Annotated in this window: 109 protein-coding genes and 6 pseudogenes; 56 read left to right on the top strand and 59 right to left on the bottom strand. The window is 70.6% G+C overall.

Annotated elements, in window-relative coordinates; all coding sequences use genetic code 11:
- Window positions 1-5: 5 nt before the first annotated feature.
- A complete protein-coding gene (locus tag IE263_RS24820) occupies window positions 6-578 on the bottom strand; it encodes a helix-turn-helix domain-containing protein (RefSeq protein ID WP_189939966.1) in 573 nt (190 codons plus the stop codon).
- A gap of 132 nt (window positions 579-710) precedes the next feature.
- Between IE263_RS24820 and IE263_RS24815 the strand changes: the two genes are divergently transcribed.
- Window positions 711-1,568 (top strand): DMT family transporter, encoded by an 858-nt coding sequence (locus tag IE263_RS24815; protein ID WP_189939965.1) that lies wholly within the window; start codon window positions 711-713, stop codon window positions 1,566-1,568.
- Between the two features lies 1 nt (window position 1,569).
- Here the strand turns inward: IE263_RS24815 and IE263_RS24810 are convergent, their stop codons facing one another.
- Window positions 1,570-2,334, bottom strand: coding sequence for an acyltransferase (locus tag IE263_RS24810; RefSeq protein ID WP_189939964.1), 765 nt, complete (start codon window positions 2,332-2,334; stop codon window positions 1,570-1,572).
- Between the two features lie 110 nt (window positions 2,335-2,444).
- On the opposite strand from IE263_RS24810, the gene IE263_RS24805 reads away from it, so the two are divergent.
- Window positions 2,445-2,972, top strand: a complete 528-nt coding sequence (locus IE263_RS24805) for a gamma carbonic anhydrase family protein (RefSeq protein WP_189939963.1) — start codon at window positions 2,445-2,447, stop codon at window positions 2,970-2,972.
- An 83-nt stretch (window positions 2,973-3,055) separates the two neighbouring features.
- On the opposite strand, the gene IE263_RS24800 is transcribed toward IE263_RS24805, so the two are convergent.
- Complete coding sequence (locus tag IE263_RS24800) at window positions 3,056-3,712, bottom strand: DedA family protein (protein WP_189940145.1); 657 nt, start codon at window positions 3,710-3,712, stop codon at window positions 3,056-3,058.
- 226 nt (window positions 3,713-3,938) lie between these two features.
- Between IE263_RS24800 and IE263_RS24795 the strand changes: the two genes are divergently transcribed.
- The gene (locus IE263_RS24795; RefSeq protein ID WP_189939962.1) at window positions 3,939-4,337 is read left to right on the top strand and encodes a hypothetical protein; all 399 of its coding nucleotides are present in this window, start codon (window positions 3,939-3,941) and stop codon (window positions 4,335-4,337) included.
- A gap of 12 nt (window positions 4,338-4,349) precedes the next feature.
- On the opposite strand, the gene IE263_RS24790 is transcribed toward IE263_RS24795, so the two are convergent.
- Window positions 4,350-6,227, bottom strand: coding sequence for an RICIN domain-containing protein (locus IE263_RS24790; RefSeq protein WP_189939961.1), 1,878 nt, complete (start codon window positions 6,225-6,227; stop codon window positions 4,350-4,352).
- Between the two features lie 419 nt (window positions 6,228-6,646).
- Between IE263_RS24790 and galU the strand changes: the two genes are divergently transcribed.
- Entirely contained in the window at window positions 6,647-7,618 is a 972-nt protein-coding gene (gene galU, locus IE263_RS24785) for a UTP--glucose-1-phosphate uridylyltransferase GalU (RefSeq protein WP_189939960.1), read from the top strand.
- 613 nt (window positions 7,619-8,231) lie between these two features.
- On the opposite strand, the gene IE263_RS24780 is transcribed toward galU, so the two are convergent.
- Window positions 8,232-8,669 carry a DUF4442 domain-containing protein gene (locus IE263_RS24780; RefSeq protein ID WP_189940144.1) on the bottom strand — a complete coding sequence of 146 codons (438 nt, stop codon included), beginning with the start codon at window positions 8,667-8,669 and terminating at the stop codon, window positions 8,232-8,234.
- A gap of 492 nt (window positions 8,670-9,161) precedes the next feature.
- On the opposite strand from IE263_RS24780, the gene IE263_RS24775 reads away from it, so the two are divergent.
- Together IE263_RS24775 and IE263_RS24770 are read left to right on the top strand one after the other, a co-directional pair.
- Complete coding sequence (locus tag IE263_RS24775) at window positions 9,162-10,190, top strand: DUF8017 domain-containing protein (RefSeq protein ID WP_189939959.1); 1,029 nt, start codon at window positions 9,162-9,164, stop codon at window positions 10,188-10,190.
- A gap of 83 nt (window positions 10,191-10,273) precedes the next feature.
- Window positions 10,274-11,614, top strand: coding sequence for an MFS transporter (locus IE263_RS24770; protein WP_189939958.1), 1,341 nt, complete (start codon window positions 10,274-10,276; stop codon window positions 11,612-11,614).
- A 75-nt stretch (window positions 11,615-11,689) separates the two neighbouring features.
- Here the strand turns inward: IE263_RS24770 and IE263_RS24765 are convergent, their stop codons facing one another.
- Together IE263_RS24765 and tuf are read right to left on the bottom strand one after the other, a co-directional pair.
- Window positions 11,690-12,481: a spermidine synthase gene (locus tag IE263_RS24765; RefSeq protein WP_189940143.1), complete on the bottom strand. Its 792-nt coding sequence runs from the start codon at window positions 12,479-12,481 to the stop codon at window positions 11,690-11,692.
- Between the two features lie 158 nt (window positions 12,482-12,639).
- Window positions 12,640-13,809, bottom strand: a complete 1,170-nt coding sequence (tuf, locus tag IE263_RS24760) for an elongation factor Tu (protein ID WP_189939957.1) — start codon at window positions 13,807-13,809, stop codon at window positions 12,640-12,642.
- A 329-nt stretch (window positions 13,810-14,138) separates the two neighbouring features.
- Here tuf and IE263_RS24755 point away from each other — a divergent pair, with 329 nt between their 5' ends.
- On the top strand, window positions 14,139-14,684 hold the full coding sequence (locus IE263_RS24755) for a hypothetical protein (RefSeq protein WP_189939956.1): 546 nt from the start codon (window positions 14,139-14,141) through the stop codon (window positions 14,682-14,684).
- A 7-nt stretch (window positions 14,685-14,691) separates the two neighbouring features.
- Here IE263_RS24755 and IE263_RS24750 read toward each other — a convergent pair whose 3' ends face one another.
- Entirely contained in the window at window positions 14,692-15,414 is a 723-nt protein-coding gene (locus tag IE263_RS24750) for a DNA alkylation repair protein (RefSeq protein WP_189939955.1), read from the bottom strand.
- A 49-nt stretch (window positions 15,415-15,463) separates the two neighbouring features.
- On the opposite strand from IE263_RS24750, the gene IE263_RS24745 reads away from it, so the two are divergent.
- Window positions 15,464-16,264 (top strand): TVP38/TMEM64 family protein, encoded by an 801-nt coding sequence (locus IE263_RS24745; protein ID WP_189939954.1) that lies wholly within the window; start codon window positions 15,464-15,466, stop codon window positions 16,262-16,264.
- Window positions 16,265-16,340: 76 nt separating this feature from the next.
- Here the strand turns inward: IE263_RS24745 and IE263_RS24740 are convergent, their stop codons facing one another.
- Window positions 16,341-17,510: a thiolase family protein gene (locus IE263_RS24740; RefSeq protein WP_189939953.1), complete on the bottom strand. Its 1,170-nt coding sequence runs from the start codon at window positions 17,508-17,510 to the stop codon at window positions 16,341-16,343.
- A 129-nt stretch (window positions 17,511-17,639) separates the two neighbouring features.
- On the opposite strand from IE263_RS24740, the gene IE263_RS24735 reads away from it, so the two are divergent.
- Complete coding sequence (locus IE263_RS24735) at window positions 17,640-18,113, top strand: winged helix-turn-helix transcriptional regulator (RefSeq protein ID WP_189939952.1); 474 nt, start codon at window positions 17,640-17,642, stop codon at window positions 18,111-18,113.
- A 323-nt stretch (window positions 18,114-18,436) separates the two neighbouring features.
- On the opposite strand, the gene IE263_RS24730 is transcribed toward IE263_RS24735, so the two are convergent.
- The gene (locus IE263_RS24730) at window positions 18,437-19,363 is read right to left on the bottom strand and encodes a DUF6807 domain-containing protein (RefSeq protein WP_189939951.1); all 927 of its coding nucleotides are present in this window, start codon (window positions 19,361-19,363) and stop codon (window positions 18,437-18,439) included.
- Window positions 19,360-20,514, bottom strand: a complete 1,155-nt coding sequence (locus IE263_RS24725) for a Gfo/Idh/MocA family protein (protein ID WP_189939950.1) — start codon at window positions 20,512-20,514, stop codon at window positions 19,360-19,362. Before IE263_RS24725 ends, IE263_RS24730 begins: the two co-directional genes overlap by 4 nt.
- A gap of 293 nt (window positions 20,515-20,807) precedes the next feature.
- Between IE263_RS24725 and IE263_RS24720 the strand changes: the two genes are divergently transcribed.
- From IE263_RS24720 to IE263_RS24710, 3 genes are all read left to right on the top strand, one after another.
- The gene (locus IE263_RS24720; protein ID WP_189939949.1) at window positions 20,808-21,683 is read left to right on the top strand and encodes an undecaprenyl-diphosphate phosphatase; all 876 of its coding nucleotides are present in this window, start codon (window positions 20,808-20,810) and stop codon (window positions 21,681-21,683) included.
- Window positions 21,684-21,708: 25 nt separating this feature from the next.
- The gene (locus tag IE263_RS24715; RefSeq protein ID WP_189939948.1) at window positions 21,709-22,227 is read left to right on the top strand and encodes a DUF1877 family protein; all 519 of its coding nucleotides are present in this window, start codon (window positions 21,709-21,711) and stop codon (window positions 22,225-22,227) included.
- 109 nt (window positions 22,228-22,336) lie between these two features.
- Window positions 22,337-22,516 (top strand): hypothetical protein, encoded by a 180-nt coding sequence (locus IE263_RS24710; protein WP_189939947.1) that lies wholly within the window; start codon window positions 22,337-22,339, stop codon window positions 22,514-22,516.
- A gap of 115 nt (window positions 22,517-22,631) precedes the next feature.
- Here the strand turns inward: IE263_RS24710 and IE263_RS24705 are convergent, their stop codons facing one another.
- The 4 genes from IE263_RS24705 to IE263_RS24690 form a co-directional block, all read right to left on the bottom strand.
- Entirely contained in the window at window positions 22,632-23,372 is a 741-nt protein-coding gene (locus IE263_RS24705) for an SDR family NAD(P)-dependent oxidoreductase (protein WP_189939946.1), read from the bottom strand.
- A gap of 76 nt (window positions 23,373-23,448) precedes the next feature.
- Complete coding sequence (locus IE263_RS24700) at window positions 23,449-24,564, bottom strand: AI-2E family transporter (RefSeq protein ID WP_189939945.1); 1,116 nt, start codon at window positions 24,562-24,564, stop codon at window positions 23,449-23,451.
- Window positions 24,565-24,726: 162 nt separating this feature from the next.
- Window positions 24,727-25,839: an ABC transporter substrate-binding protein gene (locus IE263_RS24695; protein WP_189939944.1), complete on the bottom strand. Its 1,113-nt coding sequence runs from the start codon at window positions 25,837-25,839 to the stop codon at window positions 24,727-24,729.
- Window positions 25,840-25,948: 109 nt separating this feature from the next.
- On the bottom strand, window positions 25,949-26,344 hold the full coding sequence (locus IE263_RS24690) for a winged helix-turn-helix transcriptional regulator (protein ID WP_189940142.1): 396 nt from the start codon (window positions 26,342-26,344) through the stop codon (window positions 25,949-25,951).
- 100 nt (window positions 26,345-26,444) lie between these two features.
- Here IE263_RS24690 and IE263_RS24685 point away from each other — a divergent pair, with 100 nt between their 5' ends.
- The gene (locus IE263_RS24685; RefSeq protein WP_189939943.1) at window positions 26,445-27,098 is read left to right on the top strand and encodes an NADPH-dependent F420 reductase; all 654 of its coding nucleotides are present in this window, start codon (window positions 26,445-26,447) and stop codon (window positions 27,096-27,098) included.
- A gap of 199 nt (window positions 27,099-27,297) precedes the next feature.
- On the opposite strand, the gene IE263_RS24680 is transcribed toward IE263_RS24685, so the two are convergent.
- Complete coding sequence (locus tag IE263_RS24680; RefSeq protein ID WP_189939942.1) at window positions 27,298-28,191, bottom strand: DUF3152 domain-containing protein; 894 nt, start codon at window positions 28,189-28,191, stop codon at window positions 27,298-27,300.
- 138 nt (window positions 28,192-28,329) lie between these two features.
- Between IE263_RS24680 and IE263_RS24675 the strand changes: the two genes are divergently transcribed.
- From IE263_RS24675 to IE263_RS24665, 3 genes are all read left to right on the top strand, one after another.
- Window positions 28,330-29,022, top strand: a complete 693-nt coding sequence (locus IE263_RS24675; protein ID WP_189939941.1) for a response regulator — start codon at window positions 28,330-28,332, stop codon at window positions 29,020-29,022.
- A gap of 89 nt (window positions 29,023-29,111) precedes the next feature.
- Window positions 29,112-30,557, top strand: coding sequence for an ATP-binding protein (locus IE263_RS24670; RefSeq protein WP_189939940.1), 1,446 nt, complete (start codon window positions 29,112-29,114; stop codon window positions 30,555-30,557).
- On the top strand, window positions 30,554-31,222 hold the full coding sequence (locus IE263_RS24665) for a hypothetical protein (protein ID WP_189939939.1): 669 nt from the start codon (window positions 30,554-30,556) through the stop codon (window positions 31,220-31,222). The genes IE263_RS24670 and IE263_RS24665 overlap by 4 nt, the downstream gene beginning before the upstream one ends.
- A 145-nt stretch (window positions 31,223-31,367) precedes the next feature.
- Here IE263_RS24665 and IE263_RS24660 read toward each other — a convergent pair whose 3' ends face one another.
- Window positions 31,368-31,784, bottom strand: coding sequence for a hypothetical protein (locus tag IE263_RS24660; protein ID WP_189939938.1), 417 nt, complete (start codon window positions 31,782-31,784; stop codon window positions 31,368-31,370).
- 13 nt (window positions 31,785-31,797) lie between these two features.
- A pseudogene (locus IE263_RS48750) lies at window positions 31,798-32,100 on the bottom strand (hypothetical protein); the annotation flags it as partial.
- Between the two features lie 285 nt (window positions 32,101-32,385).
- On the opposite strand from IE263_RS48750, the gene IE263_RS24655 reads away from it, so the two are divergent.
- Together IE263_RS24655 and IE263_RS24650 are read left to right on the top strand one after the other, a co-directional pair.
- Window positions 32,386-32,772, top strand: coding sequence for an Imm32 family immunity protein (locus IE263_RS24655; protein WP_189939937.1), 387 nt, complete (start codon window positions 32,386-32,388; stop codon window positions 32,770-32,772).
- 256 nt (window positions 32,773-33,028) lie between these two features.
- Window positions 33,029-34,423 carry a hypothetical protein gene (locus IE263_RS24650; RefSeq protein ID WP_229911138.1) on the top strand — a complete coding sequence of 465 codons (1,395 nt, stop codon included), beginning with the start codon at window positions 33,029-33,031 and terminating at the stop codon, window positions 34,421-34,423.
- A gap of 285 nt (window positions 34,424-34,708) precedes the next feature.
- Here the strand turns inward: IE263_RS24650 and IE263_RS24645 are convergent, their stop codons facing one another.
- Complete coding sequence (locus tag IE263_RS24645) at window positions 34,709-35,122, bottom strand: hypothetical protein (RefSeq protein ID WP_189940140.1); 414 nt, start codon at window positions 35,120-35,122, stop codon at window positions 34,709-34,711.
- Window positions 35,123-35,564: 442 nt separating this feature from the next.
- On the opposite strand from IE263_RS24645, the gene IE263_RS24640 reads away from it, so the two are divergent.
- From IE263_RS24640 to manD, 3 genes are all read left to right on the top strand, one after another.
- Window positions 35,565-37,625: a restriction endonuclease gene (locus IE263_RS24640; RefSeq protein ID WP_189939936.1), complete on the top strand. Its 2,061-nt coding sequence runs from the start codon at window positions 35,565-35,567 to the stop codon at window positions 37,623-37,625.
- A gap of 1,297 nt (window positions 37,626-38,922) precedes the next feature.
- A complete protein-coding gene (locus IE263_RS24635) occupies window positions 38,923-40,341 on the top strand; it encodes a gluconokinase, GntK/IdnK-type (RefSeq protein ID WP_189939935.1) in 1,419 nt (472 codons plus the stop codon).
- Between the two features lie 169 nt (window positions 40,342-40,510).
- Window positions 40,511-41,755 carry a D-mannonate dehydratase ManD gene (gene manD / locus IE263_RS24630; RefSeq protein ID WP_189939934.1) on the top strand — a complete coding sequence of 415 codons (1,245 nt, stop codon included), beginning with the start codon at window positions 40,511-40,513 and terminating at the stop codon, window positions 41,753-41,755.
- 80 nt (window positions 41,756-41,835) lie between these two features.
- Here the strand turns inward: manD and IE263_RS24625 are convergent, their stop codons facing one another.
- Entirely contained in the window at window positions 41,836-42,408 is a 573-nt protein-coding gene (locus IE263_RS24625) for a DUF4291 domain-containing protein (protein ID WP_229911156.1), read from the bottom strand.
- 215 nt (window positions 42,409-42,623) lie between these two features.
- On the opposite strand from IE263_RS24625, the gene IE263_RS24620 reads away from it, so the two are divergent.
- A complete protein-coding gene (locus IE263_RS24620) occupies window positions 42,624-43,097 on the top strand; it encodes a nuclear transport factor 2 family protein (RefSeq protein WP_189939932.1) in 474 nt (157 codons plus the stop codon).
- A gap of 70 nt (window positions 43,098-43,167) precedes the next feature.
- Window positions 43,168-44,760 carry an apolipoprotein N-acyltransferase gene (lnt, locus tag IE263_RS24615; protein ID WP_189939931.1) on the top strand — a complete coding sequence of 531 codons (1,593 nt, stop codon included), beginning with the start codon at window positions 43,168-43,170 and terminating at the stop codon, window positions 44,758-44,760.
- On the opposite strand, the gene IE263_RS24610 is transcribed toward lnt, so the two are convergent.
- Together IE263_RS24610 and IE263_RS24605 are read right to left on the bottom strand one after the other, a co-directional pair.
- Window positions 44,678-45,589, bottom strand: coding sequence for a Gfo/Idh/MocA family protein (locus IE263_RS24610; protein WP_189939930.1), 912 nt, complete (start codon window positions 45,587-45,589; stop codon window positions 44,678-44,680). The two genes, lnt and IE263_RS24610, sit on opposite strands and share 83 nt — an antisense overlap.
- Before the next feature lie 10 nt (window positions 45,590-45,599).
- A complete protein-coding gene (locus IE263_RS24605; RefSeq protein ID WP_189939929.1) occupies window positions 45,600-46,784 on the bottom strand; it encodes an FAD-dependent monooxygenase in 1,185 nt (394 codons plus the stop codon).
- Between the two features lie 95 nt (window positions 46,785-46,879).
- Here IE263_RS24605 and IE263_RS24600 point away from each other — a divergent pair, with 95 nt between their 5' ends.
- From IE263_RS24600 to IE263_RS24590, 3 genes are all read left to right on the top strand, one after another.
- Window positions 46,880-47,536 (top strand): TetR/AcrR family transcriptional regulator, encoded by a 657-nt coding sequence (locus IE263_RS24600; protein ID WP_189939928.1) that lies wholly within the window; start codon window positions 46,880-46,882, stop codon window positions 47,534-47,536.
- Window positions 47,517-48,029, top strand: a complete 513-nt coding sequence (locus IE263_RS24595; protein ID WP_189939927.1) for a DinB family protein — start codon at window positions 47,517-47,519, stop codon at window positions 48,027-48,029. Before IE263_RS24600 ends, IE263_RS24595 begins: the two co-directional genes overlap by 20 nt.
- A 117-nt stretch (window positions 48,030-48,146) precedes the next feature.
- A complete protein-coding gene (locus IE263_RS24590; RefSeq protein WP_229911137.1) occupies window positions 48,147-48,641 on the top strand; it encodes a hypothetical protein in 495 nt (164 codons plus the stop codon).
- A gap of 41 nt (window positions 48,642-48,682) precedes the next feature.
- Here the strand turns inward: IE263_RS24590 and IE263_RS24585 are convergent, their stop codons facing one another.
- The 10 genes and pseudogenes from IE263_RS24585 to IE263_RS24540 form a co-directional block, all read right to left on the bottom strand.
- Window positions 48,683-49,156 (bottom strand): tetratricopeptide repeat protein, encoded by a 474-nt coding sequence (locus tag IE263_RS24585; RefSeq protein ID WP_189939925.1) that lies wholly within the window; start codon window positions 49,154-49,156, stop codon window positions 48,683-48,685.
- 106 nt (window positions 49,157-49,262) lie between these two features.
- Entirely contained in the window at window positions 49,263-49,946 is a 684-nt protein-coding gene (locus tag IE263_RS24580) for a uracil-DNA glycosylase (RefSeq protein ID WP_189939924.1), read from the bottom strand.
- 80 nt (window positions 49,947-50,026) lie between these two features.
- A complete protein-coding gene (locus tag IE263_RS24575) occupies window positions 50,027-51,604 on the bottom strand; it encodes an ABC transporter substrate-binding protein (protein ID WP_189939923.1) in 1,578 nt (525 codons plus the stop codon).
- 202 nt (window positions 51,605-51,806) lie between these two features.
- A complete protein-coding gene (locus IE263_RS24570) occupies window positions 51,807-52,568 on the bottom strand; it encodes an SDR family oxidoreductase (RefSeq protein ID WP_189940139.1) in 762 nt (253 codons plus the stop codon).
- A 28-nt stretch (window positions 52,569-52,596) separates the two neighbouring features.
- Window positions 52,597-53,358: a 3-oxoacyl-ACP reductase FabG gene (gene fabG / locus IE263_RS24565; protein ID WP_189939922.1), complete on the bottom strand. Its 762-nt coding sequence runs from the start codon at window positions 53,356-53,358 to the stop codon at window positions 52,597-52,599.
- 163 nt (window positions 53,359-53,521) lie between these two features.
- Window positions 53,522-53,938 (bottom strand): DUF3037 domain-containing protein, encoded by a 417-nt coding sequence (locus IE263_RS24560; RefSeq protein WP_189939921.1) that lies wholly within the window; start codon window positions 53,936-53,938, stop codon window positions 53,522-53,524.
- Window positions 53,935-54,690 carry a HipA family kinase gene (locus tag IE263_RS24555; protein ID WP_189939920.1) on the bottom strand — a complete coding sequence of 252 codons (756 nt, stop codon included), beginning with the start codon at window positions 54,688-54,690 and terminating at the stop codon, window positions 53,935-53,937. The genes IE263_RS24560 and IE263_RS24555 overlap by 4 nt, the downstream gene beginning before the upstream one ends.
- 79 nt (window positions 54,691-54,769) lie before the next feature.
- Complete coding sequence (locus IE263_RS49560) at window positions 54,770-55,105, bottom strand: tyrosine-type recombinase/integrase (RefSeq protein WP_268256065.1); 336 nt, start codon at window positions 55,103-55,105, stop codon at window positions 54,770-54,772.
- Between the two features lie 55 nt (window positions 55,106-55,160).
- Window positions 55,161-55,951 (bottom strand): annotated as a pseudogene (locus tag IE263_RS24545) (IS256 family transposase); the annotation flags it as partial.
- Between the two features lie 50 nt (window positions 55,952-56,001).
- Window positions 56,002-56,586, bottom strand: a complete 585-nt coding sequence (locus IE263_RS24540) for a histidine phosphatase family protein (RefSeq protein ID WP_229911155.1) — start codon at window positions 56,584-56,586, stop codon at window positions 56,002-56,004.
- A gap of 380 nt (window positions 56,587-56,966) precedes the next feature.
- Between IE263_RS24540 and IE263_RS24535 the strand changes: the two genes are divergently transcribed.
- The 4 genes from IE263_RS24535 to IE263_RS24520 all read left to right on the top strand — a co-directional run bounded on the left by IE263_RS24535 (window position 56,967) and on the right by IE263_RS24520 (window position 59,988).
- Window positions 56,967-57,632: a response regulator gene (locus IE263_RS24535; protein WP_189940138.1), complete on the top strand. Its 666-nt coding sequence runs from the start codon at window positions 56,967-56,969 to the stop codon at window positions 57,630-57,632.
- Window positions 57,629-58,729: a sensor histidine kinase gene (locus tag IE263_RS24530; RefSeq protein ID WP_189939917.1), complete on the top strand. Its 1,101-nt coding sequence runs from the start codon at window positions 57,629-57,631 to the stop codon at window positions 58,727-58,729. Before IE263_RS24535 ends, IE263_RS24530 begins: the two co-directional genes overlap by 4 nt.
- 192 nt (window positions 58,730-58,921) lie before the next feature.
- Window positions 58,922-59,272, top strand: coding sequence for an NADH-quinone oxidoreductase subunit A (locus IE263_RS24525; RefSeq protein ID WP_189939916.1), 351 nt, complete (start codon window positions 58,922-58,924; stop codon window positions 59,270-59,272).
- 38 nt (window positions 59,273-59,310) lie between these two features.
- Window positions 59,311-59,988 carry a hypothetical protein gene (locus IE263_RS24520; RefSeq protein ID WP_189939915.1) on the top strand — a complete coding sequence of 226 codons (678 nt, stop codon included), beginning with the start codon at window positions 59,311-59,313 and terminating at the stop codon, window positions 59,986-59,988.
- Window positions 59,989-60,606: 618 nt separating this feature from the next.
- Here the strand turns inward: IE263_RS24520 and IE263_RS24515 are convergent.
- The 3 genes from IE263_RS24515 to IE263_RS24505 all read right to left on the bottom strand — a co-directional run bounded on the left by IE263_RS24515 (window position 60,607) and on the right by IE263_RS24505 (window position 64,283).
- Entirely contained in the window at window positions 60,607-61,908 is a 1,302-nt protein-coding gene (locus tag IE263_RS24515) for an MFS transporter (RefSeq protein WP_189939914.1), read from the bottom strand.
- Window positions 61,905-63,074, bottom strand: a complete 1,170-nt coding sequence (locus tag IE263_RS24510) for a PLP-dependent cysteine synthase family protein (protein WP_308430660.1) — start codon at window positions 63,072-63,074, stop codon at window positions 61,905-61,907. Before IE263_RS24510 ends, IE263_RS24515 begins: the two co-directional genes overlap by 4 nt.
- Window positions 63,075-63,872: 798 nt before the next feature.
- Window positions 63,873-64,283: a hypothetical protein gene (locus IE263_RS24505; RefSeq protein WP_229911135.1), complete on the bottom strand. Its 411-nt coding sequence runs from the start codon at window positions 64,281-64,283 to the stop codon at window positions 63,873-63,875.
- A gap of 228 nt (window positions 64,284-64,511) precedes the next feature.
- Here IE263_RS24505 and IE263_RS24500 point away from each other — a divergent pair, with 228 nt between their 5' ends.
- The 6 genes and pseudogenes from IE263_RS24500 to IE263_RS24475 all read left to right on the top strand — a co-directional run bounded on the left by IE263_RS24500 (window position 64,512) and on the right by IE263_RS24475 (window position 71,281).
- Complete coding sequence (locus IE263_RS24500; protein ID WP_189939911.1) at window positions 64,512-64,880, top strand: BlaI/MecI/CopY family transcriptional regulator; 369 nt, start codon at window positions 64,512-64,514, stop codon at window positions 64,878-64,880.
- A 224-nt stretch (window positions 64,881-65,104) separates the two neighbouring features.
- Window positions 65,105-65,734: pseudogene (locus IE263_RS24495) on the top strand (C40 family peptidase).
- A gap of 107 nt (window positions 65,735-65,841) precedes the next feature.
- Complete coding sequence (locus IE263_RS24490) at window positions 65,842-66,735, top strand: DUF5134 domain-containing protein (protein WP_189939910.1); 894 nt, start codon at window positions 65,842-65,844, stop codon at window positions 66,733-66,735.
- A gap of 225 nt (window positions 66,736-66,960) precedes the next feature.
- Window positions 66,961-67,257: a heavy-metal-associated domain-containing protein gene (locus IE263_RS24485; RefSeq protein ID WP_189939909.1), complete on the top strand. Its 297-nt coding sequence runs from the start codon at window positions 66,961-66,963 to the stop codon at window positions 67,255-67,257.
- A 108-nt stretch (window positions 67,258-67,365) separates the two neighbouring features.
- The gene (locus tag IE263_RS24480) at window positions 67,366-69,648 is read left to right on the top strand and encodes a heavy metal translocating P-type ATPase (protein ID WP_189939908.1); all 2,283 of its coding nucleotides are present in this window, start codon (window positions 67,366-67,368) and stop codon (window positions 69,646-69,648) included.
- A gap of 187 nt (window positions 69,649-69,835) precedes the next feature.
- A complete protein-coding gene (locus IE263_RS24475) occupies window positions 69,836-71,281 on the top strand; it encodes an MFS transporter (RefSeq protein WP_189939907.1) in 1,446 nt (481 codons plus the stop codon).
- Between the two features lie 356 nt (window positions 71,282-71,637).
- On the opposite strand, the gene IE263_RS24470 is transcribed toward IE263_RS24475, so the two are convergent.
- Both IE263_RS24470 and IE263_RS24465 read right to left on the bottom strand, forming a co-directional pair.
- Entirely contained in the window at window positions 71,638-72,540 is a 903-nt protein-coding gene (locus tag IE263_RS24470; RefSeq protein ID WP_189939906.1) for a M56 family metallopeptidase, read from the bottom strand.
- The gene (locus IE263_RS24465) at window positions 72,537-72,905 is read right to left on the bottom strand and encodes a BlaI/MecI/CopY family transcriptional regulator (protein WP_189939905.1); all 369 of its coding nucleotides are present in this window, start codon (window positions 72,903-72,905) and stop codon (window positions 72,537-72,539) included. Before IE263_RS24465 ends, IE263_RS24470 begins: the two co-directional genes overlap by 4 nt.
- A 313-nt stretch (window positions 72,906-73,218) precedes the next feature.
- Here IE263_RS24465 and IE263_RS24460 point away from each other — a divergent pair, with 313 nt between their 5' ends.
- The 3 genes from IE263_RS24460 to IE263_RS24450 all read left to right on the top strand — a co-directional run bounded on the left by IE263_RS24460 (window position 73,219) and on the right by IE263_RS24450 (window position 75,373).
- Entirely contained in the window at window positions 73,219-73,590 is a 372-nt protein-coding gene (locus IE263_RS24460; RefSeq protein ID WP_229911154.1) for a DUF6153 family protein, read from the top strand.
- A gap of 95 nt (window positions 73,591-73,685) precedes the next feature.
- Window positions 73,686-74,336 carry a DUF305 domain-containing protein gene (locus IE263_RS24455; RefSeq protein ID WP_189939904.1) on the top strand — a complete coding sequence of 217 codons (651 nt, stop codon included), beginning with the start codon at window positions 73,686-73,688 and terminating at the stop codon, window positions 74,334-74,336.
- Window positions 74,337-74,494: 158 nt separating this feature from the next.
- Window positions 74,495-75,373, top strand: coding sequence for a F510_1955 family glycosylhydrolase (locus IE263_RS24450; RefSeq protein ID WP_189939903.1), 879 nt, complete (start codon window positions 74,495-74,497; stop codon window positions 75,371-75,373).
- A gap of 38 nt (window positions 75,374-75,411) precedes the next feature.
- Here the strand turns inward: IE263_RS24450 and IE263_RS48740 are convergent, their stop codons facing one another.
- Window positions 75,412-75,906 carry a DUF2218 domain-containing protein gene (locus IE263_RS48740; protein ID WP_373312076.1) on the bottom strand — a complete coding sequence of 165 codons (495 nt, stop codon included), beginning with the start codon at window positions 75,904-75,906 and terminating at the stop codon, window positions 75,412-75,414.
- A gap of 223 nt (window positions 75,907-76,129) precedes the next feature.
- Entirely contained in the window at window positions 76,130-76,741 is a 612-nt protein-coding gene (locus tag IE263_RS24440) for a class I SAM-dependent methyltransferase (protein WP_229911132.1), read from the bottom strand.
- Between the two features lie 129 nt (window positions 76,742-76,870).
- On the opposite strand from IE263_RS24440, the gene IE263_RS24435 reads away from it, so the two are divergent.
- The gene (locus IE263_RS24435; RefSeq protein WP_189939901.1) at window positions 76,871-77,536 is read left to right on the top strand and encodes a TetR/AcrR family transcriptional regulator; all 666 of its coding nucleotides are present in this window, start codon (window positions 76,871-76,873) and stop codon (window positions 77,534-77,536) included.
- Here IE263_RS24435 and IE263_RS48735 read toward each other — a convergent pair.
- Both IE263_RS48735 and IE263_RS48730 read right to left on the bottom strand, forming a co-directional pair.
- Window positions 77,418-78,137 carry a helix-turn-helix domain-containing protein gene (locus IE263_RS48735; protein ID WP_308430659.1) on the bottom strand — a complete coding sequence of 240 codons (720 nt, stop codon included), beginning with the start codon at window positions 78,135-78,137 and terminating at the stop codon, window positions 77,418-77,420. The two genes, IE263_RS24435 and IE263_RS48735, sit on opposite strands and share 119 nt — an antisense overlap.
- A gap of 105 nt (window positions 78,138-78,242) precedes the next feature.
- The gene (locus IE263_RS48730; RefSeq protein WP_229911131.1) at window positions 78,243-78,383 is read right to left on the bottom strand and encodes a hypothetical protein; all 141 of its coding nucleotides are present in this window, start codon (window positions 78,381-78,383) and stop codon (window positions 78,243-78,245) included.
- A 55-nt stretch (window positions 78,384-78,438) separates the two neighbouring features.
- On the opposite strand from IE263_RS48730, the gene IE263_RS24425 reads away from it, so the two are divergent.
- Window positions 78,439-79,011: a class I SAM-dependent methyltransferase gene (locus IE263_RS24425; protein ID WP_189939900.1), complete on the top strand. Its 573-nt coding sequence runs from the start codon at window positions 78,439-78,441 to the stop codon at window positions 79,009-79,011.
- Between the two features lie 74 nt (window positions 79,012-79,085).
- On the opposite strand, the gene IE263_RS24420 is transcribed toward IE263_RS24425, so the two are convergent.
- Together IE263_RS24420 and IE263_RS24415 are read right to left on the bottom strand one after the other, a co-directional pair.
- Window positions 79,086-79,658: a hypothetical protein gene (locus IE263_RS24420; RefSeq protein ID WP_189939899.1), complete on the bottom strand. Its 573-nt coding sequence runs from the start codon at window positions 79,656-79,658 to the stop codon at window positions 79,086-79,088.
- A gap of 417 nt (window positions 79,659-80,075) precedes the next feature.
- Window positions 80,076-80,489 carry a hypothetical protein gene (locus IE263_RS24415; protein ID WP_189939898.1) on the bottom strand — a complete coding sequence of 138 codons (414 nt, stop codon included), beginning with the start codon at window positions 80,487-80,489 and terminating at the stop codon, window positions 80,076-80,078.
- Between the two features lie 261 nt (window positions 80,490-80,750).
- On the opposite strand from IE263_RS24415, the gene IE263_RS50085 reads away from it, so the two are divergent.
- Window positions 80,751-81,182 carry a DUF6153 family protein gene (locus IE263_RS50085; protein WP_373312066.1) on the top strand — a complete coding sequence of 144 codons (432 nt, stop codon included), beginning with the start codon at window positions 80,751-80,753 and terminating at the stop codon, window positions 81,180-81,182.
- 94 nt (window positions 81,183-81,276) lie between these two features.
- Window positions 81,277-82,917, top strand: coding sequence for a multicopper oxidase family protein (locus IE263_RS24410; protein ID WP_189939897.1), 1,641 nt, complete (start codon window positions 81,277-81,279; stop codon window positions 82,915-82,917).
- A 31-nt stretch (window positions 82,918-82,948) separates the two neighbouring features.
- On the opposite strand, the gene IE263_RS24405 is transcribed toward IE263_RS24410, so the two are convergent.
- Window positions 82,949-83,599 (bottom strand): TetR/AcrR family transcriptional regulator, encoded by a 651-nt coding sequence (locus tag IE263_RS24405; RefSeq protein ID WP_189939896.1) that lies wholly within the window; start codon window positions 83,597-83,599, stop codon window positions 82,949-82,951.
- A gap of 115 nt (window positions 83,600-83,714) precedes the next feature.
- Between IE263_RS24405 and IE263_RS24400 the strand changes: the two genes are divergently transcribed.
- The 3 genes from IE263_RS24400 to IE263_RS24390 all read left to right on the top strand — a co-directional run bounded on the left by IE263_RS24400 (window position 83,715) and on the right by IE263_RS24390 (window position 87,363).
- Window positions 83,715-85,292, top strand: coding sequence for a DHA2 family efflux MFS transporter permease subunit (locus tag IE263_RS24400; RefSeq protein WP_189939895.1), 1,578 nt, complete (start codon window positions 83,715-83,717; stop codon window positions 85,290-85,292).
- Entirely contained in the window at window positions 85,289-86,722 is a 1,434-nt protein-coding gene (locus tag IE263_RS24395) for an MFS transporter (RefSeq protein WP_189939894.1), read from the top strand. The genes IE263_RS24400 and IE263_RS24395 overlap by 4 nt, the downstream gene beginning before the upstream one ends.
- A gap of 116 nt (window positions 86,723-86,838) precedes the next feature.
- Window positions 86,839-87,363, top strand: coding sequence for a DUF4396 domain-containing protein (locus tag IE263_RS24390; protein ID WP_189939893.1), 525 nt, complete (start codon window positions 86,839-86,841; stop codon window positions 87,361-87,363).
- Window positions 87,364-87,581: 218 nt separating this feature from the next.
- Here IE263_RS24390 and IE263_RS24385 read toward each other — a convergent pair.
- A pseudogene (locus IE263_RS24385) lies at window positions 87,582-87,740 on the bottom strand (glyceraldehyde 3-phosphate dehydrogenase NAD-binding domain-containing protein); the annotation flags it as partial.
- A gap of 64 nt (window positions 87,741-87,804) precedes the next feature.
- Between IE263_RS24385 and IE263_RS48725 the strand changes: the two are divergent.
- The 4 genes and pseudogenes from IE263_RS48725 to IE263_RS24365 all read left to right on the top strand — a co-directional run bounded on the left by IE263_RS48725 (window position 87,805) and on the right by IE263_RS24365 (window position 91,292).
- Window positions 87,805-87,936 carry a universal stress protein gene (locus IE263_RS48725; protein ID WP_373312065.1) on the top strand — a complete coding sequence of 44 codons (132 nt, stop codon included), beginning with the start codon at window positions 87,805-87,807 and terminating at the stop codon, window positions 87,934-87,936.
- A 135-nt stretch (window positions 87,937-88,071) separates the two neighbouring features.
- A complete protein-coding gene (gene adhP, locus IE263_RS24375; RefSeq protein ID WP_189939891.1) occupies window positions 88,072-89,082 on the top strand; it encodes an alcohol dehydrogenase AdhP in 1,011 nt (336 codons plus the stop codon).
- A gap of 108 nt (window positions 89,083-89,190) precedes the next feature.
- Window positions 89,191-89,338 (top strand): annotated as a pseudogene (locus IE263_RS49775) (PEP/pyruvate-binding domain-containing protein); the annotation flags it as partial.
- A gap of 244 nt (window positions 89,339-89,582) precedes the next feature.
- The gene (locus IE263_RS24365) at window positions 89,583-91,292 is read left to right on the top strand and encodes a SulP family inorganic anion transporter (protein ID WP_189939890.1); all 1,710 of its coding nucleotides are present in this window, start codon (window positions 89,583-89,585) and stop codon (window positions 91,290-91,292) included.
- A gap of 13 nt (window positions 91,293-91,305) precedes the next feature.
- Here the strand turns inward: IE263_RS24365 and IE263_RS50080 are convergent.
- Together IE263_RS50080 and IE263_RS24355 are read right to left on the bottom strand one after the other, a co-directional pair.
- Window positions 91,306-91,880: pseudogene (locus tag IE263_RS50080) on the bottom strand (universal stress protein); the annotation flags it as partial.
- Between the two features lie 33 nt (window positions 91,881-91,913).
- Entirely contained in the window at window positions 91,914-93,293 is a 1,380-nt protein-coding gene (locus tag IE263_RS24355; protein WP_373312063.1) for a PP2C family protein-serine/threonine phosphatase, read from the bottom strand.
- Window positions 93,294-94,035: 742 nt separating this feature from the next.
- On the opposite strand from IE263_RS24355, the gene IE263_RS49550 reads away from it, so the two are divergent.
- A complete protein-coding gene (locus IE263_RS49550) occupies window positions 94,036-94,596 on the top strand; it encodes a hypothetical protein (RefSeq protein WP_189939889.1) in 561 nt (186 codons plus the stop codon).
- Between the two features lie 105 nt (window positions 94,597-94,701).
- On the opposite strand, the gene IE263_RS24345 is transcribed toward IE263_RS49550, so the two are convergent.
- From IE263_RS24345 to IE263_RS24320, 6 genes are all read right to left on the bottom strand, one after another.
- The gene (locus IE263_RS24345) at window positions 94,702-95,601 is read right to left on the bottom strand and encodes a universal stress protein (protein WP_189939888.1); all 900 of its coding nucleotides are present in this window, start codon (window positions 95,599-95,601) and stop codon (window positions 94,702-94,704) included.
- Window positions 95,602-95,896: 295 nt separating this feature from the next.
- Window positions 95,897-96,577: a helix-turn-helix domain-containing protein gene (locus tag IE263_RS24340; RefSeq protein ID WP_189939887.1), complete on the bottom strand. Its 681-nt coding sequence runs from the start codon at window positions 96,575-96,577 to the stop codon at window positions 95,897-95,899.
- A gap of 24 nt (window positions 96,578-96,601) precedes the next feature.
- Window positions 96,602-97,672 carry a zinc-dependent alcohol dehydrogenase family protein gene (locus tag IE263_RS24335; protein WP_189939886.1) on the bottom strand — a complete coding sequence of 357 codons (1,071 nt, stop codon included), beginning with the start codon at window positions 97,670-97,672 and terminating at the stop codon, window positions 96,602-96,604.
- A gap of 963 nt (window positions 97,673-98,635) precedes the next feature.
- Window positions 98,636-99,118, bottom strand: a complete 483-nt coding sequence (locus IE263_RS24330) for an iron chaperone (protein ID WP_189939885.1) — start codon at window positions 99,116-99,118, stop codon at window positions 98,636-98,638.
- A gap of 58 nt (window positions 99,119-99,176) precedes the next feature.
- On the bottom strand, window positions 99,177-99,842 hold the full coding sequence (locus IE263_RS24325) for a glyoxalase (protein WP_373312061.1): 666 nt from the start codon (window positions 99,840-99,842) through the stop codon (window positions 99,177-99,179).
- A 5-nt stretch (window positions 99,843-99,847) separates the two neighbouring features.
- Window positions 99,848-100,003: a hypothetical protein gene (locus tag IE263_RS24320; protein WP_189939883.1), complete on the bottom strand. Its 156-nt coding sequence runs from the start codon at window positions 100,001-100,003 to the stop codon at window positions 99,848-99,850.
- A gap of 197 nt (window positions 100,004-100,200) precedes the next feature.
- Between IE263_RS24320 and IE263_RS24315 the strand changes: the two genes are divergently transcribed.
- On the top strand, window positions 100,201-100,707 hold the full coding sequence (locus tag IE263_RS24315; protein ID WP_189939882.1) for a Rieske (2Fe-2S) protein: 507 nt from the start codon (window positions 100,201-100,203) through the stop codon (window positions 100,705-100,707).
- Here IE263_RS24315 and IE263_RS24310 read toward each other — a convergent pair.
- Window positions 100,694-101,347 (bottom strand): cysteine hydrolase family protein, encoded by a 654-nt coding sequence (locus IE263_RS24310; protein WP_189939881.1) that lies wholly within the window; start codon window positions 101,345-101,347, stop codon window positions 100,694-100,696. The genes IE263_RS24315 and IE263_RS24310 overlap by 14 nt on opposite strands.
- Before the next feature lie 158 nt (window positions 101,348-101,505).
- Between IE263_RS24310 and IE263_RS24305 the strand changes: the two genes are divergently transcribed.
- Window positions 101,506-101,976 (top strand): pyridoxamine 5'-phosphate oxidase family protein, encoded by a 471-nt coding sequence (locus IE263_RS24305; RefSeq protein WP_189939880.1) that lies wholly within the window; start codon window positions 101,506-101,508, stop codon window positions 101,974-101,976.
- A 1-nt stretch (window position 101,977) separates the two neighbouring features.
- Here the strand turns inward: IE263_RS24305 and IE263_RS24300 are convergent, their stop codons facing one another.
- Window positions 101,978-102,880, bottom strand: a complete 903-nt coding sequence (locus IE263_RS24300) for a LysR family transcriptional regulator (RefSeq protein WP_189939879.1) — start codon at window positions 102,878-102,880, stop codon at window positions 101,978-101,980.
- 75 nt (window positions 102,881-102,955) lie between these two features.
- Here IE263_RS24300 and IE263_RS24295 point away from each other — a divergent pair, with 75 nt between their 5' ends.
- Window positions 102,956-103,891 carry a DMT family transporter gene (locus IE263_RS24295; protein ID WP_189939878.1) on the top strand — a complete coding sequence of 312 codons (936 nt, stop codon included), beginning with the start codon at window positions 102,956-102,958 and terminating at the stop codon, window positions 103,889-103,891.
- Window positions 103,892-104,031: 140 nt separating this feature from the next.
- On the opposite strand, the gene IE263_RS24290 is transcribed toward IE263_RS24295, so the two are convergent.
- Window positions 104,032-105,363 carry an aminotransferase class I/II-fold pyridoxal phosphate-dependent enzyme gene (locus IE263_RS24290; RefSeq protein WP_189939877.1) on the bottom strand — a complete coding sequence of 444 codons (1,332 nt, stop codon included), beginning with the start codon at window positions 105,361-105,363 and terminating at the stop codon, window positions 104,032-104,034.
- Window positions 105,364-105,411: 48 nt separating this feature from the next.
- Here IE263_RS24290 and IE263_RS24285 point away from each other — a divergent pair, with 48 nt between their 5' ends.
- The gene (locus IE263_RS24285; RefSeq protein WP_189939876.1) at window positions 105,412-106,095 is read left to right on the top strand and encodes a pyridoxamine 5'-phosphate oxidase family protein; all 684 of its coding nucleotides are present in this window, start codon (window positions 105,412-105,414) and stop codon (window positions 106,093-106,095) included.
- 204 nt (window positions 106,096-106,299) lie between these two features.
- Here IE263_RS24285 and IE263_RS24280 read toward each other — a convergent pair whose 3' ends face one another.
- Both IE263_RS24280 and IE263_RS24275 read right to left on the bottom strand, forming a co-directional pair.
- A complete protein-coding gene (locus IE263_RS24280; protein WP_189939875.1) occupies window positions 106,300-107,304 on the bottom strand; it encodes an EamA family transporter in 1,005 nt (334 codons plus the stop codon).
- A 74-nt stretch (window positions 107,305-107,378) separates the two neighbouring features.
- Window positions 107,379-107,948 carry a Clp protease N-terminal domain-containing protein gene (locus IE263_RS24275; RefSeq protein ID WP_229911130.1) on the bottom strand — a complete coding sequence of 190 codons (570 nt, stop codon included), beginning with the start codon at window positions 107,946-107,948 and terminating at the stop codon, window positions 107,379-107,381.
- A 253-nt stretch (window positions 107,949-108,201) separates the two neighbouring features.
- Here IE263_RS24275 and IE263_RS24270 point away from each other — a divergent pair, with 253 nt between their 5' ends.
- Window positions 108,202-108,630, top strand: a complete 429-nt coding sequence (locus IE263_RS24270) for a type II toxin-antitoxin system Rv0910 family toxin (protein WP_189939873.1) — start codon at window positions 108,202-108,204, stop codon at window positions 108,628-108,630.
- 209 nt (window positions 108,631-108,839) lie between these two features.
- On the opposite strand, the gene IE263_RS24265 is transcribed toward IE263_RS24270, so the two are convergent.
- Entirely contained in the window at window positions 108,840-109,481 is a 642-nt protein-coding gene (locus tag IE263_RS24265) for a PadR family transcriptional regulator (RefSeq protein WP_189939872.1), read from the bottom strand.
- Window positions 109,482-109,979: the final 498 nt, after the last annotated feature.

Genomic DNA, 109,979 nt, shown 5'->3' with positions numbered 1-109,979 from the left:
TCGTCTCAGTGCACGGGCGGCACCGACACGGTCAGCACCATCTCCGTCGGCACCTCGCCCCGATTGGCGTACACGTGGGGCGCGTTGGCCTCGAAGGTGACGCTCGCGCCGGCCGGGACGCGGTACTCGGCGCCCTCGACGGTGAGGGTCAGTTCTCCGGCCGTGACGTGGGCGATCTCGACCGTGCCGGCGGGGTGCGGGTCGGAGTCGCTGCTGTCGCCCGGCATCAGCCGCCAGTCCCACATCTCCAGCGGGCCGGGGGCTTCCGTGCCCGCGAGGAGGCGGCTGTAGCTGCCCGCGTCGGTGTGCCACAGCCGGACCACCTGGCCGGCCGGGACGATACGGACCTTCGGGCCCTGCTCGTAGTCGAGGAGGGTGGTGATGCTGACGCCGAGCGCGTCGCCGATCTTGACGACCGTGCCGAGGCTGGGGTTGGTGCGGGCCTGCTCGATCTGGATCAGCATGCCGCGACTGACCCCGGCGCGGGCGGCGAGCGCGTCGAGGGTGAAGCCGCGCTCGGTGCGCCAGCGCTTGACGTTGCGCGCCAGGGACTGGGTCAGCAGGTCGAGGTCCGACACATTCCGTCCAATTCCGTCCGGTGTCCGGTGACACCCGTCTCCGGAGTCCAATATTCTGAATGACAGGGTTCACTGCCTTGCACTATGGTGTGGTGCACCCGATCGTGCACCGAACTGTACTGCGAGGACCCCGTGACAGCACTCTTCGCCCTGGCCACAAGCCTCCTGTGGGGGCTGGCCGACTTCGGCGGCGGGCTGCTGACGCGCCGCACCCCTGCTCTGACGGTGGTCGTGGTCTCGCAGTCGATCGCGGCGGCCGTCCTGGGCGTGATCGTGCTCGCCACCGGCGGCTGGAGCGAGGCCGGTCCCCGTCTCTGGTACGCGGTCGCGGCCGGCGTGGTGGGGCCGGTCGCCCTGCTCTCCTTCTACAAGGCTCTGGCCCTCGGCCCCATGGGGGTCGTCTCCCCGCTGGCCACCCTGAGCGTGGCCGTCCCGGTCTCCGTCGGCCTGTTCCTCGGCGAACGCCCCGGACTGGTCCAGGTCGCGGGCATCGCGGTCGCGGTTCTCGGGGTCGTCCTGGCGGGCGGGCCGCAGCTGCGAGGCGCCCCGGTGCAACGCCGGGCCGTCCTCCTCACCCTGGTCGCTGCCCTCGGCTTCGGCACCGTGTTCGTGCTGATCACCGAGGCGTCGACGACCGTCACCGGCCTCTTCCTCGCCCTCTTCGTCCAGCGCGTGGCCAATGTCGTCACGGGCGGCGCGGCCCTGTACGTCGTCGTGCGGCGCGGGACGCCCGCACTCCCGGAGGCAGGCCTGCCCTGGACCTCGCTGCCGGCGTTCGCCTTCGTCGGACTGGCCGACGTCGCCGCGAACGGCACCTACGCGGTCGCCGCCCAGCACGGCCCGGTCACTGTGGCCGCTGTGCTCGCCTCGCTCTATCCCGTGGTGACCGCCCTGGCCGCCCGCGGCTTCCTGCGCGAGCGGCTGCGCGCGATCCAGGCGGCGGGCGCGGGCCTGGCCCTGGTGGGCACGCTACTGCTGGCGACGGGCTGAGTCAGCCCTCGGGCTCCAGCTGGGCGAGACGCGCCGCCGCCTCCTCGTCCAGCCCCGACAGCGCGACCAACTGCTCCGAGGTGACCCCGTCCGGAATCGGCACCGGCGCCGGGGTCCGCAGCGGCGGCTGCCAGCCCTCGCCGGGTGTCCACCGCCGTACGACCCGGGCGGGCGCCCCCGCCACCACGGCATGGTCGGGCACGAGCCCGCGCACCACCGCCCCGGCCGCCACGACGACGTTCCGCCCGATCCGCGCCCCCGGCAGGATCACCGCGCCGGTGCCGATCCAGCACCCCGGACCGATCTCCACGGGCTCCATGCGCGGCCACTGCTTGCCGATGGGCTCGTGCGGATCGTCGTAGGAGTGGTTGGTGGACGTGACATAGACGTACGGGCCGAAGTAGCAGTCGCTGCCGATGGTGACCGTGGTGTCGGCGATGACATGGCTGCCCCGGCCCAGCACCACACCGTCGCCGATGCGCAGGATCGGGTCCGGGCCGAGGTCGAGGTCGGGCATCAGGCCGGCCGTCAGCGTGACCTGCTCGCCGACGATGCAGTGGGCGCCGAGGTGGATCCAGGGCTCGCCGAAGACCGTACCGAGCGGGAAGGCCAGCCGGGTGCCCGCACCCATGGAACCGAAGCGGAAGCGGCCGGGGTGCTCGGCGGTGACGGAGCCCGTGCGCTGCACCCAGGCCCAGCCCGCGTGGACCGCGCGCTGCGCCAGGCGGCGCCACCATGATGAGAACGTGTTCCTGCGCTTCGCCACATGTTCACCGTACTCAGCGCACGTGGGCCCGAGGACGCCGTAGCCCTGTGATCTTCACCCCAACGGGTGGCGTACGGTGCCGGTGTACCGCGGACGAACAGGAGACAGTGATGACGCACAAGGCGCTGATCACGGGCATCGGCGGCAGGGAACCCAAGATCCACGAGGAGGCGTTCGTGGCGCCCACGTCCTCCGTGATCGGTGACGTGACCCTGGAGGCGGGCGCGAGCGTCTGGTACGGCGCGGTGGTGCGCGGAGACGTCGAACGGATCTCCGTCGGCGCCCGGAGCAATATCCAGGACAACTGCACGCTCCACGCCGACCCCGGCTTCCCCGTGACCATCGGCGAGCGGGTGTCCGTCGGCCACAACGCGGTCGTGCACGGCGCCACCGTGGGCGACGACTGTCTGATCGGGATGGGGGCGACCGTCCTGAACGGGGCGGTGATCGGGGCGGGGTCGCTGGTCGCCGCGCAGGCGCTGGTGCCGCAGGGGATGGAGGTGCCGCCGGGGTCGCTGGTGGCGGGGGTCCCGGCGAAGGTGAAGCGGGAGCTGACGGAGGAGGAGCGGCAGGGGGTCACGCTGAACGGAACGCTGTACGCCGACCTGGCCAAGGCCCACAGCGAAATCCACGAGTAGGAGAGCGGTCCCCGGGGGCGCGGGTCTGTGCCGTTGTGCGGCTCCGCCGCCGGGCCGCGGGCGGTGGGCGACCCGCGACCGGCCTACTCGGCGGCCGCCACGGCCTCCGCCTCCACTTCGTCCTTCTGCGCAGCGCCCTGCATCTTCTTCGCCTTGCGCTTCAGCACCAGCATCGACGTGAGGCCGATGAGCACCGCGACCACCAGCCCCAGCCAGGAGAACCTCTTCAGCCACGACTCGGCGACCACACCCACGTAGTAGATGACGGCCGTCGTACCGCCCGCCCACAGGATCCCGCCGAGGATGTTGGCGATGAAGAACTTCCAGTACGGCATCCGCAGGACACCCGCCAGCGGTCCGGCGAAGATCCGCAGCAGGGCGATGAAGCGGCCGAAGAAGACGGCCCACATGCCCCACTTCTCGAAGGACCGCTCCGCCGTCGCGATGTGCCCCTCGCTGAAGTGCCGGGGGAACTTCTTGCCCAGCCAGGCCAGCATCGGGCGTCCGCCCTTGCGGCCGATGGCGTAGCCGATGGAGTCGCCGATCACGGCGCCGGCGGTGGCACAGGTGCCGAGGATGAGCGGGTCGATCTCGCCGTGCTGGGAGGCGAGCAGCGCCGAGGAGACGAGGATGATCTCGCCCGGCAGCGGAATGCCCAGGCTCTCCAGACCGATGACCACGCCCACCAGCGCGTAGATGCTGACCGCGGGTACGGCCTCGAGCCACTCCTGGACGTGCACCGCCGGTTCCTCCCCATTGACGTTCCTGCTGATCCCGGCGCGCGCCGCGGGCGGGCGCACGGCGGGAAGCCTACCGGGTCGGCCGCGGCGGCCCGGCCGGTTCCGGGGTGTAGTCCGCTACACCCCCGATACGGGAGTTCGGTCCCTCGTTCGGAGCGGCCGGTCACGTGATCGTGGTGAGTGAAGGAGCCCACCCGTTCCGCACCGCTTCCGAAGGGACCCCTCCATGGCCGTGAACCGCCGACGTGGACGCCGCAGCGCCGTCATCGCCTCCCTCGCGGCAGCCGTCGCGCTGTCCGCCGGTCTCCTCACCGGCTGCGAGGTCGACGACTCGCCGGCCTGCCTCTCCCATGCCGACGACATCAGCGACAACATCACGGCGATCCATGAGGCCGGCGTGGACGCGATCGAGGATCCGACGAAGACCGAGGAGTCCCTCGACACCATCGAGAAGAACCTCGACAAGATCCACGACGGGCCGGACGACAGCGAGGTCGACCAGGCGGTCAAGGACCTCGGCCAGGCGATCGAGGACTACAACCGCGACCTCCTCAACGGCGACACACCCGACTCCGGCCAGATCGACAAGGCGGCCGACAAACTGAGGAGCGTGTGCACGTCGTAGCGTGGCGCGGCTTCAGCCGTCGAGGGTCGTCCGCACGCTCGTGAGGGTGTCCTCGACGACGTCGTCCAGTACCTCGGCAGGGCCGGTGAGGGGGGCAGGTGCCGGGGCCACGGCCGTCGGGTCGGACGCCTCACAGCAGTCCACCTGCGCGAACCGCTCCTCGTACTCCGCCGCGGCGGACGGCTCGGGGGCGGCCGGGGGCACCGGCACGGCGTCGCGCGGCGAAGCCGGGGCGCTCGGCGCGGCCGGTCGCTGCGGGGGCTGCGCCGGGGGCGGCGGTTCCGCCGGGCCCTTCCCGCCGGGAACCGGTGTCCGTCGGACCCCGGCGGCGGCGTCGAACACCCACCGCTGCCCCTCCGAACCGTTTCGGTCCGCGACGACGACGTGAGTCCGCGACCGGCCCGTGCCGGGCGCGACCACCTGGCCGCCCCCGCCGCGCCGCAGCAGGAGTTCCCCGCGCACGGTCAGATCGAAGAAGACCTCGCCCGCGTGCACCACGCACCCCGCCAGAACGGTCGTTCCACGGGCGGGGTCGGCGGCCAGGCAGAGGGCCGGGGCGGCGGTGCTGCGCAGCAGTCCGTCGTCCTGGTACGACCACTGCTGGGACGCGGCCGACGAGCAGGCCGCCAGGACGGCCGGGGCACCGGCCTCGATCCGCCCGCCGGCGGTGTCGAGGCACAGCCCCGCCGCCGTGCTGCGCAGCCTGCCGTGGACGACCTCCGCGGGACGGGCGGCGGAGGCGGCCGGGGCGGAGCCGGTGGACGCGGGGCCCTCCGGGGCGCTCGGGGCGCCGGCGGAACCCGCGGGGCTGGTACCGCCGGCGGGGGCGCCCCAGGTGGCCCGGGGGCCGGGGACACCGTTGTCCTCCGACCAGCTCCGGGTCACGAGCACGGTCGCGAGCAGGGCGAGGGAGGTCAGCCCGACACCGATGAGGACGGCCTTCCTGGAGCGCCCGCCCGACAGGTCGAGCAGACCGGCCGAGGTGGTGCGGTGGCGGCCGCCTCCGCCGGCCACGCGCACCTCCGCGGGCCGGGCGGGTGTGCCCGTGGTGGCGGTGGTGGCACGTCCGGGGCGGGAGTCGAGGTAGCGGCGGGCGCCCCAGCCGAGGACGGTCTCGCCCAGCAGGACGTCCAGTCCGCCGTCGAAATGGCTGAGTTGTTCGGCGGCGTGACGGCAGTAGCGGCACTCGGCGAGATGCTGCCGGACATCGGGCAGCAGGGTTCCGCCGCGGCGCAGGGGAACGTCGAGGAGACGGTTGTAGAAGCGGCATTCACTGGTCGGCGCGAGTTCCCGGTGGGCGCGTACGCAGGCCGTGCGGAATTGCTCGTGGGCCCGTTCCAGACCGGCCTGTGCCGTGATGTCGTCCACGCCCAGCAGACCGGCCGGTACGGTTATCGGCTCCGCCTCCACCTCCGTATGCCACAACAGGCACTGGGAAGCGGCCGGGAGGGACTGGAAAGCGCGCTCGGCGAGTCGGCGCCTTTCGGGGGTCGCGGGGCGTGCGGCGCGCAGTCCGCGCCCGCCGACGGTTTTGCGCAGCTCCGGCAGTACGGCGACGACTCCGTCCGCTCCGGCCCATTCCCGCACCGTGTCGCGGACGGCGACGAGGAGGAGGGGGCGCAGGGCGCCGCCGGCACGTCCGCCCGCGAGCCGTCCGAACACCTCGTGGAACGCGGCGGCGGCCACGAGCCGCGCCGAGTCCTCGGAGTTGCCGGCCAGACAGACGGTGGCGTAGTCGTGCGCCGACCGCCAGTGGCGGGCGAGCAGCAGGGCGACGGCGCGGGCGTTGCCGTCGGTTCCGAGCCGGGCGGCGAGGTCGCGGTCGGAATCGCCGGGGGTCCATCCGGGGCGGGGCGGGTACGGCGGGCGTGGGGGATTCGGGGACTGCACGGGACCATTTCCTTCCCAGCCGACGAACGGCACGCAATACGCGTCCGCCGGAAAGAGGTGCCTGCTTGGTGCGCGATGATGCGTGGTTGATGCCTTTGATTGGTGCGTACTTTTGGTCTGACCAGGTCCGTTGCCCCGATCCGACCGGCCCGCGGGGAGGCTCACCTTCGCACACACGCCTCACAGGAAACAAGGAGTTCGAGTGACCCCCGTTCAAAGTGCGGGCTATTCAGATAAGTTACCGGCGGTATCCGCACCCGCATTCGAAATCTGACCGGAGAGAAGGCGGAGTCGCAGCGTCAACTTGTGTGCGGGAAAAGGCGGATGGCACACGGAACCTCCAACTTCCGGCGCGGCCCACAGGAATCTCAGATGTGACTCTCGGGCTACTCCCATCCACCTGGTCCACCATGATCGCCATGAACGCCCCCCACTCCTCCTCCACCGTCGCCCCGTCCGCTCCCGCGACCGCTCCCGCCGTCCGCAAGGCGGTCGTCCCGGCGGCCGGTCTCGGCACCCGCTTCCTGCCCGCGACGAAGGCGACCCCGAAGGAGATGCTCCCGGTCGTCGACAAGCCGGCCATCCAGTACGTCGTCGAGGAGGCCGCCGCGGCCGGTCTGGACGACGTCCTGATGGTCACCGGGCGGCACAAGCGGGCCATCGAGGACCACTTCGACCACGCCTTCGAACTGGAGCAGGCCCTCGCGGCCAAGGGCGACACCGTACGGCTGGACGCGGTGCGCGACCCGGCCCGGCTCGCCGACATCCACCACATCCGGCAGGGCGACCCGCTCGGCCTCGGGCACGCGGTGCTGTGCGCCCGCCACCATGTCGGGGACCAGCCGTTCGCCGTTCTCCTCGGCGACGACCTGATCGACCCGCGCGAGACCCTGCTCAGCCGGATGCTGGAGGTCCGCGAGCGGTACGCCGGCAGCGTGGTCGCGCTGATGGAGGTCCCGCCGGAGCAGGTCCACCTCTACGGCTGCGCGGCCGTGGAGCCCTCCGCCGAGGACGGTGTCGTACGGGTCACCGGCCTCGTCGAGAAGCCCGCCCGCGAGGACGCGCCGAGCCGGTACGCCGTCATCGGCCGCTACGTCCTCGACCCGGCCGTCTTCGACGTCCTCGAGCGCACCGCCCCCGGCCGCGGCGGTGAGATCCAACTCACCGACGCCCTCCAGGAGTTGGCCGCGTCCGGCACGGTCCACGGCGTCGTCTTCTCCGGCCGCCGCTACGACACCGGCGACAAGGTCGACTACCTCCGCACCGTGGTCCGCCTCGCCTGCGACCGCCCCGACCTGGGCCCGGAGTTCGTGTCCTGGCTCAAGGAGTTCGTGGCCGGCCTGGAGAACGGGGACGCCGACGGCGCGGAGCGCGGGCGACTGGCGGCATGACGCAAGGGCCCGGTCACGGCGCTACGTCCGTGACCGGGCCCTTGCGTCATGCCGGCGAACCATCAGCGCCGCCGCCGAAGCCGATCAGCGGTACCGCGTCGGCCCACGCCCCAAGGCCACCCGGCCATCACCCCGACGTATCGGGCCCCTGGCGCCGGCAGGCACGTGCGTGCGTGGAAAGCGCGCGGTTCTGGACGCGGGTGGTACCCGGCGCCGCTGCCCGAACAGACCCCGCCACTCCCCACCGGCACCCCCGCAGGCGGCCTCTCAGCCAAGGCGCCACGCACCCCGGCCGGCTCCGTCGAACCCAAGCCGCCCCCGACACACACACGATTCGCTGCCCGTCCACCGACCGGGAGTCCCGGGCACGGCTCGGCCCCCGTGGCGCGCGCCAGGGGCCGCCGCCCGGCGCCGCCACCCCTGCTCCCCGGGACCACCGCCCGGACATGCCTCCGCCTCTCCCGGCCCCCGCCGCCAGGCGACCGCTCTGCCGACGCGACACCCGCCGCAGTCGGCCGCGCCCTGCCGCGCTCGTGCCGTCGGCACCGGTACCACCCGCCGCCCGCCCGTCGGCACCGACGCCGGAGGCTACTGCGCCGGCCCCGTCGCTCGCTCAGCCGTTGGGGCGCAGGGTCCACACCACCGTCATCTCGCCGGTGACGGCTCCGTCGGCGCGGCGGATCTCGATCGTCACCGGGAACTCGGGGCGTTCGCCCGCGTCGAGTTGGGCGACGACCTCGGTGGCCGGGCGGCCGAGGGTGGCGGTGGCGGTGACGGCGCCCATCGCGAGCTTCTTGTAGGCGATCTCGGCGCTGACGGCGAGCGGCACGGCCCGCGCGAGCTGGTCGCCGAACGCGGCGAGGACGATCGCGCCGCTGGCGGACTCGCCGAGCGTGAACATCGCGCCGGCGTGCGGCCCGCCCACGTGGTTGTGGTACTCGCTCTGGTCCGGCAGGGCCACCACGGCCTTCTCCGGGCTGGTCTCGAGGAACTCGAGGTTCAGGGTCCGGGCCATGGGCACCGTGGCGGCGAGCATCTCGCCGATGGACATCTGGTCTGCGCTCATGACGGCGATGTTACCCACGAGTAGCCAGCGCTCGCCAGAGCGATGTGATGATCGCCGTATGCTCGCCGCCCATGTGGCCAGGAGAGCAACCGCCGGCAGGCGGCCCGAACCCGCGGCCCGATCCGTACGTGCAGCCCGGTTTCCACCAGCCCGACCCGTACGCGCAGCAGCCGGCCGCTCCCTGGAACGCCCCGACCGTGACGGCACCCGCGCCCGGTGGCGGGGGCGGGTGCGCGTCCGACGACGACAAGGACGGCGCCAACGAGAACACCGTTCGCCTTCAAGACGCCGGACGGCGATCTGGCGTCCTGATCGTTCTTCGGCGCCAAGGGGGTCGGCGAGGAGGTCCCGGACACCACGATCCGGAAAATCATGGACACCGTGCGGGTGTTCCAGCCCGCCGAGTCCTGATTCGGTACGTCTCCGACAAGGGGTGGTGACCGATTCGTGTCCCGGGCGGCACTAGGGTTTCAGGCCATGTGGCCAGGACAGCAGCCGCCCGGGGGAGAGCAGAACCCGCAGGCGCAGAACAATCCGTACCAGCAGCCGGGATACCAGCAGCCGAATCCGTATCAGCAACCCGGCTTCCAGCAGCCCCAGCAGCCCAACCCCTATGCGCAGACGCCGCAGTGGGGCACCCCGGCGGTCGCGGGCCCGCCGCAGACCGGTGGCCCGGGCGGCGGCAACCGCACCAAGCTGATCGCGATCGTGGCGGCCGCGGCCGTCGTCGTGGCCGCCGGAGTCACCGGGTTCCTGGTGCTCGGCGGGGACGACGAGGAGCCGGCCGAGGTCACCGGCAAGGGCAGCAAGAGCCCCACCGTGTCCGCCGAGCCGAGCGACTCGGCGTCGTCGTCGACCGGCACGGACGACAACCCGCGCGACACGGAGACCCTGCAGCCGACCGTCGCGGGCTGGAAGGTCGTCGTGAACCCCAAGCGAGGCGTGGCCTTCGACGTGCCGGCGGACTGGGAGGTCCAGTCGCCGAGCCTCAGCCAGGGCTTCGAGTGGGAGGACAAGGAACAGCCCGACGGCTACGACGCGATCATTCAGTCGGGCACTGCCGAGTACAAGTCGAAGTGGTGCACGTCCGACGACGACAAGGACGGCAAGAGCGACGACACCTCGCTCGCCGTCGTCGGCACCAAGGGTGCCGAGGGAGCCAAGAACACCGACGAGATCGCGATCAACACCCCCGCCTGGTGGGTCTTCGGCGGCTACACCGAGCCGGACAAGAAGAGCATCAGCTCCGACGAGAAGGCCACCGCCTACACCACCACCTCGGGCATCAAGGGCAGTTACGCGTGGGCCCAGTCGACGAACACGCCCCAGAAGGGCAAGTGTGCCAGCGACGGCAAGGCGATCACCTTCGGCTTCAAGAACTCCAAGGGCGACTTCGTCTCCTGGAACCTCTACACGGCCAAGGGCGTGAAGGACGAGCTGCCGCAGGCGACCATCATGAAGATCCTCAGCACCGTACGCCTGCACGGGGAGCCGACCGAGGGCTGACGGCCGTGAGGGCGGACGGCCGTGAGGGCGGACGGCGGGTAATCGGTTTGGCAGATCGGTGCCCGGGCGGCGATAGTCGGCCGGTGACCTCAGCCGCCGACACCCGCCTCCGCCTGCGCAGACCCGCCTGGGCGGGCCGCAACTACAGCCTGCTGACCGCCGCCGCGTTCATCACGAGCCTCGGCAGTCAGGGGGCGCTCATCGCCGCCGCGTTCGCCGTCCTCGAGGCGGGGGGCGACGGCGGCGACGTCGGTCTGGTGGCCGCGGCCCGCACGCTTCCGCTGGTGCTGTTCCTGCTGATCGGCGGCGCGGTCGCCGACCGGCTCCCGCGGCACCGGGTGATGGTCGCCGCCAACACCCTCAACTGTCTCTCGCAGGCCGCGTTCGCCGCGCTCGTCCTCGCGGGCCAGCCGCAGCTGTGGCAGATGATGCTGCTGACCGCGCTCGGCGGCACCGGCCAGGCGTTCTTCAGCCCGGCCGCCGAGGGCATGCTGATGTCCTCGGTCGACGGCGAGCAGGCGGGCCGGGCGTTCGCGGTGTTCCGGATGGCGATGCAGGGAGCCGCCCTCGGCGGCGCGGCGCTCGGCGGCGCGATGGTCGCCGTGGTCGGACCGGGCTGGGTACTCGCGGCGGACGCCGCCGCGTTCGCGCTCGCCGGGGCGCTGCGCGCGTTCCTCGACGTGAGCCACATCCCGGCGCGGGGGCGGGGCGGCGGCATGCTCGCCGATCTCCGCGAGGGCTGGCGGGAGTTCAGCGGCCGACCCTGGCTGTGGGCCATCGTCCTGCAGTTCTCGATCGCCAACGCGGTCGTCGCCGCCGCCGACGCGGTCTACGGTCCCCTCGTCGCCCGGGACCATCTCGGCGGGGCCGGCCCCTGGGGCCTAGCCCTCGGCTTCTTCGGCGCGGGCACGGTGGCCGGCGCCGTCCTGATGACCCGTTGGAAGCCCCGCCGTCTGCTCTTCGCCGGCACTCTCTGCGTCTTCCCGCTGGCCCTGCCGTCCGCCGCGCTCGCCGTGCCGGTACCGATCTCCGTCCTGTGCGCCGTGATGTTCCTGACCGGCGTCACCCTGGAGGTGTTCGGCGTCTCCTGGATGACCGCCCTCCACCAGGAGATCCCCGAGGAGAAACTCTCCCGTGTCTCGGCCTACGACTGGTTCGGCTCGGTCGCCATGGTCCCCCTGGCCACGGCGCTCGCGGGCCCCGCGGAGTCCGCCTTCGGCCGGACGGCCGCTCTGTGGGGCTGCGCCACGCTGGTCGTCCTCGTCACGGCGGCGGTCCTGTGCGTGCCGGACGTGCGGAATCTGACCCGCCGCACGAAGCAGGTCACCCGCGGGGAGGCAGGCGGTGGCGATTCCGGTGAGGGGGAGACCGAGGCAGGGCGTGAGGGCTTGGCGGAGGCGGACGCGGGGCCCGGGAGGGGCTGACGCGCAGGGCGGCTCGGGCGGTGGGAACAGCCGATCCGGCCGAGCCGAGGATTGAGGCCGCCCCCTTCTCCCCCCTCAGCCGATACCGAACGCCCCACCCGGTGGCTCAGGCGACGGAACCGCCTCCTCGTCCGCCACCGGCCGGGCGTCGCCGATGAAGTCCCGTAGGCCGGCACCGTGTTCCACACGGGCCGGGAAGGCGTCGGCGGCGGCGAGGCGGGCCAGGGTGGTGACGTCGAGGGGGTGATGGGCGGCGACGAGGACCGCGTTGCCGAAGCGACGGCCACGCAGCACCGCCGGTTCGGCGATGAGGGCGAGTTCCTCGAAGACCGCGGCGAAGGTGGCCAGTTGGGAGCGCAGGAAGGCGAACGGCGCCGCGTCCGCGAGGTTCGCCAGGTAGACGCCGTCGGCGCGCAGGACGCGTCCGGCCTCGCGGGCGTAGGCGAGGGACGTCAGGTGGGCGGGGACGCGGGAGCCGCCGAAGACGTCGGCGACGAGGGCGTCGGCGGAGTCGGCCGGGGCCGCCTCCAGCCAGGCCCGCGCGTCGGCCGCGTGCAGCGTGACGCCGGTGCCGGGCGGGAGGGGCAGGTGCTCGGCCACCAGCTCCAGCAGGCCACGGTCGGCCTCGACGACGTCCTGCCGGGAGCCCGGCCGGGTCGCCGCCAGATACCGCGGCAGGGTGAGCGCCCCGCCGCCGAGATGCAGCACGTCCAGGGGCCGCCCCGGCTCGGCGACGGTGTCCAGGACGTGCCCGAGCCGCTGCGCGTACTCGAACTCCAGGTACGTCGGCTCGTCAAGGTCGACGTACGACTGCGGTGCCCCGTCGACCGTCAGCAGCCACGCCCGCTCCCGGTCGACGTCGGGCATCAGCTTGGCGGTGCCGTGGTCGACGGCTCGGGTGACGGGTATGGGCTCGTCGTTCACCTTCTCATTGTGCCTGGCCGGAGCGCCCCGTAAGGGGGCGCGGGGCACTGCGCGACCAGCCACGACGGTCCCGCAGTGCCCCCACGCACCCCCGGTCGCCTTCAGTCGACGGCGATCACGGTCCCCGCCCCCACGGTCCGCCCGCCCTCACGGATGGCGAACCCGAGCCCCGGCTCGAGAGGCACCTCACGCCCCAGCTCGACGGTCATGGCGACCGTGTCCCCAGGCCGCGCGACGGCGGCCTCCCCGAGGTCCACGTCCCCGACGACGTCCGCGGTACGGATGTAGAACTGCGGCCGGTATCCGGTGGCGACGGGCGTCGAACGCCCGCCCTCCGCCGCCGACAGCACATACACCTGCGCCGAGAACCGCCGCCGCGGCACCACACTCCCCGGCGCGGCCACCACGTGCCCCCGCCGCACGGCGTCCCGCGGCACCCCGCGCAGCAGCAGCGCCACGTTGTCCCCGGCCTGCGCCTCCTCCATCGGCTTGCCGAAGGTCTCCAGGCCGGTCACCACGGTGTCCAGGCCGGCGCCGAGCACCTCGACCCGGTCACCGACCCGTACCGTGCCCCGCTCGACCGCGCCGGTGACGACCGTCCCCCGGCCGGTGATGGTGAGCACGTTCTCCACGGGCATCAGGAACGGCGCGTCCACGTACCGCTCGGGCATCGGCACGTAGGTGTCGACCGCGTCGAGCAGCGCGTCGATGGACGCCGTCCACCGCGGGTCGCCCTCCAGCGCCTTCAGCCCCGAGACCCGTACGACGGGTGCGGCGTCGCCGCCGTAGCCGTGCACGGTGAGCAGGTCGCGTACCTCCAGCTCGACCAGGTCGGTGAGCTCCTCGTCGCCCGCGTCGGCCTTGTTGAGCGCGACCACGATGTGGTCGACGCCCACCTGCCGGGCGAGCAGGACGTGTTCGGCGGTCTGCGGCATGATCCCGTCGAGCGCGGAGACGACGAGGATCGCCCCGTCGAGCTGCGCGGCCCCGGTGACCATGTTCTTGACGTAGTCGGCGTGGCCCGGCATGTCGACGTGCGCGTAGTGCCGGGTGTCGGTCTCGTACTCGACGTGCGCGATGTTGATGGTGATGCCGCGCGCCGCCTCCTCGGGGGCGCGGTCGATACGGTCGAACGGCACGAAGGTGCCGGCACCGCGCTCGGCGAGGACCTTGGTGATGGCGGCGGTCAGGGTGGTCTTGCCGTGGTCGACGTGACCCATCGTGCCGATGTTCAGGTGCGGTTTGGTGCGCACGTATGCCGTCTTGGGCATGGCGATACCTCGAAGCCTCTCAGGAAAGGTGCTGAGTGATGGCCCCGGTCACGGCGGGACGCCGGCCGGGACGGGGACCCCGAGGAACTCGCCGACCCTCCCCCTGCGGGGTCCGCCGGACGATCCGGAGAGGGTCAGCTTCGGGCGCCGTCGACAGCGGCCACGAGAACAGGGACGGCAGCCTTCGGGGCATCCGCGACGGCGGATGCTGCGAGGAGGAAGGCGTACCGGAACATGGGGTAGATCCTCGCCGACGGTCCGACCGGTGTCGAATGGTTTTCCACAGGTGGGCCGGGGCGCCGGCCGCACGGGAGAGAGGCACCATCTGTATGACCGACAGGAGCACGGCCGAGTGGTGGGCACTGCTGCCGCCCGGCATCCGCGCCGAGGCCGACGGCTACGTCCTCCAGGACGCCCGCCTGCAGGCGGTCCGCGCCGTCTGGGAGGCCGGCCGGGCCCGGGGCCTGGGGCTCACCGAGGCACAGCTCGTCGTCCACGACCGCTACCTCCACCACGGCGACCGGATCGCCCGCACGCCCGACAGCCCTCTCGACCTGGAGTCACTGACCGCCCGTGCGGCCGGCGCGCCGGGCCGTGTCGTGGCCGTCGAGGCCGTCTGGGACGGGGACACCGTCCACGACTGGTTCGTGGATCTCGTGGCCGTCACCGCCGACCCGGAGGGGGAGCTGCGGCTGGCCACCATCCACTGGTCCGCGGCCGTCCGGCACCTCGGCGACGAGGATCCGGCCCCGCGCCACCCTGCGGCAGCCGTGGCCGACCGGGTCGGCAGAGCCCTCGCCGACCACCTTTCGGTCCCCTTCCACTTCGCGAGCCCCGACACCCCCGACGACGAGGCACCTCGTTGGCGGCCGTGACGGGTGCTCAGTCCCCGAGGTTCTTCAGCGCCTCCCGCACGGACAGCGGCGCGAACCGGCCCCGCTCGCGGGCCAGGAAGGCGCGGACGGCCTCGGGGTCGGTCTTGGCGTACTCGCGCAGGGCCCAGCCGATCGCCTTGCGGATGAAGAAGTCCGGGTGGCCGGACCGGTGCAGGCAGTAGGCGAAGAGGCGGTCGGCGTCGGTGCTCTCCTTGTAGCGGAGTTGGTGGAGCAGGGCGGTGCGGACGACCCACAGGTCGTCGTCGGTGATCCAGGCGTCCATGTCGGCCGTGAGGCGCGGGTCGGCGGCGACGAGGGCGCCGACGACGTGGGCGGCGAGCAGGTCGACGGTGTCCCACCAGGGGACGGTGGTGACGAGGTGGCGGGTCACCGGCAGGAACGCCGACGTGCAGCGTCCGGCGTGCCGGCGGAGGTAGTCGACGGCGAAGTAGTGGTACTCGCGCTGCGGCAGCGCCCAGCAGCGCAGGGCGATCGCCGTGCAGTCGGCCTCGTCGGGGCGGGAGGTGCCCGCCAGGACGGCACGGGACAGGGCCCGGCGCTCGGGTGTGGGCAGGCCCAGGAAGGGCGCCACGTCCTTCATGTACGCGCGCATGGCCACCGCCCGGACGGGATCGGCCGCGCCGGCGTACGCGGCGGTCAGCCGCTCCAGTACGGCGTCGGCGAGAGCGCTGGGCGGTACATCGACCGTTTCCGCACCTGTGGCGGTCATGAGACGCACCATACGGCGATCACACATGTCCGTCAGTTACTGTCGCGGGATGCTCGATGCCACCACCCGCTCTGGGGGCACCGCCACGGCCTCTCCCCGGGCCGCCGCCACGGAGCTCGTCGTTCCCGTGCCCGTCCCCCTTCCCGTCGTCGCCGCGCCCGCACCCGCGGCCGTCGGTCCCGCCGCGCGCTGCACGAGAGTGCTGCTCTCCCCCTGGTCCCGTTTCTCGCTGCTGGTCGCGCTGCTCGCGGCGGCCGCGTCGAGCGTGCTGCTCTTCGAACCGCAGAAGCTGCTCGCGGACGGCTGGCCACCCCAACTGGGCGGCACCACAGCGGCGCTCGTGTTCGCGGTCGCGTACGGGCTGTGCACGGTGGCGTTCGTGCCGCGGCCGCTGCTGAACCTGGCCGCGGGCGCCCTGTTCGGCTCGCAGCTGGGCCTCGGCGCGGCGTTGGGCGGCACGGTGCTGGGCGCGGGAATCGCCTTCGGACTCGGCCGGATCCTCGGGCAGGACGCGCTGCGGCCGCTGCTGCGGGGCCGGCTGCTGAAGGCCGCGGACGGCCAGTTGAGCCGGCACGGGCTGCGCTCGATGCTGGCGGCCCGGCTCTTCCCGGGGATCCCGTTCTGGGCCGCGAACTACTGTGCCGCCGTCTCCCGTATGGGCTGGCTGTCGTTCCTGGTCGCGACCGCGCTCGGCTCGATCCCGAACACGGCCGCGTACGTCGTCGCCGGGGCCACCGCCTCTTCCCCGACCTCGCCGCTCTTCCTGATCGCGATGGCCGCCATCGCCCTGCCCGGACTGGCGGGCGCGGTGGTGGCGTGGCGCAAACGCCACCACCTGCGCCGTCGATGACGCCTCGGAGGCCCGAGAAGCCTCGGGCACCGAGGCCACCAAGAACGCCAAGAACGCCCAGGGCACTGAAGGCGTTTCAGACGCCTTCGAGGATCATCGCGTTGGCGAGGCCGCCCGCCTCGCACATCGTCTGCAACGCGTAACGGGCGCCCCGCTCCCGCATCGCGTGCACGAGGGTCGTCGTCAGACGGGTCCCGCTCGCGCCGAGCGGGTGCCCGAGCGCGATCGCGCCGCCGTGCACGTTGACCTTGGCGAGGTCGGCTCCGGTCTCCTGCCGCCAGGCCAGGACGACGCTGGAGAACGCCTCGTTGACCTCGAAGAGGTCGATGTCGTCGAGGGACAGGCCCGCCCTGCGGAGCACCTTCTCGGTGGCCGGGACGACGCCGGTGAGCATCAGCAGCGGGTCGGAGCCGGTGACGGCGAAGCTGTGCAGGCGGGCGAGCGGGCGCAGCCCCAGGCGGGCGGCGGTCTCGCTGGAGGTGATCAGCACGGCCGAGGCGCCGTCGTTGACCGGGCTGGCGTTGCCCGCGGTGACGTTCCACTCGATCTGCGGGAAGCGCTCGGCGAAGTTCGGGTCGTAGTAGGCGGGCTTGAGACCGGCGAGGATCCCGGTCGTGCTGCCGGGCCGTACGCACTCGTCGCGCGAGACGCCGTCCAGGGGGGCGACCTCCGCGTCGAAGAGGCCCTTCTCCCAGGCCTCGGCCGCCCTGTGGTGCGAGGAGACCGCGAAGGCGTCCATCTGCTCGCGGGTGATCGACCACTTGGCGGCGATGAGTTCGGCGCTGATGCCCTGCGGGACGAGGCCCTCGGGGTAGCGCTCGGCGACGCCGGGGCCGAAGGGGTCCTTGCCGGGCGGCACGTTCGACCACATCGGCACCCGGCTCATCGACTCGACCCCGCAGGCGACGACCAGGTCGTACGCCCCCGACATGACTCCCTGGGCCGCGAAGTGCACGGCCTGCTGGGAGGAGCCGCACTGCCGGTCGACCGTGGTCGCGGGGACCGACTCCGGGAAGCCCGCCGACAGGGCGGCGTAGCGGGTGGTGTTCATGGCCTGCTCGCCGACCTGGTCGACGGCGCCACCGATGACGTCGTCGATCAGCGCCGGGTCGACGCCGGAGCGCTCGACGAGGGTGCGCAGGGTGTGGGCGAGGAGTTCGACGGGGTGCACGTGGGCGAGCGATCCGTTCGGCTTGCCCTTGCCGATCGGGGTGCGCACGGCTTCGACGATGACTGCGTCACGCATGTGCGGGCCTCCTTGGGGCCGCCGGGGGGCCGTCCGGGCGGCCACCTGGGTGATACCAGTGAGTAGGAAATCCAAACTCACCATAACGCCGTGAGTTGGAAAATCAAACCCTCGCCTAGACTGGGCGGCATGGTCGCCTCCACCAAAGACCCGCGCCCCTGCTCCATCGCCGACGCCCTGGCACTCGTCGGCGAGAAGTACTCCCTGCTCGTCCTGCGGGAGGTGTGCCTCGGCAACGGCCGCTTCGACCAGCTGGTGCGCAACATCGGCGCCCCGCGCGACATCCTGACCACCCGCCTGCGCCGCCTGGTGGACGCCGGGATCCTGACCAAGCGCGTCTACAGCGAGCGCCCGCAGCGCTTCGAGTACCGGCCCACACAGGCGGGGCTCGACCTGGAGCCGGTCCTGATGACGCTCATGGCATGGGGCGACCGCCATCTCCGTAAGGACGACGATCGCCCCATGGTGATCGAGCACATCTGCGGCCACGAGATGGTCCCGGTGGTCACCTGCGCGGCCTGCGGCGACCAGGTCCGCCACGAGGACCTGACGGCCCACCCACAGGCACCGGGGTGGACGGTGGCAGGGCCGACGGCGGCCTAAGACCGACGGCGGCCCAAAGCCTGTCCGGCGGATCAGGCCGCAGGAAAGTGACGGCGCCTCATCGGCGCCGGTGAGCCGGGGCGATGAGGGTGCCCCCGCGCGAGGTCGACCGCGAGTACGTGCAGCCGCGCGCCGGTCCCGGTGAGCTCAGCGGGATCCGTGGTCCGGGACGCACGGCACGCCCCCTCACCGCCTCCCGCGCGTCGGCCGACGTCGCGGTCGGGCCGCCAGGGTCCGGCGCCGGTGCCGGTGAGGTACTCCGGGCACGGGGACCGGCCCGTTTCACGGGCCCGGCGACCCCTCCGGTCGGTCTCCGTGCGCCCTCACCACGGATGCGCCTCCAGGTACTTGGCGATCTCCTCCCGCTCCCACGCCCCGTCGGCCACGACGACGCGGTAGCGGCGGGTGAGGGTGTCGCCCGGGGCAAGCTCCAGTTCGTCGTAGAAGGCCCAGGACGGGGCGATGCCCGCGAAGGGCTCGTTGCGCACGAACCAGTGGGCCGGGTGGGCTCCTTGGGTACCGCAGTGGTCGTTCTCGGGGGAGTGGGCGACGATGACGGTGGCGTGGCCGTCGGTGCCGTCGTGCTCGCCGGACAGGGCGAGCCAGGGGCCCTGCGTGCCCATCAGCTCCGGACCCTCGCCCTCGGGGCCGATGATCCGGCCGTCCCGGAAGGCGCGCGGGCCGCGCCAGAACAGGCCCGTGTAGCCGGCCCGCTCGCGTCCGGCGGTGGTGGGGCTGCCGAACCGCAGCGGCTCCTCCCGCCGGTTGGTGATGGCGCTGGTCCAGGTCAGCGCCCAGGAGCCGAAAGCCCGGTCGACGTCGTGCACCTCGATCCGGCGCCGCTCCTCGGCCCACAGCTCGCCGCTGTACGGATGCCAGGTCAGGCGCTCGGCGATGACGATCCGACCGCCGTCGGCCGCGACCTCGTCGAAGGCTACGTGGGCCATCGACCCGACGCGTTCGGGGAGTTCGAGATACCCCTCGCCGTGGACGTAACTGTTGCCGCCCCACAGGTTCGCACCCGAGAGATGGGACGCGGTCAGCGACAGCCCCTTGTGCCAGCGGTGGTCGTTGGGCCGGTAGTCGGTGACGACGTCGCCCGCGAGCGTGCGCAGGGGGTGGATGTACGGCTTCGACGCCTCCCAGGCGGCCTCCGGCCGGTAGACGTAGGCGAGCAGCTCGACGCCGGTGACCGGGTCGGTCACGGTGATGCGGTCGCCGTGCGCGTGCATGAGACGCAGGCCGGTCATGCGGACACCTCGGTGGGTACGGGTGCGGCGGCCGGGGCCCAGCCGGGGGCGCCGCCGTGCAGGGCCGTGTAGAAGGGGTCGCCGGGGCCGATCTCGCCCCGCTTCACCGTCGTGTCCGTGAACGCCGACTTGTACAGCGCGGTGATCAGCTCCAGGCTGGTGCGCCCGTCGGCGCCGCTGCTGCGCGGCCGCTCCCCCGCCCGCATGCTCGCGACCAGTGCGCGCAGTTGCGCCAGGTGCGAGCTGGGCACGTCCGTGCCGAAGTCCTGCCAGGCGGCCGCCCGGTCGCCGGGGACGTCGGGGGCCGGGGTGATGCGCCAGTTGGCGTTGCTGTGCCCGTAGAGGTGGGTGAGCTCGACCGTGGCCTGCTCGCAGTCGATGCGGATGCGGCTGACCTCGTCGGGGCTGAGCACACTGTTCACGATCGTGGCCATGGCGCCGTTCTCGAAGCGGACCAGCGCGGTGGACACGTCCTCGGTCTCCACGTCGTGCACGAGCCGGCCGGCCATGGCCCGCACCTCGCTCCACGGTCCGAGGAGGTCCAGCAGGAGGTCCATCTGGTGGATGCCGTGGCCCATGGCGGGACCGCCGCCCTCGGTCTGCCAGCGGCCGCGCCAGGGGACGGCGTAGTAGGCGGTGTCGCGGTACCAGGTGGTCTGGCAGTGCGCCACGAGCGGCCGGCCCATCGCCTGCTCGGCGAGCAGCCGCCGTACGTGCGCGGAACCGGACCCGAAGCGGTGCTGGAAGACGATCGAGGCGTACGGCCCGCTCTCCGGCCCCTCCTCCGCCTCCACGGCGTCGTAGTCGGCGAGGGTCGGCACCGGCGGCTTCTCGCACCACACCCAGGCGCCGGCCCGCAGCGCGGCCACGCTCTGCTCACGGTGCAGGGTGGGCGGGGTGCAGATGGTCACCAGGTCCGGGCGCTGCTCGGCCAGCATCCGCTCCAGGTCGGTGTAAGCGTGCGGAACCCTGCCTTCCGCGCAGAAGGCCTCGACCGCGCCGGCATCGATGTCGACGGCCGCGACGACCTCGGTCTCGCCCTCGGCCGCGAGCTGGGCGAGGGCGGGCAGATGGGAGCCGCGGGCGATGGCGCCGGTACCGATGACGGCGGCGCGGATGCGACGGCCGGCGAGCGGAGCGGATGGGGTCATGGGCGTGATCAGCACTCCTCCGACGAACGACCGGACCGGCGAGCGACAGCGCAGCAGGTAGCAAGCGCTTTCACTCCGGCAGCAAAGTAAGCGGAGGCCAGGCGGCCGGTCAACACATCGACCCAGCTCGGACGCCGCACGCGCTTCCCCTCCGCGGCCTCCTGCCAAACCCCTGTGTCCGCCCTGTCCTCCGGGGGCGCTACGCTGCCTTCGACACACCACTTGATCACCGCGCGCGGCGGCCCGCCGTGTCCGTCGCCCCTCTCCGATCGGCACTTGGACTCCGTAACCTCATGTCTTGGTTTGAATCCCTCATCCTCGGACTCGTCCAGGGGCTGACCGAGTTCCTCCCCGTCTCCTCCAGCGCGCACCTGCGGCTGACCGCGGCCTTCTCCGGGTGGGAGGACCCCGGCGCCGCCTTCACGGCGATCACCCAGATCGGCACGGAGGCCGCGGTGCTGATCTACTTCCGCAAGGACATCGGGCGGATCATCTCGGCGTGGTCGAAGTCACTGTTCAACAAGACGATGCGCAAGGACCACGACGCCCAGATGGGCTGGCTGGTGATCGTCGGCTCGATCCCGATCGGTGTGCTCGGCGTCACACTCAAGGACCAGATCGAGGGCCCGTTCCGTGACCTCCGGGTCACCGCGACGATGCTCGTGGTCGTCGGCATCGTCATCGGTATCGCCGACCGGCTGGCCGCGCGCGACGAGAACGGCGGGCGCCACCGCGCCCCCAAGCAGCGCAAGTCCCTGGACAACCTGGGCGTGAAGGACGGCCTGATCTTCGGCCTCTGTCAGGCCTGCGCCCTCATCCCGGGCGTCTCCCGCTCCGGCGCCACCATCAGCGGCGGTCTGTTCATGGGCTACAAGCGCGAGGCGGCGGCCCGTTACTCCTTCCTGCTCGCCATTCCCGCGGTCATGGCATCCGGCGCCTTCGAGCTGAAGGACGCGGTGGAAACCGGCCATGTGGCGTGGGGGCCCACGGCGTTCGCGACGGTGATCGCGTTCGCGTCCGGGTACGCGGTCATCGCCTGGTTCATGAAGTTCATCAGCACCAAGTCCTTCATGCCGTTCGTGTACTACCGCGTCGTGCTCGGCATCGTGCTGATCGGCCTGGTCATGGCGGGCGTCCTCAGCCCGCACGCGGCCGAGTCGGCGGGCTGAGCACGCCGCCCCCGGCGGCCGGGCCATGGGCCTCACCCAGCAGTTCGCCCGCGTCTCCCCGGCGTACCTGTCCCGCTGCCGGGAGTCGGCCCTCGACTGCCCGGGCGGGGCGCCGGGCTGGGACCCCCCGGCCGAGGACCTCCTCGACACGGACTGGGCGGTGTGGGGCCTGATCCGGTACTGCCGGGCCACGGGCGCCGACGCCGGCATGATCGCCGCTCTCGAGCGGGCGATCGACGGAGACCCCCACGAGGACGTGGGCTTCCTCGACCACGACGAGGTGTACGACGGCTTCGACGGCCCTCCCCGGCTGCTCACGCCGGACGCGGTCACCGAGATCGCCGGGGCGCTGGACGCCGTCGACCTGGACGCCGTCCTGGCCGGCCTTCCCGCCTCCACGCCCGATGCGGCGGCGGCCTGCGGATTCGCGCGGGGATTCACGGGCAGCGTGCGGGCCTACCTCACCGATCACTTCGCCGCCCTGCGGGAGTTCTACGGCGAGGCGGCCCACCGCGGGCTGTGTGTCGTGGTGTGGATCGACTGAGGACACCGCGACCGGCCGCCCCGGGCGGGCGGCGGTCGTGACCAACCCCATACGGTCTGGGTAGCCGCCCGGTAGCGCACTGTCAGTGCTTGCCCCTACGCTGTTGCGCATGTCCCCCAGTTCTCTTGCCCCTGGTTCCGTGCGGTCTGCCGCAGAGTTGAACGAGCAGATCCGGGCACTGTGGCTGCGCGCGGGCGGCTCCCTGTCTGCCCAGGAGCGGGCGGAGTACGAGCTGCTGGTGGTGGAGTGGGCGGCGGCGATACAGGGCGAGGTCGTCGAGGCGGCCTGAGCCCGCCGGCAGACCGGCCTCCCCCCTCTCACGACCGGCCCTCCCCGCCGCGCTCCCCCGCACGCTCACGACAGGCCCGCTGCCCCCTCAGGGCAGGCCCCGCTGCCCGCCCCTGTCACCGTCCCCCGGCCACCCGCACCACCGTCCCTGTCGCATACGACGCCTCGGGGGACATCAGCCATGACACCGCGGCCGCGATCTCCTCGGCCTGGCCCGGTCGCCGTAGCGGGATGGACGCGGCGGCCCGCCGGGCCCGGTCCGGGTCGCCCATCGCGGCGTGCATCTCGGTGTCGATCATGCCGGGCGCGACCGCGTTGACGCGGATGCCGTCGGGGCCGAGTTCCTTGGACAGGCCGACGGTGAGGGCGTCGAGGGCGGCTTTGGTGGCCGCGTAGTGGACGTAGTCGCCGGGGCTTCCCAGGGTCGCGGCCGCGGACGAGATGTTGACGATCACTCCGCTGCCGCATGGCGTCATCAGCTGTGCCGCCCGCCGCGCGCACAGCAGCGCACCCAGGAGGTTGACCTCCACGACCCGGCGCAGGTCGGCGGTGCCGGTGTCGGCGAGCCGACCGAGGGGCCCGGTCACGCCGGCGTTGTTCACCAGGCCCGTCACCGGCCCGAGTTGGTCCTCCGCCACCGCGAACAGCCGCTCCACGTCCGCCTCGACGGATGTGTCCACCCGCACGGCGACGGCACGGCCACCGGCGTCCCGCACGCCGTCGGCCACCGCCTCCGCGGCGTCGGCGTCACGGACGTAACCCACCGCCACGTCATGCCCGTCGGCCGCGAGCCGCCGGCAGACCGCGGCGCCGATGCCCCGGCTGCCGCCGGTGACGACAGTGACAAGACGCTTCATGACCGCCTCCTGACGCTTGATCCCTCCCGAGCCGGTGACCGCGTCAACCGTCACCTCCGGGTGAAGGGACGACCCCTCACGACGGGACGGCCACACCGGTGTGCGGCTCGTCGGTCTCCGGCTCCTGCGGCGGGTCGCTGAGCTGCTCGCGCACATAGTTCCAGACCACCGCGATCACCGCGGCGACCGGTACGGCGAGCAGACTGCCCACGATGCCGGCCAGACTGCCGCCCAATGTCACCGCCAGCAGAATCACCGCCGCGTGGAGGCCGAGCCCACGACTCTGGATCATGGGCTGGAACACGTTGCCCTCGAGTTGCTGCACCACGACGATGATGGCCAGCACGATCAGCGCGTCCGTCGGGCCGTTCGACACCAACGCGATGAGAACCGCGACGAAGCCGGCGAACAGGGCACCCACGATCGGCACGAACGCGGAGACGAAGGTCAGCACCGCCAGCGGAAGCACCAGGGGCACCCCCAGAATCCACAGACCGAGGCCGATGAAGACGGCGTCGAGCAGGCCGACGAGTGCCTGGGAACGCACGAACGCACCCAGGGTGTCCCAGCTGCGCGCGGCCACGGTCGGGACGTCGGTGGCGAGCCGACCGGGCAACTGACGGGCGAGCCAGGGCAGGAACCGCGGGCCGTCCTTGAGGAAGAAGAACATCAGGAAGACCGCCAGGACCGCGGTGATCACGCCGTTGACCACGGTGCTCACCCCCGTGACGACAGCGGTGACCATGCTGCCGAGGCCGTCCTGAGCGCGGGCGACCGCGGTGTCGAGCGCCTTGGTGATCTGGTCGTCGCCGATGTTCAACGGCGGCCCGGCGGCCCACTCGCGCAGCTTCTGCAGGCCTTCGACCACGCCGTCGGTCAGTTCGCCGGACTGGGAGGCCACCGGCACCGCGATCAGCGCCACGACGCCCACGGCACCGAGGAGGAACAGCAAGGTCACGACCGACGCGGCCAGGGCGGGGCGCCATCCGCGACGACGCAGGAACCGCGTCAGGGGCCAGGTCAGCGTGGTGAGGAGCAGGCCGACGATGAGCGGCCAGACGACCGACCACATCCGGCCCAGAACCCATAGGGCCACGGTGAGCATGACGAGTATCAGCAGCAACTCGACGGAGATACGCGCCGATGTGCGCAGCGCAGCGCGCGTCTTCGGGGAACTCAACGTGGCAGACATGGGGTTACCTTATTGGTCCGCAGGTCACCGGCGTTGCGGGGAGTGCCCGTCTCCTCCTGGCGACCAGTACCAACCGGTGCGTCCGCAGCCGGGCCGGAGGCTACCCGTCCTCCCCGGGCGGACGGATCTGTCTTCCTCTTTCGGGCGCGCTCGGCGCCTCTCTCAGCCGGTGTGGAGGATCCGGAAGCGATCGGGTTCCGCCGGATCCCGATCCACGACCTGGATCGGCGGCCTGGCCCATTGCCACACGCTGATGCCTGGCGTGCGGGAGAACTGGATCTGCCCGCGGGTGCCTTCGACTGCAACGCGCGGCCAGGATTCGGCAGTGCGCGCCCGGTCCACGCCGTGAGAACGCAGCACATCGGCGAGGACGGCGACCGTGTCGTAGCCCTCGAAGGCGACGAAGGAGGGCGCTTCGGCCAGCCGCTCTCTCAGGGCCGTCCCGACTCGTGCTCCGAGTGGGGTGAGGCGCTCGGGCAGGTAGCGCAAGAACGGGATCGCGGCGCCTTCGTCGCCCAGCAACGTCGCCCATTCGGCGAACTCCGGTTGTCCGGCCGGAGCACCGATCATGATCTCGGCGAGGCGCCGGTCGCGGCGGACAGACTTGACGATCGGCACTGCCGGCTCCGGGTGGCCGACCAGAAGAAGGAGGGCTGTCGCGCGATGGTCGACGAGTTCGTCGCACACGGCCGCAGCGGTGAGCGCGCTCATGTCGAGTTCGATGACGGTGCCGCCGCGTGAAGCGAGGTGGTCCCGCAGAATGCGGGTCCCCGTTGCCCAGTAGACGCTCGGCTGGGCTGCTACGGCGATACGGCTGTGGCCCGCGCCGAGGAGGAAGTCTGCGTAGACCTGCCAGCCGCGGGACTGCGGCGGGGAGAGGCGCGCGACCCATTCCGTCGGCTGTTCGGTGAGCGCGTCGAGAACCGCTGATGAGCACAGGAAGGGCAGGCCGAGTGCGTCGGCCCTGGCGGCAGCGGCGCGAGCGACGACGCTGTGATACTCCCCCGCCAAGGCAGCCACGCCCAGGCGAGCCAACTCATCTACGGCCGCCGCGGCTCTCTGTGGATCAGCCGCGGTGTCCCGGACCACCAGCTCGAGTGGTCTTCCGACGATCCCGCCGGCGTCATTGACCTCGCGAACGGCCAGCTCGAGTCCAGCGAGCAGGTGTTGGCCTGCCTCGACCCAGCCGGGCCGGGTCAGCGGAACGAGAGCGCCGATCTGGACTGCTGATGCGTCAGTCCGCTCCGCTCCAGATGGCGATGGTGGCGCATTCATGCGTTGGCGTCTCCCGAGTGACGATTCGGCCGCAGTTCGCCCGGATCGCAGAGTGAACATCAGTGGCGCCGAGAGTAGCCGAGCCGAGAATGGCCGGCTTCGGCTGGGGCTATGGGGTCACCGGTGAGTCCGGCGGCGTCCGTGCCGCACTCTCCTGGGCCTCAAGAAGCTCGTCACCATGGTCGATCGCCCAGCGTCCGAGCGCCGTCATCGGGCCCTCGACCAGGCTCTGCCCCAAGCTGGTCAGGGCGTACTCGACGCGAGGCGGCGCCTCGGCATGTGCGTGGCGGTCGACCAGGCCACTGGCGCGCAAGCGGTGCACGGTCTCGGTCAGGACCTTGTCGCTGATGCCGCCGATCGCGTCGCGTAGCTCGCGGCGTCGGCGTGGTCCCCCGCGGAGAGCCGCCAGCACAACGGGATCCCAGGTGTGGACGAAGAGATCGGTGGCCGCGCGCAGACGGCAATCGGCGACCAACTCGTGGCAGAGGGCGTCATGATCAGTCATCTCGCCGCCCATCATCGCGCGTTGGTCACGCACTGATCGGTGCGTAACGCCTTCCCTACCGTGGCTCCCCCACATGACTACCGCTTGAGAGGCGGCGACGATGCGCATCGGGATCCTGGGAACAGGGACACTGGCGGCGTCCCTGGGCGAGGGCTGGGCACGTGCGGGGCACGAGTTGGCGATCGGCGGACGGTCGCAGGTCAAGGCGGAGAGGCTTGCTGGGCGGCTGGGTCACGGAGCGCTCGCCGTCGCGCCGCGTGAGGCGGTCATCGGGCGCGATGCGGTGCTGCTCGCCGTGTCATGGGACGGCGTGGACGACATGCTGGGATTGGTGGGCGCGTCCGACGGCGTGCTGGAGGGGACGCCGTTGATCGATCCCACGAACGCTGTCGCGCACGGTGTCGGCGCGCTGCTCACCGGACACGGCGAGTCGGTGGCGAGGCGGGTCGCCGGGCTCGCTCCAGGAGCTCGGGTGGTGAAGGCGTTCCATCTCTTTCCCGCCGGCCAGTGGACGAGCCCTCCCGGTGGCGGCCAGTCCCGTGTGACCGTGGCGATGTGCGGCGATGACGCGGCGGCACTGCACGTCGTCGGCGAGCTGGTCCGTGACGTCGGTGGGACGCCGGCGGTTCTGGGGGCACTGGATCGCGTCCGCCAGTTGGAGGAGGTGGCGGGTTTCGTCATCGGGTTGGCGTTCGCGGGCTTCGACCCCAACTCCGCGGTCCCTCGCGTCCCCTCGTCGGCTGCGACGAGCTGACCCGCCGTCCACACCGGACCGGGCGTCGCACCGCATTCCGTCGATCGAGCAGTCGGCGTCCAGGCCGGCGGACTTGGCCTTCCCGGTCAGCAGTAGGTCATCAACCGGCGAACCTCATCGAGGTCCACGCCGCCAGGGTGCAGGCCATGGCCTTCCCGCGGGGAACGCCCGCGGTCACACCCGCGCCCCTGCCCGTGGCTCAGGGCACGGCGGGACCGGTGATGAGCCGCCCCTGGGCGTCGTAGGGCCAGACATTGGGGACGCAGCCCTGCATGCCCTTGATCTGCTGCATCATCGCCGGGGCGGGTTTTCCGGGGCCGGGACAGCCGACGTGGCCGTGGCCGAGGAAGTGGCCGACCTCATGGTTGATGATCAGTGCCCGGTAGGAGGGGACGTCCTTGGCGTAGACCGGCGTCGCCAGCTCCCAGCGCTTGAGGTTGACCATGACGTTGTCGTCCACGTTGCAGTTGACCTCACCGCCGGTGTTCAGCCCGTACTGCCCGCAGATCTTGTCCACGGTCCCGGGGGTCGCCACCCGGACGACGAAGTCGGTGGTCCCGCCCGAGACCCGCCGGAACGCGGAGGTGCCGTCCGCCGTCCAGCCCCGCGGGTCGGCCAGAATGCGCTCCACCTCCTCGGCCACCTCCGCGGCGGAGAGCGCGAGCCCCGTCTCGACCTCGACCCGGTAGCGCAGCGTTTTCCCCGTGCCCACCTTGCCGCTCCCTCCGGACGCGGTGACGAACGTGCCCGGGCCGGTCGCCGGGATGGTGGTACCGCTTCGGGAAGGACGAGGGGACGCGCCGGTCGGGGGCGATGAACTGGACGGGCTGGAGGGGGAGTTGGGTGCCGGTGTGGTCCGGGACCGGTCGGGGGTGGGCTCGGGCCGGGCGGTGGCGCCGGTCTCGGTCGCTGTCGGTAACGCCTCCTTGGCCGGCGGCTCCCACTCGACGGCCGTGAACCCGGCGGCACCGAGGACGGTCAGCGCGGCCAGGCCTCCCCACAGGGGGCCCTTGCCGCGCTGCCGCTCGGCGGCGTGCTCGGGGCCCAGCCGACGACGGCGGTTGTGGGAAGGCGTTGCTTTGTGCGCGGTCATGATCAGTCAGAGTGTGATCGCTATGTGATCGGATCTAGCTCAAGTGATAACGAAACGATAACGAATGATCACCATGCGTTTTATGATCATCCGGTAACAGAGCCGCGGTCCGGGCCGGGAGGTTCTGATACTGAGCCCATGCCACGAGTTCTGCTGATCGAAGACGACCGCGCCGTCCGGGAAGGGGTCTCCCTGGCGCTGCGCCATCAGGGCCATGAGGTCTCCGCCGCCGTGACCGGAGAAGACGGCATGGCACAACTGCGGTCCTTCCGGCCCGACGTCGTGGTTCTCGATCTGATGCTGCCCGGTATGACCGGCCTGGAGGTGTGCCACGGCATCCGCGCCGTCGACCAGGCGCTGCCGATCATCATGGCGACCGCGCGGGGCGATGAGGTGGACATCGTTGTCGGTCTGGAGGCGGGCGCCGATGACTACGTCGTCAAGCCGGTGCAGGCCAGGGTGCTGGACGCCCGTATCCGCGCCGTACTGCGCCGGGCGGCCGGGGCTCCGGGCGACAGCGAGCTGCCGAAGATCGACACCCACGGGGACCTGGCCATCGACCGGGCCGGGCTGACGGTCACCCTGCGGGGCGCGCCGGTCGTGCTCGCCCCGTCCGAGCTCCGGCTCCTGCTGACCCTCTCCGCCTCGCCCGGGCAGGTGTACAGCAGGCAGCAGTTGCTGGAGGCGGTCTGGGAGCGCGGCTACCACGGCGACGCCCGCCTGGTGGACGCGTGCGTCAAACGGCTGCGCGCCAAGATGGGCGAGTCGCCGCGCGAACCGCGTCACATCCAGACCGTGCGCGGCTTCGGCTACCGGTTCGCGTCCCGGTGAGACGTTCCGTGAAGGCGGGAGTTCCGAGGAATCCGGCAACGAGGGTCAGGGCGAAGCTTCCCACGCGGGTTTCGCTGCGCGGCCTGCGGATGCGGCTCGTGGTGGCGTTCGGAGTCGTCGCCGCCCTGGCCACCACGACGACCGGCGCCCTGACCTTCCGGGAGGCCCGCAACGGCGTCCTCCAGCAGAGCCAGGACACCGTGATCGGGCAGATGCGCGCCCAGGTCAGCCGGCTCGCCCCCGAACTCGCCTACCCCCCGAGCCGGGAGCTGCTGCGGCAGTTCGCGGCGGAGGTGGCACGCGCCGAACCGTCGGGGACCTGGCGCGTACTGGCCACGTACCAGGGGCTCAGCGAAACCTCGGTCGCGGGCGACCCCTTCGACGAGCTGACGCCCGCCGTCCGCGAGGCCGTCGAGTCCAGCCTGGCCACCGTGTTCCAGCGGGTGCGCAGCGGCGGACGCACCTCCCTGGTCGTCGGCATGTCGGTCACCTTCGCCTCCGAGCAGCGCATTCCGACGGACTCCGGGGTCCAGGTCTTCCTGACCGTGCCCCAGGCCGACGAGCAGGCGACCGTCGACGCGTTGGTCACCGCTGTCCAGCGGGCGACCGTACCGGCCCTCGGCATCGCCGTGCTGCTCGCCCTGTTCGCCGCTCGCGGGGTGCTGCGGCCGGTCCGCGCACTGCGTCACGCGACCCGCAGCATCGCCGAGGGGCACCTGGACACCCGGCTCGACGTCAATGGCTCCGACGAACTGGCCGATCTGTCGCACACGTTCAACGAGACCGCGGCGGCCCTGGAACAGTCCGTCGCCGAGCTGCGCAGCATGGAGGCGCGGGCCCGCCGCTTCGCCGCGGACGTCTCCCATGAGCTGCGCACCCCGCTGGCCGCCATGTCGATGGTCACCGACATCCTCGACGAGGAGGCCGCCCGCCTCGAGCCGGACGCGGCCACCGCCGTACAGCTGATCAGTGAGGAGACCGTGAAACTGGCCCGTCTGGTGGAGGATCTGATGGAGATCTCCCGCTTCGACGCGGGTGCGGCGGTCCTGCACCTGGACGAGATCGACCTCGCCGAGTCGATCCGGCGCACGCTCTCCTCCCGCGGCTGGTCGGACACGGTGGAGATCCGACTGCCGGGGCCCGACGAGCTCCGGGGTCGCGTCGACCCGCGCCGGCTGGACGTGGTCGTGGCCAACCTGGTCGGCAACGCCCTCCGGCACGGCGCCCGACCGGTGTGCGTCAGGCTGTCGGCGGGCGGACCGCCCGGTGCGCGGCCGTCGGCGGTCATCGAGGTGGCGGACAGCGGGCCCGGCATCCCCGACGACGTGCTGCCGCATGTCTTCGAGCGCTTCTACAAGTCCGACAGCGCGCGAACCCGTACCGAGGGCAGCGGGCTGGGCCTCGCGATCACCGAGGAGAACGTCCGCATGCACGGCGGCACCGTCCGAGCGGCCAACCGTGCCACGGGCGGCGCCGTCTTCACTGTGGAACTCCCGCTGCGGCGGGACGAGTCACCGCGGGAGAACACCTCATGAGGCCCGTACACCGTGCCGCGCTGCTGGTCGCCCCGGCGGCACTCGCACTCTCCTCCTGCGGCATTCCCGCGACCGACGTGGTGGAGGCGGGTGGGCCCGCGAGCGGGATCGCGCCGACCACCCCGGTCTACTTCGTCAGGAACGGAACCCTGGTCGCGGTTCCCCGCAGGGTCCCCGAGGCCGGTGATGTCAGGACGGCCCTCGAGGCACTGCTCCAGGGCCCGACCGCGCAGGAGCGGCTCAAGAGCCTGACCACCCGGCTGGCCCGGCAGCCGGAACGCCTCTGGCCGACCTCCGCCCCTGCCAGGACGCAGGACGGCACCACCACCCCGGCGGACACCCCGCCCCCCTCCGAGACCCCGACAGAAGCTGCCGAGACCCCGACGGAGGCTGCCGAGACCCCGACAGAAGCTGCCGAGACCGCGACGGAGGCTGCCGAGACCCCGACAGAGGCCGTGGAGGTGACGACGCGGGGCGACAGCCTGTCGGTCGAACTGCCCTGGTACACGGCGGAGTTGTCCTCCCTTGCGGCGGACCAGGTGATCTGCACCGCCGCCCGGGCGTATCTGCCCACCCTCTGGGACGTGGAGTCGGTGACGGTGACCGTGACGAGCGCCGTCGGCCGGACCGCCGAGGGATCCGACGACCGCTGCCCCGATCTGTAGCGCACCTCCGGGACACGTCCCGCGTGCGCGATCACCTTTCGGCAGGAACAACACCGGTCGGGGAGGACACACGCAAGTGGGTCAGCACGTCTCCCGCCACCTCGTACGGCCGCTCCACCGGCAACAGCGCCCCCGCGCGATCGAGTCAGGCAGGACGCGCCAAGGCCCCCATGGCCGAGGAGTACCGCTCGTATCGGTGCGCCTTCGACTCCTTCGGCAAGCAACGCCGTGCCGCCTGCAGCAACGCCAGATTGACGGGTGGCGGCGCGTCCTGCCACTCCACTACTACCGCTGACAGCGGAACAGGAGTCGGCGGGCGCATGGTCTCCTCCCACAGCAGGGAGGTACCACCGATCCGCTCCAAGGAGGAGCGGGCGAGAACGTGCATGTCAGCGGCCATCTCGCACAGCTGACCGAACCGTTGGCGGAGGTCTGTCCGTTCCTTGACGAAGGCCTCCCGGGACTGTTCGACGGCCGCGTGGTCCAGTGCACGCCGCGCGTAGTACAACCCGCCGACAGCTGTCAGTGCGCCCAACAGCCCCAGCCACAATTCCGCGTCCACGTACACCCCCGGCGGGGGTGCTGTCCTCGGGGGCGGGGTCGCGGTCCCGGGCGATCTTCTCCCCCGTGACGGCGTCGAAGAGGCCGTGACCGTCGTGCGAGACGACCATCACCAAGTCGTCCTCGGTGTCGGGATGCGACGCGAAACCGATCCCGAGCAGTCCGCCGACGGGGACGTAGGCGATGCGCTGCCAGGGCTCGGGCGCCGGCACCACGGGGGCCGCGAGGAGCCTTTTCCGCATCGCCTGCTGGTACGCGGAAAGCTCAGGCTCACAGTCTGGCTGCTCGACCAGGGCTTCCTTCTTCGTCCGCTTCATCACGCAGCCATGATCCATCCTTCGGCGGGCGCACCCAAGGGAGTTGATGCAGGCCAGGGGTCAGGTACAGGTCCCTGGAGGCTGTGAACGCGGCTTGGTGATCCACGTCAAGCCGCGTTCGCAACCCCTGTGTGGGCCAAGCCTTCATTGAGTTGGGCGCCGAGGACCGGACGAGTTGCTCCGCTGTGCGCTGCCCCGTTCGGCCGTCTTCGCTGCCCCTGAGACGTGACTGGCGATCTTGGCCGGCAGGCATCATGGGTGTCCGACGTTGGAGGAGTGACGCCCATGAGACTGGTCTCCGACCCCGAGTACGGCGAAGTGGATCTCTCCGCCTCGGCGGAAGAGCTGACGGAGTTGGCAAACGCGGTGGCCCAGGGTGAGGGGCTGCTCGGCTCCACCCTTTCGCCAGGCAGCGACACCCTGACCGGGGTCGAGGTCAGAGGTACGTCCGGCCCCGGCGTCCTCATCCGCCGGGACGCCGAGCGACAGATCCTTGTGATCAGCGGTGACGCCGCCGGCAGGGCGGTACTCGCGGAGAATCTGCGGGACATGGCCACTGCCGATGACGGCGGTCACCTCCACATCGATTACTTCCCCGGGCACTGCTACCTCACCGAAGGATCACTGCCCTTGGTGGTCAACAGCCCGCACGGAGGCATGCCAACCCGGTAAGTGGGCAGTTGTTCGCTGCGATCAGTGGCCATAGGCGAACGACGCCCGGAGCACTCGCAGATCTACACGCCCAGCTGCCCATCTATGGGGACCGTCGAATGCTGCACCAGGTCCCCGGATCTCGGGCCGCCCCGGGAGGCCGATCGTCATTCTCGGGACAGGCGGCAGAGCGTGATCGTCGACGTTGACCTCTTACACGCGACATGCTCACCATCTGCGAGCCCGCGACGCCCGCTGGCGAACAGGGAGAGGCACCATGCGTGGAGAGTGCGGTCACCGCGAGACCATTGCTGCGATCGCGCGGAATCCTGCGGCGCCGTCCGAGGTACTGACCAGGCTGCTGTGCGAGGAAGCCATCGCGGCCTGGGACACGATCGCCTGGCGCGCTCTGCCGGACGAGGTTGTCGACGCCATCGTCAAGCATCCCGACCACAGGCTGCGGACAGCGTTCACTGGGAACGTCGGGGTGACGGCGGAACAACGCGCCCGGCTCGTGGACGATCCCGATCCAAGCGTCCGCCATTTCCTGGCCATCGGACCCGAATGGTTCCGCATACCCTCGCGGCCACTGCCCCTGTCCACTCAGCAGCGCCTGCTTGCCGATCCGGAACTGCCGGTCCGCCGAAGCGCAGCCTTCTGCCGCGACACAGCTCCAAGTCTGGTCGCCGGGCTCGCCAACCACCAGGACGCGGACCTTCGACGGGCAGCCTGCCGCGAGTGGGCCTTGCTTTCCGAGGACAACCGAAGCCGTCTGCTCCGCGACGCTGATGACAAAGTACGTCAGGCGGCCATGATGGAGGCCTGCCGCGATGACGCGGGCTACACGGAGCTTCTTCTCGACGCAGGAATTGGCCGCTTTGCCAGGCAAGATGTGATCCGGTACGGCGCCATGAACACGGCGACCGCCGAACGGCTCGCGGCAAGCACCGAAGAGGAGGACCGGCGCGAGCTGGCGGCCAACCTCAACGTGCCCATCGACATCATCCGGACGTTGGCGAACGACGACGCACACAGCGTCCGGCTGGCGGTATCGGTACGACCCGAGCTGACGGAGACCGAACGTACCGCCATTGACGTCACCATCAGCCCGTCCGACCGGCTCTTTCCCGTCGAATGGGTCCGCCTCTGCACCGATCCCGACGTCTTGCGCCAGTGCGCCAAGTCGGCGAACACCCTGCTACGGCGCAGCGCCGCCTACAGCCGGCACCTGCCTGCCGACGCCATCGACCTGCTCTCGAGGGACGACGACTACCCCGTGCGCCTCCTGCTGTGTGAGAACCAGCCGACCGTCGACGGCGAGGTGGTGCTGCAGACGTATCTGGACTGCGAGGTCATCACCAAAGGCGATCTGCTGCGCCACCCGAACTTCCCGCGCACGGACACCGGGCAACGCTTCGCCAACGACCCGGATCCAGCGAAGCGATGGCTGGTGGGGCTCGACTCCGAAGCGCCCGTCGACGCCGTGGTCCGGTTGCTTGCAGACCCCGACGATCGTGTACGTGCCATGGCGGCCGCGCACCCCGCGCTGCCAGTCGATCTCATCCTCCAAAGCTGCCGGAATCCGGAGACCTCCTCCCACGCCCTCAGCAACCCGAGCCTTCCCACGGAAGCCATGCACCAGTACCTGGACGATGCAGGCATCCCTCGCTGACGCGGACGGATCAGGAACGCAGAACACGTCCTCTCACGCCGCAGCGGCGCTGTCGGTCGCCTTTGCGAGCCATCCGCTGTCCTCTCCGGGCATCCAACGGGTCCGTCCCGCGAGACAACCGCCACTGGCAAACCTTCCCCGGCACGCCACCAGGAACATGGATTACGTCTGTGAACGCGGTCTGATGACTCAGGTCAAGCCTTGTTCACAGACGCTTTGTCCTCTGACTTGGGTTCGCCCGAAGCCACTGGTCAGCGTGTAGCAGCCAGGGACCGACGTCAGGCGTCACGGCGCGTAGTAGGCGGCATACCAAGCCGCGTGCCCTGCGACGGAGAAGTCTTCGAAGTCGCCGCCTGCTTCACAGCGGAGCAGTCGTTGCAGTGCCGCTTCGGCTTCGGGTAGGCGCTGGTTCGACAAAAACGCCTTGGTCCTGGCCAATCCGCTTCCGCACAGCAACTGAATGTCGATCGAGCTGTCGGCGTCCATGCTGGCAGACTTGGCCTTCCAGATGAGCAGCACGTCTTCGAGCACCGCGGCATTGAAGAGCTGTACGCAGCACAGCTTCATCAACTCCGTGTCACCGTCTCCCTGCGCACCCTTCTCCAGCCTGGTTTGTGCGGCAAGCAGACCCCGTACTTCGTCGAGGTCTGCCCCGGTGGGGTGCAGGCTGAAGCGGTGCAGGCTCTCGTCTTCGTCCATCGCCATGCTTTCTCAGTGGACCCGACACCGATTGTTCCCGGTCACGCCATGCTCATCTCCGTCGGATCAGACCCGCAGTCTCATTCGGTCAGGCTTCTGCGCTGCTGGCGTCGCTGTGTACCACGGGAGCCGCGAGGAGCCACCTCCGCCTCGCCTGTTGGTACGCAGAGACTCTGGTTCGAGATCTGTCCGCTCGACCGGAGCTTCCTTGTACGTCCACTTCATCACGGCTCCATGATCCACGCTCCGGCAGGCTTACCCGACCGAGCTGACGCAGCCCTGCATCGTCCTGGTTACCCTCCAGTCACGTTGACCTGCGGGGATGGACCGACGGTGCTTCTTTTGACAGGTGGATGTGCGAGACGGTGATTGCTGGCTACAGTCGTCTTGTTACAACTGGTTGTGGGGACAACCAAAGCGCCTTGGGGAGGGCCCGCAGCACATGAGTCGTCGCTCTACTGGTTTTGTCGGCGTCTGGGCTGAAATGCAACGGCAGCAGCAGCGTCAACTGGAAGCCGAAGCCAGACGGCGGAGACAGCAAGAACAGCAAGCGCGGGCCTATCAGCGGCGAGCTGCCCAGAGCCACCGCGAGTACCGGCAGGCAGAGGCTCTACGGCGCACGGAGGAGCTGGACGCGCGGGTTGCATCGTTGCAGAGTCTCCTTGCCTCGGGTTGCCAGGCTCCGCCCTTCAAGGCTGCCTCTCTCATGCGCCTCGAAGAGGTCCAGCCCTTCGCTCCAGGACCACTGGCGCAGCCAGTGCCCATGCCGGATTTCAGTCACTACCAAACGCAGAGCGGCTGGACTGCGAGTCGCCGAGCACAGGCGCAGGCCGAAGCACGAGCCCGCTTCGAACGGGACTGGCAGGCTGCCCAAGCCGCGGAGGCACACAGACAGCAACAGCTGGCGGCCTACCAGCGGGAGTACCAGCAGTGGGCCGATACTCAGCTGGCTGATGTACGTCGACACAACGCCGGCGTCGTGGCGATAACCGACGGCGTGAGGCGTCAGGATCCCGATTCCGTGGTCGAGTACTTCACAGCCGCTCTCTACGCCTCGACGGCGTGGCCGGAGGGTTTCCCGCGCCAGGTGGCAGCAGCCTACGACCCGGCAGCCAGGCAGCTGGTACTGGATTGGGAGCTGCCCGCCTACAGCGTCGTGCCGGAGGTCAAGGCCGTTCGGTACCTGTCCGGGGCCGACCAGGACAAGGAGACTTTCCGCCCAGTAGGCCAGCGCCGTGCTCTGTACAGGGAGGTTCTCGCGCAGTGCATGCTCCTCGTTCTGCACGAGTTGTTCGCCGCAGATGAACTGGGTGCGCTTGAGTCAGTGACCTTGAACGGATTCGTCGATGGGCATGACCCTACGACGGGCCGACCAGGCCAGATCTTCCTCGCAACCGTCATGGCCTCGCGCTCTTCGTTCCGTGACTTGCACCTGGCGCAGGTGGACGCAGGTAGCTGCCTGGCTGACGCACTGCGTGGGCAGCTCTCGGCTCGACCGGACCAACTCACACCAGTACGGCCGAGTAGGCGGCCGCAGGATGTCGGGAACCGCGTTGTCGCTCACGGCAGCGACGAGGAACCGGACCTGTTTGCCATGGACCCGATCGCCTTCGAGAATCTCGTTGCCGATCTCTTCCGGGCCATGGGGATGCAGGCGGTGACCACCCAGCGTTCCAACGACGGCGGTGTGGACGTCGACGCACTGGATCCGACACCCATCCGAGGCGGCAAGATCGTCGTGCAGGTGAAGCGCTATCGCAACACGGTGCCGCCGACCGCTGTACGTGACTTGTACGGGACCGTGCAGGACGCGGGCGCCAACAAGGGGGTCCTCGTGACGACGTCAGGGTTCGGCCCTGGCTCACACACCTTCGCCAACGGCAAGCCGCTGGAACTGATCTCGGGCCCCGAACTCGTGGACCTGCTGCATCGTCATGGGCTCCGTGGGCGGCTGGGTGACGGCGGTCGGCAAGTCCCCGCACAGCCGACGCCCTCCGTGCCGGACACTCGGCTGCCAGACGATTACAACGTCTTGGGCATGTCGTGGACCGGAAGCGTCGCCTTGGACGTGTGCGCTCTCGTCTGCCGTGGCAACCGGGTCCTCAGTGACGATCACTTCGTCTTCTTCAACAACCCGCAGACGCCAGACGGCTCAGTGCGTGCTCTCCCGGCCACTGCACCTGACAAGGCCGCGATCTGTGTCTCCTTCGACGGGTTGCCCGATGAGGCCGACCGGTTCGTGCTCGTGGCGGCCATCGACCCAGAGGTCAACCCGGACGCCGACCTCTCCGGTTTCACAGACGCCCGCATCCGCCTGCTCGACCCGGGGCTGGCTGAGCTGGGACAGCTTGAAGTCTCCGACGGCCGGCCGCGCGAAACCGCCTTGGTACTCGGCTCCTTCCGCCGACGGTCGAACGGAGACTGGGACTTCGTCCTGGGCGGCAAGGGCTACTCGGGCGGCCTGGAGGAACTCGTTCAGGATTTCGGCATCGAGGTTGAGTAGAGCCAACCCGGGTCCAGCTCTACAGCCTCAGCGAAGATCGTGTCGAATGGGTCCGCTTCGAAAACCACCACGGTCCGAAGGCATACGGCAAGATTCAAAGGCTCCCCACAGCCATGCCCAGGCACCACACACGCACCGAGCCGTCGGCCAAGGCGGCGTTGAGCAAACTGGTGTGCCTGGTAGACGGTGATCGTGGACTCCGCGTAGGCCGCACGGATCCCGCGTAGCGGTTCTTCCTTGGCGCACAGCGCGATCGAGTTCAAGTACTGCACCTGCCGCTGGACAGGCACGGCAGGCACGGCAGGCACGCTCCCGAGGACTACGACGCCCTGAAGGGGCATGCCGTGACGCGTCCCTGTGGACCCCGCCCGGCCCTGGTCGTCGGCGGACCCGTGACCGGGACTTCAGGATCCACCAAGGGCGTGAACTCGCCGGCACGCTGCTGTGGGCCGAGGGCGCCCATGAGTCGAACACGGGCACGCTGCGAGCCGCATACTCCCTTGGCTGGGCGCCGTACTCCGAACTCGACGGGCCAGGAGGCAAGTTCCGCTGCCTCGCAGTGTTCGTCAGCGCCCCGTCCCGGAGGGAACTGGCGACAAGTCTGCGCACGTACAGCGGTGTTCGTCCCGAGCCCTTACGCGACGCCGGGCGATGAATACCGTCGCGGCGTGGCGGCGGTCGACGATTGGCCGGACTCTCATCCCGAAGGGCTCGCCCCCGGGAGCGTCTCAGTTCGGGACGCCCGGTGTCCGTGGCATGGCGTGACCTGGCCGATGAGTTGCGAGGGGAGCAGAAGCCGGACGGCAGGGCAGGGGGGATCCGGGTGGCTTCGCCGCGCCTCAGAGCAGCAGCGGAAGGCCCACGAGTGCCGCGCCGCTCGCGCCGAGTGCGGCCATGAGTGATCCGGGCCAGTTGCCCGACTGGGCGTAGGTCAGCAGCCCTGCCAGCAGTCCTGCCACCACCGCGGCTAAGAGAATGAGAGCCCAGCGCAAGGACAGCCGCTCTGGCGGTGGCGGTGGCGTGGGCGAGGTCGGTTCGGACATACGGCACTCCTGCAGCTGCGTCAGGAACCTCTCGAATGAGTGACCACCGTAGCCAGATGAGCGCTATCAGAGAAGGCTTCTGATATGTCATCGCTGCGCGAAGGGGGCATAAGAGGGCGGTCGTGGGCAGACACGCGCTCCGGCGTGCGCCCATAGGGCTCTCTGTGCTTCTTCAGGCGTTGACCGGACAGCTGACCAGAACAGCGCTGTGACCTAGCATTCCCGCCATGACTGGTCCTGAATTAGACCCTCGCGTGGATTCCGAGGACGCCTTACGGGGTTCCACCGCCAAGGTGGTGGAGCTACTGGGCTGTCAGATCGTGGAAGGGGGCAAGCCGCGCGACCAGCACCTGACAGTGGACGCCGTCATGCACGAGTTCGGGATCACCCGGCCCATGGCGCGTGAGGCACTGCAGACGCTGCATCAGAAGGGCCTGATCAATCTGCAGCCGCGGATCGGAGCCACCGTTCAGGCGCTGGAACGGTGGGACCTGCTGGACCCCGACGTGATCGCGTGGCGTCTGGAGGTGGCCCCCGACAGCCAGATGCGGTCACTCACCGAGCTGCGGGAGGTGATCGAGCCCCGCGCGGCCAGGCTTGCAGCGCTGAGCAGGTCCGCGGAGGTCTGCCACGACTTGACCAGCCAAGCCCGCACCTTGCTCGCCCTCAGCGAGGAACCGGACTTTGCGCAGCCGCGGGAAGGAGCCGCGATCCGGCAGCGCTTCCGGGACGTCGACGCCGCCTTCCACCGCACCCTGCTGGCCGGCTCGCGCAACGAGCTGTTCCTGCGTCTGTCCCACCCGGTCGTCATGGCCTTGAACCACCGGATCGACCGGGACTGGGCGGGCGGTCACCAGGATGTGACGGTCACGTCGGCGCGCGCCGCTGTCGGCGCCGACACCGTGCAGAGCTATCCCACCCGGCCGGAGCCGATCGCCATGTGGCTGCACATGGGGCTGGCCTACGCCGTCGACCAGGGACTGGCGACGGCCTCGGAGGCCTTCGCGGAGGCCATCCTCGCCGAGATCCGGGGCGGACGACTGCAGGATCCCGCGGTGCTCGACCATCTTCGGGCGGGGCTGGACGAGTTCAATGCGAACGGCCTGCCGACCGCCCATCGAGACGGTTTCCGGGACGCCATGGCCGCGTTGGTCCGTGCTCGGCGCGCTCCCGTCGTCGTCATGGGGGTGACCGGGTGCGGCAAGACCACTGTGGGCCAGTACTTGGCGGAGTCGCTCAGGGTGCCCTTCGAGGAGGGGGACCGCTTCCACAGCAGGCGCAACCGGGAGTCGATGGAGCGCGGCGACCGTCTCGACGACCGGAGCCGCAGTCCGTGGCTGGCCGCCATCGCGGGCCGCATGCGGGCGGCGGGCTCGGAGGAGGGGCTGGTGATCACGTGCTCGTCCCTCAGACGTATCTACCGCGAGATGCTGCGTGTGGCCCGCGCCGACGCGTTCTTCGTGCACCTGGAACTCGGCCAGGACGAGGCCACCGCCCGCGTGGCCGGCAGACAGTCGCACTACATGCCCGCTTCCCTGGTGCCCTCACAGTTCGAGGACCTCGAACCATTGCAGGACGACGAGGTCGGCATGACGATCGACGCCACCCTGCCCGTCGAACGCATCGTCGCCGAGGTCCAGACCGAGCTGGCCCGGCACACGCGGGGGCGCTGAGTCGGTCCGCCCGAACACGGACCGCGTCCGAGTTGCCCGGCCTGTGCCTGCGTTCCGCCGGCCGCGTGCGGACCGAGCCCCGGCCACGGGCTCACCGCACCCTGTCGCCGCACGGCTCCGTGATCGACGACCCGCCCGATCGACCCGACCGAAGAGAGGGGACCTCGTCATGCGGATTGAGTCTGCCGAGGTGATCGTCACCAGCCCGGGACGGAACTTCGTCACCCTGCGACTCACCACCGAGGACGGCGTCACCGGCCTCGGCGACGCCACGCTGAACGGCCGGGAACTGGCCGTGCAGTCGTATCTGGACGACCATGTCGTCCCCCTGATCCTCGGCGGCGACGCCTCGCGCATCGAGGACACCTGGCAGTACCTCTACCGGGGCGCCTACTGGCGGCGCGGCCCCGTGACCATGGCGGCCATCGCGGCGGTCGACACAGCGCTGTGGGACATCAAGGCAAAGAGCGCCGGGATGCCCCTCTACCAGCTCCTCGGCGGCGCGTCCCGCAGCGGAGCCATGGCCTACGGGCACGCCTCGGGCCGCGATGTGCCCGAACTGCTCGACTCCGTCCGTAAGCATCTGGAGCTGGGCTACCGCGCCATCCGCGTTCAGAGCGGCATCCCCGGCCTGGACTCGGTGTACGGGGTGGCTGCCTCCGGCGCGGAGGGCGGAGAGCGCTACGACTACGAGCCCGCGCGCCGCGCCACCGTCGGCGGGCGGCTCCGCCCGACGGTGGAGACCTGGGACACCCGCGCGTATCTGCGGCACGTGCCGTCCGTCTTCGAGGCCGTCCGGGCGGAGTTCGGTCCCGAACTGCCGTTGCTGCACGACGGGCACCACCGGATGACGCCGATCCAGGCCGCTCAGCTGGGCAAGGCACTGGAACCGTACGACCTGTTCTGGCTGGAGGATGCCACGCCTGCGGAGGATCAGGCGGCCCTGCGCCTGATCCGGCAGCACACGACGACACCGTTGGCGATCGGTGAGGTCTTCAACTCGGTGTACGACTACACCACGTTGCTGAGCGAGCGGCTGATCGACTACGTGCGATCCGCCGTCACCCACACCGGTGGTGTCACCGCCATGAAGAAGCTGCTCGATCTCGCAGATGTCCACGGCGTCAAGTCCGGGATGCACGGCCCGACCGACATCTCCCCGGTGGGCATGGCAGCGGCGCTCCACCTGGACCTGGCCATCCACAACTTCGGCATCCAGGAGTACATGCAGCACTCCGAGCGGACGCTGGAGGTCTTCCGCACCTCGTTCCGGTTCGAGGACGGGCTGCTGCACCCGTCCGACACCCCGGGACTGGGAGTCGAACTCGACACCGAGGCGGCGCGCCACTTCCCGTACGAGCCGGCGTACTTGCCGGTCAACAGGCTGAGGGACGGGACCATGCACGACTGGTGAGCCGACGCCTGTCCCGACGACCTGGCGCGGCGTTCACTGTGCCCCATGGGCCAGAGCCGGCTGTCGGGTGGAGCGGCCCGTCATCCGCGTAGGTGGGCAAGAAGTTCGTCTCCCACGGGGTAGGAGCGTTCCCGGGGCAACAGGCGGGCGGCGGAGTCCAGGTCTCTACTGCTGACGAGGGCGTGGATCTCGTGGGCGAGTGGGGTCACGTCGCGGATGGCGACCGTCCACTCGTCCGCGTAGCGTCGTGCGGCCTCACCGGAGAGCCCGAGTTGCAGGGACCGGTACGGCAGGGGCTGTAGGCGCAGGTCCCGCTCCGGGTCCCACTGAACGCGGGCGGGCGCACGCTTCAACTGACGCTGCCAGGTGGCTCGGTCGGGGTGTACCCCGCGGACGTAGCTCGACAGGCACGCGTGGCGCAGCGCCCACTCGAAGCCGACCCGGCTGATCTCGACGGCGAGGACGGTCTCCTGCCCTTCCTTGGAGCCCCAGCCGCAGCGGTACATCATCCACAGGAAGGACGGCTTGATCCAGGTCATGCGCTCACGGCTCCAGGCCGGCGGAAAGCGCCCGTCGCGCGCCGCCGCGTTGCCGATCTCCGGGCGGTACGCCTGGTAGACGGTGACCGTGGACTCCGTGTGGAGGGCGCGGATGCGGAACCTCGGCTCCTGCTCGACAGAGTGGTCGACCGGTTGTTCAACGGGTTTTTCTACGGGTTGTTCAACGGGTTGTTCGACGGATCGATCGTTCACTGCACCAGCCTCACCGCCCACCGGGCCGTACGACCACCGAATTACCTCCACCGATTATCAGCGCCGGTCCCCGCACGCCTCTTGGCTCGGAACGCCGTATGCCCAACACTCGGGCCATGACGCAGCGTGTGGAGCTCGCTACCGTGATGGACCGGCTGGCCGTGGACGGGCTGATCACCGACTACGCGGTGGCGGTCGACGACGGTGACTGGGCGGCGTACCGGGGGTTGTTCACGGCGGACGGGCGGGCGGACTACCGTTCGGCCGGTGGTATCGAGGGGGACGCCGGGAAGGTGGCCGTGTGGCTCGCGGAGAGCCTGCGGGGGTTCTCGATGCGGCAGCATCTGATCGTGAACCGTCGGCTCCGCTTCGGGGTCCTGGAGCAGGACAGGGGGGACACGGCCCAGGTCCAGGCCGACTACGTCAACCCGATGCGGCTGGGCGGCGAGGGCTCCTGCGCCGAGCCCGACTTCGTCTGCGGCGGCCGGTACGCCTTCGCGCTGCTGCGCACGGACGACGGCTGGCGGGTGCGTGAGGTGGTCGTCCAGGAGAAGTGGCGTCGGCTGCCCGGCGGGAAGGCCACCGGCTGATCCCGGCCATCTGGTGGGAGATCGTCTCCGGCGCGCACACTGGAGCCACCAGCGGGTAGGGAGGTGCCGTATGAAGACGTTCGGTCCCTGGCTCACCTCCCCGTGGCGGCGCTCGGTCGTCGGGGCGCTGGCGGGTGCGCTGCCCGTGCCGGCGTTTCCGGCGCCCGCCCTGTGGTGGTGGGCGTTCGTCGCGCTGGTCCCCTGGCTCCTGCTCGTCCGCTCGGCCCCGACGGGCAGGCGGGCGGTGTACGACGGCTGGTGCGGCGGCTTCGGGTTCATGCTGGCCATGCATCTGTGGCTGCTGCCGAACCTGCATGTCTTCACCCTGGTGATCGCCGCGCTGCTGGGCGCGCTGTGGGCGCCGTGGGGCTGGCTGGTGCGTCGGTTCCTCGCCGGGGTGCCCTCGGGGAAGCGGGTCGGGGCCGCGCTTCTCGTGCTGCCCTCGGGCTGGCTCGCCGTCGAACTCGTCCGCTCCTGGCAGGGGCTGGGCGGGCCGTGGGGCATGCTCGGGTCCAGCCAGTGGCAGGTGGAGCCGGCGTTGCGGCTGGCGTCCGTCGGCGGGGTGTGGCTGCTCAGCTTCCTGGTGGTGGCCGTGAACGTCGCGGTCGCCGTCCTCGCCGCCGTTCCGGCGCACCGGGTGCCCGCCGTCGCCGGGCTCGTGGCGACCGCCGTCGCCGGGCTCGTGGCGACCGCCGCCGCGACCTCCGCCGCGTGGGTGTGGTCGCCGCGCCCGGACGCCGACGGGCGGCAGACCCGGATCGCCGTCGTGCAGCCGGGTGTCGTCGTCGGCCCCGACCGCCGCTTCGACCGCGAGGAGGAGCTGACTCGCCGGCTCGTCGGGCAGGACGTCGACCTGATCGTCTGGGGCGAGAGCAGCGTCGGCCACGACCTGGACGACCGGCCCGACCTGGCGCGGCGGCTCGCGGCGCTGTCCCGCGCGACCGGCGCCGACATCCTGGTCAACGTGGACGCCCGCCGCTCCGACCAGCCGGGCATCTACAAGAGCTCGATCCTGATCGGACCGGACGGCCCGACGGGCGACCGGTACGACAAGATGCGGCTGGTGCCGTTCGGTGAGTACATCCCGGCCCGCTCACTGCTCGGCTGGGCCACCTCGGTCGGCAAGGCGGCCGGCGAGGACCGCCGGCGCGGCAGCGAGCAGGTCGTGATGACCACCGGGCCCGGGCTGCGCATCGGCCCGATGGTGTGCTTCGAGACCGCGTTCCCCGACATGAGCCGCCATCTGACCGACGCCGGTACCGACGTCCTGGTCGCCCAGTCGTCGACGTCGACCTTCCAGGAGAGCTGGGCGCCCGAGCAGCACGCCTCCCTCGGCGCTCTGCGCGCCGCGGAGACCGGCCGCCCGTTCGTCCACTCGACGCTGACGGGTGTCTCCGCGGTGTACGACGCGAGCGGCCGGCGCCTGGGCCCGTGGCTGGGGACGAGCGCGAGCACCACGGCCGTGTACGAGGTGCCGCTCACGGCCGGCGTCACCCCGTACGTCCGCTTCGGCGACTGGCCGGTGCACGCGGCCCTGCTGGTGCTCGCGGCCGTCTGTCTCACGGAGGGGGCGCGGGCGGTCAGGCTGCGCCGGAACGCTCCCGCACCGCCCGTACCACACGCTCGCACAGTTCATGAGTCGCCAGCGCGTCCCGCGCGCTGAGCACCTTGCCCGCGCGCACGGCGTCGAGGAAGGCCAGCACCGCCTGCTCGATGCCGCGCTGCCGGGCCACCGGAACCCAGTCGCCGCGCCGCCGCACGGTCGGCTGCCCCTTGTGGTCGATGATCTCGGCGAGATTGACGACCTGCCGCTTGCTGTCCTGCCCGGACACCTCCAGGATCTCCTCGTTGGAGCCGCTGAGCCGGTTCATCACGCCCAGCGCGGTGAAGCCGTCCCCGGCGAGCTGGAGCACGACGTGGTGCAGCAGCCCGTCCACGACCCGGGCCCGTACGGTCACGTCGTCCACCGGTCCCGGCACGAGGAAGCGCAGGGTGTCGACGACGTGGATGAAGTCGTCGAGGATCATCGTCCGCGGCCGCTCGGGCAGCCCCACCCGGTTCTTCTGCATGAGGATCAGCTCGCGCGGATGGTCGGCGCACTGCGCGTACCCGGGGGCGTAGCGCCGGTTGAAGCCGACGGCGAGACTCGTCCCGCGCTCCTCCGCGAGCGCCACCAGCCGCTCGGAGTCGGCGAGTTCGTACGCCAGCGGCTTGTCCACGTACGTCGGGACGCCCGCCTCCAGCAGCCGCGTGACGATCTCGGGGTGGGCGACGGTGGGTGCGTGCACGAAGGCCGCGTCGAGGCCCTGGGCGAGCAGCGTGTCGAGGTCCCGGTGACGCTGCTCCTCGGGCACGCGGAGGGTGTCGGCGACTCGGTCGAGGGTCGCCGGGGTGCGGGTCTGGAGGTGCAGTTCGAGCCCGGGCAACGCGCCCAGCACCGGCAGGTACGCCTTCTGAGCGATGTCGCCGAGTCCGATGCAGCCGACCTTCACGGGGGCTCCTTCACTGCTGGTCCGCGCCTGCCTGCACGGCAGCATACGCAGGCTGCGGCGGCCGCCAGTCGGCGATCCCGTCGAAGCCGCGCAGGAACAGCGCCGGTCCGGCCTGGGACAGCGCGGCGATGGCGGTGTTGCGTACGGCCATCAGCGCACGGTTGCTCGTCATGTTGAGCCGGGCGATCCTGACAGCCTGGCGGGCGATGGCCGTCGTACGGGGCAGGCGGGCGGCGGTGTGGGCGGCGAGGTCGTCGCAGTGGTGCGCCAGCACGATCGCGTCCTCGATGGCCTGGTTGCCGCCCTGTCCGAGCGTCGGGGGCATGGCGTGGGCGGCGTCTCCGAGGAGGGCGACGCGGCCGCGGTGGAAGGCGGGCAGTGGCTCGGCGAGGTGGTGGACGTCGTGCCGCAGGACGTCCTCGGGGCGGGCGGCGGCGAGGACGGCGGGGATCGGGTCGTGCCAGTCGCCGAAGCGGCGCAGGAGTTCGGCCTTCTCGTCGTCGGGCGCGCGTTCCCCGGCGGGGGTCATGGCGGCGGCGTAGGCGTAGACCCGGCCGTCCTTCAGGGGGTGGGTGCCCCAGATGCGGCCCCTCCCCCAGGTCTCGTGCGAGGCGAACTCCACGCCGGGGACCGGGATCACCACCCGCCAGGTGGTGAAGCCGGAGTAGACGGCGCCGGGGTGGCCCGGGAACAGCGTCCGTCGTACGGCGGAGTGGATGCCGTCGGCGGCCACGACCAGGTCGGCCTCCAGCTCGCCGTCGGGCGTCCGTACCCGGGCCGGCCGCCGGGCGTCGCCGGGATCGGCCAGGGTCGCGGCGGCGGCCGTGCGGACGGCACCCGGAGGGAGCTGGGCGGCCAGGCTGTCGATGAGGGTGGCCCGGTGCAGCAGGACGAGCGGACCGCCGAAGCGCTCGGCCGCGGCGGCGGCACGTGCGCGCGAGAGCCAGCGCCCGCCGGGGGTGCGCAGGCCTCCGTCACCCTGCCATGCGGCCAGGTCGCGGATCTCGTCGCCGAGCCCGATGACGTCCAGTGCGCGCAGGGCGTTGGGGGCCAGGGAGATGGCCGCACCGACCGGTTCCAGGGAACGGGCCCGCTCCAGGACGGTGACCTGCCACCCGGACTGATGCAGGGCCGCCGCCGCGGTCAGGCCCCCGATCCCGCCACCGATGACGACCGCGTGTCTCGACTGTGCCATGGCTCCTCCTGGCCTCCGAGCGCTCCCACTACATCTGTAGTGAGCCGATTCGTCGACCGTACTACAGACGTAGTGCGACGGGTAGGTTGACCACCATGTCCGTACCTACCGCTCCAAGCGCCTCGCGCGCCGACCTCGTCGCCGACACCGCTCTCGCCCTGCTCGCCGAGCGCGGTATGCGCGGGCTCACGCACCGGGCCGTCGACGAGGCGGCCGGGCTCCCCCAGGGCTCCACCTCGAACCTCGCGCGCACCCGGCAGGCGCTCCTGGAGCTGGCGGTGCGCCGCCTCGCCGACCGTGAGGCCCGGGTGCTGGCTCTGCACGAGATGCCGGATCCGCAGGCCGGTTCTCCCGCCGTGGTGGACGCTCTCGCCCTGGCGACACACCGCGCCCTGACCCGCCATCGCGAGCTGACGCTCGCCCGCTACGAACTGGCCCTGGAGGCCACGCGCCGGCCCGAGCTGCGGGCCCACTTCGACGCGGCCGGAGCCCGCTTCCGGGAGCAGCTCACCGCTCTCGTCACGGCGATGGGCTCGACGGACCCGGCCCGGCATGTGCTGTCGCTGGTGGCCTGGGCGGACGGGCTGATGTTCAGCTGCGTGGCCGGTTCGTTCCACGCGGAGACGCCGAGCCCGGACGAGGTGCGCGCCGGGCTGCGGGAACTGCTCGCCGGGATGCTCGGGGCAGGAAAACCCGTGGTGGGACCGCGCACGCCCGGGACACGATGTGTCCATGACGACTCAGCGCAGTGAACCCGCCCCGACCGCCGGCGAACGCGCCATGCTGGAGGGCTGGCTGGACTACCACCGGCAGACCCTGGCGTGGAAGTGCGAGGGCCTCACCGACGACCAGCTCCGCACCGCCTCGGTGCCGCCGTCCGAGCTGTCCCTGATGGGGCTGGTGCGGCACATGGCGGAGGTGGAACGAGGCTGGTTCCGCAAGGTCCTCATGGACGACGACCCCGGCCCGATCTACTACAGCGACGAGGACCGAGACGGCGAGTTCCACCTCACCGAGCAGGACAGCTGGAAGGAGGCGTACGCCACCTGGCAGGCCGAGATCGACATCGCCCGGCGCCACGCGGCCGACTTCGATCTGGACGACATCTCCCGGGGCAGGAGCCGGTTCTCCGGGAATGCGTTCAGCCTGCGCTGGATCTACACCCACATGATCGAGGAGTACGCCCGCCACAACGGCCACGCCGATCTGATCCGTGAGCGCATCGACGGCGTCACCGGCGACTGACGTGCCGTCAGCCCGAGCGGGCGGACGCCCCTCGCAAGGGGTGGTGGATCACCCGGTTGGGGCATCCTGCGCCGGTCCGCCCTGCCTGTGGGAGCGGGACCCAGCAGAGTGGCGCGGGTGCATCGAACGACGACGACTACCGCAGCGCTTCTGCTGACCGTGGCGGTCTCGGCCCTGGGCGGCTGCGTGACCGTCCAGCACTCGCCCGTGCCGGGGCCCCCGACGGCGTCCTCCCGGCCGTCCGCGCCCCGGCCGGACAGGGAGGCCGAGACGCAGGTCGTGCAGGCCCCGGCCCAGGAGGCGCTGGAGATGGTCGGTCCGGATCGCGGGCCGGAGTCGTCGCCACCCCCTGAGCGGCGGCGGGCCGCCCCGGCGGCACCGGTGCGGCAGCCGTCGCCCCGTTCCCACCCGCAGCCGCGTCCGCAGCCCCGGCCGGATCGTCCGGAGCCTCGGCGCCCCGCGCAGCCGCGGGTCGAGATCCCCGACGTGGACAAGGACGCGGAGAAAGGGGTGCGGGGGAGCACCGATGTGTGCGCCCTCGGCAGGAAGTACGGAGGCTGGCGGGCGGACAGCCCGGAGGCGGTGATCTGCGAGAGGACGTACGGGCGTTAAGGGCCTGTCGGGCGTCTGCGGCAGGATCCGCCGGACCGGCCCTACGCCGGCCCGCCGGAAGCCCCCTCCCCCAGCCGCAGCTCCATCCTGCTGATCGCCGCCCGTACCCCGTCCCCGTAGCTGTCGTCGCGCAGCGCGCCGGCGGCTCGTCGTGCCCGGCGGACATGGGTGCGGGCGGCCTCGGAGCGGCCCAGCTTCTCGTAGTCGGCCGCCAGGTTGAGGTGCAGCGAGGGGTACAGCGCCCGCACCTCGAGGGAGCCTTCGTGTTCCTCCGCCGCCGTGAGGGCCCGGAGGTCCCAGGCCAGTTCGTCGAAGGGGTCGTCCTGGGTGTCGGCCAGGTAGTGGGCCAGGGTGCAGCGGTGCAGGGGGTCGCCGTCCTCGCCGAGCTCCGTCCACAGGTCGAGGAGGCGGCGCCGGGCCTCCTCGCGGTCTCCCCCGTGGTGCAGCATCACGACCTGTCCGATACGTGTCAGCACGGCGTCCGGCGTCGCCTGCCCCTGTCGTTGCTCCGCCACCGCATGCCCTCCTTGCGTCGTTGCGACGACGCTAGCCGCAGGCGGCGGCAATCCCGGTCAGGCAGCACCGGGCCGGTCCGAGGAGGGACCGGCCCGGCGGTCGTTTTCAGCCCAGGTTCGGGATCGTCCAGTCGATCGGCTCGTGGCCCTGCTGGGCCACCGCCTCGTTGATCTGCGTGAACGGGCGGGAGCCGAAGAACTTCTTCGCGGACAGCGGGGAGGGGTGCGCGCCCTTGACCACCACGTGCCGGCTCTCGTCGATCAGGGGCAGCTTCTTCTGCGCGTAGTTGCCCCACAGGACGAAGACGGCCGGGTCGGGCCGGTCGGCCACGGCGCGGATGACCGCGTCCGTGAACTTCTCCCAGCCCTTGCCCTTGTGCGAGTTCGCCTCGCCGGAGCGGACGGTGAGGACCGCGTTGAGCAGCAGCACGCCCTGCTGGGCCCACGGCATGAGGTAGCCGTTGTCCGGGACGGGTGTGCCCAGCTCTTCGTGCATCTCCTTGTAGATGTTGCGCAGCGACGGCGGGATCTTCACGCCGGGCCGCACCGAGAAGCACAGACCGTGACCCTGGCCCTCGCCGTGGTAGGGGTCCTGGCCGAGGATCAGCACCTTCACCCGCTCGTACGGGGTGGCGTCGAGCGCGGCGAAGACCTCCTCCCGCGGAGGGTAGACGGGACCCCTCGCTCGCTCCTCCTCGACGAACTCCGTCAGCTCCTTGAAGTAGGGCTGCTGCAGTTCGTCGCCCAGGACCCCGCGCCAGGACTCGGGCAGCATGGCGGTGTCGGTCACGTCAACGTCCTCCGTTGTGCGGTCACTTCCAGGCCACAGAACCTACAGGTGACCACTGACACTCGGCCCCGCGGTCCGCCCTACCAGCTGGTCTTGCGGGACAGTTCCCACATCATCATGATCGTCGACGGGTCCAGCGCGCGCTCGGCGCCCGAGACGTCCTCGTTCGCGGCGATGTACTGCTTGCCCTGCCACAGCGGCAGCAGCCGGGCTTCCTCGACGAGGATCTGCTGGGCCTCCTGGAACTCCTTCACCACGTTGGCGCGGTCGCTCTCCTCACGGGAGCGGGGCAGCAGCACCTGGGTGATCTCCTTCTGCGGGTAGGGCGTGCCGAGCGCGTTCTGCTCACCGACGAAGGGGGCGATGAAGTTGTCGGCGTCCGGGAAGTCGGGGGCCCAGCCGCGGCCGAACACCGGGTACTCGCCGTTCTGGTAACCGAGGACGTAGGTCTTCCAGGGGCGGCTCTTCAGGGTGACCTTGAACAGACCCGAGGCCTCGAGCTGGCTCTTGATCTCCTTGAACTCCAGGGCGGTGTCGGAGCCGTAGCGGTCGGTGGTGTACCAGAGGGTGAGCGGGACGGGCTCGGTGATGTCGGCGTCGGCGAGGATCGCGCGGGCCTTGTCGGCGTCGGGCTCGCCGAAGTCGTCGAAGAAGGCGGTGGTGTGGCCGGTCAGGCCCTTCGGGACCATCGAGTACAGCGGGTCGACGGTGTCCTTGTAGACCTTGTGGGCGATCGCGGGCCGGTCGATGACCTGGGCGACGGCCCGGCGGACGGCGAGCTTGTTCGCCATGGGGTCCTTGGGGTTGAAGACCAGGTAGTTGATGTTGCTGCTGTCGCCCTCGATGAGCTGAAGCCCCTGGTTGTCCTCGTCCTCCAGGGCGACGATGTCGTCGCCGGCGAGACCCTGGTAGGTGAGGTCGATCTGCCCGCCGCGCAGGGCCTTGACCATCGTGCCGGAGTCCTGGAAGTAGCGGATGGTCACGGCGTCGTTGCGGCGCTCGGCGAAGCCCTTGTAGCGGTCGTTGCGCACGAGTTCGGCCTGCTTGCCCTCGTCGTACCCCTCCAGCTGGTACGGACCGGAGCCGACGATGCCGCCGTCCTTGCGCAGCGACTTCGCGGGGTAGTCGTCGGGGGAGACGATCGACATGCCCGGGGTGGCGAGCACGAACGGGAAGGTGGCGTCGGCCTTGTTGAGCTGGAAGACGACCTCGCGGTCGCCGCGCACCTGGACCCGGTCGAGGCTGCCGAGCAGACCGGCGGGGCCGGTGGGCGCGTTGATCTCCTTGATCCGGTCGATCGAGTGCTTCACGGCATTGGCGTCGAGCTTGTCGCCGTTGGAGAAGGTGAGGCCCTCGCGCAGTTCGCAGCGGTACGAGCGGTTGGAGGTATCGGTGAACTCGCAGCTCTTGGCGGCGTCCGGCTGGGGCTCGGTCGCGCCGGTCGGGTAGGAGAGGAGGGTCTGGTAGATGTTGCGGAACAGCTCCCAGGAGCCGTCCCAGGAGGCGGCGGGATCCAACGTGCTGGGCGCACTGGTGGTGCCCACGACGATCGGCCCGGCGTCGTCGGAGCCTTCCTCTCCCAGGAGACTGCATCCGGCCACCAGGGATATGGACACGATCGCCGCCAGTTGCTGCAAGGATCGGTTCCGGTTGAACACGCGCACGCTCCTCGATCTGCCATACCAAGGGTCGGCAGACCATACCGCAGCGCCACGCCGGGTGAACCCGTGGTCCGTACAGCGGTCTTGATCACATCGACTGACGACGTTGTCATCACGCTACGCGGTGCCCCCACGACGACATGGGCGCCGCTTCCGTGGGGGAAGCGGCGCCCATGTCCGTTTTGCGGCGCGGGTCGGGTCAGCCGACGCCGGCGTTGAGGAAGATGCCGCCGTCGACGACGAGCGTCTGGCCGGTGACCCAGTCCGACTGCTCCGAGGTCAGGAACGCGGCGGCGCCGCCGATGTCGGAGGGCACGCCGAGCCGGCCCAGCGGGTAGGAAGCGGCCGCTTCCGCCTCCCGGCCCTCGTACAGGGCCTGCGCGAACTTGGTCTTCACGACGGCCGGGGCGATCGCGTTGACCCGCACCCTGGGCGCGAACTCGTGCGCCAGCTGCTGGGTCAGGTTGATCATCGCGGCCTTGCTGACGCCGTAGGCGCCGATGAAGGGCGAGGCCGACAGGCCGGCGACGGAGGCGATGTTGACGATCGCGCCGCCGTTGTCCTTCTGCCAGGCGTGCCAGGTGCGCTGGGCGAAACCGAGCGCGGAGATCACGTTGGTCTCGAAGACCTTGCGTGCCACGTCCAGGTCGAGGTCGGCGATCGGTCCGAACACCGGGTTCGTACCGGCGTTGTTGACCAGGTAGTCGACGCGGCCGAAGGCCTCCATGGTGCGCTCGACCGCGGCGGCCTGGTGGTCGGTGTCGTGGGCCTTGCCGGCGACGCCGATGACGCGGTCGGCGCCGAGCTTGTCGACGGCCTCCTTGAGGGCGCCCTCGTTCCGGCCGGTGATGCAGATCCGGTCGCCGCGGGCGAGGAGCGCCTCGGCGACGCCGTAGCCGATGCCGCGGCTGGCGCCCGTGACGAGGGCGACCTTGCCGGAGAGTGCGGGCAGTTCAGTCATGTCAGTCATATCGGGGTTCTCGTGATCCCTAGTCGAGCGGTCCGCCGGCGACGTACAGCACCTGGCCGGAGACGAAGCCGGCGGCCTCGCCCGTGAAGAAGGCGATCGCGTTGGCGATGTCGTCGGGCTCGCCGACGCGCGCCACCGGGATCTGGGTGGCGGCGGCGGCCTTGAACTCCTCGAAGCCCATGCCGACGCGGGCGGCGGTCGCGGCGGTCATGTCGGTGGCGATGAAGCCGGGGGCGACCGCGTTGGCGGTGATGCCGAACTTGCCGAGCTCGATGGCGAGGGTCTTGGTGAAGCCCTGCAGACCGGCCTTGGCGGCGGAGTAGTTGGCCTGGCCACGGTTGCCCAGCGCGGAGGACGAGGAGAGGTTGACGACACGGCCGAAGCCGGCGTCGACCATGTGCTTCTGGACGGCCTTGGTCATCAGGAACGAGCCGCGCAGGTGCACGTTCAGGACCGTGTCCCAGTCGGAGACGCTCATCTTGAACAGCAGGTTGTCGCGGAGCACGCCCGCGTTGTTGACGAGGATCGTCGGCGCGCCGAGCTCCTCGACGACGCGCGCGATCGCCGCCTCGACCTGGGCCTCGTCGGAGACGTCGGCGCCGACCGCGATCGCCCGGCCGCCCGCGGCGGTGATCTTCTCGACGGTGTCCTTGCAGGCGGCCTCGTCGAGGTCGATCACCGCGACCGCGCGGCCCTCGGCCGCCAGCCGTACGGCGGTGGCGGCGCCGATGCCGCGTGCCGCGCCGGTGACTACTGCGACCCGCTGCTCAGTGGTGGACATTGCTGGATCTCCTCGCCCTCGAGAAAGCCTGAACGCCTGGGGTTGGTCCTCTGCGGCTCCACGGTACGCCCGTCAGGTGAGCGACCGCTTAGTACCTTCGGCACAGGTGACGCTAGAAGCCATGGCACCCGGTGTCAACGGCACACCCGGCGCATGTGATCCATTACCTCACCAGGAGGTCCAGCAACCGCTGTGCCTCGGCCGCGGGATCGGTGGTGAGCCCGGTGTGCACGGGCCCCGGCTGGACGACCGTCGAGCGGGGCGCGATCAGCCAGCGGAAGCGCCGCCCGGCGTCGTCCGCGGCCGCCTGCCCGGCCCCCGCACCGCCGGCGCACACGCTCTCGACGGCGCTCAGTGCCGCTCGCACGCCGGCCACGTCCGCGTCCGGGTCGAGGGCCAGCAGCCGCGCCTCGTCGAGGTAGGTGCGGGCGCCGACGAAGGCCTGGGCGCGGCAGTAGACGAGCACGCCGGCGTTGATGCACTCGCCGCGCTCGACGCGGGGGACGACGCGCAGCAGGGCGTACTCGTAGACGTCCCGGTCGTTCGCCTCGCTCGCCCTGATGATGTGGCGCTCGTTCACTCGGCCCCCTTGATGCGTTCGTGGATGACGGCGGCGCGCGCGAGGAGGGGTGCCGCGTAGGCACGGCGCAGCGCGTCCGGGGTGTCGAAGCCGGGCTCGTCGGCGAGCCAGACGTCCGGGATCTCGGCGGTGACCTCGGCGAGGAGGTCGGCGGTGACCAGAGGGGCCAGCTCGGCGGCCGCGGCGGCGGTGTCCGGCCGGAAGCGGGCGAGGGCGTGGTCCGTGGCGTCGTAGGGGCGGGCGGCGGAGGTCTCGGCGGAGGGCCAGTTGTGGTGCCAGATCATGGTGGCGCCGTGGTCGATGAGCCAGAGGTCGCCGCGGTGCACGAGCAGGTTGGGGTTGCGCCAGGAGCGGTCGACGTTGTTGACGAGCGCGTCGAACCACAGGATCCGGCCGGCCTCCTCGGGGCCGACCGGGAAGGCGAGCGGGTCGAAGCCCAGGGCTCCGGACAGGAAGTCCATGCCGAGGTTGGTGCCGCCGCTGGATCTCAGCAGTTCCTGCACCTGCTGGTCGGGTTCGCCGAGCCCCAGCACCGGGTCGAGTGCGACGGTCACCAGGCGGGGCACCCGCAGGCCCAGCCGGCGGGCGAGTTCACCGCAGACCACCTCGGCGACGAGCGTCTTGCGGCCCTGTCCGGCGCCGGTGAACTTCAGGACGTAGGTCCCGAGGTCGTCGGCCTCCACGAGCCCCGGCAGCGAGCCGCCCTCACGCAGAGGCGTGATGTAACGGGTCGCGGTGACTTCAGTCAGCATTTTCCCAGGCCATCTATCTAGGTTGCCTTGCATTCAATGGCACACCGGTGACGCGCACAGCCCAGAGAGTCAGCCGCGATCAGCCCTGGGGAGAATCTGGGGAGTTTCGACTGGCACACTGATCTGCAGAGCTCCCCAGCAGTCCGTCAATGGCGTTGCGCCCCTTGCTGCCGGCCTCCGGCATGAAGTGAGCATAGTAACCGAGCGTGACAGCAGGTGAGGAGTGCCCAAGCCACCGCGCCAACGTCACCACAGACTCCCCCGCCTCCAGCATGATCGAGGCGTAGGTGTGCCTCAGCACGTGGAAGCCGTCCTTCGGTGCCGCCCCCCACTGCCACCGCTTCGCCCCCTTGAGGCGCGGCGGGATGATACCGGCCTGGGCCGGCGCGGGCTTCCAGGTGTATGGGTTCCACATGTTCACTGCCACCGCGTTGCCGAATCGCGTGGTGAGCAAATGGGAGAACTTCGGCACCGCGAGTGACCTTGGTGCGGAGCTTGACCGTGGAGAACGTCGACTCGATGGGGTTCGTGGTCCGCAGGTGGATCCAGTGCTCGGCTGGGAAGTCGTAGAACGCCAGCAGCTCCTCCCGGTCTCGGTAATCTTCGCGACGGCCTTGGGCACTTCACGCCGTAAGTCTTCGCGAACGCCTCGATGGCCTTCTCGGCGTGCGCGCGGTCCTCGGCGTTGTAGATCTCCGCCTTCGTTGCACCCGACTGCGCGGACTTCGGCAGGCAGTTCGTGACATTTCGGGCCTTGGGACCCAGCACCGCTGGTGCCGGGCAGCCGGGAACACCTCGGCCAGCGTCTTCCACAGCCCCATCGCGCCGTCGCCGATCACCAGCTCGGGATCACGCATGCCACGCCTGCGGCAGTCGCGCAGCAGGTCGGCCCACGACTCGGTGGACTCGCGCAGGCCCTCGGCCAGCGCGATCAGCTCCTTGGTGCCGTCCAGGCGAACCCCGAGCAGGACCAGAACCGCTTGCGCTCGCCGGTGGCCTCGTCCACGCGCTTGTCGTTCACGCGAGGGGCCTTCACCTCCACCGGGCCGGCCGCGGTGACCACGGTGCGGGGCCGGTGGTGGCCGTTGCGGACCACCAAGCGGCGCCCGGCTCCGTCGGTCTCCGCCGCCAACTCGGCTATGTACTGGTGGACTTCGGCCTCCAGCGCGGCGGCGAGCATCCGGCGGGCGCCCTCGCGCACGATCTCGTCGATCAGGGAACCGGACTCCATGGAACCGTCGGCAGTGACTACGCTGAGCACGGACGTGCCTTCCCGACCCGCGCTGCGAACGCGGGCCTACTCGGTGACCATCAAGAGATCATTCGGGAAGGTGCGCCCTCCGCGTCCCTCCCAGGGCTGATCCACAGGTCTTGAGCATTGCTCACGGCGCTCTCCCACGTAGACGGACCTGGTTCCAACGATCGGCAACGCGGTGCAAGAGACACCATGACCAGAGGTGGCACTTCGAGGTGCCAGAAGGCTCTCACAGGTGCTGACAGAGCGTGCACAAGCGCAGCCCGAATAACGGCTGGTTCGGTGACAGCCAGTATGTGGTCCGTTTGAGACGGCAGACTGCTCAGCCAGTTCGTGAACCGTTGGCAGAGCTGGCGCACGGACTCGCCACCGTGAGGCGTGGCATCGGGGTCGGTCAGCCAAGCGGAGAACCGGTAGGGGTCGGTGGCGGCGACTTCGGCGGCTGTGCGGCCGCGCCACTCTCCGTAGTCAAAGTCGCGTAGCGCGGGCTCGAGTGCGGCCTTGAGGCCGAGGACTTGAGCGGTCTGCGCACAGCGGGCCGAAGGTCCCCGGAAGGCTGCCGAGTATCGAGGCAGGGCTGTGACGGTGGTGCCTGCTTCCCCCAGGCCGGACTTACTCAGGGCACCGTCATCGAAGACCACGCCGCCGGTGTCGTCCCCGGCGACCGCACGCAGAATCGTCAGACAGATCGTCACGTGACTGATCCCTTCCTGCCCAACAGCAGCCGGATGGCTTCTTTCGGCCCGATATCACGGAGGCTCTGGTTGCGTGATGCAAGCTTTGTGCTTCTGCCGGTCGGCTGATCAGGCAGACGGGTGTGGTGGCGATGCGGGGCACGACCTCCGACCTCCACAGTCAGGCAAAGCTGCACACGGCAACCATCCGGCACATGTCCGGAACCGGCCCCGCCGACTGGCTGGCACACCCCCGCCACCTGGCCGCATGCGGTGTCGGGCACCCGCAGGACCGCCCCCGGCGTGGTACGAATCGGACAGTGGGCCCTATGGCGACTGGAGCACGCGTGATCCGGGTGATGGTGGTCGACGACGAGGCATTGATCCGTACGGGCCTCCAGCACATCCTCGAGGCGACCGACGGCATTGAGGTCGTGGCGGCGGTTCCCGGCGGTCAGGCAGTCCGAACGGCGCAGGAAAAACGTCCCGATGTCGTGCTGCTGGACATCCGGATGCCTGACGTGGACGGCCTCACCGTCCTGGCCTCTCTCCGTCGGTTGCCGCACCCTCCCGTAGTGGCCATGCTCACGACGTTCGGCATGGACGAGTACGTTGCCACGGCACTCCGCTCGGGCGCCGCCGGCTTCCTGCTCAAGGACACCGACCCCGAGCAACTGCCCTCCCTGGTACGAGCCCTGGCCGACGGCAGCACCGTGCTGTCGTCCAAGGTCACCCGGACCGTCGTGGACGGCTACCTGAACGCCGGCCTACAGGAAGACGCCGCCCGCAGTCTCGACCGGCTGACCGACCGCGAGCGCGCCGTACTCACATCCATCGCCGAGGGACTGTCCAACACCGACATCGCCGCACGGATGCACCTGAGCACCGGCACGATCAAAGATCATGTCAGCGCCATCCTCACCAAATTGGAGGTGGGCAGCCGCGTCCAGGCCGCCCTGCTCGCGGAACGAGCCGGCCTGCTCAAGCCGCCGCGGGACCAGAAGAGATCATGAGCACCCGCCTGCCCGCCCCGCTGCTGGACGCCGCCCTCGTCGGAGCCTCTCTGCTCGATGTCTGGGCCCATCTCGACACCTCCGAGCCACTGCGCATGGTCTGCGCCCTGGCCGCCGCCTTCGCTCTTCTTCTGCGCCGTCATCTGCCGCTGCTCACTTTCCTGCTCACCCTCCCCGCCGTCCTCCTCTCCGACGCGGTGATCGCCGCCCTGGCCGCGCTGTACACACTCGCCTCACTCACCCGGCGCCGCGCCCTCCTGGCCGTCTGTGCGGTGGCGTTCACGTTCAGCGACAGGACCTCGTGGCCCTCACCGGACCTGGACCTGTCAGCACCGTCGACCTTCATCGCCCTGGCGTACACAGCGGCAACGGCGGCCGCACCCGTCTTCCTCGGCCAGCTCGTCCAGACGCGACGTGATCTGTCGCTGCGACTCGCCGAGATCTCCCAGGCGCGCGACCACGAGCGGCAGCTGACCGCCCAGACCGTGCTGGCCAAGGAACGCACGACACTCGCTCGAGAAATGCACGACGTGGTCTCCCACCAGGTCAGCCTTATCGCGGTGCGGGCCGGAGCACTCCAGGTCGGCAGCCGGGACGCAGAAGTAAGACAGGCCGCGGCCACGATCCGGAGGCTGAGCGTGCAGACCTTGGACGAGTTGCGGCACATGGTCAGCGTCCTGCGTGCCTCCGGGAGCCGTCCCACGGAACTGGTCCCGCAGCCCACCCTGGCCGACCTCCAGCAACTGGTCGACAACAGCGGCATCGAGGCCGAGCTGCGGACGGACCTGTCCGGCAGCCTTCCACCGCCAGTGCAGCGCGCTGTCTACCGCACCGTCCAGGAGGCCCTGACCAACGTGCGCAAGCACGCCCCCGGCGCGTCAGCGGCCATCCGCATCAGCCAGAAGGGAACGAATGTCCGTGTCACCGTCACCAATACGGCACCGACCCGACCCGCTCTGCCCCTTCCCAGTGCCAACCACGGCCTGGTCGGGCTGCGTCAGCGTGCCGAGCTCCTCGGCGGCACCGTCACCTGCGGACCCACCACAGACGGCGGCTACCAACTGTGCCTGCAACTCCCATCCGACGGCACGTGGTGACCAGGCGCACCCTGGTGATCTTTGGCGTGGAGACGGGCGAGACGACCCGTCGGTCTGGACAGGGCGACCTCGGCGGGCCGGGAGAGATCGGGCACTCCGCTTACGCAGAACGGCGCGGAGGCGTTGTTCTCGACGAGCATGGTCGGGCGTGCCTCCAAGGGGCCGCTGGCTGGAGACGAGAGCATGGTCGGGATGAGTGAATGGGAACCCTTACTGGTTCTCCTCGGTGTCGTCACCGGTGGATCTCTGGCCTTGTACGGGTTGAGGGCGTGGCTCACCGAAGGTCGGGAACCATTGGACGCCGGCCCGTTCAGCGGAGGGCTGTCACCGCAAGAGCATGCCTTCTCCCGATTCCATGTGCGCTGGTACCCGGTCACCATGATTTTCCTGGCCTTCGACATGGAGATGCTGTTCATGTACCCGTGGGTGAAGGTGGTGTCCGACGTCGGCACGAGTGCCGTTGTCGAGATGTTCCTGTTCCTCGGAATCCTGTTCGCGGGTGTCGCTTATGCCTGGCGCGAGGGGGCGTTCCGATGGGCCTGAGAGGCGCGCTAAGACACGCGGCCGCTTCCCGACCGGGAGTGCTGCTGGTCGGATGGCCGGGCTCGACGGCGATCAGGCTGGCGGCCGAGGCCGAATTGCGTCGGCTGGGGTGGCCGGTGGTCGATGGACCGGCCGCTGCGGACCTGCTGGTCGTCGCTGGATCGCCCGAGTCGACCGACGCCGGCTGGTTGGACGCCGTGCGGCGGCAGGTGCCGAGCCCGAAGGCGCTGGTAACCCTGAGCCGAATCGCCGACGTGGAAGAGAAGCTGGCCGCAGGCACCGCTTTGCTCACCCAGGGCGGGCAGGAGCCCCAGACCACAGAGGAGGGTGCGGCTGCCGCCGAGGTCCAGCCGTCTTCACCGGCGAAGGATCACCATTCCAAGGGGCGTCCTGCCCGCGAAGCGCACCACCCTGGAACCGGAAACGACGCTCAGCACGACCACCAGGGACACCACAAGCCCTCTCATGAGCACGACGAGCACTCCGATCACCAGGAGTCGTCCGAGCACGAGCATCACAACGGCTCTGCCGATCAGCACGAATCCGGGGAGGAGCAAGGTCCCTCCGCTCACGACGGTCACGCAGGGCACGGCATGGGTGAAATGACCATCGCAGGGCTGCCGATGGCCGACGCGCCGACGATCGTGACGAGTTGCGGCTCGATCTCCTCCATGTCCCACTGGGTCCCGCCCTCAACGACTGGCCGCACGGCCTGATCCTGCATCTCTCCCTCCAAGGTGACCTTGTCCAGGAGGCCGAGGTCGCCCACGTCCAGGTCGACTCCGCCTCCGATCCGTTCTGGAGCGAGCCCTGGCTGCGGGCCGCCTGCGGTGAGCACGTGACCCGCAACAGTGCGGCCCGCCGTCGGTGTGGAGCCCACCTGGACAGTCTCGGGCGGTTCCTCGCGGTGGTCGGCTGGAGGGACTCCGCCGCACGCGCGCGCCGACTGCGGGACGACGTGCTTGCGGGCGTGCCCGCCGAACAGCTTCGTCCGGAACTGCTGAAGCTGATCCGCAGAGTCGAGCGGTCGCTCGCATCAACGCGGATGGTGCGACAGCGAGCAATTGTCGAAGAGGTAAGGCCCACGTCTCCACCTCGGCCTGAACATCGTCGGCTACGTCATCGTCGGCCTGTTCTTCGCCACCTGGGCGCTGGCCCTGGTGGTCTGGAAGGTCGGCCGCATCGAGGAGAAAACGGACAGCGAGCCTGGCCAAGTCAGCCGCCGCTGAATTCAGGGACCGAGTAGCGCCGGGCACGGTCCTGCTCGGTGAGTGCCACGTTCAAGGGGGCGGGTGCTGGACAGCGCCCGCCCCCTTGGACCTGTTACGGCAGGGTCAGGCAGTGACGTGCTGCGGCTCAGCGGCCCGGGTCGTCAAGCGGTCGGCGCGGCGCAGACCGTACAGAGCGGCCGCGCATGCGAGGCCAAGCGCACACAAGCAGATCCACGGCAGCGCGGGCATCCCTGCCTCGCGGGCGGCGTCGAGCGCCGCGCCGGTGAGAAGGTTGCCGAGGGTGATTCCGATTCCGCAGATGGTGTTGTAGAGCCCGTAGTGCGTGGCGACGAGACGGTCACCGGAGAGGCGGACGATGGTATCCATCTCGAAGGGATAGGCGATCATCGTGCCGACGGCCAGCAGCAGCGCGGCCAGCATGGGCGGTACTGCGGCCAGCAGCCACAGGCCCACACCGGAGTCCGGGACGGGCACTGCACTGGCCGGCAACAGGGGCACGAAGGCCAGGCCCATAGCGGCCAATCCCCGGGTAAGGGCCTGGCCCGGCTCGTAGCGGGCCTTGCACCAGGCAGTCACCCGCGTCTGGCCGACGATCGTGCTCAGGCCGGAGACGGCGAAGAGCGCGGCCACCGCTGCTGTGCCGAACTCACCGTCACCGCCAACCCGTCGTACCTCCAGCGGCAGCGCGAGATAGACCTGGAAGGAGAGGACGTACGAGCCGATCATGGCGCCGGAGAAGAGCAGGAACGGCCGGTTGGCGAGGATGCCGCGCCACTGGGCCAGTACGCCGTCGCGGTCCTGTCCCTCCTTGCCGCCCTTGGAGTCGTCGGCCCGTCGTGTCGGCAGCGCACGAATCTGCACGATGCTGAGCAGCGCGAAGATCCCGGCCGCGACCAGGCAGGTGACGCGGAAGTCCACGCCGGTCAGCACCATGCCCACGAGGGGGCCCAGCAAGATCCCGGCCTGGTAGAAGACGTTGAACAGGGCGAACGCCTCGACCCTGCGCTCCCCCGCGTCCGCGGCGAGATACGCCCGGACCGCCGGGTTGAACAGCGCGCCAGCCAGACCGGTGGCCGCGGAGGCGGCGATCAGGGCGGCCAACGAGTCGACCAGGCCGAGGGTGGCGAATCCGACCGTGCGCAGCACGCAACCGGCCACGATCATCGGCTTGTAGCCGAGGCGGTCGGCGAGCGTCCCGCCGACGAGGAACATGCCCTGCTGGCTGAAGTTGCGTACACCCAGGACCAGTCCGACGACCCAACCGGCAAGTCCGAGGGTCCCGGACAGGTGGGCGGCCAGGTAGGGCATCAGCATGTAAAAGCCCAGGTTGATGGTGAACTGGTTGACCATCAACAGCTGGACGCTGCGCTCGTAACTGCGTACCTGTGCGAGGGTGCCCTTCACCGGCTCTCCTCCACAGCGTCGGCGTGACGGCGTCCGGCGTTCTCGCCGGTTCCTTCCTCGCGGTCAAGTGCGTCGAGCACGTCGGATTCCTTTGCCGGCTCGGCCAGGATGAGCGGATCGACCACGGTGGTGCATCGGGTCCAGCGAGCGACCTCCTTCTCGTCCACGCGCCCGATCACCTCCGGTTCCGGAGCAGGAGGGACGTCGAGGAGGCCGTGCGCGGCGCAGTAATCGTCGTCGAAGACCGTCCCGAGGTAACGCTGCGGGCCATCGGGGAAGATCGCGGCGATCCGGGTGTCGGTGGGCTGGGTGCGGGCCAGCCATCCGGCGACCAGGGCGACGGCACCGACGCTCCACCCTCCGGTGGCGTAGTGCGACGTGGCCAACTGGCGGCAGGTCCACACCGCCTCGGCCGGGGCCACCCAGTGGACCTCGGAGAAGTTCTCGTAGGCGACATTGCGGGGGTAGATGCTCGACCCCAGGCCCCGCATCAGCCGCGGTCGGGCCGGCTGGCCGAAGATCGTGGAACCGATGGTGTCTACACCGACCACCTTAAGCTCGGGGTAGAGCTGCTTCAGCACCCGGGAGACGCCGGCGGAGTGCCCGCCCGTGCCGACACTGCACACGAGGACGTCGATGTGGCCCAGCTCGGACGCCAGTTCCAGGGCGAGCGGGGTGTAGGCAGTGGTGTTGTCCGGGTTGTTGTACTGATCCGGGCACCACGAACCCGGATGCTGCGCCATAAGCTGCTCTACGCGCTGACGGCGAGCCTGCTGCCAGCCGCCGGTGGGGTGCTGCTCCGAGACGACGTTGACCTGGGCGCCGTACGCGGTCAGCAGCCGGGTCATCGACATCTCCAGCCCGGGGTCGGTGACCAGAGTGACCGGGTGGCCGTACACCATTCCGGCCAGGGCGAGGCCCAGTCCGAGAGTGCCGCTGGTGGACTCGATGATCCGAGCGCCGGGGCGCAGGTCGCCCCGGGCGCGGGCCCGCTCCACCATGTGCAGACCCGGCCGGTCCTTGATGCCGCCGGGGTTGAAGCCCTCCAGCTTCGCCCAGAAGCCGCGGTCCGGGGGCGTCAGGGGCTGGGACACCCGCAGCAGCGGCGTGTTGCCCACCAGCGCCGACAAAGCGGACCGCTCGGGCACGGCGGCGGTATTCGTCATTGACTGCATGTCTTTTCGCTCTCGCTCGATGAATACGCGGTGCACGTTCATCTCGCGCCACGGCCGCACAGCGGACGGTCACTCCGTCCGGGGTTGTGGGGCCGTCGCGCGGCAGCCGAGCGGGGGCCGGCTGCGAGGGAGAGGTCTAGATACGCCACCGCGAGGTGCGAACAAGCGCGGTTCTACCTGCACGTCTTATGCGGGTTCGGAACTGCCGACGCTGGGGCTGCGGCCGTACGAGAGCCTCGGGTACGTCGGCGAACGCCGTCGTCCCGGCCTCAGCGGGTGGATGGTGAGCGGCCTGAGCCGTCGTGCGGGCAGCCCCGTCCAGGCCACACTCCTCGGCCCCATGGTGCCGATGCGGCCCATGAGGCACCACATCGCTCGCCACCGCCGGCCATCCAGAGGCCGTGGCGACGGCGGGTGTCAGCCGGTCCGGCTCTTCGAGCCGGCCATGCATAAAGCTGCACAGCCCGAGCACTACGAGCAAGGCTGCGGACAGCAGAGCAAGAATTGGGTGCTGCCGACGCGAGTCGGCCGGTGCACGCAAGGCAGGCGTGGGTGTACGGGAGTGTGTCGGCACAGGTCCTCCGTGCACTCGCCCCCTTCGGCCACAGCGTCAGCCACGGCAGAGGGGAACGGCGGGCATGGGTGGGGGTAGCACGGCATCGACGACGCAGAGCCGGAGTCACCCCTGTGTGCGGGGGATCTGGTGCTCGTCGCGCACGAGTCGGCGAGCCGGTCCCACACCCGTTGGCAGGCGTGGCCGGAACAGCCGAAGGAAGAGGACTACCGCTTCTAGACCTGCTGAACCACGGACAATCTCAGAGCCGTTGACGACGCGGCAGACAGCGCCCACTCGTTGAGGCTCAGCCTGCCCGAAACGCGCCCGACGTTGGTCGATTCGCTGACCGACACTGCAAAGCACGGCGGCGTCAGCACCGGACCCTGCTGCGGCTGGCCGGAGACGCAGTGCTCACTTGTATGCGAGGAGCCATGACCACCGCCCGGCTCGCCTATCACAACGAGCCGGGGCGCGGCCTGCTCGCCCTCGGCTCCGAGGATCTCCTCGTGCAACATGGCCACAGGCGCTGCAGCGCTGGTCACCAGGTGTCCTTTGGTGCTCTCGGCGCTCAGCCCATGGGTGGACACGATGCCGAACAGCAACACGACCATGGCCAACACGCGCAGCAACGGACCCGCAGACATGCGAGCCCGCACCAGGCGCGGGAGTGGCCAAGCCGTAATCATGCCGTGATACTAACGGCTCGTAGACCTTGGTCCGTCAACTCCCGCACCACAGCGCGTTAACGAGCCACACACATGACCGGTTTGCTTCGGCGATGACTCCGGACGATCGACCATAACGCTCCTGACCTGCGCCCCGAGTGGGCGTTCTACTATGAGCCTGCGTAGAGCGGCGATCTGGGAGCGACCATGCGGCGGCTGGGGGAACTCGAGGCGGAGATCATGGACCGCCTGTGGCGCTGGAAGCGCCCTGCGACGGTGCGGGAGATCGTCGACGACATCAACAAGGAGCGGCCACTCGCCTACACCACCGTGATGACGGTGGCGAACATCCTTTACAACAAGGGCTGGCTACTACGCGAAAAGCAGGGTCGCGCCTGGGCATACTCCCCGGTCCGGACGCGCGAGCAGTACGCGGCCGCGCTGATGGAGGATGCGCTCGGCGCCAGCGAGGACCATCCCGCGGCCTTTGCCCACTTCGTGGAGCAGATGAGCCCGGAAGAGGTCAGCGCCCTGCGCCAAGCACTGCGCAAAGCAGGACTAAAGGACCACTTCTGAGCAAGTCACGCTAATCGGGCACTCGGTCGCAAACTCCCCTGCTTTCTCGGACTGAATTGCGACTTCATCTACGAACCTACTAAGTTTCTTGCGACTCTGATCCGACCCGAATGGCACAGTCCGCGGACGGCATCCAGCGTCGGCCGCGAGGTGAGCAGAGGAGCTGTCGCAGGACGGGATCCCACCGCCGACCGAAGCCGCCGAGCCGCTCACGGCTCGCCGCCCTGGCCGCGACAGCCGGGACCGTCTCCCTGCTGCCGACGCAGAGCCAGGCCGCACCGAAACCGTCGGTCGACGAGGTGCGCCAGCAGATCGCGGAGCTGTACGAGGAGGCCGAGAAGCCGACCGAGGAGTACAACGCGATCCCCGAGAAAAAAGTGGCACTCCAGAAGGAAGCCAGACAGGCCCAGGATCAGGTGGCGGAGCAACAGGCCGAGATCAACGAACTGCGCGGCAAGATGGGTCCGGTGGCCGCCGCTCAGTATCGCAACGGTGGCCTGGACCCGAGTGTGCAGTTGTTCCTCTCCTCCGACCCGGACGACTACCTGGGCCGGGCGGAGGCGCTCGGCCGGTTCGACCGGCCCGAACTCCTTCGACTGCTCGGGTCTGACGGGCGCCGCAGGGCGCTGGCCGGTGTCTCGCTGCCGCGCACCGTCCAACAGCAGTACTCGGCGGGGCGGCAGGTAGCGAGGTCGGACCTGCAGCCGGGCGACATCATCTACTGGTACAACAGCAGCCAGCACAACGGCCTGTACATAGGCAACGGCAAGGCGATCCATGCCCCGCGCACCGGCAAGAACGTCGAGATCACGCCGCTCGACGCGATGCCGCACTTCGCGGCCACCCGTCCCTGACTACTAATCTACTTAGCAGATACTGAGCACTCCCCCACCCCGGTGCGTACTAAGTCCTAGCAGTCGCCACTCACGTGGCTCAGCGGGACGCACAAAGAAGGGTGGACATGGGAACTCTGGCTCTGAGCTGGTCCATAGCGGCGCTCTCCGCTCTGGTCGCCGCCGTCAGCGCGGTGCGGGTCGTGACCACGAGCGGTGAAAGCCGTTACGCCGCGGGCGGTGACCTGCTGATGGGGCTGTGCATGGCCGCCATGGCCCTGCCCGCGACGGCAGCCTGGTACGGGGGACACGGCATGTGGTGGTCGGGGCTGTTCGCTCTCCTCGGACTCGGCGCCGTAGTGCTGGCCGTCAAGCACACGCGCGAATACGGCTGGAAGGAAGGCCGCCACTGGGTACACCTCATCGTGGGCAGCGCCGGCATGGTGATCATGACTCTGGCCATGACGACCACGTCGTCCGGACCTGTCCTCGCGCTGGGCAGCGGTCATGGCCACGGTTCCGCGATGCCAGGCATGCCGGACATGGAGGATGCGGCGGGCATGCACCACTCGGCCGGAATGGAGGGCATGGCCGGCATCGAGTCCTCGCACGGGGCGGGTGCGGCGGACATGAGCGGTCACGCCTCGGCCGCCGGAGCGGACGCCTCGTCATCGTCTTCTCTCTGGCGTTTCGTGATCGCCGCGCTCGCCGTCTACTTCCTGCTGTCGATCGCCGCGTCGGTGTGGGCACGCGCGCGCGGCACCGACAGGACCGTTCTCACAGCAGGCCGAGAGAACGGTCGGCGCCGCAGTTGGGGGCGCTGGCTGCTCTCGATGCCGGACACGGTCGTCGTCTATCTGGCGTCGCTGACGCTATCCGTGTGGGACAAGGCGCGCACGACGGAACGAGGTCGCCACGGCGGACGTCGCCGCAGGACCGGCGCCACCCCTGAGGCGGCCCTCGCCGCTCACGTCGGCATGGGCGGGACCATGTCCGCCATGCTGCTCATGATGGTCGCCTAGCGGCCGGGGGCTCCGGCGACGGCGGGGGCCAGATCCTTTTCGGCAGCTCCACCTGCTGGACCGATACGGGCGCAGTGCGCCACAAGAGTTGTGAGGAGCCGGGAGATGTGGGCGGCCCCACAGCTCGGGAATACCCCAGGGGGGTATATTGTCGAGTCGTTCGGGAGGAGCGGGGATGAGCCCCTCCCGAAGCGTCCACGCATCGACACCCGAGGAAGAAAAGCCATGACCGACCTGAAGAACTCCGGCTCCTGCTGCTCCACCGACGGTTCGTGCCACTCCGGCGCTGCGGCCGACGCTCAGGGCGGCGCGATCACCACCGTCTACAAGGTGTCCGGCATGACCTGCGGGCACTGCGAGGGCGCGGTCTCGCAGGAGATATCCGCGCTGGACGGCGTCACCGCGGTCGCCGCGGTCGCCAAGACCGGTGAGGTGACAGTCACCTCTGCCGCCCCGCTCGACGAGGAGGCCGTCCGTGCCGCCGTCGACGAGGCGGGTTACGAGCTCGTCGGCACGGCGTGAGCCCGTCCGGGGCCGGGTGGCCCCGGACCACGCGTTTCCTCCCCGCCGGGACGTGCCGCTCCGCTGATACGGACGCCGTACGTCCCGGCCTTCCCCAGGAGAATCTCCATGACCAGCACGGCTCCCGAGAAGACGCTTCCCGACAAGGCACCTGCGCCCGTCTCCGAGATCGAGCTCTCCATCGGCGGCATGACCTGCGCCTCCTGCGCGGCCCGCATCGAGAAGAAGCTCAACCGCATGGACGGCGTCACGGCGACCGTCAACTTCGCCACCGAGAAGGCGAAGATCTCCTATCCGGACGGAATCGAAGTCGCCGACCTCATCACCACCGTCGAGAAGACCGGCTATACCGCCGCGGAGCCGCCCCCTCCTACTCCTCCGGGCGGCGACGGCGAGGTCCGGAGCGCACCGCCCGTCGCGGACAACGAGCCGCTCTCTCTACGGCAGCGTTTGTTCACGTCGCTCGCACTGTCGGTGCCGGTCGTCCTGATGGCGATGGTGCCGGCCCTGCAGTTCGACAACTGGCAGTGGCTGTCGTTGACTCTCGCCGCGCCGGTCGTCGTCTGGGGCGCGTTCCCCTTCCACCGGGCCGCCTGGACGAACGCCCGGCACGGCGCCGCGACCATGGACACCCTGGTGTCCATCGGCACGCTCGCCGCCCTCGGCTGGTCGCTGTGGGCGCTGTTCTTCGGACACGCCGGCATGCCGGGCATGCGGCACGGCTTCGAGTTCACCATCTCCCGTTCCGACGGCTCCTCCTCCATCTACCTGGAGGCCGCGGCCGGGGTGACCACGTTCATCCTCGCCGGGCGCTACCTGGAGGCGAGGTCGAAGCGCAAGGCTGGTGCGGCGCTGAGGGCGCTGCTGGAGCTCGGCGCGAAGGACGTCTCCGTACTGCGGGGCGGCACGGAAGTGCGCATTCCTGTGGCGCAGTTGGCGGTCGGCGACCGGTTCGTCGTACGCCCCGGCGAGAAGATCGCGACCGACGGGACCGTCGTCGAGGGAGCCTCCGCAGTCGATGCCTCCATGCTGACCGGGGAATCCGTACCTGTGGACGTGGGCGTCGGTGACGCCGTGACCGGGGCGACGGTGAACGCCGGCGGGCGGCTCGTCGTCGAGGCGACCCGGGTCGGCGCCGACACGCAGCTGGCCCGTATGGCGAAGCTGGTCGAGGACGCACAGAACGGCAAGGCCGAGGTGCAGCGCCTCGCCGACCGGATCTCCGGCGTCTTCGTCCCCGCAGTCCTGTTGATCGCTGCCGCCACCCTCGGCGCCTGGCTCGGCGTCACGGGTGACGCGACCGCCGCGTTCACGGCCGCCGTGGCCGTCCTGATCATCGCCTGCCCGTGCGCGCTCGGGCTCGCGACGCCGACAGCCCTCATGGTCGGCACGGGCCGCGGCGCCCAGCTCGGCATCCTGATCAAGGGTCCCGAGGTCCTGGAGTCGACCCGCCGCGTCGACACGGTCGTCCTCGACAAGACCGGCACCGTCACCACCGGCCGGATGCAGCTCCAGGACGTGTTCACCGCACCGGACGTGGACGAAGGCGAACTGCTACGACTGGCAGGCGCGCTGGAACACGCCTCCGAGCACCCGATCGCCCAGGCGATCGCGGCCGGCGCCATCGAGCGGGCCGGAAGCCTGCCGGTACCTGAGAACTTCGAGAACGTCGCCGGTCTCGGCGTCCAGGGCGTCGTCGATGGACACGCCGTACTCGTCGGCCGCGAGAAGCTCCTCAAGGAGTGGGTCATCGAGCTGCCTCGCGAACTGGCCGAGGCCAAGGCCGCCGCCGAGGCAGAGGGGCGTACGGCAGTTGCCGTGGCCTGGGACGGCAAGGCGCGCGGTGTACTGACCGTCGCGGACGCGATCAAGGAGACCAGCGCCGAGGCAGTGGCCGAGCTGCGCAGGCTGGGGCTGAAGCCGGTGCTGCTGACTGGGGACAACCAGCTTGTCGCGCAGTCAGTCGCCCGGGCCGTCGGCATCGACGAGGTGATCGCCGAAGTCCTGCCGCAGGACAAGGTAGACGTCGTAAAGCGGCTCCAGAACGAGGGCCGTACGGTCGCCATGGTCGGCGACGGTGTCAACGACGCGGCCGCCCTCGCCACCGCCGACCTCGGCCTGGCCATGGGCACCGGAACGGACGCGGCGATCGAGGCAGGCGACCTGACCCTCGTGCGCGGCGATCTGCGGGTGGCGGCGGACGCGATCCGTCTCTCCCGTAAGACCCTCGCCACCATCAAGGGCAACCTCTTCTGGGCCTTCGGCTACAACATCGCCGCGCTGCCGCTCGCCGCCTTCGGCATGCTCAACCCGATGATCGCCGGTGCCGCAATGGCCTTCTCATCGGTGTTCGTCGTCACCAACAGTCTGCGTCTGCGCTCCTTCAGGTAGGCCCTCCGAACCGCTCACCGCCGCCTGGCCGCTGTCCGCGCAGGACAGCGGCCAGGCGGCGTCTTTCTGTGCGGAAAACTTGGCCGGCCATACCCCTTCCATACCCCCTGGGGGTATGTTAACTTCCCTTTCCGGTACCCCCTGGGGGTATCCAAACCGGACAGACGATCCTGGAAAGGGGAAGGCAATGCCAACCGTCAGTCCCAGGCGCTGGTGGGCACTCGCCGTGCTCGCCACCGCCCAGTTCATGGTGATCATGGACACCTCGATCATCGGGGTAGCACTCCCCGAGATGCAGAAGGACCTCGGCTTCTCGCAGGGCGAGCTGCAGTGGGTCTTCAACGCCTACGTCATCGCCTTCGGCGGCCTGCTGCTCCTCGGCGGTCGCCTCTCCGACCTGCTCGGCGCCCGCCGGGTCTTCACCGCCGGCTGGACCGTGCTGATCGGCGGATCGATCATCGCGGCGGCCGCGCAGACCGCGTGGGTGGAGGTCGTCGGCCGCGCGGTACAGGGCGTCGGCGGCGCGCTCATCGCCCCGGCCGCGATGACCCTGCTGATGACCCTGTTCGCGCACGACCCGAGGGAACTCGGCAAGGCCATGGCCCTCTACGGCGCCGCAGCCCCTGCCGGCGGTACCGCGGGCGTCTTCCTCGGCGGTGTCTTCACCGAGTGGCTCAGCTGGCCGTGGGTGTTCGTCATCTACGTCCCGATCGGCGTCGCCACGCTCGCCGCCACCGGGCTTCTGCCGGCGGTTGCCCCACGCCGCGGCGCCATCGACGTCCTGGGCGCCGCCGCAGTCACTGCGGGCCTGGCGCTCGCCGTCTTCGCCGTCGTACGCGCCCCGGAGATCGGCTGGGGATCCACGCAGACGGTACTGGAACTCCTGGGCGCCGCAACCCTGCTGGCCCTCTTCTTCGTCATCCAGCGGACCGTGCGTCAGCCGCTGATGCCGCTGGGCATCTGGCGCGTGCCGCGGCTCGGCTCGGCCAACCTGGCGATGGCGCTGCTGGGGGCCGCATGGATCCCGATGTGGTACTTCCTCAACCTGTACCTGCAGCAGGTCCTCGGCTACGGGGCGTTCGCCTCGGGTGCCGCGCTGCTGCCGATGACGGTGCTGCTCATGGTCTTCATGACCGCGATCACCGCTCGGCTGCTGGCCAGGTTCGGCGCCAAGCCGCTGATCGGCGGCGGGCTGCTGGTCCTCGCGCTGGGTCTGGTGTGGCTGTCGGCCGTGGAACCGAGCGGCTCCTTCGTCGTCGACGTACTGCCCGCCTCACTGGTCGCGGCGCTCGGCATGTCGCTCGCGTACATCCCGGCAATGATGGCGGCGATGTCCGGCGCTCCGCAGGAACAGGCGGGCCTGGCCTCCGGCATCGTGAACACGACCTACCAGATCGGCTCGGCCCTCGGCCTGGCCGCACTCACCGCCCTGGCCACCTCGCAGGGCGCGGGCCGGCTCGGAGACCTGCCGGCCCTGACCGAAGGCTTCAGCGCGGCGTTCACCGCAGCCGCGGTCATCGCCGCGGTCGGTGGCCTCATCACACTCCTGATGATGCGCACCGAGAAGTCCGCTGCGACCGCCCACCAGGAGCAGTCCGAGCGGACGGAGCCGAGCGAGCAGGTCGGGGTCTGACCGTGGGCTGCCGATCCGAGACAAGGCGATGTCAGGGCCGACGGTCCGCCGGATCCGTACAGGAGTCCGGCGGACCGTCGGCGTATACCGACACATCAGCGACTCCAGCAGGCCGGCGGGAGAGAGGCCAACCCGTGTGCACGCCATCACAGCAAGGCACTCTTCGGCGAGTGCTCGAACATCCGGTGGTGAAGATGACGGCCGCTGCACTGCTCCAGGCACTGGCGACCCATCTCAGTCGGAGGGCCGGCGACAACTCGCCCACTGCTGGTGCCTGCGCCCACCCATCCAGCCCTTCGTAGAACTGATCGTCGGGAGACGTGCGGGAACGTCGCCGTTATGGAGCAGTGGCGGGATCAGTGCCCGCACGCCACCAGCAGTGGCAGCAGCGGCGCCGCGACGGTCGCCGCGACCACCCCCAGCCGGGTAGCGCGATGCGGCCGGGGCTGCGGGGTGAGCACGCGCCGGAGACGAATCAGGGCACCGGTCCCGCCGGCGCCCAGGGCCACAGGCGGGACCCGACCCGCCGCCACTTCATACATCGCGCTTGCGAGCACCTCCCGCCGATGGGACCGCAGGGCGTGGTCATCCGCGATCATCTCCACCAGCAGCGCCGTCTGTTCCTTGGCGTGGCGGCCCAGCGGCAGACCGGGGAAGGCCCGGGAGAACGCTTCCGCCAGCAAGTGGAGTACGTGGTGCCTGCCGTCGATGTGCGCGCGCTCGTGCTCCAGAACGGCCCGCAACTGCTCCTCGGACAGGACGTCCAGCGCACCTTGCGTAATGACGACTCGACAGCGACGGCCGGGCAGGCAGTAGACGGCCGGGGCCGTGTGGTCGACGACGGTGGCGTCATATTCGGGTGCCGGCTCACCGACGAGGACGAGCAGGTCGAGGTGGCGCTGCCGCGCCCGGCGCGCCTGCCAGGCGCAGCGCACGAGCCAGCCGAGGGGCAGCACCGCGACCGCGGCGGGGGCGGTGAGCGCCAGGACCGTGTCGGATGCGGTTCCTGTGCCCGGAGCACCGACGATGAGGCCGCAGGCACTGATCAGCCCGACGAGGCCGTCGTGCGCGTGCTCCTCGGAAAGGAGCAGGTGGTAGACCGCGAGGACGGTGGCGACGACGAACGTGACCATAAGGCCCTGCCAGGCGAGGACCGCAAGCACCGGGGCGCGGTGGGCCCACTTCGCCCGGGACAGCAGGGACGGCACCAGGGCACCCGCCACAACGGCGTATCCGGCAAGGACCGCAGCTGTGCTCATGCTTCGCTCCGCCTCTTGACCACTCGGAGGGCCGAGCGTAGAGCGTCGGTCTCCTCGGGCGTCATCTGTTCCAGGAAACTGACCAGGGTTCCGGCCGGGTCCGGGTTGCCGCCGAGGGCCTGCCGCATCAGTGCCGCCGTGTACTGCTGACGCGTACAGGTGGGCTCATACACCCAGGCTCTTCCCTCCTTGTGCCGCTTGAGCATGCCCTTGTTGTGGAGGATGTCGGCCACGGTCTTGACGGTGCTGTAGGCGAGGGGCCGCTGCTTGTTGATGTCCGTCAGCACATCGCGCGCGCTCGCCGGACGCCCCCAGGCCCACAAGCGGTGCATGATCTCCGCCTCCAGCTCACCCAGCTGACGCACGACCGCTCCCCTCACCCATGGAGGCGACACCCCTCCGGCACCAGTGAACGCTCATCGTAAGTGGGTGGCGGTTGACGTCCGACGGAGTCACAGCGAATCCAGCCGGTGGTGACCTTCAACACCAATCAGCTTAGTAGATCAGCAGAATCAGGGCCCTCCGGCGGCAGGGGCGCATCCCTTGGGTACTGTCGGATGAGCAGATTCAGAACGGCCAGTGACGGAGTCCCTTGTGAAGGCGAGGCGGTACGTACGCGCAGGAGGCGCCCTTGGGCACCTGCTGCTCGTCGTCGTGCTCGCCCTCGGTGTCTTCGCAATGCACAGCTTGGGACATCCCAGCGAGTCGACGCACTCCGCCATGAGCACCGCCTCCCACTCGACCGTTACGGACGCGCCTACTTCGGGCCACGACCCGATGAGCGCTCCCGTCGACAGCGTTGTGGGCGATCACGCCATGGATACGGCGGACTCGCCGTCTTCGCACGAGCCCGTCATGGCCATGGACATGCTTTCTCTTTGTGTGGCGGTCCTGTTCGGCGCATGGGTGCTCACCGCACTCGTCAGGTCGGCGCTCGCCCGTCGCCAGGAGTGGCCGGCAGAGCTTCTGGCCAAGGTGGCCGCCGCTGCACGGCCCAATCCCCCGCCACGCCCGCCCGATCTCACCCGTTTGTCAGTTCTGCGGCTGTAGGCCGAACCACTCTCGCGGGCGCGCACCACGCGCGAACCCGCGGCTTCGCCTGCGCACAAACAGCCAAAGAATCAACACCACGAGGTGAATCGACCATGACTGCCTTCACGCGTGCCCTGCACCGCAAGCCCGTCCGCCGCGCCGCCGCCGTAGGCGTCGTCACGGCCGGCGCTCTGTTCCTCTCCGCCTGCGGCGACAACGGCGACGACATGAGTGGCATGGACCACGGCAGCAGCAACAGCTCCGCGTCCGCGTCGGCGTCCGCCGAGGCCGGTTCCACGGACTTCAACGACGCGGACGTCACCTTCGCGCAGATGATGATCCCGCACCACGAGCAGGCCCTGGAGATGGCCAAGCTCGCCGACGGCCGAGCCTCGGACTCCGAGGTCAAGGACATCGCGGCAAAGATCGAGCAGGCCCAGGACCCCGAGATCAAGACGATGCAGGGCTGGCTGAAGTCCTGGAACAAGCCGACCGCCGCGGAATCCGGACACGGTATGGACCACGGCAGCGGCGACGGCATGATGTCCGACGCGGACATGGAGCACCTCAAGGGCATGAAGGGTGCCGAGTTCGACAAGATGTTCGCCGACATGATGATCGAGCACCACAACGGCGCGATCAGCATGGCCAAGGACGAGCAGAAGAACGGCAAGAACGCCGACGCCGTGAAGATGGCGGGCGACATCGTCGAGGGCCAGTCCGCCGAGGTCAAGCAGCTGCAGAGCATCCTCGACCGGCTCTGAGCACCGCCTCGCGAGCCGCCCGTTCGGCTCCCGTCACCCCGTCGGCCGGCCGTGTTCCGCAGCGTTCGCGCTGCGGAACACGGCCGGCCACCCCGCCCCCCTCATCACGCCCGGTCGCTCTCCCCCAGTGCGCCACACGCCCTTCCCTCCGAGGAGCCATGAACCAGCGCCTTGCCGCCGCGGCAGCCACCGCGGTCGCTCTCAGCCTCGCCCTGACCGCCTGCTCCGGCAGCGGCGACGACACGGATACCTCCGCGGCCGACTCCGAATCCGGCGTCACCGTGAGCCACATCCACGGCCTCGGCCTGGATCCGTCCGACCAACGCCTGTACGTCGCCACGCACGAAGGCATCTACACCCCTGACGCCCAAGGCCGACCCACACTCGTGGGCGGCAACAAGGACGACTACATGGGCTTCACCGTAGCCGGGAGCAAGACCTTCTTCGCCAGCGGACACCCCAGCGCCGACGGTGAGGGCCCCGGCAACAAAGGGCTGATCAAGAGCACCGACGCCGGCAAGAGCTGGAAGTTCCTGTCCCTCTCGGGAGAGTCCGACTTCCACTCCCTGGAGTACGTCCACGACACCGTCTACGGGTACGACTCCACCAACGCGCGACTGCGCACCAGTAAGAACGGCACCACCTGGAAGGACGGAGCGGCGCTCGAAGCACTCGACATCGCGGTCAGTCCTCAGGACCCCGACCTCGTCCTCGCCACCACGGCCGGCGGTGTGGTTCGCAGTACGGACGGCGGCAAGACGTTCACCGCGGGCGAGAAGCCGGTGATGGCCTTCCTCTCCTGGTCCGCGAAGGAGGCGCTGTACGGCATCGACACCACGGGTGGACTGCACCGCAGTGCCGACGGCGGAGCCACTTGGAAAAAGCCGGCAACGGTGCCGGGCGGTCAGCCCCAGGCGCTCACGGCCATCGGCGCCGAGCACGTCCTGGCCGCCACGCAGAACGGGGTGTACGAGTCGAAGGACGGCGGAAGCACCTTCACCAAGCGCATCGACGTGGAGGCGAGTGGCGGGCACTGAGCCAAGCGCGTCCACCGATCCCTGGTGCCGCAGCGTGCTCAGCGCCCCTTCGAGGCCCGTCCGCGACGGATAGCGATCCCACCCAGGAGCGCAACCTTCAGCAAAACGACCGCCAGGAGGCCGCCGGCGGCCCAGCCGGTCCACCGCCCATTCGACAGGAGGACACCGCCGAGCCCCAGATGTACGGCGAGGACGACTGCGACGACAGCCACGACGCCCACGACCTTGAGGTGACCGCGACGCGGCACGGCATCCCCTGGCGGCACCTGGGCGTCGCCGACGGCGGCTGCGGGAGAAAGCCGGGGAGAGTCGGTTGCTTGCCAGTTCACCTGCAGTCCGTCACGTCGGCCGAACCTCCCGACGTGCCCGGCGACAAGGTCCTGCAGCCGCCTGAGGTCGTCAGCTGCGGCTGCTTCGACATGCAGTATCAACGCCCCGGGGGTGGCCCGCAGGGTGATCTGACCCCAGGGAAGGGCGACTTTTCCCTCGGTGTCGGACCATTCGACCTGCGCCTGCTCCGCCACAGCCCGCATGTCATGGAGCGCCTGACCATCACCGCCCGGATGGCCGTGGAGCCGGCGGCCGAGGTGGCGGCCCTTGTTGGAGAAGTGCTTGCAGAGCTGGACGAGATACCGGCTGGGCCGCTCGGTCCCGACGCGGGCTTCGGCTGTTGGCATGACGTTCCTCTATGGGTTGGCCCCGCGGGGCGCGCTTCCGGTGCGGTCCGTGCGGATGCCGGTGCACTGGACAGGTGTGTCAAGTACGGGTGAGAGCAACCAGCCACGCCCGAATGCCGTCCGGGTCATTGGTGATCTCGATCGTGGACGGTTCGATGGAGTCGAGCCGCCACCCATCAGCGATGGCGGCTTCGATCTCCGCCCGCGTCAGCTTGTGCACCGGCCCCCACTCGCCCTGCTGCCGGTCGCTGAACCCGAGCATGAAGTAGCGGCCGCCCGGCGACGTCGTGGACCGCAGGCCGTTGACGTAGGCGGCGCGGTCGTCGCCGTCGAAGATGTGGAAGAGCCTGCAGTCCAGCACGGTATCGAAGGACTCGCCGAGTTCGCCGAGCCGTCGGGCGTCGTGCCGCAGAAACCGCACCGCACAACCTCTGGCGCGGGCCTTGTCCTCGGCCGTGCGCAGGGCGTTCGCGGCGAGATCCACGCCTGTCGCGTCCAGGCCGAGTTCCGCCGCCATGATCGCGTGCTCCCCCGTGCCGCAGCCGACGTCCAGGACCCTGCCTCGGAGGGCACCGGCTTGGCCGAGGGCCGCGAACGCCCGCTGAGGTCGGCCGATGTCCCACGGCGGCCTGGTGATGTACAAGTCTTCGGGCCTGCGCGGGGCGGTGGCGCCGGATTGCGGATGGTGCATCGAGCCGGCCATACCGCTCTCCCGTCTGTCCTGATCGCCCGGTGTCCCCGAGCAACCCCAGCTTTATCGAGACACAATGTCTCTGTCAATCCAATGTGTCACGACAGCGCCGGACCGTATGCTGGGACCGTGCCCAAGCTCTGGAACGAGACGATCGACGCGCACCGCGCCGCCGTACGGGACGCAGTCCTGCAAACCACCGCGACGCTGGTCGCCGAGCACGGGTTGACGTCGGTGACGATGTCGCGGATCGCCAAGGACTCCGGGATCGGCCGGGCGACGCTGTACAAGTACTTCCCGGACGTCGACGCGATCCTCCTCGCCTGGCATGAGCGGCAGATCGGCCACCACCTCGACCACTTGGCCGAGGTCCGGGACCGGGCCGAAGGTGCCGGTGAGCGCCTGGAAGCAGTACTTCGGGCGTTCGCGCTCATCTCCCGCACGTCCCGGCAGCACCACGACGGCGACCTCGCGGCGTTTCTGCACCGAGACCGCCAGGTCGCCCAGGCGCAGCAGAGGCTCCACGGCATGGTCGAGGAGCTGCTGGCCGACGGCGCCCAAGCCGGCGTCGTACGCGACGACATCGCGCCCGGCGAACTCGCGAGCTACTGCCTGCACGCCCTCACCGCGGCCGGCGACCTGCCGTCCGAGGCCGCCGTGCATCGGCTGGTGACGCTCACCTTGACCGGGGTGCGACGCAGTGCCGTCGACGCGTCGGAAGGCCCCCTGGGCACCGACGGCATCGCGCATCCGGTGCACCACCACGGGCACCACTCCGCCCATGGACCGCACTAGGCATTGTCTTCGCACGGGGAGCTGCCCCTGAGCGAGCCGAGCCCGCAGCCCCGCCCCGGAACGATCCTGACCTGCCCCAGGAGCCGACCGGGAAGTACTGCCTCGGCGTGACCCCCACCAGCCGGTGGAAGGCCGCCGTGAAGGAGCTGGCCGTGGCATAGCCAATCCGGTCGGCCACGGCCTCGATCGGCAGGCCCGCCGCCAGGTACGGCATCGCGGCCTGCATCCGCAGCCGTTCGCGCCACTGGCCGAAGGCGAGGCCCGTCTCGGCGACGAAGAGGCGGGCCAGGGTGCGGGCGCTCGCGCCGACCTCGGTTCCCCAGGCCGCCAGTGTCCGGCCGTCGGCAGGGTTGGCGCTTAGCCGCTCGGCCACCGCCCGGGCCCGGGCATCGCGGGGTGCAGGCACGGAGACACTGGTCACCGGCACGGGGTGCAGTTCGTCGAGCAGGACGGCCTCGGCGCGGTTGCGGGCGTCGGCGGCCAGATCGGTGCGGACCAGGTGGTCGATGAGGGCGCGCAGCAGCGGCGTGACCGCCAGCACGGTCGGCTCCCGCCAGTCGATGTGCGGGCAGCACGCCGGGGCGACGTAGGCGCTGCGCATGACGGCGTCGCCCTCCGACTCCGTGGCATGCGGAAGGCCGGCGGGGATCCACAAGGCCAGCGAGGGGGGCAACAGCCACACCCCCTGGTCGCTGCGGACGCGCAGCTACCCCTTCGGCGACCAGGCGAGTTGGTGCAGAGGGTGCCAGTGCGCGCAGTACACGGTGCCGCGCGGCATGGTGAAGTCGCCGACGACGATGCCCGCGGTGGAGTACGGGCCGTACCGCTGCTGTCCGTTCCGCGACATGAGTCGGCAGCCTGGCGCGTGGTGGACAGCGCACCGCCCGCCCAGCGTCGGCCCTATGCCGATGAACCGAGCCCACCGCAAGCTCTGCAGCTCCGAGAAGTGGGCACAGACCACGAAGGACCACATCCTGCCCTGGGCGTTGGAACACGTGGACCTCGGCGAGGACGTCCTGGAGATCGGCCCCGGCTACGGCGCCAACCTCCGCGTCCTCGTGGAGCGTGTGCCCCGCCTGACGGCCGCGGAGATCGACCGGGACACCGTCCACCTGCTCCAGGACCAGTGGGGCGAGTGCGCTCGCATTCTCCACGCGGACGGCGCCGAACTGCCGCTGCCCGACGCGTCGTTCGACTCGGTCGTCTGCTTCACGATGCTCCACCACGTGCCCACGGCCGCCCATCAGGACCGCATCTTCGCCGAGGCCCACCGCGTACCGCGCCCCGGCGGCACCTTCGCCGGCAGCGACAGCCAGCCAGGCTTCCGCTTCCGGCTACTCCACTTCAGGAACACCATGAACACCCTGGACCCGGCCGGACTGCCGGCCCGCCTGAAGAAGGCCGGCTTCACGGACGTGGCCGTCGACCTGCACCCGGCAAGCGGCGGCCTGCGCTTCCGCGGCCGACGGGGCTAGGGGCTGTCAGCGGATCATGGCCGGAAGGTCACATGAACCGCCGGACAGAACCCAGCTTCTGCCGCGGCCGGGCTTCAGTGACCGTGTCCGTCGTCGGCGTGGGCGGCATCCTCGGCCTCGGTGGGCCCTGCGGTCCGCTCAGGGTCCTTGGAGGCCGGTGTCCCACTGTCCGTCTTGGCGTCGTGAGCCTGATCCGCCTCCTCAGGCGTCCCTGCCTCCCCGGTGGTCTCCTCGCCGTGACTGTGCCCACCGCCGCCCGACTCGGCGGCCATCCCGTCAGCGATGCCGCGCAGGCCGACGAGGGCCAGGGCCGCGGTGATCAGGACCAGCACGCCTGCCGGGCCAACGATGCTGCGCCAGCGGGCGGGTTCGTGCCGTAGCACGTAAGCGACCCATGACAGGGCGAGCCCGAAGGGGATCAGCATAGCGGCGCGTTCGGGAAAGTCCTCGAAGTGCTGAAGTCCGCCGCTGAGCATGCCGATGCCGAACGACAAGGCAAGAGAAGCCGTCACGATGCCCAGGACCCTGGTGGCACCAGGGCGCCGCTTGGTGAGGACGAACTCGTTGAGGACGGTGGCGAAGAGGAAGACCGCCGCGCCGGCGACAGCGATGAGGGTGTAGCGGGCGGGATCCAGCGGATGGTGCACGATGGCGCCACTTATGAGTCCGGCTCCGACAAACGTGGCGGCGTAGCCGATGTAGTTGCCGAGCAGAGGCGTGCGCTTCTGCGCACGACGGCGGCCCCGTCGCCGCTCCGCGCGACCTCCCGGGGAGGGGCTCGGCTCTGTTTCCGGTCCGGCGGAGTCTCGCGTGTGGACGGGCTGGCGAGAAGCCGTGCCGTAGCGCTCTTGTGCGTGTGGAGCACGTCTCGGCGCGGGTACGGCGGTGCGGTTGTCGAGGTGGTGCTGGGACAAGGAGGACGCCTTTCAGCGTGGACCGGCATGCGGGTGCACGGGTCGGCCCGTGGAGCGTGGACGGTGAACGGGAGATGGGTGCACCGGGCCGAGAAGGCTCGGTCCACCTTCGCGGCACACCCCCTGGGTGCGCGCGAGGTCACCGTCGGCCTAAATCCGCAGCACCGACAGCTGCGCCAGTGCCGGACCTCCGCCGGGGTCCTGGACCGCATTGGCCGTGAATACACCGAGGCCCATGGCGCCGCTCGACACGGCAGTGCAGGGCGGCGGCGCCAGCCCTGACCCACCCGGGATCAGCGCGAAGCAGTCTGACGCCGTCGCCCCCTCGGCATGCGCGCGGTGCGGCGGCTCCTGCGGCTCAACACTCGCGTGGGCGGCGGAGGGGGCGTGCGGAGCGTGGGCTTCCTCGGCAGTGACGGCATGCGCCTCGTGGGAGTGTGCGGCCATGACGGGCGCCGACACGCCTCCGTGGGCTCCGGCATGGCTCAGTGTGTGCAGCACACCGACGCCGAGCAGCAACAGGGCCAACAGCACAAGACGCACGGCGACGCCGCTCGCCTTCATACCGCCGCCCACAGGCCCGCCCCTACCGTTTTGCCCGATGCCTGTATCAGGCGCTGATGGTTGTCCTTGGTCGTCTCACCCTACCCATGCCGCCCTCGGCCGGAGGGCCGGGCCAGCTCAGCCAACCTCGTCTCGGCCGCGAACGAGAGCAGCACAGCGTTCGATTCGAAGGTGGGCAGCTCGAGCTCCGAGCAGGACGCAGATACCCGTACGGGGTATAGTGAGCCGTCCCCGCTCTCAGGAAGTACGGACGCTCGCGTGATGACGGTACGAGTGTTGCCTTGGCCCCGGACCGGCGGCGCTGCGCGCTGGATACGCGGCCTGCTCGTCGCGCTGTGCGCCGTGCTCGCGGTACTCCTGCACCACGAGCTGCCCGACGCGCCGATCACCTCAGAGCCGGCAGCCACAGCGCACGCCATGTCGGGATCTGCCTCGGTTCCTGCCGCCCACTCCCACACGGGCTCACGAGGAACCGGCGTTTCGGCGAACGACTCCGGCAGCGCCGACTGCCCTTCCATGGGTATGCAGCTCTGCACCGCCGTCGGCGTCAACGCCGTACAGCTCACCGCACCGTCCGAGTCACCCGCCTCGACCTTCCCGACTCAGATCGCGGCTCTCGCGGGCGTGGACATCGCACAATCCGTGAATCGTGCGCCACCCGATCTGTCTGTCCTCTCTCAACTGCGCATATAGGCCGCGCCCCACGGCTTCCCGCGTCCCCGCGACGCCGGCGAGCCGTGTCCGGGCCACCCCCAACGCCTATCGCGTATCGAGAAGAGGACCTTTCGTGAACAGCATCAATCGTCGTTCCGTCCTGCTCGCCGGACTGGGAGCGGCAGGTACCGGCCTGCTCGCCGCCTGCAGCAACGACGCGTCCACCAGCCCCTCCCTCCTCAGCCCTTCCGGTTCTCAGGTCGCCCGCACGGAGAAGAAGCGGAGCAGTACGGGCCGGGTGCACCGCCTCAACCTGACCGCCGCGCCCGCCACACTCGACCTGGGCGGCGGCACCATGGTCAAGTCCTGGGCCTTCAGCGGCCAGGCTCCCGGCAAGGAGATCCGGATCTCCTCTGGCGACACCCTCGCCGCCGAACTGTCCAACCAGCTGCCCGACAGGACCACGACGTCCATCCACTGGCATGGCATCGCGCTGCGAAGCGACATGGACGGCGTACCGCCGGTCACCCAGAGCGCCGTGCGAGCCGGGTCCAACTTCACGTACCGCTTCATCGCCGACGCGCCCGGGACGTACTTCTTCCACCCGCACGTCGGCGTCCAGCTCGACCGCGGCCTGTACGCGCCGCTGATCGTCGAGGACCCCAAGGAGCCGCTGTCGTACGACGACGAGTGGGTCGTCGTCCTCGACGACTGGCTCGACGGTGTGACCGGCACGCCCGACGAAGCCTTCGCCGAACTCAGGCAGGGCATGGGCGGCATGGACATGGGCGATTCCGGCGACGCATCCACTCCCTCCGACTCAGCCGACTCGTCCGGTCATGACATGGGGCACATGGGCGGGATGGACATGAGCGGCTCCGGCATGGACGCGACGACGGCCTCGCCGTCCGCGTCCTCCGGGGATGGCATGTCGATGAGGTTCATGCTCATGGGCGCCACCAGCGAGCTGCTCGGCGGCGACGCCGGAGACGTGAAGTACCCGTACCACCTGATCAACGGGCGAGTGCCGAACGAGCCGGCCGTCTACACCGGCAAGCCCGGCAAGCGCGTCCGCCTGCGGATCATCAATGCGGGCGGCGACACCGCCTACCGGGTGGCGCTCGGCGGCCACACGCTGACCATCACCCACACCGACGGCTTCCCCGTCGAACACCGGCAGGTCGACGCGCTACTGGTCGGCATGGGCGAGCGATACGACGTCCTGGTCACCCTCGGCGACGGCGTCTTCCCGCTCATCGCGCTCGCCGAGGGCAAGGACACCAGCGGCATGGCCCTGATGCGCACCGGATCGGGAAGCGCGCCGAAGCCGACCGTACGACCGGCCGAACTCGACGGCCTGATCGTGACCGCTTCTCAGCTGCGCGCTGCCGACGACGTACGGCTGGACGCGAAGAAGGCGGACCGGGTCCACCGCATCGAACTGACCGGCACCATGGCCAAGTACGACTGGGCCGTCAACGGCAAGCGGTACGACATGGCCAACCCGACCGCGAACCCGCTGCTCGTCGAGGAGGGCCAGCGTGTCCGCCTCGACTTCGTCAACAGCAGCGACATGTGGCACCCGATGCACCTGCACGGCCACACCTACCAGGTCGGCAGCACCGGCCCCCGCAAGGACACCACCATCGTGCTGCCCAAGAAGAAGGTGTCCGTCATCTTCGACGCGGACAACCCAGGCCAGTGGATGCTGCACTGCCACAACGCCTACCACGGCGAGGCCGGGATGATGGCGCTCGTGGCCTACGGGGCCTGAGCCTCCGCATCGCGGTTCGGGGCGGGACTTCTCAGCAGTCCCGCCCCGGCCCGTAGTGCCCGAGAAACATGTCCACTCCGCTGACAATGAGGCGGTCCGTGAGGCTGTCCTCGATGTGGGTGCCGTAGGTGCTGAAGACCATGTGGGGGAAGACCACCAGCGCGTAGAGCTGGATGATCGCGGCCTCCAGGTCGGGGATGACCAGGCGGCCCTGGTCCGCGAGCGCGCGCAGGGCGCCTGCGACGGCCGGGTGGTGACCCTCCGGACCATGGCCGTGCCAGGCCCGTCCGAGTTCGGGGAAGCGGTGCTGCTCGGCGGCGACCAGGTTGCGCAGGGCGATGACGTCCTTGTTCGTCCTGACGGCGTCCACCCAGGTGCGGGCGGCGTCGATCAGGGCCCCGCGCAGGTCCTCGGCCTCGGGCAGTCCTTCGAGCGCCGCTGAGGAGGCGTGGCCGAGAGGCTCGTCGAGCGCGCTCGTGATGACTGCGGTGAACAGCGCTTCCTTGCTGCCGAAGTGGTTGTACACCGTCACCTTGGACACGCCCGCCTCCGCGGCGATGGCGTCCATCCCCACGCCGAAGCCGTCGCGCAAGAAGAGCTCACGCGCTGCTCGGACGATGGCCTGGCGTTTCAGTTCGGCGCGGGGGCCGCTGGGGGGCTGTTTGCCGCTGTCCACGCTCATGGGCCGATCTTAGCAATTGACTGAACTGAACAGTTGAGTTCATATGTACTGAGCCGTACAGTTCAGTTGCGGGCGGGTGCCTCGCTGCATCCGTCCCTGTCCGTGAGGAGACCGCGTGTCTTCGACTGCCTCCACCGCCACTTCACCGTTGGGATCCGGGGCTCCGCCCGGCACCGAACGGCGGTGGCTCACCCTGGCCGTGCTCAGCGTGAGCCTGCTACTGGTGGGCCTGGACACCACCGTGCTGAACGTCGCCCTGCCGACCCTGGTGAGTGAACTGGGCGCGTCCACCAGCCAGTTGCAGTGGATCGTCGACAGCTACCTGCTGATGTCCGGCAGCCTGGTGCTGTTCTGCGGCGCTCTCGCCGACCGGCTGGGCCGCAAGTGGGTCTTCATGGCCGGACTGGCCCTCTTCACGGCCGCCTCCGTGGCCGCCGCGTACGCGGGCTCCGTCACAGCACTGGTCGTGGCGCGCGGGGCGATGGGGGTCGGCGAGGCGCTGATCATGCCCGCGACGCTCGCGATCATCGGGCACGTCTTCCCGCAGGGTGCCGAGCGCACCAAGGCGATAGGCATCTGGTCGGCGGCGGTGGGCGTGGGCACCGTAATCGGGCCGATGGTCGGCGGCTGGCTGCTCAGCGGCTTCTGGTGGGGCTCGGTGTTCCTGATCAACCTGCCGATCGGGCTCGCCGGCCTGGCTGCGGCCGCCTTCCTGGTGCCGAACTCACGTGCGCGGGAAGCCCGGCGACTGGACTGGTCGGGTGCCATGTTGTCCGTGGCAGCCGTCGCGAGCGTGCTCTGGGCCGTGATCGAAGGCCCGGACCGGGGCTGGACCAGCTCCGCCGTCCTCCTCTCCTTCGCGGCGGGTGCACTGCTGCTCGGCGCGTTCGTGACCTGGCAGCGGCGCAGCGCCGCCCCGATGCTGCCGTTGCGGATCTTCCGCCATCGAGCTCTCGCGGTCGGCGACGTGCTCATACTGGCAGGCGCGTTCGCGCTCATCGGCACGCTCTTCGTGGTTGTGCAGTACCTGCAGTTCGTCCTCGACTACAGCGCGGGGCAGACCGGTCTACGGCTGGGGCCGGCGGCACTGGCGCTCCTGGTCGCCGGGCCGCTGGCGGGTGTACTGCTGCCGCGCGTCGGGCTGCGGACGGTGGCGGCAGCCGGACTCGCTCTGCTGCTCGCGTCGGCTGCGGTCCTGGGTACGACCAGTCCCGGTGACGGGTACGGGCGGGTCCTGACGGCGATGGTTCTTCTCGGCGCGGGTGCCGGATTCGTCATCACGTCCACCAGCGACGCGATCGTCGGCTCACTGCCCGACAGGGACCTCGGCGTCGGATCGGCCACCAACACCGCCTCCATCCAGCTCGGCGCGGCGACCGGTGTCGCCGTCAGCGGCAGCCTGCTCTCCGACCACTACCGCAGCGCCCTCGCCGCGGATCCGCACAGCTCCGACCTGCCGCCCGACCTGCTCTCCTCCGCCCAGGAGTCCCTCGGTACGGCACTCGCGGTCGCCCGGCATCTGCCTGGGGAGGCCGGGCCGACCTTCGCCGACGCCGCTCGCGGCGCGTTCGTCGACGGCTTGGGTCCCGCGATGACCACCGGGGTCGGCGTCACCGCGCTCGGCATCGTCGCCGCACTCGTCTTCGCCCCTTCCCGCACCGCTTCCGCACCTCGCGACAAGGACGCGTCATGACACACTCCGCAAGCCACACTCACCAGGCACAGGAACATCACCATCCTCCGGTCGACCCGCGCCGCTGGGCGGCGCTCGCCTTCATCTGCGTCGCTCAGTTCATGCTGGTCCTCGACGTCACCGTCGTGAACGTCGCCCTGCCCGACATGGCCGCCGACCTCCGCCTCGACCGGGCGACGCTCACGTGGGTGGTGACGGCGTACACCCTGTGCTTCGGCGGGTTGATGCTGCTCGGCGGCCGTCTCGCCGACGCCCTCGGCGCCCGCCGCACCCTCCTCGTCGGGCTCGCCCTCTTCACCGCCGCCTCCCTGATCACCGGGCTCGCCCAGAACGCCGCCGCACTGCTGGGTGGGCGGATCGCCCAGGGCGTTGGAGCCGCCCTCCTCTCCCCCGCCGCGCTCTCGATCGTCACCACCACCTTCCACGGCACCGAACGCAACAAAGCACTGGGTGTATGGGCCGCGATCGGCGGCTCGGGCGCGGCAGCCGGCGTCCTGATCGGCGGCGCGCTGACCGACGGACCGGGCTGGCAGTGGGTCTTCTACATCAACGTGCCGATCGGCCTGATGGTCCTTGCCGCCCTGCCGACGCTCGTCCCAGCCCGCACCCCGCAGCCGGCCCGACTCGACATCCCCGGCGCGCTCCTGGTCACCGCCGGCACCGGCTCGCTCATTTACGGCCTGGTGGAAGCAGGTGACGCCGGCTGGGGCGACGCGGACACGTTGCTGCCGCTGGCGGCCGCAGTGGTCCTGTACACGGGATTCGCGGCAGTCGAACGAGTGAGCCGGGTTCCGCTGATGGACCTGCGGATGTTCACCCGGCGCCCGGTCCTCGCGGGCGCGTTCCTGATGTTGATGGCCACCGCACTGCTCATCGCGTACTTCTTCCTCGGCTCGGTCTACCTCCAGCACATTCGCGGTTTCAGCCCGTTGAAGACCGGCCTGCTGTTCCTGCCTGCGGCTGTGGCGACCGGCCTCGGCGCCCACCTCACCTCCCGACTCATCGGCCGGGTCGGCAGCCGGGGCGTCGCCGTGGCCGGCATGGCCATCGCCGGCCTCGGATCCGTGCCGCTGACCCAGCTCTCCGCCGAAGGCAGCGTGTACGCGAGTCTGCTGCCCGGCTTCGTCGTGGCTTCCTTCGGCCTCGGCACGGTCTTCGTCACCGCCACCACCACCGCGCTGGGCATGATCGACCACCACGAGGCCGGCCTCGCGTCCGGAGTCGTCAACACCTTCCACGAGGTCGGCGGATCGATCGGCGTCGCGGCCGTCTCCACGATCGCCGCCTCGGGCATCGAGTCCGGCTCCGTCGGCGGCTTCACGAACGCCTTCACCGTCTGCGCCCTCACGGCGGCGGCGGGCGCTGCGGTGGCCCTGGGTCTCGTACCGCGCGGCAAGCCGCAGATGAGCGGGGGCCCGCACGTGCACTGAGGTATTTCGCGAGCACGGGCGAAATCCCCTAGCCACATACCCCCAGGGGGTATATGGTTGCTGGCTGTGGGGCTCGGGGAACGCGCCACACTCGAACAGGAATGGGGAAGAAGGTCATGGACCACACCGCTCACCACACCGGAACCGGACAGGACCACGCCACCCACGAGGGTCACCACGGCCACGCAAGCCATGGCACGCACGCGGGGGCATCCTGGGGTACGGCGGTCAAGGCGACCTTGCACTGCCTCACCGGCTGCGCCATCGGCGAGATCCTCGGCATGGTCATCGGCACAGCCCTTATGTGGGGCAACGTGCCCACCATGATCCTGGCGATCACGCTGGCGTTCTTCTTCGGCTACTCCTTCACCTTGTTCGCGGTCGTCCGGGCGGGCCTCGACTTCAAGACCGCGATCAAGGTCGCGCTCGCCGCCGACACGGTCTCGATCGCCGTGATGGAGATCGTCGACAACGGCATCATCGCCCTCACTCCCGGCGCGATGGACGCCCACCTCTCCGACGGGCTGTTCTGGTCGGCCCTGCTGGGCGGCTTCGCGGTTGCCTTCGTGATCACCACGCCGGTCAACAAGTGGATGATCGGCCGCGGCAAGGGCCATGCTGTCGTCCACTCCTATCACTGACGATCAGCCGAACCGACACAGACGTCCCTGATGCCCCGAATGTTCGGGGCATCAGGGACGTCTGTGTCGGTGCCCCGCACGCGCGGAACGGAAGGCACGCCATGGCGTTGCTACTGCAGACAGCCCATCAGGACAACGACGGGAGACCCTGTACCCGATCCAGGAAGGCTGCCGAAATGTGAGGGGTGGCCGGTGCTATGAGTTCACCCCGCATGTCCGTACGCCAGCAGATGGGCCAGCGCCGCAGGCGAGGTGATGTCGTTGATCGCCACGACCTTCACCGGGATACCGACGGCGGTCTCCGCGCGCTCCAGCACGCAGCGCAGGTAGGTGCGTCCGATGGGGCGGAAGCCGTTGATGCCCACGCGCACGGTCATGTCGGGGCCACCGGGACCGGCTCCAGACCCTCGGCCGATCGAGTTCGCCCGCGCCTTCGGAGTCGTGCTGCAGGCCGGACTCGTGGTGGTCGGACGCCGGGTGCACCGTCCGGTGCTCGGTCTGCGCATCGGGCCGGTCACCCACGCGGTGCGGCATCACGCCGCCGCCCCCGTCGCCCTGGTGCCGAATGGCTGAGGGCCGGATTCCGCTCGGTTCGAGGCCGGGTGGCCCCATCGCCGAGGACGTCCAGTACCTGCCACCGCGTCGCGGCCGGTTCGACGCTGGGACCGCACCGCACCGACAGCCAGAGACAGACCCGAGGAGCATCACATGAAGGCAGCAGTCGTCCGGTCCTTCGGCGAGCCGCTGGTGATCGAGGAGCGTCCCGACCCGGAGCCCGGCCCCGGCCAGGTCCGCATCCGCCTGGAGGCGTCCGGACTGTGCCACACCGACATCCACGCCGCGCACGGCGGCTGGCCCGTCAAGCGCAACCCTCCGTTCATCCCCGGGCACGAAGGCGTCGGCATCGTCGAAGCCCTCGGCGACGGCGTGACCCACCTGGCCGTCGGCCAGCGGGTGGCCGTGCCCTGGCTCGGCTGGGCCTGCGGACGGTGCGAACACTGCCTGTCCGGCTGGGAGACGCTGTGCGAGCAGCAGCACAACACCGGCTACAGCGTGGACGGCGGCTACGCCGAGAAGATGCTCGCCCCCGCTGACTTCGCCGCCCCGGTCCCCGACGGCATCGACCCGCGCGACGCGGCCCCGCTGACCTGCGCCGGCGTGACCACGTACAAGGCGCTGAAGGTCGCCGGCGTCCGCCCGACCCAGCTGGTGGCGATCTCCGGCATCGGTGGCCTCGGCCACCTGGCCGTGCAGTACGCGAAGATCGCCGGCGCCACGGTCGCCGCGATCGACGTCACCGACGACAAACTCGACCTCGCCCGCGAGCTGGGTGCCGACATCCTCATCGACGCCCGCAAGGAGGACCCGGCCGAGGTGCTCAAGCAGCACGGCGGCGCGCACGCGGCGATCGCTCTGGCCGTCAACGAACAGGCCTTCGCCTCCGTCTACGGCGGTCTGCGGCGCGGCGGCAAGCTGGTCATGGTCGCCCTGCCCGCCGGCGGCACCATCCAGGTACCGATCTTCGACACCGTCCTCAACGGCACCTCGGTCATCGGCTCCATCGTCGGCACCCGTCAGGACCTGGACGAGGTGTTCCAGCTCCACGCCGCCGGACGCACCAAGGTGATCTACGAGACCCGGCCGCTGGACACCGTCAACGAGTCCATCGCCGAGGTCCTCGACGGGCGGATCAAGGCACGGATCGTCTTCGAGATGTGACCCGCCCGCGCCTGGCTCCTGCGCCTCCCGCACCACCGCGGAGGCGCAGCTCGGCAAGTGGCCAGGACCCCCACCTGCCCCTGGGAAGCCGGAAGGAAGAGCATCGTCATGGTCCGTTACGTGTACGCGTTCACCGAGGGCGGCCGTGACATGGCCGACCTGCTCGGCGGCAAGGGCGGCCAACCTGGCCGAGACGACCCGGCTGGGTCTGCCGGTGCCGCCGGGCTTCACCGTCAGCACCGAGGCCTGCCGCGCAACCCGCGGATGCCCATGCCGGCCGACATGGAGGAGCTCATGCGAGCGGCCTACCACGGCCCGGCCGACGCACCTGGCGAGTAGGCCCGGCGCAGAAGGCCGGAGCCCCGGCCGGAGTGATCCTGCCGGGGCTCCGGCCTTCTGCGCCTCGCACCCACCGTGGCCGGTCGGATTCCGGTCCGCTGTGCCACTCGCCCTCTCGGCTCCGGCGGTGGATGCTGTGATCACTGGACCGAAGGAGAACCATGACCCAGGGGTCGGGCGCCCGTGTTCCGGCGTGGCGCCGTCTGACGCCCGGGCTGGGCACGTTCGTGGGCTACCGCCGGTCGTGGCTGAGGGGCGACGTCCTGGCCGGGGTGACGGTGGCCGCGTATCTCGTGCCCCAGGTGATGGCGTACGCGGGGGTGGCGGGGCTGCCGCCGGTCGCCGGGTTGTGGGCGATCCTGCCCGCGCTCGCCCTGTACGCCGTGCTGGGCTCCTCCCGCCTGCTGTCGGTCGGCCCGGAGTCGACGACCGCGCTGATGACGGCGACGGTGGTCGGCCCGCTCGCCGTCGGCGATCCGGCCCGGTACGCGACACTGGCGGCCACGCTCGCGGTGGCGGTCGGCCTGCTGTGTGTGGTGGCCTTCGCCGCGCGGCTGGGATTCGTGGCGGATCTGCTGTCCCGGCCGGTGCTCATCGGCTATCTCGCGGGCGTGGCGCTGATCATGATCGTCGACCAGCTGCCCAAACTGACCGGCGTCGACACCACGGGCTCCGCCTTCTTCCCCCAGCTCTGGTCCTTCGTCCGCGACCTCCCGGACGCCCACCCGGCCACCGTCGTGTTCTCCGCCGTCGCGCTGGCCGTCCTCTTCGGTGTCGCCCGCTACGTCCGCGCCGTGCCCGGGCCTCTGCTGGTACTGGTGGTGGGCACGGCGACGGTCGCGATGTTCGAACTCGACGAACGGTACGGCCTCAAGGTGATCGGTGACGTCCCGGCCGGCCTGCCCGGGCTCGCCGTGCCGGACCTGACCGAGCTGCCGGACCTGCTGCTCCCCGCGCTGGGGGTCCTCCTCGTCGGGTACACCGACTTCATCCTCACCGCGCGGGCCTTCGCCGACCGTGCCGACAAGCCGGGTCTGGACGCCAACCAGGAGTTCCTCGCGCTCGGCGCCGCCAACCTCGGCGCCGGCGTGCTGCACGGCTTCCCGGTCAGCAGCAGCGCCAGCCGTACCGCGCTCGCCTCGTCGGCGGGCGCCCGCAGCCAGGCGTACTCGCTCGTGGCCGGCGCGGTCGTCCTGGCCGTGCTGCTGTTCCTCAGTCCGCTGCTGTCCCGCACTCCGTCGGCCGTGCTGGGCGCGCTCGTCGTCTACGCCGCCGTCCGCATGATCGACCTGGCTGGCTTCCGCCGCCTCGCGTCCTTCCGCCGCCGCGAACTGCTGCTGGCACTCGGCTGCCTGGCCGGAGTACTGGCCCTCGACCTCCTGTACGGCGTGCTGGTGGCCGTCGGCCTGTCGGTGGCCGAGCTGCTGACCCGGGTGGCCCGCCCCCACGACGCCGTACAGGGGATCGTGCCGGGTGTCGCGGGTATGCACGACATCGACGACTACCCGCAGGCGCAGACGATCCCCGGCCTCCTGGTGTACCGCTACGACTCCCCGCTGTTCTTCGCCAACGCGGAGGACTTCCGGCGCCGGGCGCTGGCCGCGGTGGACGAACAGGGCAGTCCTGTGCGCTGGTTCGTCCTGAACACCGAGGCGAACGTGGAGGTCGACATCACCGCCCTGGACGCCGTCGACGAACTGCGCCGCGAACTCACCCGCCGCGGCGTCGTGTTCGCGCTCGCCCGGGTCAAGCAGGACCTGCTGGACGACCTGGAAGCCTACGGTCTGGCAGACGCCGTCGGCAGTGAGCGGATCTTCCCCACCCTGCCGACAGCGGTGGCCGCGTACCGGGAATGGAGCCGCCGGCAGTAGGCCGAAGCAGCTCTCACTCGTGCGGCACGACGGCCACGGGGCAGCCCACGTGATGGATGACGGCGTGGGTGACGGGGCCGGTGCGTGGGCCCACCGGCCGCTCGGTGAGCCGGTGGCCGACCACCAGCAGGCTCGCCGAGGAGGCGGCCCGCAGCAGCACGGACCGGGCCCTGCCCTCCGTCACGGTCTCCAGGACCTCGATCTCGGAATACTTCTCCCGCCACACCTGCAGGAGCGCGGAGAGGAAGCCCTGCCACTCCTCCGCCCGCTGCGCATGGGTCACCAACCCGATGTCGCCGGGCCGAGGCCGGCCGCGGACGGCGCCTGCCAGGCGTGCACGACCCGCAGCCTCGCTCCACGCAGCCGTGCGGCCTCGAAGGCGAACTCGATCACCTCGTCGCACGGATCACCGAGGTCGAGACCCAGCACCACATCCCGGTACCCGGTGCGGGTGGAGGCACTGCCCTCGGCTGCCGGGACCTGCTCGCCCGCGGCCTCCTCGCCCGCCCGCACGAGAACGACAGGCCGGGTGGCCTTCGCCACCACACCCAGGGCGACCGAGCCCACCAGGAACCCGGCGAGACCGCTCTGCCAAGCATCGCGCCGGAGCCGTGACCGCTGTCAGCGGATCCGGTGGTCACCGGGACCGGCGGGCGGGACGCGTACGGCGAGAAGGGCGATGTCGTCATGGCCGTCGCTGGGGTGCTGGTCGGCAAGCGTGCGGCAGAGCACGTCGGGGGGCAGCCCGGTGAGGGCGGCGGCGGTGGCGGCGAGCCGGCCCAGGCCGGTGTCCAGAGGGAGCTCAGGATGTTCGACCAGGCCGTCGGTGAAGAGCAGCACCGTGTCTCCGGACGCCAGCGGACGGGTGTGATCGCGGCGCGGCAGGCGGCGGTCGACGCCCAGTGGCACACCGGGTTCGGCGTGGAGATAGCGTGTGCGGCCGTCAGCTGTGACCACCAGGGGCGGCAGGTGGCCGGCCGTCGACCAGTGCAGGCGCCAGCCGTCGCCGTCGGGTTCGATGCGGGCCAGGGCGACGGTGGTGACGGGGGCGTCGGTGATGGAGTCCAGGGTGTCGTCGAGACGGTCCAGGACCAGGCTCGGCGGAGTACGCCGGTCGTACAGCAGCGCGCGGAGCATGTTGCGGATCTGAGCCATGGCAGCGGCCGCGGTCACGTCATGTCCCACCACGTCACCGATGATCGCGGCACACGCGCCGTCCGGGAGGAGCAGGGCGTCGTACCAGTCGCCGCCCAGCTGGTGGCCGGCGGTGGCCGCCCGGTACTCCCCGGCCGCGGTGAATGGGGTCAGATCGGGCAGGGTGGGCAGCAGGAGACGCTGGAACTGCTCGGCGGACGTGCGGACGTGCTCGTACAGACGGGCGTTCTCGATGGCGATGCCGGCGGCCCCGGCCAGCGCGAGCACCACGGCCGAGTCCTGCTCGTCGAACGGTCTGCCGTCGCGCCGGTCGGCCAGGTACAGGTTGCCGTAGGTGCGCCCGTGCACGCCGATGGCCACCCCGAGCAGGGTGCGCATCGCCGGATGCCCCGCAGGGAAGCCGACCGCGTCCGGGTGGTGCGGCACGTCGTCCACGCGCAGCGGTTCGTGCCGCTCGATCATGCGCCCGAGGAGGCCGCGGCCCAGCGGCAGACCGACTCCGGTCAGGTCATGCCGCTGCTGTTCGCTCAGACCGAGCGGGATGAACTCCTGAAGGCCCGGCTGGTTCTCCTTCAACACGGTCAGGGCGCCGTAGCGGGCGTCCACGAGATGCATCGCCGCGCTCACGATCCGCCGCAGCACCACCGGCAGCTCCAGCTCCCGGCTGACCGCGAGCACCGCGTCCAGCAGCGCCTGCATCCGTGCCTGAGCTCGGGTGAGCTGTCTGAACTGTTCGGTGATGCTGCCGCGGTCAGCAGCCCAGGCCGACCCGGGCGCCATGGCAGGGCGCCGACGCTGAAGCCTCTCGTCGCCGTCCACCGGCACCTCACCCCTTCCGGGATACATGCCGGGTACCGCGGGCTCATGCGGTCACACCGCACATCCTGGAAAAGGCGACACCCGTCCCCGACGTCAGCGGGTGCGGACCGCCGTGCCGCAGGCGCAGGAGGAAGGAGAGCGCGCCGCCGATCCGACGCCGTGGTCGACGGTGATCCGCATGCCCCTCTCGTCGGGCACGAGCGCGCGCTGAGCAGGAAGTCTCCGTTGCCGGCCGGCTCGGGTCTGGCCGTCGGACCGAGCAGACCGGCGCCGCGTTCGGTATCGGTTTGCTCGATGATCCTTCAGACTGGGAACATCGCCACGTCACTGCCCGCGGACAACGTCGGCCAGGCTCCACCCGATCCGACGCATCCGAGGCAGAGGACGTGCCCGCCCCCATGAACCACGAGAATCCCGGCAGAGTCTCCCGAAAGGACCGTCATCGCCGCGGCCGCCACGACCACCGCTGCCCTGGCCGTTCCTCTCTCAGCGGGATCCGCGCCGGCCGACGGCGGCGCGCAGTTCACCCTGCCGTACACCGTCCAAAAGCCCAAGTACCAGGAGTGGTACGTCCCCCGCGACCACCACACCATCCCCGCCCTGGGCGACGCCACCGCCTCTGCGCGCGGCGCCTCCTTCCCGTTGCTGGCCCGCACGGCCGGGGCCGACGGCGACGAGTGGTGGGTGCTGGCGAGCGAGTCCGGTATGGAACGGCACGTACCCGGCCTGCCACCTCGCACAGCCCGCCCTCGACGCGGTCGCCGGGCAGGTGACGTACATCGTCGCCTTCCCCTACGACGACGAGGCGCTCGGCACCCTCGGCCCCGGCACCCCGCAGGTCGGCGGCGCCTGGCAGACCCCCTGGCGGTTCGTCGCGGTGGCCCGCACCGCCGCCCGCGTCGCCGGCACCACCCTCGCAACCGACCTCGGCGTCCCCTGCGCGCTGGACGACACCTCCTGGGTGCGCCCCGGAGCGGCCACGTTCAGCTGGATGATGGACCACAACAGCCCCAAGAACCTGGAGCAGACGCTCCGCTGGTTCGATCTGGCCGACGCCATGGGCTGGCCGTACGCGCTCACCGCCGCACAGCGATCACGGTCGGACACAGCCCCGGCGCGGGGGACTCGCACCGGGGGCGTCCCCAGAACGGGGCCGTCCGTCGAGGAGGGCCGGGACCAACCGGCGGCCGGCGACCGGGACGAGAACGTGGTCGGTGCGCAGGAGGAGGGACGGCCGCCGCCCCGCTCCTGGAGTTCGCCTTCACCGCCGCGAGCGCGTGCGGAACGCGCGTGTGTGCCGTCCGGGCTCTGCCGCTGCCTTCCTCGGTGACGCACTCGCACGCGCTGACCGCACCGGCCGGCTCCGGCCGGGAGGCGGAGGAACACGCACGGCTCGTCGGTGCGGGCGTGTCGGGGGCGAGGGGGCGGCGCATGATCACACCCGCTGCGGCACGACGGCGACCGGGCAGGCCGCGTGGTGCAGCAGCGTGTGCGCCACCCGGCCGAGCTGAAGGCCGAAGTGGCCGCTGCGGCGCTGGGCCCCGACGACCACGAGGTCCGCCGCTGCCGACCGGTGCAGCAGCACCCTGCGGGCCGGTCCCTCGACCGTGGTGCGGCGCACCCGGACCGCGGGGTGGTCGGTCGCCGCGTCGTGCAGCGCGGCGTCCAGCAGGGCGGACGCCTGCCGCTCGTGGTCATGTGCCGGGTTCACGGCCGGCTGGGATTCTCCCCGGACGAGGTCCGGGGACACCTGGTCGGCGGTCTCGTGCGCGGGGCGACGCCAGGCGCGCACGACGTCGAGAACGCACCCCCGTGCCTCAGCCTCGCGGAACGCGAACCGTACGGCCTCACCAGCGGTCGCGGCGTCGTCGACGCCGAGCAGGATCCGCTCGTGGCTGCCCGCCAGGCCGGCCTTGTCCCCTCGGACCACGATCACCGGGCAGTGGGCGCGAGCCGCCACGGCCAGGGAGACCGACCCCAGGAGCAGACCGGAAAGCACACCACGCCCCCGGGAACCGGTCACCAGAGCGTAGGCTCCGGGGCCCTCGCGCAGCAGTGCGTTCGACGCCTCGTCGGGAACCACCTCCGCCGAGACCTTCACATCGGGGTCCCGCCGACGGGCGCGCTCCACCGCGTCCGCGACGACGGCCTCCGCCATCAGCTGCTCGGACGGGCGCTCATCGCCGGGCGGGGCGGCACCCTCGTACCGCTCCCACAGGGAGGCGTACACCAGCCGCAGCGGCAGTCCGTGCCGGGCCGCTTCGCCCACCGCCCAGTCGACCGCCAGGAGGCTCCCGTCCGATCCGTCGACCCCCACGACCAAGGGCAGCTCCATCTTCCCCACCGCCTTTCGTCAGGCTGCGCGGCCAGGCAGCATCGAGCTCCACCGCCACCATCTCACCCCTGGCCGGACGGCATCGAGTGCCGATCGGCACCTCCTGCGCGCCGGCACATGATCAGGTGGGGCCCCATGGCCCACCAGAGGGCCCCGGACGGCCCTCGTGGTGGTGCCAGGTCCGCGACCAGGCTGGATGACGGCCACAGCGGACTCGTGTGGAGCGGCCGGCAGGGGCCCCGAGCATCCGGTCGCACGCCGAACGGCTGTGGTGGGCCGCGCCGTTCGGCCTGCGTCACGCCGTGATACGGCGTCCGGTGATGACAAGGGGAACGTCGATGCGTACCCACTGATCGCGCGGCCCGCCCGCCCAGGGCGTGCTGCACGCCTGCTCGTCGAGACGGCGGACCTCGTCGGGGTTGGTCACGGTCCGCGCGTGTCCCCGCACGAGCACGCTCCAGCCCTGGCCGAACACGTCGTCGATCCGATCCACCTCGAAGGCGACCTGGCAGCCGGCCGCCTGCGACGGTGTCGTGCCGGGGGCGGTCCGGAAGACGATGGCGTCGTCGACGACGCTGTAGTCGACGGGGACGATGACGGGCCCGGCGAGTGTGGGCACGGCGATGCGTCCCACGCCGTGCGTCGACAGCAGGTCGCGGCATTCCTGCGTCGTCAGCTCGGTGAACTCGGGTTGGCGGGAGGCCTGGTGACCGGCGCCGGGCGGCAGATCGGTGTCGCCGCCCGTGAGTTCCCTGACCGTGGTCCGGAGCACTTCCGCCAGTCCGTGGAGCACCCCCGCGCCCGGTGCGGCGCCGGGATACTCCTCCAGATACTGGAGGTAGCCGGGGGCCATGCCCGCCCGGGCGGCCGTCTCCTGTCGGGAGAGACCGAGTTGCGCACGTCGCAGGGCGAGTCGCCGCCCGAGGTCGCCCACGGGGGCGGTCTCGGTCGGCCTCGACGGGACACGTTCCACCATGACCCGTCACTTCCTCTCTGTTCTTCAGGCCGCTCGGACAGCGACCACTTCGTGCTGCTCCCCGCCGAGGACGACCTTGAGAGCGCCGGTGTCGGCGGCCCGGCCGAAGACGTCGTACGCCTCCTCCATGTCGTCCAGCGGGAAGGTGTGGGTGACCAGGTCCGAGGTGGGCAGCCGGCCGGCCGCGGCCATGCGCAGCAGGGTGGGGGTGGAGGAGGTGTCGACGATGCCGGTGGTGATCGTCACGTTCCTGGCCCACAGCTCTTCGAGGTGCAGGGTCGCGGGCCTGCCGTGCACGCCCACGTTGGCCACGTGTCCGCCGGGCCGGACCATGCGGGTGCACATCTCGAAGCTCTCGGGCACACCGACGGCCTCGACGACCACGTCGGCGCCCAGCCCGTCGGTGAGGTCGGCGACCAGCTGCTCGGGCGCCTCGCGGGCGTCCGCCACGGCGTCGGCGCCGAGGTGCCGGGCCGCCTCCAGCCGGGTGGCGGCCAGATCCACCGCGACGATCCGCTCGGGCGCGAACAGCCGGGCCGTGGCGATCGCCGCCAGCCCGATCGGGCCGGCTCCGACCACGGCGACGGTGTCTCCGGGCCGTACGTGCCCGTTGAGCACACCGACCTCGTAGGCGGTCGGGAAGATGTCCGCCAGCAGTACGGCGTCCTTTCCGTCCAGGGTGCCGGGCAGCGCGTGGACGGACAGGTCGGCGAACGGCACGCGCACATACTCGGCCTGGGTGCCGTCGATCAGGTGGCCGAGGGTCCAGCCCCCGCCTCCCTGGCACTGGCCATAGGTCCCCTGTCTGCAGAAACGGCAGCGGCCGCAGGCGGTGATGCAGGAGACCAGGACACGGTCGCCCGGCCGGACGCTGTGCACATTGCTGCCGATCTCGACGATCTCGCCGACGGCTTCGTGCCCCAGCACGGTGCCAGGACGCACCCCCGGTACGTCGCCCTTGAGGATGTGCAGATCCGTGCCGCAGATGGTGACGGCGTCGACCCGGACGATCGCGTCGGCGGGATCCTTGACGCCGGGGTCCGGGACTTCCTGCCAGGAGGCGTGTCCGGGGCCGTGGAAAACGTAGCCCTTCATGGCCGATCCTCCCTCGGTCTCCGGTTCTGCGACGTGGCGTGGGAGAACCGGTGCGGTCGGGCGGCGGGGCATGGTGCCGCACATGCCCCAGGTCCAGTATGTCCGGGTCCATCGGCGTCCGCCCGGTCCGGCCGCGGCCTCCGTCACCTGGCCGGACGGGGTCGTGCGGTCCGCGGCGAGTACGTCGCCTCCGTCCCGGTCGCCTGAGGAGCGCGGCCGAAGGGACGGGTGCACGACAGGGATCGGGCCGGTCTCGAAGTCCTGGGCGGGCCGGCTGCCCGGGACGCCGTTGGTCCAGCCGGTAGCGCCGGTCGGGGTACGGTCCCCCGCCGGGCCGGAAGGTACGGCGCAGCGCATCGGGCTCGCCTCCGTGACGTCCGGACGGCTTCGCGGCCACGGGGCTGAACGGCCCCCGTCATCGTCATGGACTTGGTCCCCGGTCGGCCCCACGACACCGGCGGATCACGGTCTGGACGAACGCACAGGGCGACCTGACCACCGCGCCGCCGAGCCGGACGGACGCGGCCGTCGAAGCGGGCTTCCTGGGGGCCGGCGCCGCCCTCGCCGTGTCGGGCCTCGTGATCGGCGCCGGAAGCGCCGCACGGTGGCAGCTGGACCGGCGACGAATCAATCAGTGGGGCAAGGAGTGGGCTCTGGCCGGTCCGTGCTGGGGGCACAAGACGGGCTGATCGGTCGGGCCGGGGTGACGGCCGCCCCTGTGACCGTCAGCGAGAGCAACACGCCGACATCGCCGCTCACCGACAACGGGTACAGGCGTGGAAGGCCAAGCCTCACGGGACATCCGGGACGGCAGGTGGGGCAGCGTGGCCTCGATCAGTCCAACTCGATCAGTCGAAGGAGACATCAAGGTGATCAACCGGGCCGTGGCGACGTGCTGTGCCCGGCGTGCGAGCATCGTCCGCGGCCCGCTCACTCCCGCCACCGGTTCCGCCTCGGCCGGCCTCAGCCCACCGCCTTCTTGACGAGCGCGCTGATGCGCTGTTCGTCGGCTGCGGTCAACTCCTTCAGGGCGTAGGCGGTCGGCCACATGGCGCCGTCGTCAAGCGCCGCCTGGTCGCTGAATCCGAGCGTGGCATACCTCGACTTGAACTTCTGCGCGCTCTGGAAGTGGCAGATGACCTTGCCGTCTCTGGCGTAGGCGGGCATCCCGTACCAGAGCTTGGACGTGAGGTCCGGAGCGGCGGCCTTGACGAGGGCGTGGATGCGCTCGGCGAGGACCCGGTCCGCCTCCGGCATCTCGGCGATCTTCGCAAGCACATCCCGCTCCGCTGCCGCCTCCTTCTCCGCCCGCGAACCGCGCCGCGCCACCGCCTGCTTCTGCTCCTGCGCGTGCTCCTTCATCGCGGCCCGCTCCTCGGCGGTGAATCCGTTGTACTCCTCGGCGGCCGTGCCGGAGTTCTCGGCAGACGACTTCGTGTGCTGCATGGCAGTTTCCTCTCGTACCGGGATGAGGCAGGTCGGGGCGGGAGTTCAGGGCCGGGAGTCAGGACAGTGCGGACGCCGTGGACGGCGGGGTCAGCGACGTGGCGTCCTCCCAGGCGAATCCGTCCGGGTCGGTGAAGGAGCCGCCGGTGCTGCCGAGGACGATGCGGTGCGAGCCGGTGCCGTCGGCGGGGACGCCGAGGTCCTTGGCCAGGCCACGGCGCTTGTACAGCGCCAGCTTGACGGGGCTGGACTCGCCGGAGGCGAACTCGGCGTACTTGCCGCCGAAGCTTCTGGCCACGGTGAGGCCCCGGCCGACGTAGAACTGCTTCGCGGCCTTCACGTCCTCGACCCCGAGCAGGAGGACGATCTCGTCGATCTCGCGGGTGGCCGGGCCGGAGTCCTTCTTCGCCGAGGTCGCGACCTTCCAGATCGTCCCGTCCGGCGCCTGGACGACGCCGCCGTAGCCCCACAGCGACTTCGCGGCGGGCTTCAGCACCGTGGCTCCGGCGTCCACTGCGGCGCCGAGGAAGCTGTCGACGGTGGCCCGCCGGGACACCGTGAGCGCCAGGGTGAAGCCGCGGAACCCGGTGGAGTGCGCCTCGGACGCCCGCAGGCGTACGTGCGTGTCCACTCCGAGGGCGGTGTGGAAGCGATGGGCGGCCTCAGGGTCGGCCACCTCGAGGGTGACGGATGTGAGGGACGTAGGGGATGCGGTGGTTGCCATGGCCATCACGCTAGGAGCTGCTCGGCGGCCGGGGCTTCTCGATTCCTGACCGGTCCGGTCACCTGCTGCGCCACCCACGCCGGGCCGGGGCGCAGGCCCGGCAGCGAGCCGCTCTCACTCGGAGGCTTGATGTAACAGGTCGCGACGACCTCCTTGAGCATCGCCGCAGGCTACTGGGGCGGGAAGGCACTTCCGCGCCCGGCCGACAGCTCCGCGACAGCTGTGGCTTACGCCCGCCTCATCTCGAACGGGTCAATATCTCGACACTGTCCGGACTTGGCGCGGGCGCTGAACAAGCGACGCCGACAGCCCGTACATCTCTGCAGATCATCGCACCTCCCACGAAGGGAACCTCAGCATGACCAGCGCATCCGTCAAACCCGTTTCCGGGCCCGCCCGCCGTACCGTCGTGGCGGCCGCCGGAGCCGCGGGCCTCACCGTCGCGCTGACCGCGTGCGGGGGCTCCGACGACGACGCGTCGAGCTCGTCCGCCTCGTCCGGCGGCACCACCGGGTCGACCGGGTCGACCGGGTCCACCGGCAGCTCCGAGTCCGCGAGCACCGGTGGCGCGGCGGCCGGCAACGCGCTCACCACGACCGCCGAGATCCCGGAGGGCGGCGGGAAGGTCTTCGAAGCCGAGAAGGTGGTCGTCGTGCAGCCGACGGCGGGCGAGTACAAGGCGTTCTCGTCCGTGTGCACGCACGCGGGCTGCGCGGTGAAGAGCGTCGCCGACGGCGTGATCAACTGCCCCTGCCACCAGAGCAACTTCTCCGTCACCGACGGCAGCGTGAAGAGCGGTCCGGCGAAGACGCCGCTGCCCGAGGTGAAGATCACGGTCAGCGGGGACTCGATCAGCCTCGCCTGACGCTCGCATCCGGCCGTTCGAAGCACGTCAGCACCTCGTCCGTGGTCGCGACCGTGGCGACCAATGCGAGGGTGTGGCGGATCATCGCGGGGGTGTACTCCGACGGCACCCCCGCGATGGCGTCGGCCGGCACGACGACCGTGTAGCCGCGGTTCACCGCGTCGAAGACGGCGTTGGGAACCGCCACGTTGGCGGAGACGCCGGTGACGACCAGGGTGCGGCAGCCCAGGTTGCGCAGCAGGGCGTCGACGTCGGTGCCCTGGATCGGCGACAGCCCGTGCAGCCGTCGTACGACGACGTCCTCGTCGGTGACCTCGATGGGGGGTGCGACGTGGACGGCGGCGGTGCCGGAGAGCTGCTGGACGGGGAGGCGTTCGGCGGCGCGGAACAGACGGGCGTTGCGGTTCGCGCCCCGGCCGTCGGGGCGGCGTTCGGCGACGGCGTGGATCACCTGGACGCCCCTGTCGTGCGCGCCGGCCACCAGGCGGGCGACGTTGGTGAGGGCGCCCGACGCCCGTGCCTCGCGGGCGAGTTCGGGCAGCGCGGCGTCCGGTCCGACGACGCCCCGCTGGCATTCCACGGTCAGCAGGACGGTGCTCGTGGGGTCGAGGAGGTCACCGAGCTGTTCGGGGGACGGCATGGTTCCTCCAGAGCGTCGGTCCGGTGAAGTCGGGTGAGAATAGCCACCGTTGCGTGAGCTCGGAAGAAGACCCATGCTTTCCAGAACAACGCTTTTTTGACGTGATGTCAGAAGATCTCTGGCACGACGTGAGAGAAGAGAACAGAAAAGAGGGCCGGATGACCGTCACTCAGCAGCGCCGGGGCCGGAAGATCATGATGACGCCGGGGGAGCTGGACGCCTTCCTCACCTTCCAGCGCACCTGCCGGGTCGCCACCGTCTCCGCCGACGGTGCCCCGCATGTGAGCGCCCTGTGGTTCCTGTGGGACGGCTCCGCACTGTGGCTGTACTCGGTGGTGCGCAGCAAGCGATGGGCGGACCTGCGCCGCGACCCGCGGGTGGCGATCGTGATCGACTCGGGCGAGGAGTACGACTCGCTGCGGGGCGTCGAGCTGTCCGGCACCGTGGAGTTCGTGGGCGAGATCCCGCGCACCGGCGAGCTGTGTGCCGAACTCGACGCCGTGGAGACGCTGTTCGCGCGCAAGAACTTCGCCCTGAACGCGATGCCGCACGACGGACGGCACGCGTGGATACGGCTGCGGCCGGAGAAGATCGTCTCCTGGGACTTCCGCAAGCTGGCCGACAGATAGCTCAACCGACGGTCCCCGCCGCGGACTTCAGCGCCCTGACCGCCGCCCGGATCGACGGGCGGCGGTCGGCGTCCGCCCGCCACACGACGTAGACGTGCCGGCGGACCTGCTGACGCAGCGGGACCATGACGACCCCCTCGGGCACCGGGTGCCGGCCGAGCAGGGGGGCGACGCACACACCCAACCCGGCGGCCACCAGGGCGAGTTGGGTGTGGGTCTCGGCCGCCCGGTGGCCGACGATCGGCTCGATGCCACGCGAGCGGAGCGTGAACATCAGCCACTCGTGGCAGAACTCGCCCTGGCCCCAGGTGATCCACTCGTCCTCGGCGAACTCCCCCAGGTCCACCTCGTCCCGCCCCGCGAGGGGGTGGTCGGCCGGCATCGCCACATCGGCGGGGTCATCGAGGATGGGCGCCTTGACCAGGCCGTCCGGGAGCGGCATCGGCTTGTTGTACCAGTCCAGGACCACCGCGAGGTCGAGGTCGCCGCGCACCACTGAGGCGATCCCGTTCTCCGGCTCCAGCTCGCAGGAGCGCACCCGCAGCCCTGGGTGCGCCTTGCGCAGCTCGGCGAGCGCGGCGGGGAACAGCCCGCGCGCGGCCGTCGGAAAGGCCGACAGCCTCAACTCCCCGACCACCTGGCCACGTTGGGCTTCCAGATCGGACTGGGCGAGCTCCACCTGCGACAGGATCCGGGCCGCGTGATCGGCGAGCAGCCGGCCCGCGTCCGTCAGCCGGACGCCCCGCCCGTGCTTGGCGAGGAGCTGCTGCCCGACCTCCCGCTCCAGCTTGGCCATCTGCTGTGAGACGGCCGACGTCGTGATGTGCAGCCCCGCGGCGGCACCGCTGACCGAGCCGTGCCGGGCGAGGGCGTCGAGGGTGCGCAGGCGCTCCAGGTTCAACATGTAAGCGATGCTACGAGATACCGCGTGCAGATTCTCGCTTGTGCTACGAGGTCACCGTCCAGCACCGTGATGACCATGAGCACCGTCACCTCCACCACCCGCAGCCCGTCCCCGACCGCCCCGGCCCGCTCCCGCCGCACCCTGGACTGGCGCCTGCGCTTCGGTGCCCTCTCGCTGATCTGGGGCTTCAGCTTCCTGCTCATCAAGGTGGGCACCGAGGGCTACGCACCCTTCCAGGTGACGCTGGGCAGGCTGGTGTTCGGTACGGCGGTGCTGGCGGCCGCGATGGCGGTGAAGCGGGAGCGGCTGCCGCGCGGGGCGCGCACCTGGGGGCATCTGACGGTCGCCGCCCTCCTCCTGAACGCGCTGCCCTTCTCGCTCTTCGCCTACGCGGAGCTGACGATCCCCTCCACACTCGCCGGCATCTGCAACGCGACCTCACCGTTGTGGGGCATGGCCCTGTCCCTGGTCGCCCTCTCCGAGGACCGGCCGACCCGGCTCCGGGTCGCGGGCCTGGGCCTCGGCTTCCTCGGCGTCCTGACGGTCCTGGGCGCCTGGCAGGGCTTCGACGGCCTGGACGCCCGCGGCACCACCCTGGCCCTGCTGGCCTCGCTCAGCTACCCCATCGGCTGGATCTACGTCCGCCGCACCCTGGCCGGCACCGGCTCCTCGGCCCTGTCCCTGACCGGCGCGCAGCTGCTCCTGGCCACCGCCCAACTGGCCGTGATCACCCCCCTGTTCACCAGCCTCCCCACCCGCTTCCCCCTCGTCCCGCTCCTCGCGGTCGCCGCCCTGGGCGCCCTCGGCACCGGCCTGGCCGTCCTGATCCAGTACGGCCTGGTCACCGAGGTCGGCCCGACCACGGCCCAGATGGTCACCTACTTCATCCCGGTCATCGCCACAGCGGCGGGCGTCGCCCTGCTCGGCGAGACGCTGACCTGGTCGACGCCGGTGGGAGCGGTCATCGTCCTGGCGGGGGCGGCGCTGACGCAGGCGCGGGGCAAGGCCTGAGGCACGGGGCACGCGGCCCGGCCAGAGGGGGCGGGGCTGTATCACCATGCGGCTCCGCCGCGTGAGCGCGACCAGCCACAGCGGACCCGCACTCGTGAACGCGCCATACCCCCTACGGCGCTTCGCGTGAAAACCGCACCCTAGACATAGCCGCGCCCCGGCACCGCCCGCACCGCAGAGGCCACCGCATCCGCCAGCGGCCCCACCTCGTCCTCGGTCAGCGTCGACACGGTGATCCGAATCCCGGGCGGAGCCCCCATCCGAAACCGCGCGCCGGGTGCGACCGCCCACCCCGCCTGCAGCAACCGGGCGACGGCCCCCGTCTCGTCGGGCACGCCGATCCACACGTTCATCCCACTGCGCCCCCGAGCCGCGACCCCCCGCTCGGCCAGCGCGGCGATCAACGCGTCGCGGCGGCGACCGTACGCCGCCGCGACCGCCTTCGCGTCCACCGCCCCGTCGGCCCACAGGCGCACCACCGCCCGCTGGGTGATCCGGCTGACCCAGCCGGGCCCGAGCCGCTGCCGCCCGCGGACCCGGTCGAGGGTGAGCTCGTCCCCGGTGAGGACGGCGAGCCGCAGGTCGGGCCCGTACGCCTTGGCGGCCGAGCGCACGAAGGCCCAGTACCGGGTCACCCCGGCGAGCGGGTGAACGGGCAGGTCGACGATCCGGTGACCGTGGTCGTCCTCGACGAGCAGGGTCTGCGGATACCGCCGCAGCACGGCACGCAGGGCACGCGCGCGTGCGGCGCTCACCGCCGCGCCGGTCGGGTTCTGCGCCCGGTCGGTGACGATCAGGGCGCGTGCACCGCCTTCCAGGGCGCGGCGCACGTCCTCGGGCAGCGGCCCGTCGTCGTCCAGACCGACCGGGACCGTGCGCAGCCCGAGGGCGGGGACGAGGTCGAGCAGCGAACCCCAGCCGGGATCCTCGACGGCCACGGTGTCACCGGGCTTGAGGTGGACGGCGAGGACACGCTCGATGGCGTCCAGCGATCCGGAGGTGACGGCCACGGGTCCGGCCGGCACGCCGTCGGCGTCCAGTTCGGCCCGGGCCAGGCGCGCGAGGTCGGGCTCCACCGGCTCGTGCCCGTACAGGACCGGCTCCCGGTCGCCCTGCGCGGCGGCCCAGGCGAACGCGGGCGCCAGCGGTGGCAGCAGCGCCGTGTCCGGATTGCCGGCGGCCGCGTCCCGCACCCCCGCCGGAACCTCGACCCGGATGAACTCGCGCCCGGTCGTGGCCGGCTTCGACCGCACCCGGCTGCCGCGGCGTCCGTCGGTCTCGATCACCCCGCGCTCACGCAGCGTGCGATACGCGGCCGCGACGGTGTTCGGATTCACCCCGAGCCGCTCCGCCAACTCCCGCATGGGGGGCAGCAGTTGACCGGGCTCCAGCTCACCGGAGCCCACCGCGCGCTCGATGCTCGCGGAAATGTCTGCTGCGCGCCGACCTTTGATCGGATACTCTCCTAGCACAAAGCCCATTATGCACTAGTGCAAAAATCCGAGTCAATGGAGAGTGTCATGCAGGGGTCCGCACAGCCGACGACGCCGCCCGCCGCCTACACCCCCACCGACCGCACGGTCCCCACCCGGGCCCCGCAGAGGGCCTCCTACGACAAGGCTCTGGTGCACGCGATACTCGACGAGGGGTACGTCTGCCACCTGGGCTTCGTCCGCGACGGCGTACCGGTCGTGCTGCCCACGCTGTACGGCCGGGTCGGCGAGACGCTCTACGTGCACGGTTCGACGGGCTCGCGCCCGCTGCGGATGGCGGGGCAGGCGGACCCGGGGCTGCCGGTGTGCCTGACGGTGACGCACGTCGACGGGCTGGTCCTGGCCCGCTCGGCCTTCCATCACTCGATGAACTATCGCTCCGTGGTGGTGCACGGCCTGGCCTACGACGTGACGGACCCGGAGGAGAAGCGGACGGCGCTCGACGCCCTGGTCGACCACGTCGTCCCCGGCCGCGCCGCCGACTCACGGCCCGCCAACAAGAAGGAGCTGGCCGCCACCGCGGTGATCCGCCTCGACCTGAACGAGGTCTCCGCCAAGTCCCGCACCGGCGGGGTGAACGACGAGCCCGAGGACCTCGCCCTCCCCCACTGGGCGGGCGTGGTCCCGCTGCGCAAGGGCTACGACACCCCGGTCCCCGATGCGGGCCTGCTTCCCGGCACCGAGGTCCCGGACTACCTCGCGGTGCCGTGAGGCCGGTCCACCCCGGGCCGTCAGCCGGGGGCCGTCCCGCTCCTCCGGTTCGGCGCCGTGCGGCACCACGCCTTCCGCCAGGGCGAACGACAGCAGGCACAGGACGGTGACCGCGAACGCGCCGACCGTGTTGGCGGAGACGTCCGCACCACCGCCGCGGGGCGGGCGGCGAGCGGCGAGCGGCGAGCGGGAATGATCGTCAGCTCAGGCGGCGGTCCCCCGGGCGGACAGCTCCCGTTCGGGGCTGCCGCCGGCCACCGGCTGCGCCGAGCCCTTGGACGGCGTGGACGACTGGGCGATGAAGGCGCCCAGCAGGACCACCGCGCCGCCCGCGATCTGCGGCGCCGAGAGGTGCTCGCCGAGCAGGAACCACGCGAGGACGGTCGCGATGACCGCCTCCAGGCACGCCACCACGCCCGCGACCTGCGGGGAGAGCCGGCGCACGGAGACCACGCCGGTGATGTACGCGACGACCGTGGCGATCAGCACGATCCAGGCGAGCAGCAGCCAGGCCGGGACCTCGGTGCCGTCCATACGGGCGGAGTGCGCGAGCACGGACCAGTCCATGCCCCAGGGGCGGGCGACGACCGTCAGCACGGCGGCGCCGGTGAGGAGGCCGTACGCGATGACGCCGAGCGGGTCCGGGGCGTCGTCGCCGGAGTCGCTGCCCTGGTCGGACAGGACGAAGTAGCCGACCTGGCAGCAGGCGGCGGCGAGCGCGAGGAGCAGTCCCAGGGCGTCGAAGCCGAGCCCCGACCAGACCTCCACGACACAGGCGAGCCCGCCCACCGCGAGGACCACACCGAGCGCGGCGGCCCGTGTCACCGGCCGCCGCTGCACGAACCGCACCCAGCCGAGCACGAGGGCGGGCGCGAGGTACTCGACGAGCAGCGCGACACCGACGGGGATGCGGGAGATCGAGGCGAAGTAGAAGGCCTGGACGCCGGCCACGCCGAGCAGACCGAACCCGGCGAGCAGTGCGGGGCGACGGCGCAGCAGCGCGCGGTGACGTACGGCGAGCGGCAGCATCACCAGGGCCGCACCGGTCACCCGTAGCCACACCACGTGCAGCGGGTCGAGTCCCGCCTCGATCAGCGGTTTGGCCGCGACTCCGGACCCGCCGAAGGCGATGGCCGAACCGACCGCCAGAGAGAGCCCGATGCCCTTTCCGCGGTTGACCTGACTGCTCACAGACGTATGCACCGGCACATGATGACAGGCGACGACATGAGCGTCACCCCCGTTGACACCTGTCTCAGCGGATGGACGGGGTGAGGGCCGGGTCAGCGGGCGGTCTCGCCGTCCCCGGCGTACTCCTCCAAGCCGTCCTCGATGCGGGCGCGCACTTCGAGCGGGTCGACGCCGGCACGGGTGAGGACCTCGACGGCCCGGGCCTGCGGGTCGGCGACGATCGCCGCGAGCAGGTCCACGCCACGGGCCCGGCGGTCGGCCCGGGCCGTGTCGCCGGCGCGGCGGACGGCCCGTGTGCGCGCGTGGTCCAGGGCGGCGGAGGCGAGCGGCGAGAAGGCCTCGACGGCGGTGACGACGGGCAGAGCGCCGGAGTCCTCGACGCCGCTCTGCCAGCGCAGGCCGTAGCCGATGCTGCGCTGGACGAGGTAGCCGAGGAGCCGGGCGAGTTGAGGGCCGTCGTCGAAGGCGGCGCGCGCCTCGCGGTCGTGCTCCAGAAGGGAGTGCAGCAGGTGCGCGGTGTCGATCTGCCGGTCCCCGTCGCGGACCGCCCGTCGGCGCGCGCCCTCGACCGCCGCCGCCAGCTCGGCGCTGAGCCCGGCGTCGTCGTCCATGGCCTGGGTCGCCTGGTCGCGGGGCGACTGCCGGGGAATACGGGGTTGCACATCCCCCACCCCATCAGTCCCGGCAGGCCGGGTCATCCCCGAAGGGAAGCATTTTCGCGTCCCACGCAGAGCGGACCACGGCCCACGGAATCTCCTCCTCAGGGAGGAGATCCGGCCGTTTCCCGCCTCGGGCCGCGCGCCTCCTTGCTTCCACCACACTTCCTGACGGTTCGTCAGTATTGAATGTTGGAGACCCTGCGGCTACGTTCCGCGACACCGTAGCCCGAGTCGCCCGACACGAAGAGGTGGTCGCATGGCCGAAGTCAGCGCGGAGGCACGCCTTCAGGCACCGGCCGAGAAGGTGTGGGCCCAGCTCACGGACTGGTCGGCGTACGGAGAGTGGAACGCGACCCACACCGACTTCCCGGGGGGCGGACCCCAGGCCCTGGAGGTGGGCGCGACCTTCCAGGAGAACATGAAGCTGATGGGGTTCCCGGCCGAGGTCGAGTGGACCGTGGCGGAGCTGGAGCCGGCCCGTCTGCTGGCCATCCGCGGCAAGGGCCCGATGGCGGTGAGCGTGGCCACGCGCTACACCCTCACCCCCGACGGCGACGCGACGAACGTGCGGATCGACGGCGAGTTCACGGGCGCGGCCGTGTCGTTGATGGCGGGCAAGCTGAAGGACTCGGGGACGGCCGCGCTGAACGAGTCGCTGCGCAGGCTGGGCGGGCTGGTGGCCTGAGCGCAGGCCCACGACAACGTGCAGGCGCCCCGCGGATCGCTCCGCGGGGCGCCTCTGTCACGGCGGGGAGGCCGCCGATCCTCGCCGGATCCCGAGACCTGGCCGGCCCTCGTCAGACCTCTCCAGCCCTCATACCTCGCCGGCCTTCGTCAGACCTCTCCAGCCTTCTTCAGACCTCTCCAGTCCTCGTCAGTCCTCGTCAGTCTTCGTCAGTCTTCGTCGGCGAGGATCAGATACAGCTTCTTGCGGGCCTCGTTGATGACCGCGAGAGCCTTCTCACGCTGTTCCTTGCTGCCGGTCTTCCAGACCTGGCCGAAGGCCTCCATCAGACCGAAGCCGGCCTGGCGGATCTCACCGAGGGCCTCCCAGTCGACCCCGCGGGAGGCCTCCTCCCAGGGGGCGTCCGGACCCTCCTCGGCCGCCGCGCGGCCCGCGTCGGTGAGCGAGAACAGCTTCTTGCCGCCCTCCGACTCACTGCTGATCAGGCCCTCGTCCTCCAGCAGCTGAAGGGTGGGGTACACCGAGCCGGGGCTGGGCTTCCACGCGCCGCCGCTGCGCTCGGCGATCTCCTGGATCATCTCGTAGCCGTGCATGGGCCGTTCCTTGAGCAGGGCCAGGATCGAGGCCCGTACGTCACCGCGCCGCGCCCTCCCCCTGGGCCCGCCGCGCCCTCGTCCGCCCCAGGGTCCAGGGCCGAAGCCCGGCCCGAAGCCGCCGGGACCGCCGGGGCCGAATCCCGGACCACCCGGCCCGAAGGGCCCGAAGGCCGCCCGCCGACCGTCGAAGCCACCCCGGCCTCGCTGGGAGGGGCCGTCCTGCCGATGTCCACGCTCGAATCCGTGGGAACGCATCGCCATCACTCCATTCATTCCATCGTTGATCTGTCGCGATGCGTCAACGATATATCGGAACAGTTCGCATGGCAAGGCCCCTTCGTCTCACCGAGGTGACCTGTCTCATCGAAAGTGGACCCGTTCTCAGGCAAGCTGCACTGATGCAAGTTCGTCTCAGTGAAGGTGAACGACTTGCTGATCTGTCTCAGTGAAGGTTGAGACTCTCGACCCGTGAGCGACAGTATTTGGCCTGGTCACAGAGCAGCGGTGTTGCTCGTCGGCCTGTCGTGTTCGTGGGTGCTGAGTGCGTGTTTCTGAACCCCAGATCTGAGTAGCCTTGGCTCCTACGCTGGCGCGGCTCACTCGAAACGGCGCGGCGCCGCCCGGCACGTCATCGAGCAGCGATGCGCTACCTGGCCCGACTCCAGGGCACGGCCGCGTCATCGCACCGCCGTGCTGAACCGCTCCGGGATCGGTGGAGGCTCTATGCGTTGACTCCAGCCGTCGGGTGAGGCT

Source organism: Streptomyces aurantiogriseus (genome assembly GCF_014649375.1).
In the GTDB taxonomy this organism is placed as follows: domain Bacteria; phylum Actinomycetota; class Actinomycetes; order Streptomycetales; family Streptomycetaceae; genus Streptomyces; species Streptomyces aurantiogriseus.
The sequence above is the reverse complement of the archived record's forward strand: the minus strand, read 5'-3'. Positions and strand labels throughout refer to the sequence as shown.

What these genes read in the sequence shown, in the direction of transcription:
- IE263_RS24745 (WP_189939954.1), top strand. Translation starts at nt 15,464, where the DNA reads ATGCTCGATGCCACCACCCGCTCTGGGGGCACCGCCACGGCCTCTCCC.
- IE263_RS24750 (WP_189939955.1), bottom strand. Translation starts at nt 15,414, where the DNA reads ATGACCGCCACAGGTGCGGAAACGGTCGATGTACCGCCCAGCGCTCTC.
- IE263_RS24620 (WP_189939932.1), top strand. Translation starts at nt 42,624, where the DNA reads ATGACGCAGCGTGTGGAGCTCGCTACCGTGATGGACCGGCTGGCCGTG.
- IE263_RS24395 (WP_189939894.1), top strand. Translation starts at nt 85,289, where the DNA reads ATGACACACTCCGCAAGCCACACTCACCAGGCACAGGAACATCACCAT.
- IE263_RS24665 (WP_189939939.1), top strand. Translation starts at nt 30,554, where the DNA reads ATGAGGCCCGTACACCGTGCCGCGCTGCTGGTCGCCCCGGCGGCACTC.
- IE263_RS24730 (WP_189939951.1), bottom strand. Translation starts at nt 19,363, where the DNA reads ATGACCGGCCTGCGTCTCATGCACGCGCACGGCGACCGCATCACCGTG.
- IE263_RS24455 (WP_189939904.1), top strand. Translation starts at nt 73,686, where the DNA reads ATGACTGCCTTCACGCGTGCCCTGCACCGCAAGCCCGTCCGCCGCGCC.
- IE263_RS24320 (WP_189939883.1), bottom strand. Translation starts at nt 100,003, where the DNA reads ATGCTCAAGGAGGTCGTCGCGACCTGTTACATCAAGCCTCCGAGTGAG.
- IE263_RS24735 (WP_189939952.1), top strand. Translation starts at nt 17,640, where the DNA reads ATGGTCGCCTCCACCAAAGACCCGCGCCCCTGCTCCATCGCCGACGCC.
- IE263_RS24490 (WP_189939910.1), top strand. Translation starts at nt 65,842, where the DNA reads ATGGGAACTCTGGCTCTGAGCTGGTCCATAGCGGCGCTCTCCGCTCTG.
- IE263_RS24325 (WP_373312061.1), bottom strand. Translation starts at nt 99,842, where the DNA reads ATGGCAACCACCGCATCCCCTACGTCCCTCACATCCGTCACCCTCGAG.
- IE263_RS24500 (WP_189939911.1), top strand. Translation starts at nt 64,512, where the DNA reads ATGCGGCGGCTGGGGGAACTCGAGGCGGAGATCATGGACCGCCTGTGG.
- IE263_RS24595 (WP_189939927.1), top strand. Translation starts at nt 47,517, where the DNA reads ATGACGACTCAGCGCAGTGAACCCGCCCCGACCGCCGGCGAACGCGCC.
- IE263_RS24340 (WP_189939887.1), bottom strand. Translation starts at nt 96,577, where the DNA reads ATGGTGGAACGTGTCCCGTCGAGGCCGACCGAGACCGCCCCCGTGGGC.
- IE263_RS24715 (WP_189939948.1), top strand. Translation starts at nt 21,709, where the DNA reads ATGGGCCTCACCCAGCAGTTCGCCCGCGTCTCCCCGGCGTACCTGTCC.
- IE263_RS24305 (WP_189939880.1), top strand. Translation starts at nt 101,506, where the DNA reads ATGACCGTCACTCAGCAGCGCCGGGGCCGGAAGATCATGATGACGCCG.
- IE263_RS24265 (WP_189939872.1), bottom strand. Translation starts at nt 109,481, where the DNA reads ATGCGTTCCCACGGATTCGAGCGTGGACATCGGCAGGACGGCCCCTCC.
- IE263_RS24475 (WP_189939907.1), top strand. Translation starts at nt 69,836, where the DNA reads ATGCCAACCGTCAGTCCCAGGCGCTGGTGGGCACTCGCCGTGCTCGCC.
- IE263_RS24450 (WP_189939903.1), top strand. Translation starts at nt 74,495, where the DNA reads ATGAACCAGCGCCTTGCCGCCGCGGCAGCCACCGCGGTCGCTCTCAGC.
- IE263_RS24440 (WP_229911132.1), bottom strand. Translation starts at nt 76,741, where the DNA reads ATGCACCATCCGCAATCCGGCGCCACCGCCCCGCGCAGGCCCGAAGAC.
- IE263_RS24295 (WP_189939878.1), top strand. Translation starts at nt 102,956, where the DNA reads ATGAGCACCGTCACCTCCACCACCCGCAGCCCGTCCCCGACCGCCCCG.
- IE263_RS24605 (WP_189939929.1), bottom strand. Translation starts at nt 46,784, where the DNA reads ATGGCACAGTCGAGACACGCGGTCGTCATCGGTGGCGGGATCGGGGGC.
- IE263_RS24310 (WP_189939881.1), bottom strand. Translation starts at nt 101,347, where the DNA reads ATGCCGTCCCCCGAACAGCTCGGTGACCTCCTCGACCCCACGAGCACC.
- tuf (WP_189939957.1), bottom strand. Translation starts at nt 13,809, where the DNA reads ATGCCCAAGACGGCATACGTGCGCACCAAACCGCACCTGAACATCGGC.
- IE263_RS24685 (WP_189939943.1), top strand. Translation starts at nt 26,445, where the DNA reads ATGCGCATCGGGATCCTGGGAACAGGGACACTGGCGGCGTCCCTGGGC.
- IE263_RS48735 (WP_308430659.1), bottom strand. Translation starts at nt 78,137, where the DNA reads ATGCGCAGCGCCTACGTCGCCCCGGCGTGCTGCCCGCACATCGACTGG.
- IE263_RS24705 (WP_189939946.1), bottom strand. Translation starts at nt 23,372, where the DNA reads ATGAAGCGTCTTGTCACTGTCGTCACCGGCGGCAGCCGGGGCATCGGC.
- IE263_RS24510 (WP_308430660.1), bottom strand. Translation starts at nt 63,074, where the DNA reads ATGACGAATACCGCCGCCGTGCCCGAGCGGTCCGCTTTGTCGGCGCTG.
- manD (WP_189939934.1), top strand. Translation starts at nt 40,511, where the DNA reads ATGCGGATTGAGTCTGCCGAGGTGATCGTCACCAGCCCGGGACGGAAC.
- IE263_RS24720 (WP_189939949.1), top strand. Translation starts at nt 20,808, where the DNA reads ATGTCTTGGTTTGAATCCCTCATCCTCGGACTCGTCCAGGGGCTGACC.
- IE263_RS24300 (WP_189939879.1), bottom strand. Translation starts at nt 102,880, where the DNA reads ATGTTGAACCTGGAGCGCCTGCGCACCCTCGACGCCCTCGCCCGGCAC.
- IE263_RS24485 (WP_189939909.1), top strand. Translation starts at nt 66,961, where the DNA reads ATGACCGACCTGAAGAACTCCGGCTCCTGCTGCTCCACCGACGGTTCG.
- IE263_RS24460 (WP_229911154.1), top strand. Translation starts at nt 73,219, where the DNA reads ATGCACAGCTTGGGACATCCCAGCGAGTCGACGCACTCCGCCATGAGC.
- IE263_RS24775 (WP_189939959.1), top strand. Translation starts at nt 9,162, where the DNA reads ATGTGGCCAGGACAGCAGCCGCCCGGGGGAGAGCAGAACCCGCAGGCG.
- IE263_RS24670 (WP_189939940.1), top strand. Translation starts at nt 29,112, where the DNA reads ATGCGGCTCGTGGTGGCGTTCGGAGTCGTCGCCGCCCTGGCCACCACG.
- IE263_RS24415 (WP_189939898.1), bottom strand. Translation starts at nt 80,489, where the DNA reads ATGAAGGCGAGCGGCGTCGCCGTGCGTCTTGTGCTGTTGGCCCTGTTG.
- IE263_RS24600 (WP_189939928.1), top strand. Translation starts at nt 46,880, where the DNA reads ATGTCCGTACCTACCGCTCCAAGCGCCTCGCGCGCCGACCTCGTCGCC.
- IE263_RS24710 (WP_189939947.1), top strand. Translation starts at nt 22,337, where the DNA reads ATGTCCCCCAGTTCTCTTGCCCCTGGTTCCGTGCGGTCTGCCGCAGAG.
- IE263_RS24680 (WP_189939942.1), bottom strand. Translation starts at nt 28,191, where the DNA reads ATGACCGCGCACAAAGCAACGCCTTCCCACAACCGCCGTCGTCGGCTG.
- IE263_RS24555 (WP_189939920.1), bottom strand. Translation starts at nt 54,690, where the DNA reads ATGCTGACTGAAGTCACCGCGACCCGTTACATCACGCCTCTGCGTGAG.
- IE263_RS49560 (WP_268256065.1), bottom strand. Translation starts at nt 55,105, where the DNA reads ATGTGGAACCCATACACCTGGAAGCCCGCGCCGGCCCAGGCCGGTATC.
- IE263_RS24765 (WP_189940143.1), bottom strand. Translation starts at nt 12,481, where the DNA reads ATGCCCGACGTCGACCGGGAGCGGGCGTGGCTGCTGACGGTCGACGGG.
- IE263_RS24650 (WP_229911138.1), top strand. Translation starts at nt 33,029, where the DNA reads ATGCGTGGAGAGTGCGGTCACCGCGAGACCATTGCTGCGATCGCGCGG.
- IE263_RS24505 (WP_229911135.1), bottom strand. Translation starts at nt 64,283, where the DNA reads ATGTCTGCGGGTCCGTTGCTGCGCGTGTTGGCCATGGTCGTGTTGCTG.
- IE263_RS24470 (WP_189939906.1), bottom strand. Translation starts at nt 72,540, where the DNA reads ATGAGCACAGCTGCGGTCCTTGCCGGATACGCCGTTGTGGCGGGTGCC.
- IE263_RS24315 (WP_189939882.1), top strand. Translation starts at nt 100,201, where the DNA reads ATGACCAGCGCATCCGTCAAACCCGTTTCCGGGCCCGCCCGCCGTACC.
- IE263_RS24480 (WP_189939908.1), top strand. Translation starts at nt 67,366, where the DNA reads ATGACCAGCACGGCTCCCGAGAAGACGCTTCCCGACAAGGCACCTGCG.
- IE263_RS24700 (WP_189939945.1), bottom strand. Translation starts at nt 24,564, where the DNA reads ATGTCTGCCACGTTGAGTTCCCCGAAGACGCGCGCTGCGCTGCGCACA.
- IE263_RS24330 (WP_189939885.1), bottom strand. Translation starts at nt 99,118, where the DNA reads ATGCAGCACACGAAGTCGTCTGCCGAGAACTCCGGCACGGCCGCCGAG.
- IE263_RS24755 (WP_189939956.1), top strand. Translation starts at nt 14,139, where the DNA reads ATGACCGACAGGAGCACGGCCGAGTGGTGGGCACTGCTGCCGCCCGGC.
- IE263_RS24645 (WP_189940140.1), bottom strand. Translation starts at nt 35,122, where the DNA reads ATGGACGAAGACGAGAGCCTGCACCGCTTCAGCCTGCACCCCACCGGG.
- IE263_RS24795 (WP_189939962.1), top strand. Translation starts at nt 3,939, where the DNA reads ATGGCCGTGAACCGCCGACGTGGACGCCGCAGCGCCGTCATCGCCTCC.
- IE263_RS24740 (WP_189939953.1), bottom strand. Translation starts at nt 17,510, where the DNA reads ATGCGTGACGCAGTCATCGTCGAAGCCGTGCGCACCCCGATCGGCAAG.
- IE263_RS24725 (WP_189939950.1), bottom strand. Translation starts at nt 20,514, where the DNA reads ATGACCCCATCCGCTCCGCTCGCCGGCCGTCGCATCCGCGCCGCCGTC.
- IE263_RS48740 (WP_373312076.1), bottom strand. Translation starts at nt 75,906, where the DNA reads ATGCGGGCTGTGGCGGAGCAGGCGCAGGTCGAATGGTCCGACACCGAG.
- IE263_RS24405 (WP_189939896.1), bottom strand. Translation starts at nt 83,599, where the DNA reads ATGAGCGTGGACAGCGGCAAACAGCCCCCCAGCGGCCCCCGCGCCGAA.
- IE263_RS24640 (WP_189939936.1), top strand. Translation starts at nt 35,565, where the DNA reads ATGAGTCGTCGCTCTACTGGTTTTGTCGGCGTCTGGGCTGAAATGCAA.
- IE263_RS24345 (WP_189939888.1), bottom strand. Translation starts at nt 95,601, where the DNA reads ATGGAGCTGCCCTTGGTCGTGGGGGTCGACGGATCGGACGGGAGCCTC.
- IE263_RS24425 (WP_189939900.1), top strand. Translation starts at nt 78,439, where the DNA reads ATGCCGATGAACCGAGCCCACCGCAAGCTCTGCAGCTCCGAGAAGTGG.
- IE263_RS24530 (WP_189939917.1), top strand. Translation starts at nt 57,629, where the DNA reads ATGAGCACCCGCCTGCCCGCCCCGCTGCTGGACGCCGCCCTCGTCGGA.
- IE263_RS48730 (WP_229911131.1), bottom strand. Translation starts at nt 78,383, where the DNA reads ATGTCGCGGAACGGACAGCAGCGGTACGGCCCGTACTCCACCGCGGGC.
- IE263_RS24285 (WP_189939876.1), top strand. Translation starts at nt 105,412, where the DNA reads ATGCAGGGGTCCGCACAGCCGACGACGCCGCCCGCCGCCTACACCCCC.
- IE263_RS24355 (WP_373312063.1), bottom strand. Translation starts at nt 93,293, where the DNA reads ATGTATCCCGGAAGGGGTGAGGTGCCGGTGGACGGCGACGAGAGGCTT.
- lnt (WP_189939931.1), top strand. Translation starts at nt 43,168, where the DNA reads ATGAAGACGTTCGGTCCCTGGCTCACCTCCCCGTGGCGGCGCTCGGTC.
- adhP (WP_189939891.1), top strand. Translation starts at nt 88,072, where the DNA reads ATGAAGGCAGCAGTCGTCCGGTCCTTCGGCGAGCCGCTGGTGATCGAG.
- IE263_RS24780 (WP_189940144.1), bottom strand. Translation starts at nt 8,669, where the DNA reads ATGTCCATCGGCGAGATGCTCGCCGCCACGGTGCCCATGGCCCGGACC.
- IE263_RS24365 (WP_189939890.1), top strand. Translation starts at nt 89,583, where the DNA reads ATGACCCAGGGGTCGGGCGCCCGTGTTCCGGCGTGGCGCCGTCTGACG.
- IE263_RS24270 (WP_189939873.1), top strand. Translation starts at nt 108,202, where the DNA reads ATGGCCGAAGTCAGCGCGGAGGCACGCCTTCAGGCACCGGCCGAGAAG.
- IE263_RS24805 (WP_189939963.1), top strand. Translation starts at nt 2,445, where the DNA reads ATGACGCACAAGGCGCTGATCACGGGCATCGGCGGCAGGGAACCCAAG.
- galU (WP_189939960.1), top strand. Translation starts at nt 6,647, where the DNA reads ATGAACGCCCCCCACTCCTCCTCCACCGTCGCCCCGTCCGCTCCCGCG.
- IE263_RS24570 (WP_189940139.1), bottom strand. Translation starts at nt 52,568, where the DNA reads ATGACTGAACTGCCCGCACTCTCCGGCAAGGTCGCCCTCGTCACGGGC.
- IE263_RS24675 (WP_189939941.1), top strand. Translation starts at nt 28,330, where the DNA reads ATGCCACGAGTTCTGCTGATCGAAGACGACCGCGCCGTCCGGGAAGGG.
- IE263_RS24335 (WP_189939886.1), bottom strand. Translation starts at nt 97,672, where the DNA reads ATGAAGGGCTACGTTTTCCACGGCCCCGGACACGCCTCCTGGCAGGAA.
- IE263_RS24390 (WP_189939893.1), top strand. Translation starts at nt 86,839, where the DNA reads ATGGACCACACCGCTCACCACACCGGAACCGGACAGGACCACGCCACC.
- IE263_RS50085 (WP_373312066.1), top strand. Translation starts at nt 80,751, where the DNA reads ATGACGGTACGAGTGTTGCCTTGGCCCCGGACCGGCGGCGCTGCGCGC.
- IE263_RS24695 (WP_189939944.1), bottom strand. Translation starts at nt 25,839, where the DNA reads ATGAATGCGCCACCATCGCCATCTGGAGCGGAGCGGACTGACGCATCA.
- IE263_RS24690 (WP_189940142.1), bottom strand. Translation starts at nt 26,344, where the DNA reads ATGACTGATCATGACGCCCTCTGCCACGAGTTGGTCGCCGATTGCCGT.
- fabG (WP_189939922.1), bottom strand. Translation starts at nt 53,358, where the DNA reads ATGTCCACCACTGAGCAGCGGGTCGCAGTAGTCACCGGCGCGGCACGC.
- IE263_RS24655 (WP_189939937.1), top strand. Translation starts at nt 32,386, where the DNA reads ATGAGACTGGTCTCCGACCCCGAGTACGGCGAAGTGGATCTCTCCGCC.
- IE263_RS24525 (WP_189939916.1), top strand. Translation starts at nt 58,922, where the DNA reads ATGAGTGAATGGGAACCCTTACTGGTTCTCCTCGGTGTCGTCACCGGT.